At 67.2% G+C, this 115,343-nt stretch carries 93 protein-coding genes (1 of these 93 running past the window's edge); 42 read left to right on the forward strand and 51 right to left on the reverse strand.

Translation table 11 applies throughout. The features are described 5' to 3' along the window. Positions 1–232: 232 nt before the first annotated feature. Positions 233–3,337, reverse strand: a complete 3,105-nt coding sequence (locus ACXJKM_RS15925) for a TonB-dependent receptor (protein ID WP_056203680.1) — start codon at positions 3,335–3,337, stop codon at positions 233–235. Between the two features lie 159 nt (positions 3,338–3,496). Next, on the reverse strand, positions 3,497–5,116 hold the full coding sequence (locus ACXJKM_RS15930) for a hypothetical protein (RefSeq protein WP_162247863.1): 1,620 nt from the start codon (positions 5,114–5,116) through the stop codon (positions 3,497–3,499). Between the two features lie 122 nt (positions 5,117–5,238). On the opposite strand from ACXJKM_RS15930, the gene ACXJKM_RS15935 reads away from it, so the two are divergent. The 5 genes from ACXJKM_RS15935 to ACXJKM_RS15955 all read left to right on the forward strand — a co-directional run bounded on the left by ACXJKM_RS15935 (position 5,239) and on the right by ACXJKM_RS15955 (position 10,085). After that, positions 5,239–6,768 (forward strand): tryptophan halogenase family protein, encoded by a 1,530-nt coding sequence (locus ACXJKM_RS15935; RefSeq protein WP_457353591.1) that lies wholly within the window; start codon positions 5,239–5,241, stop codon positions 6,766–6,768. 165 nt (positions 6,769–6,933) lie between these two features. Beyond that, positions 6,934–7,608, forward strand: a complete 675-nt coding sequence (locus ACXJKM_RS15940; RefSeq protein ID WP_457353593.1) for a hypothetical protein — start codon at positions 6,934–6,936, stop codon at positions 7,606–7,608. Between the two features lie 29 nt (positions 7,609–7,637). Continuing rightward, positions 7,638–8,315, forward strand: a complete 678-nt coding sequence (locus ACXJKM_RS15945; RefSeq protein WP_457353595.1) for a hypothetical protein — start codon at positions 7,638–7,640, stop codon at positions 8,313–8,315. After that, positions 8,299–9,321, forward strand: coding sequence for a sensor histidine kinase (locus tag ACXJKM_RS15950; RefSeq protein WP_457353597.1), 1,023 nt, complete (start codon positions 8,299–8,301; stop codon positions 9,319–9,321). The genes ACXJKM_RS15945 and ACXJKM_RS15950 overlap by 17 nt, the downstream gene beginning before the upstream one ends. Continuing rightward, positions 9,318–10,085, forward strand: coding sequence for a LytR/AlgR family response regulator transcription factor (locus ACXJKM_RS15955; RefSeq protein WP_457353599.1), 768 nt, complete (start codon positions 9,318–9,320; stop codon positions 10,083–10,085). Before ACXJKM_RS15950 ends, ACXJKM_RS15955 begins: the two co-directional genes overlap by 4 nt. 28 nt (positions 10,086–10,113) lie before the next feature. On the opposite strand, the gene ACXJKM_RS15960 is transcribed toward ACXJKM_RS15955, so the two are convergent. Continuing rightward, complete coding sequence (locus tag ACXJKM_RS15960) at positions 10,114–11,604, reverse strand: CoA-acylating methylmalonate-semialdehyde dehydrogenase (protein ID WP_457353601.1); 1,491 nt, start codon at positions 11,602–11,604, stop codon at positions 10,114–10,116. Positions 11,605–11,625: 21 nt separating this feature from the next. Beyond that, positions 11,626–12,966 carry an aminotransferase class III-fold pyridoxal phosphate-dependent enzyme gene (locus ACXJKM_RS15965; protein WP_457353603.1) on the reverse strand — a complete coding sequence of 447 codons (1,341 nt, stop codon included), beginning with the start codon at positions 12,964–12,966 and terminating at the stop codon, positions 11,626–11,628. Between the two features lie 88 nt (positions 12,967–13,054). Between ACXJKM_RS15965 and ACXJKM_RS15970 the strand changes: the two genes are divergently transcribed. Both ACXJKM_RS15970 and ACXJKM_RS15975 read left to right on the forward strand, forming a co-directional pair. Next, entirely contained in the window at positions 13,055–13,975 is a 921-nt protein-coding gene (locus ACXJKM_RS15970) for a LysR family transcriptional regulator (RefSeq protein WP_157282080.1), read from the forward strand. A 70-nt stretch (positions 13,976–14,045) separates the two neighbouring features. After that, on the forward strand, positions 14,046–15,050 hold the full coding sequence (locus ACXJKM_RS15975; RefSeq protein ID WP_457353605.1) for an aldo/keto reductase: 1,005 nt from the start codon (positions 14,046–14,048) through the stop codon (positions 15,048–15,050). Positions 15,051–15,056: 6 nt separating this feature from the next. Here ACXJKM_RS15975 and ACXJKM_RS15980 read toward each other — a convergent pair whose 3' ends face one another. Beyond that, positions 15,057–15,527, reverse strand: coding sequence for a MarR family winged helix-turn-helix transcriptional regulator (locus tag ACXJKM_RS15980; RefSeq protein WP_457353607.1), 471 nt, complete (start codon positions 15,525–15,527; stop codon positions 15,057–15,059). Positions 15,528–15,563: 36 nt separating this feature from the next. Here ACXJKM_RS15980 and ACXJKM_RS15985 point away from each other — a divergent pair, with 36 nt between their 5' ends. Further along, positions 15,564–16,295 carry a siderophore-interacting protein gene (locus ACXJKM_RS15985; protein ID WP_457353609.1) on the forward strand — a complete coding sequence of 244 codons (732 nt, stop codon included), beginning with the start codon at positions 15,564–15,566 and terminating at the stop codon, positions 16,293–16,295. Between the two features lie 7 nt (positions 16,296–16,302). Here ACXJKM_RS15985 and ACXJKM_RS15990 read toward each other — a convergent pair whose 3' ends face one another. After that, positions 16,303–17,733 carry a sensor histidine kinase gene (locus ACXJKM_RS15990; protein ID WP_457353611.1) on the reverse strand — a complete coding sequence of 477 codons (1,431 nt, stop codon included), beginning with the start codon at positions 17,731–17,733 and terminating at the stop codon, positions 16,303–16,305. Between the two features lie 10 nt (positions 17,734–17,743). Further along, the gene (locus tag ACXJKM_RS15995) at positions 17,744–18,424 is read right to left on the reverse strand and encodes a response regulator transcription factor (RefSeq protein WP_056203711.1); all 681 of its coding nucleotides are present in this window, start codon (positions 18,422–18,424) and stop codon (positions 17,744–17,746) included. 190 nt (positions 18,425–18,614) lie between these two features. Here ACXJKM_RS15995 and ACXJKM_RS16000 point away from each other — a divergent pair, with 190 nt between their 5' ends. The 3 genes from ACXJKM_RS16000 (at position 18,615) to ACXJKM_RS16010 (ending at position 21,846) form a co-directional block, all read left to right on the forward strand. Then, positions 18,615–19,577, forward strand: a complete 963-nt coding sequence (locus ACXJKM_RS16000; RefSeq protein ID WP_457353613.1) for a Bug family tripartite tricarboxylate transporter substrate binding protein — start codon at positions 18,615–18,617, stop codon at positions 19,575–19,577. 258 nt (positions 19,578–19,835) lie between these two features. Continuing rightward, positions 19,836–20,345 carry a tripartite tricarboxylate transporter TctB family protein gene (locus ACXJKM_RS16005; protein WP_457320321.1) on the forward strand — a complete coding sequence of 170 codons (510 nt, stop codon included), beginning with the start codon at positions 19,836–19,838 and terminating at the stop codon, positions 20,343–20,345. A 10-nt stretch (positions 20,346–20,355) separates the two neighbouring features. After that, complete coding sequence (locus ACXJKM_RS16010; RefSeq protein WP_457353615.1) at positions 20,356–21,846, forward strand: tripartite tricarboxylate transporter permease; 1,491 nt, start codon at positions 20,356–20,358, stop codon at positions 21,844–21,846. Between the two features lie 34 nt (positions 21,847–21,880). Here ACXJKM_RS16010 and ACXJKM_RS16015 read toward each other — a convergent pair whose 3' ends face one another. The 12 genes from ACXJKM_RS16015 to ACXJKM_RS16070 all read right to left on the reverse strand — a co-directional run bounded on the left by ACXJKM_RS16015 (position 21,881) and on the right by ACXJKM_RS16070 (position 35,788). Then, on the reverse strand, positions 21,881–24,007 hold the full coding sequence (locus tag ACXJKM_RS16015; protein ID WP_457353617.1) for a hypothetical protein: 2,127 nt from the start codon (positions 24,005–24,007) through the stop codon (positions 21,881–21,883). Next, complete coding sequence (locus tag ACXJKM_RS16020; protein WP_457320325.1) at positions 24,004–24,375, reverse strand: hypothetical protein; 372 nt, start codon at positions 24,373–24,375, stop codon at positions 24,004–24,006. Before ACXJKM_RS16020 ends, ACXJKM_RS16015 begins: the two co-directional genes overlap by 4 nt. 56 nt (positions 24,376–24,431) lie before the next feature. Continuing rightward, positions 24,432–26,750: a DEAD/DEAH box helicase gene (locus tag ACXJKM_RS16025; protein WP_457353619.1), complete on the reverse strand. Its 2,319-nt coding sequence runs from the start codon at positions 26,748–26,750 to the stop codon at positions 24,432–24,434. A gap of 40 nt (positions 26,751–26,790) precedes the next feature. Further along, the gene (locus ACXJKM_RS16030; protein WP_057300805.1) at positions 26,791–27,432 is read right to left on the reverse strand and encodes an RpiB/LacA/LacB family sugar-phosphate isomerase; all 642 of its coding nucleotides are present in this window, start codon (positions 27,430–27,432) and stop codon (positions 26,791–26,793) included. Between the two features lie 285 nt (positions 27,433–27,717). Next, entirely contained in the window at positions 27,718–28,098 is a 381-nt protein-coding gene (locus ACXJKM_RS16035; RefSeq protein WP_457353621.1) for a YXWGXW repeat-containing protein, read from the reverse strand. Positions 28,099–28,196: 98 nt separating this feature from the next. Further along, on the reverse strand, positions 28,197–28,634 hold the full coding sequence (locus ACXJKM_RS16040; RefSeq protein WP_457353623.1) for a PaaI family thioesterase: 438 nt from the start codon (positions 28,632–28,634) through the stop codon (positions 28,197–28,199). A 240-nt stretch (positions 28,635–28,874) separates the two neighbouring features. Further along, a complete protein-coding gene (locus tag ACXJKM_RS16045; protein ID WP_457353624.1) occupies positions 28,875–29,666 on the reverse strand; it encodes an SDR family oxidoreductase in 792 nt (263 codons plus the stop codon). A gap of 9 nt (positions 29,667–29,675) precedes the next feature. After that, positions 29,676–31,484, reverse strand: coding sequence for an acyl-CoA dehydrogenase (locus ACXJKM_RS16050; protein WP_457353626.1), 1,809 nt, complete (start codon positions 31,482–31,484; stop codon positions 29,676–29,678). A gap of 55 nt (positions 31,485–31,539) precedes the next feature. Then, positions 31,540–31,965, reverse strand: a complete 426-nt coding sequence (locus ACXJKM_RS16055) for a PaaI family thioesterase (RefSeq protein WP_457353628.1) — start codon at positions 31,963–31,965, stop codon at positions 31,540–31,542. Positions 31,966–31,970: 5 nt separating this feature from the next. Then, positions 31,971–33,146 (reverse strand): acetyl-CoA C-acyltransferase, encoded by a 1,176-nt coding sequence (locus ACXJKM_RS16060; RefSeq protein ID WP_457320339.1) that lies wholly within the window; start codon positions 33,144–33,146, stop codon positions 31,971–31,973. Between the two features lie 30 nt (positions 33,147–33,176). Then, positions 33,177–35,270, reverse strand: a complete 2,094-nt coding sequence (locus ACXJKM_RS16065; protein ID WP_457353630.1) for a 3-hydroxyacyl-CoA dehydrogenase NAD-binding domain-containing protein — start codon at positions 35,268–35,270, stop codon at positions 33,177–33,179. Positions 35,271–35,410: 140 nt separating this feature from the next. Beyond that, entirely contained in the window at positions 35,411–35,788 is a 378-nt protein-coding gene (locus tag ACXJKM_RS16070; protein ID WP_457353632.1) for a hypothetical protein, read from the reverse strand. A 142-nt stretch (positions 35,789–35,930) separates the two neighbouring features. On the opposite strand from ACXJKM_RS16070, the gene ACXJKM_RS16075 reads away from it, so the two are divergent. Together ACXJKM_RS16075 and ACXJKM_RS16080 are read left to right on the forward strand one after the other, a co-directional pair. Then, on the forward strand, positions 35,931–38,255 hold the full coding sequence (locus ACXJKM_RS16075; RefSeq protein ID WP_457353634.1) for a hypothetical protein: 2,325 nt from the start codon (positions 35,931–35,933) through the stop codon (positions 38,253–38,255). A 21-nt stretch (positions 38,256–38,276) separates the two neighbouring features. Further along, positions 38,277–38,675 carry a VanZ family protein gene (locus tag ACXJKM_RS16080; protein ID WP_457323566.1) on the forward strand — a complete coding sequence of 133 codons (399 nt, stop codon included), beginning with the start codon at positions 38,277–38,279 and terminating at the stop codon, positions 38,673–38,675. Here the strand turns inward: ACXJKM_RS16080 and ACXJKM_RS16085 are convergent. The 3 genes from ACXJKM_RS16085 to ACXJKM_RS16095 form a co-directional block, all read right to left on the reverse strand. Continuing rightward, positions 38,647–39,957, reverse strand: a complete 1,311-nt coding sequence (locus ACXJKM_RS16085; RefSeq protein ID WP_457353635.1) for a TRAP transporter large permease — start codon at positions 39,955–39,957, stop codon at positions 38,647–38,649. The genes ACXJKM_RS16080 and ACXJKM_RS16085 overlap by 29 nt on opposite strands. Before the next feature lie 598 nt (positions 39,958–40,555). After that, positions 40,556–41,020 (reverse strand): TRAP transporter small permease, encoded by a 465-nt coding sequence (locus tag ACXJKM_RS16090; RefSeq protein ID WP_457353637.1) that lies wholly within the window; start codon positions 41,018–41,020, stop codon positions 40,556–40,558. Continuing rightward, the gene (locus tag ACXJKM_RS16095) at positions 41,017–42,036 is read right to left on the reverse strand and encodes a TRAP transporter substrate-binding protein (RefSeq protein ID WP_457323569.1); all 1,020 of its coding nucleotides are present in this window, start codon (positions 42,034–42,036) and stop codon (positions 41,017–41,019) included. The genes ACXJKM_RS16090 and ACXJKM_RS16095 overlap by 4 nt, the downstream gene beginning before the upstream one ends. Before the next feature lie 143 nt (positions 42,037–42,179). On the opposite strand from ACXJKM_RS16095, the gene egtB reads away from it, so the two are divergent. Next, complete coding sequence (gene egtB / locus ACXJKM_RS16100) at positions 42,180–43,322, forward strand: ergothioneine biosynthesis protein EgtB (RefSeq protein ID WP_457353639.1); 1,143 nt, start codon at positions 42,180–42,182, stop codon at positions 43,320–43,322. Then, positions 43,319–44,293, forward strand: a complete 975-nt coding sequence (egtD, locus tag ACXJKM_RS16105; RefSeq protein ID WP_457353640.1) for an L-histidine N(alpha)-methyltransferase — start codon at positions 43,319–43,321, stop codon at positions 44,291–44,293. The genes egtB and egtD overlap by 4 nt, the downstream gene beginning before the upstream one ends. A gap of 7 nt (positions 44,294–44,300) precedes the next feature. On the opposite strand, the gene ACXJKM_RS16110 is transcribed toward egtD, so the two are convergent. The 10 genes from ACXJKM_RS16110 to ACXJKM_RS16155 all read right to left on the reverse strand — a co-directional run bounded on the left by ACXJKM_RS16110 (position 44,301) and on the right by ACXJKM_RS16155 (position 53,068). Beyond that, the gene (locus tag ACXJKM_RS16110) at positions 44,301–44,594 is read right to left on the reverse strand and encodes a type II toxin-antitoxin system RelE/ParE family toxin (protein WP_056203768.1); all 294 of its coding nucleotides are present in this window, start codon (positions 44,592–44,594) and stop codon (positions 44,301–44,303) included. Next, on the reverse strand, positions 44,591–44,818 hold the full coding sequence (locus ACXJKM_RS16115; protein WP_056204477.1) for an addiction module protein: 228 nt from the start codon (positions 44,816–44,818) through the stop codon (positions 44,591–44,593). The genes ACXJKM_RS16110 and ACXJKM_RS16115 overlap by 4 nt, the downstream gene beginning before the upstream one ends. A gap of 181 nt (positions 44,819–44,999) precedes the next feature. Beyond that, complete coding sequence (gene urtE, locus ACXJKM_RS16120) at positions 45,000–45,692, reverse strand: urea ABC transporter ATP-binding subunit UrtE (protein WP_457353888.1); 693 nt, start codon at positions 45,690–45,692, stop codon at positions 45,000–45,002. 1 nt (position 45,693) lies between these two features. Further along, positions 45,694–46,527: an urea ABC transporter ATP-binding protein UrtD gene (urtD, locus tag ACXJKM_RS16125; protein ID WP_457353642.1), complete on the reverse strand. Its 834-nt coding sequence runs from the start codon at positions 46,525–46,527 to the stop codon at positions 45,694–45,696. Then, positions 46,524–47,570, reverse strand: a complete 1,047-nt coding sequence (gene urtC / locus ACXJKM_RS16130; RefSeq protein WP_056203775.1) for an urea ABC transporter permease subunit UrtC — start codon at positions 47,568–47,570, stop codon at positions 46,524–46,526. Before urtC ends, urtD begins: the two co-directional genes overlap by 4 nt. Beyond that, positions 47,567–49,108 (reverse strand): urea ABC transporter permease subunit UrtB, encoded by a 1,542-nt coding sequence (gene urtB, locus ACXJKM_RS16135; protein ID WP_457353644.1) that lies wholly within the window; start codon positions 49,106–49,108, stop codon positions 47,567–47,569. The genes urtC and urtB overlap by 4 nt, the downstream gene beginning before the upstream one ends. 117 nt (positions 49,109–49,225) lie before the next feature. Continuing rightward, a complete protein-coding gene (urtA, locus tag ACXJKM_RS16140; RefSeq protein WP_056203781.1) occupies positions 49,226–50,476 on the reverse strand; it encodes an urea ABC transporter substrate-binding protein in 1,251 nt (416 codons plus the stop codon). Positions 50,477–50,707: 231 nt separating this feature from the next. Then, positions 50,708–51,457 (reverse strand): LytR/AlgR family response regulator transcription factor, encoded by a 750-nt coding sequence (locus ACXJKM_RS16145; protein WP_457353646.1) that lies wholly within the window; start codon positions 51,455–51,457, stop codon positions 50,708–50,710. Next, entirely contained in the window at positions 51,454–52,470 is a 1,017-nt protein-coding gene (locus ACXJKM_RS16150) for a sensor histidine kinase (RefSeq protein WP_457353648.1), read from the reverse strand. The genes ACXJKM_RS16145 and ACXJKM_RS16150 overlap by 4 nt, the downstream gene beginning before the upstream one ends. Before the next feature lie 13 nt (positions 52,471–52,483). Next, the gene (locus tag ACXJKM_RS16155; RefSeq protein ID WP_457353650.1) at positions 52,484–53,068 is read right to left on the reverse strand and encodes a hypothetical protein; all 585 of its coding nucleotides are present in this window, start codon (positions 53,066–53,068) and stop codon (positions 52,484–52,486) included. Positions 53,069–53,199: 131 nt separating this feature from the next. On the opposite strand from ACXJKM_RS16155, the gene ACXJKM_RS16160 reads away from it, so the two are divergent. The 11 genes from ACXJKM_RS16160 (at position 53,200) to ACXJKM_RS16210 (ending at position 70,196) form a co-directional block, all read left to right on the forward strand. Next, the gene (locus ACXJKM_RS16160; RefSeq protein WP_457353652.1) at positions 53,200–53,901 is read left to right on the forward strand and encodes an ABC transporter ATP-binding protein; all 702 of its coding nucleotides are present in this window, start codon (positions 53,200–53,202) and stop codon (positions 53,899–53,901) included. Next, positions 53,894–56,236 (forward strand): FtsX-like permease family protein, encoded by a 2,343-nt coding sequence (locus ACXJKM_RS16165; RefSeq protein WP_457353654.1) that lies wholly within the window; start codon positions 53,894–53,896, stop codon positions 56,234–56,236. Before ACXJKM_RS16160 ends, ACXJKM_RS16165 begins: the two co-directional genes overlap by 8 nt. Positions 56,237–56,385: 149 nt before the next feature. After that, positions 56,386–57,678 carry an ABC transporter substrate-binding protein gene (locus tag ACXJKM_RS16170; RefSeq protein WP_457353656.1) on the forward strand — a complete coding sequence of 431 codons (1,293 nt, stop codon included), beginning with the start codon at positions 56,386–56,388 and terminating at the stop codon, positions 57,676–57,678. Continuing rightward, a complete protein-coding gene (locus tag ACXJKM_RS16175; protein ID WP_056203803.1) occupies positions 57,675–58,400 on the forward strand; it encodes a response regulator in 726 nt (241 codons plus the stop codon). Before ACXJKM_RS16170 ends, ACXJKM_RS16175 begins: the two co-directional genes overlap by 4 nt. Beyond that, positions 58,384–59,895, forward strand: a complete 1,512-nt coding sequence (locus tag ACXJKM_RS16180) for an ATP-binding protein (protein WP_457353658.1) — start codon at positions 58,384–58,386, stop codon at positions 59,893–59,895. The genes ACXJKM_RS16175 and ACXJKM_RS16180 overlap by 17 nt, the downstream gene beginning before the upstream one ends. Before the next feature lie 3 nt (positions 59,896–59,898). After that, positions 59,899–61,368 (forward strand): tryptophan halogenase family protein, encoded by a 1,470-nt coding sequence (locus ACXJKM_RS16185; protein WP_457353660.1) that lies wholly within the window; start codon positions 59,899–59,901, stop codon positions 61,366–61,368. A gap of 203 nt (positions 61,369–61,571) precedes the next feature. Beyond that, a complete protein-coding gene (locus ACXJKM_RS16190) occupies positions 61,572–62,987 on the forward strand; it encodes a LacI family DNA-binding transcriptional regulator (protein ID WP_457353662.1) in 1,416 nt (471 codons plus the stop codon). A gap of 396 nt (positions 62,988–63,383) precedes the next feature. Continuing rightward, a complete protein-coding gene (locus tag ACXJKM_RS16195) occupies positions 63,384–64,880 on the forward strand; it encodes a glycoside hydrolase family 43 protein (protein WP_457353664.1) in 1,497 nt (498 codons plus the stop codon). A gap of 68 nt (positions 64,881–64,948) precedes the next feature. Continuing rightward, the gene (locus ACXJKM_RS16200; RefSeq protein ID WP_457353666.1) at positions 64,949–66,604 is read left to right on the forward strand and encodes a glycoside hydrolase family 43 protein; all 1,656 of its coding nucleotides are present in this window, start codon (positions 64,949–64,951) and stop codon (positions 66,602–66,604) included. A 135-nt stretch (positions 66,605–66,739) separates the two neighbouring features. Beyond that, a complete protein-coding gene (locus ACXJKM_RS16205; RefSeq protein ID WP_457353668.1) occupies positions 66,740–68,404 on the forward strand; it encodes a cellulase family glycosylhydrolase in 1,665 nt (554 codons plus the stop codon). Positions 68,405–68,603: 199 nt separating this feature from the next. Continuing rightward, positions 68,604–70,196: a GH39 family glycosyl hydrolase gene (locus tag ACXJKM_RS16210; RefSeq protein WP_457353670.1), complete on the forward strand. Its 1,593-nt coding sequence runs from the start codon at positions 68,604–68,606 to the stop codon at positions 70,194–70,196. 251 nt (positions 70,197–70,447) lie between these two features. On the opposite strand, the gene ACXJKM_RS16215 is transcribed toward ACXJKM_RS16210, so the two are convergent. The 4 genes from ACXJKM_RS16215 to ACXJKM_RS16230 form a co-directional block, all read right to left on the reverse strand. Then, positions 70,448–71,725, reverse strand: a complete 1,278-nt coding sequence (locus ACXJKM_RS16215) for a TRAP transporter large permease subunit (RefSeq protein ID WP_457353672.1) — start codon at positions 71,723–71,725, stop codon at positions 70,448–70,450. Continuing rightward, positions 71,722–72,333 (reverse strand): TRAP transporter small permease, encoded by a 612-nt coding sequence (locus ACXJKM_RS16220; protein WP_457353890.1) that lies wholly within the window; start codon positions 72,331–72,333, stop codon positions 71,722–71,724. The genes ACXJKM_RS16215 and ACXJKM_RS16220 overlap by 4 nt, the downstream gene beginning before the upstream one ends. Before the next feature lie 31 nt (positions 72,334–72,364). Further along, the gene (locus ACXJKM_RS16225; RefSeq protein WP_457353674.1) at positions 72,365–73,579 is read right to left on the reverse strand and encodes a fumarylacetoacetate hydrolase family protein; all 1,215 of its coding nucleotides are present in this window, start codon (positions 73,577–73,579) and stop codon (positions 72,365–72,367) included. Positions 73,580–73,693: 114 nt separating this feature from the next. Continuing rightward, positions 73,694–74,722 (reverse strand): TRAP transporter substrate-binding protein, encoded by a 1,029-nt coding sequence (locus tag ACXJKM_RS16230; RefSeq protein ID WP_457353676.1) that lies wholly within the window; start codon positions 74,720–74,722, stop codon positions 73,694–73,696. Positions 74,723–74,871: 149 nt separating this feature from the next. On the opposite strand from ACXJKM_RS16230, the gene ACXJKM_RS16235 reads away from it, so the two are divergent. Then, positions 74,872–75,837 (forward strand): LysR substrate-binding domain-containing protein, encoded by a 966-nt coding sequence (locus tag ACXJKM_RS16235; RefSeq protein WP_457353892.1) that lies wholly within the window; start codon positions 74,872–74,874, stop codon positions 75,835–75,837. 71 nt (positions 75,838–75,908) lie between these two features. Here the strand turns inward: ACXJKM_RS16235 and ACXJKM_RS16240 are convergent, their stop codons facing one another. From ACXJKM_RS16240 to ACXJKM_RS16270, 7 genes are all read right to left on the reverse strand, one after another. Then, positions 75,909–77,228, reverse strand: coding sequence for a sugar MFS transporter (locus tag ACXJKM_RS16240; protein WP_457353678.1), 1,320 nt, complete (start codon positions 77,226–77,228; stop codon positions 75,909–75,911). A gap of 74 nt (positions 77,229–77,302) precedes the next feature. After that, the gene (locus tag ACXJKM_RS16245; protein ID WP_457353680.1) at positions 77,303–79,858 is read right to left on the reverse strand and encodes a TonB-dependent receptor; all 2,556 of its coding nucleotides are present in this window, start codon (positions 79,856–79,858) and stop codon (positions 77,303–77,305) included. Between the two features lie 252 nt (positions 79,859–80,110). Next, complete coding sequence (gene fahA / locus ACXJKM_RS16250) at positions 80,111–81,340, reverse strand: fumarylacetoacetase (RefSeq protein ID WP_457322263.1); 1,230 nt, start codon at positions 81,338–81,340, stop codon at positions 80,111–80,113. Beyond that, positions 81,337–82,710, reverse strand: coding sequence for a homogentisate 1,2-dioxygenase (locus ACXJKM_RS16255; protein WP_457353682.1), 1,374 nt, complete (start codon positions 82,708–82,710; stop codon positions 81,337–81,339). The genes fahA and ACXJKM_RS16255 overlap by 4 nt, the downstream gene beginning before the upstream one ends. 20 nt (positions 82,711–82,730) lie before the next feature. Continuing rightward, a complete protein-coding gene (locus ACXJKM_RS16260; RefSeq protein WP_457353684.1) occupies positions 82,731–82,934 on the reverse strand; it encodes a DUF2783 domain-containing protein in 204 nt (67 codons plus the stop codon). Beyond that, positions 82,931–84,514 (reverse strand): FAD-dependent oxidoreductase, encoded by a 1,584-nt coding sequence (locus tag ACXJKM_RS16265; protein ID WP_457353686.1) that lies wholly within the window; start codon positions 84,512–84,514, stop codon positions 82,931–82,933. The genes ACXJKM_RS16260 and ACXJKM_RS16265 overlap by 4 nt, the downstream gene beginning before the upstream one ends. A gap of 7 nt (positions 84,515–84,521) precedes the next feature. Then, positions 84,522–85,490 (reverse strand): MBL fold metallo-hydrolase, encoded by a 969-nt coding sequence (locus ACXJKM_RS16270; RefSeq protein ID WP_457353688.1) that lies wholly within the window; start codon positions 85,488–85,490, stop codon positions 84,522–84,524. Positions 85,491–85,559: 69 nt separating this feature from the next. On the opposite strand from ACXJKM_RS16270, the gene ACXJKM_RS16275 reads away from it, so the two are divergent. Beyond that, positions 85,560–86,285 (forward strand): IclR family transcriptional regulator, encoded by a 726-nt coding sequence (locus tag ACXJKM_RS16275; RefSeq protein ID WP_056203845.1) that lies wholly within the window; start codon positions 85,560–85,562, stop codon positions 86,283–86,285. Between the two features lie 169 nt (positions 86,286–86,454). On the opposite strand, the gene ACXJKM_RS16280 is transcribed toward ACXJKM_RS16275, so the two are convergent. Beyond that, complete coding sequence (locus ACXJKM_RS16280) at positions 86,455–86,619, reverse strand: hypothetical protein (RefSeq protein WP_457353690.1); 165 nt, start codon at positions 86,617–86,619, stop codon at positions 86,455–86,457. 146 nt (positions 86,620–86,765) lie between these two features. On the opposite strand from ACXJKM_RS16280, the gene ACXJKM_RS16285 reads away from it, so the two are divergent. Then, positions 86,766–89,468: a TonB-dependent receptor gene (locus ACXJKM_RS16285; protein ID WP_457353692.1), complete on the forward strand. Its 2,703-nt coding sequence runs from the start codon at positions 86,766–86,768 to the stop codon at positions 89,466–89,468. A 77-nt stretch (positions 89,469–89,545) separates the two neighbouring features. Here ACXJKM_RS16285 and ACXJKM_RS16290 read toward each other — a convergent pair whose 3' ends face one another. Continuing rightward, on the reverse strand, positions 89,546–90,454 hold the full coding sequence (locus ACXJKM_RS16290; RefSeq protein WP_457353694.1) for a LysR family transcriptional regulator: 909 nt from the start codon (positions 90,452–90,454) through the stop codon (positions 89,546–89,548). Positions 90,455–90,595: 141 nt separating this feature from the next. Here ACXJKM_RS16290 and ACXJKM_RS16295 point away from each other — a divergent pair, with 141 nt between their 5' ends. Beyond that, positions 90,596–91,465, forward strand: a complete 870-nt coding sequence (locus ACXJKM_RS16295; protein ID WP_457353696.1) for an SDR family oxidoreductase — start codon at positions 90,596–90,598, stop codon at positions 91,463–91,465. Here the strand turns inward: ACXJKM_RS16295 and ACXJKM_RS16300 are convergent. Further along, complete coding sequence (locus ACXJKM_RS16300; protein ID WP_457353894.1) at positions 91,462–92,295, reverse strand: DMT family transporter; 834 nt, start codon at positions 92,293–92,295, stop codon at positions 91,462–91,464. The two genes, ACXJKM_RS16295 and ACXJKM_RS16300, sit on opposite strands and share 4 nt — an antisense overlap. A gap of 174 nt (positions 92,296–92,469) precedes the next feature. On the opposite strand from ACXJKM_RS16300, the gene ACXJKM_RS16305 reads away from it, so the two are divergent. Then, positions 92,470–93,327, forward strand: coding sequence for a LysR family transcriptional regulator (locus ACXJKM_RS16305; RefSeq protein WP_457353698.1), 858 nt, complete (start codon positions 92,470–92,472; stop codon positions 93,325–93,327). On the opposite strand, the gene ACXJKM_RS16310 is transcribed toward ACXJKM_RS16305, so the two are convergent. From ACXJKM_RS16310 to ACXJKM_RS16320, 3 genes are all read right to left on the reverse strand, one after another. Beyond that, a complete protein-coding gene (locus tag ACXJKM_RS16310; RefSeq protein ID WP_457353700.1) occupies positions 93,311–94,522 on the reverse strand; it encodes a glycoside hydrolase family 27 protein in 1,212 nt (403 codons plus the stop codon). The genes ACXJKM_RS16305 and ACXJKM_RS16310 overlap by 17 nt on opposite strands. Before the next feature lie 20 nt (positions 94,523–94,542). Then, positions 94,543–96,018 (reverse strand): MFS transporter, encoded by a 1,476-nt coding sequence (locus ACXJKM_RS16315; RefSeq protein WP_457353702.1) that lies wholly within the window; start codon positions 96,016–96,018, stop codon positions 94,543–94,545. Between the two features lie 109 nt (positions 96,019–96,127). After that, the gene (locus tag ACXJKM_RS16320; protein WP_457353704.1) at positions 96,128–97,174 is read right to left on the reverse strand and encodes a LacI family DNA-binding transcriptional regulator; all 1,047 of its coding nucleotides are present in this window, start codon (positions 97,172–97,174) and stop codon (positions 96,128–96,130) included. A 181-nt stretch (positions 97,175–97,355) separates the two neighbouring features. Between ACXJKM_RS16320 and ACXJKM_RS16325 the strand changes: the two genes are divergently transcribed. The 6 genes from ACXJKM_RS16325 (at position 97,356) to msrA (ending at position 103,855) form a co-directional block, all read left to right on the forward strand. Then, positions 97,356–98,279, forward strand: coding sequence for a PfkB family carbohydrate kinase (locus ACXJKM_RS16325; RefSeq protein ID WP_457353706.1), 924 nt, complete (start codon positions 97,356–97,358; stop codon positions 98,277–98,279). A gap of 13 nt (positions 98,280–98,292) precedes the next feature. Then, positions 98,293–99,678: a GH1 family beta-glucosidase gene (locus ACXJKM_RS16330; protein WP_457353708.1), complete on the forward strand. Its 1,386-nt coding sequence runs from the start codon at positions 98,293–98,295 to the stop codon at positions 99,676–99,678. A 2-nt stretch (positions 99,679–99,680) separates the two neighbouring features. Further along, positions 99,681–101,171: a tryptophan halogenase family protein gene (locus ACXJKM_RS16335; protein ID WP_457353710.1), complete on the forward strand. Its 1,491-nt coding sequence runs from the start codon at positions 99,681–99,683 to the stop codon at positions 101,169–101,171. 60 nt (positions 101,172–101,231) lie between these two features. Continuing rightward, positions 101,232–102,764: a tryptophan halogenase family protein gene (locus ACXJKM_RS16340; RefSeq protein ID WP_457353712.1), complete on the forward strand. Its 1,533-nt coding sequence runs from the start codon at positions 101,232–101,234 to the stop codon at positions 102,762–102,764. A gap of 22 nt (positions 102,765–102,786) precedes the next feature. Then, positions 102,787–103,098, forward strand: a complete 312-nt coding sequence (locus ACXJKM_RS16345; RefSeq protein WP_457353714.1) for a hypothetical protein — start codon at positions 102,787–102,789, stop codon at positions 103,096–103,098. Between the two features lie 61 nt (positions 103,099–103,159). Further along, on the forward strand, positions 103,160–103,855 hold the full coding sequence (gene msrA, locus ACXJKM_RS16350; protein ID WP_457353716.1) for a peptide-methionine (S)-S-oxide reductase MsrA: 696 nt from the start codon (positions 103,160–103,162) through the stop codon (positions 103,853–103,855). Positions 103,856–103,960: 105 nt separating this feature from the next. Here msrA and ACXJKM_RS16355 read toward each other — a convergent pair whose 3' ends face one another. Then, positions 103,961–107,041, reverse strand: a complete 3,081-nt coding sequence (locus tag ACXJKM_RS16355) for a TonB-dependent receptor (RefSeq protein WP_056203880.1) — start codon at positions 107,039–107,041, stop codon at positions 103,961–103,963. A 158-nt stretch (positions 107,042–107,199) separates the two neighbouring features. Then, the gene (locus tag ACXJKM_RS16360; RefSeq protein ID WP_457353718.1) at positions 107,200–109,698 is read right to left on the reverse strand and encodes a glycosyl hydrolase 2 galactose-binding domain-containing protein; all 2,499 of its coding nucleotides are present in this window, start codon (positions 109,696–109,698) and stop codon (positions 107,200–107,202) included. Between the two features lie 317 nt (positions 109,699–110,015). Between ACXJKM_RS16360 and ACXJKM_RS16365 the strand changes: the two genes are divergently transcribed. The 5 genes from ACXJKM_RS16365 to ACXJKM_RS16385 all read left to right on the forward strand — a co-directional run. Further along, on the forward strand, positions 110,016–111,248 hold the full coding sequence (locus ACXJKM_RS16365; RefSeq protein WP_457353720.1) for an extracellular solute-binding protein: 1,233 nt from the start codon (positions 110,016–110,018) through the stop codon (positions 111,246–111,248). Then, complete coding sequence (locus ACXJKM_RS16370) at positions 111,245–112,129, forward strand: carbohydrate ABC transporter permease (protein WP_457353722.1); 885 nt, start codon at positions 111,245–111,247, stop codon at positions 112,127–112,129. The genes ACXJKM_RS16365 and ACXJKM_RS16370 overlap by 4 nt, the downstream gene beginning before the upstream one ends. Continuing rightward, entirely contained in the window at positions 112,126–113,004 is an 879-nt protein-coding gene (locus tag ACXJKM_RS16375; RefSeq protein WP_457353724.1) for a carbohydrate ABC transporter permease, read from the forward strand. Before ACXJKM_RS16370 ends, ACXJKM_RS16375 begins: the two co-directional genes overlap by 4 nt. Before the next feature lie 85 nt (positions 113,005–113,089). Further along, positions 113,090–115,159 (forward strand): GDSL-type esterase/lipase family protein, encoded by a 2,070-nt coding sequence (locus tag ACXJKM_RS16380; RefSeq protein WP_457353726.1) that lies wholly within the window; start codon positions 113,090–113,092, stop codon positions 115,157–115,159. After that, a protein-coding gene (locus ACXJKM_RS16385) for an AGE family epimerase/isomerase (protein ID WP_457353728.1) crosses the window boundary here: on the forward strand, positions 115,156–115,343 show its 5' portion. It continues 1,108 nt past the right edge of the window; 188 of the gene's 1,296 nt are visible here — the first part of the coding sequence; its start codon is at positions 115,156–115,158; its stop codon lies off the right edge, out of view. Before ACXJKM_RS16380 ends, ACXJKM_RS16385 begins: the two co-directional genes overlap by 4 nt.

Below are 115,343 nucleotides of genomic sequence, written 5' to 3' on the forward strand. Positions count from 1 at the left end.
CATCCAGCCGGCGCTGCCACCGCATCCAGCCGGCGCTGCCACCGCCCACGACGACGATGCGAGCAATTTTCTGCGTCATAGAGACTCTGCCAAGTTCTTGGGCGCCATCAATGATCTGCGCCGACGTCCATCATTTCCATCTCTGGCCACGCGGCGCCGACCCACGCAAGTGGGCATGCCGCCCGGACAGTCCGTCCAGGCGGCATGCAGTTACGCCGCGTCAGGGACCGCGTCAGAACTCGTAGCGTGCGCTCATTGAGTAGCTGCGGCCAGGGTAGAACCACGCACGCCCCATCGTGCCGATGTGCTGCTGCTGCGTCTGGCGGACGATGACGTTGTTCAGGTTCGTCATGTTGAGCGACATACTGAACTGGTCGCTGAACCTGTAGTTCATGCCCGCGTCCCACTGGCCGAACGCCTCCTGCCAGGTCGGCAGGCCCCAGCCCACATCCCGGGCACCCGGGCGCGTCGGGTCCGCGCTCGTCGCATCATCGCCGCGCGTGCCATTGGCATCCGCCCCCTGCAGCACCCGGCTATGCCAGTTGTAGGCCAGCCGTGCCGAAAACGGGCCGCGGTCGTACATCAAGACGAAGTTGGCCGCGTTCTTGGCCATGTAGGGCAGCGGCAGATCGTTGAACGGCACGCCGTTGGTGTCGCAGCCGAACAGGTGCAAGGTGCCATTCGTCTGCGTCCTGCCCGCATCGCAATAGGGGTTGTAGATCTGCTTGTACAGGCTTTGCTTGGCGTCGATGTAGGTGTAGTTGGCCGACACGCCGATGCCCTTGGCCCACTCCGGCAGCACGCCGTCCAGGAAGGGCAGCTTGTCCAGGTAGGTCATGCCCGCAACTTCCAGGCCGCTGACCTTGGCTTTGCCCACGTTGGCAGGACCCGTGACCGAGAAAATCTGCGGATTGCCACCCACACTGTTGTAGGTGCGGCTGTAAGAGGTGTTCATGATGACGTCCTTGACATCTTTATGGAACACCGTGCCCGTGATGGACTGGCCGTCACGCGGGTACCACTCCAGCGCCAGGTCATAGCTGTTGGCCGTGATCGGCTTGAGCTTGACGTTGCCAGAGTTCTCGCCACGGTAGGAGACCCTCTGGTTGATGGCGTCGTAGTCCTGCCACAGCTTGATGTACTCGCCAAGTTGGTTGAAGCCGGGTCGGTTCATGCTCTGGGCCATCGCCAGGCGAGCCTGCAACCTGTCGGTGAAGTTCATCTTCAGGTTGAGCGACGGCAACACCTTGACGAATTCGTTCTGCACGTTCAGAGGCCCTCCGAGCTGGTCGAAGCGCGGCAGATCGGGCGGCGTCTGCGAGTTGTATTGCGTCTGGAAAGCTGTGTAGCCGTGCGAGACGTCGCGGGTCAGCACGACACGCACACCGGCGTTGCCTTCGATCGGGAACTTCAGGTCGTCGAAGCCGAAGCGCAGCGTGGCGTAGACCGCGTCGGTCTGTTCGCTGTGCGTGCTGGTCTTTTCCGGGTTGCCGTCGAAAACCAGCTCCTGGAAGTTCTGATAGTCCTTCGCGTAGTCGCACGTGATGTTCATGGTGGGGAACAGCGCCTTGCCATCCAGGCATTGCTGGTAGCGGTAATCGTTGGCCAGCGTCTTGTATGTGTTCGGGTAGTCGCGCACGGCACCGATCGTCGGCATGACGATGTTCGGCAGCTTGCCCGCCTTGCCGCCATAGAAGTTGCTGAAGTTGAACACTTCGACCGGCACGGTCTGGTAGCGCGGGTCGCTCATGTAGCCGAAGCTTCCGCGTGATTGCCAGTCGAGCCCATCGGTGACCGCAGGCGGCTTGCCGGGCGTGGAGGTCTGCTTGACGGCCCAAGGATCGGAAGTGGACGTCCAGGTATTGCCCGTGGCGTCGTAGTGGCGTGCCACGCGATAGGTGGCTCTCACGCCGACACGGATGTCACGCAGGATGGGGTTGTCCTCGAAACGGTAACGCGCGTCGGCCTTCCAGGCGTAGAGGTCGGCATCGGCCTTGCTCATGCCCGGCATGACCAGGTTCCAGTAATAGTTCTTCGGGTCGGCCAGGAAATCCGTGGCGGTCTGGTCGAACCCGATGCGCACCGGACTCTTTCCGGACACGTCGATGCCCATGCTCGGCACGTAGGTGCCCAGCTGCATGTTGCGGCCGATCGAATCGTTCTTCGCATGAACCCATTGGACGTCGTTCTGCACCAGCCACTGGTCGTTGATGGCCCACTTGAAGTTCCACGCCAGTTCACCGGTTTTCGAATTGCTCCGATTCCAGCCGCGCGAGACGTTGAAGCCCAGGCCGCCATCGGCAAAGGTGTTCGCCCCGAGGCCCCCGCTGGGGTAGGTGTAGAGGCCAGAGGTCAGCACGTTGTTGGCGTCGTACGTCGCATTCTTGATCACCGACTTGTACGGGTTCTCCACTCCGGTGTAGATGCCCTGCTCGCTGCCCGTCTCCCGTGCGCCCGACAGGAAATAGGTCAGCGACGAGTCCATCCTGTCCTTTTTCCACTGCAGCGCGGCGTAGAAGCCGGCACGTTCGGTGTCGCCGGTGTTGTTCCGGAACGAGGCCGATTTCGGCGCCCAGGCCACCTTGCCGGCGATCAGGTCGGTCCGCGGGAAGTAGGCATCCAGCTGGATGCTCTCATTCTGGAAGCTGGAGTGGTTGTAGGAGAGGTCCAGCAGCACGCCGACGCGCCCGATGTCCGTATTCCATTGGGTGGTGTACAGCCCCGACACGCTGGGCGAATTCTTGCCCGAGCGCTGCACGTAGTTGTTGCCTGCCGACAGGTAGGCCTTCGTTCCTTTGTAGTCAAAGGGCAAGGCTGTGCGCAGGTTCACTGTGCCGCTGACGCCGCCTTCGATGATCTCGCTGGAGGGGTTCTTGTAGACGTCCACGCCGGCCATCAGCTCTGGCGGGATGTCACCCCAGCTCAGCTCGCGGCCCGGCCAACCGGCCGAGAACGACTCGCGGCCATTCAGCACCGAAGAACCCCAGCTGAGGCCCCGCACGCTGATGCCCGAGCCTTCGACGGAGAAGTGCTCCGGGTCGCCACGCGACTTGTTGCGGTCGATGACGACGCCCACGACGCGCTGCAGCACTTCCGTGATCGACTTGTCCGGCAGCTTGCCGGCCTCTTCCGCGACGACCGAGTCGACGATTTCCTCGGCGTTTTGCTTGATCTTCTGCGCCGACTGCAGCGCTGCGCGCTGCCCGGTGATGACAACGGTTTCCAGGTTTGCCGGCTTTTCAGCCGCCGTCTGTGCCATTGCGGCGCTGCCGACGGTCAGCAGCATCATGTGGACCATGCCGCGATGGATGGCCGTGGTGCGGAACTGTTTTTTCATGGTGTCTCCGTATTCCTTCGATGTGTCCGGCGGCAGCTGGCTTCAGCGCTGCCGCGTGCCCCGGCACCGAATGCCGAGGCCGCCCCTCGCGATGCTGGTGTCACCGCCCCGATCAACACGGGGCCGGTCGCTGACACGCAACGCCGCTCGCGGCCTGGGTTACTGGATGGTGATGGCGCCCTTGATGGTCAAGTCGGACGCGTAGATGCCCGCGGTTTTCTTGTCCACGTTCGCGTCCATCAACCAGAAGCGCGTGCGCACGACGTTGGAGGACTGCAGCAGCGTCGCAGCCGAGGCGCGCGAGGCCGCCATCTTGTCCAGGGCCGCCTTGAACGCGGCGGCGTTGACGGGGGCGCCCGTGCTGTCAAAAGGGTTCGGCAGCTTGCGCACGTCGTCGTCAAGCGACGCCGTGGTGACGCCCGACAGGCCGCAGGCATCGGTCACCGCGAAGTTGTCAAGCGGCACGCCGTAGCTGAGCAACCCCGGCAATGGGGCCCACACCAAGGTGCTCAGCCTGACGTTGCAGCCGTTGTTGCGCTTGCCCAGGTCCAGGTGCACGACGATGGGCTTGTTCGACGAGTAGAGATCAAGGCCCAAGCCCATGGTGAAGCCCAACGCCTTCTCGGTGGTTACCTGCAGTCCACCCACCGTGTCGCCCGACGAATTGAAGCCACTCAGGCCAGGCGCAAAGATGTCGATGCGGTTGAAGCCGTATTGCCAGCCGCCGGTGAACATGGTGTCCGGGATATGCAGGGCCGAATCGAGCGTGGAGCCATCGGTGGAGACCTTGCTGTAGCACCAGTCGCCCGCGCTCGCATCGCACCACTCCCAGCCAGCGTTGAGCGCGCTGTCCCACGGGTTCACCCAGACGTTGCCGCCCTGCTTGGTGACTAGGTTGTTCATTGTTCCGCGACCACCTCCCGGCGCGAAGCCGTCGGCAATGAGCAGCGGGTCGACGGCGATATAGCGCTGCGTCGTCGTCTCCTTGTAGCTCTCATTGCCGGCTTGCTTCGCCGACACCGCGCAGGAGCCCTTGGCCAGCAACTGGAGCGTGCTGCCGCTGACGGTACAGACCGCAGGCGTGTCGCTGGAGAAAGTGACCGGCAGCCCTGAGCCCGAGGTCGCGCTGAGCGCGATGGACTTCGTTGCCGCGCTGAGGACGTAGTCCGGCGGGGTGAAATCAACCACCTGCGCATGCTTCAACACATTGAACAGCTGGCTCGCATCGTCGGCAGCGGCCCATTGGGTGCCATCCGAACCGGCCCCGCCGGGCTGGCTGGCGATGACCAGGCACTCACCCGCGGCCACCAGCGTCAGCTTGTCACCAGCGACCGTGCAGGTGGTGGGTGTGCCGGTTCGGAAGCTGACCGGCAGCCCGGATGTGGCCGTGGCTGACAAAGTCGTCGGGGGATTCAGCAGCGTGCCGCCTATGGCGCCACCCGGATATTTGAGAGTTATGACCTGGTAGCGGCCCTCTGAGCCGCCACCGCCACCGCCACCGCCACCGCCACCGCAGGAGGCCAGAAAAGCGCAAGCCGCAATAACGGTCAACTTCCGGGCCTGCGGAACCATCTTTTTCGTCACTTTATGTCTCCTGTTCTGAAATAACTGGGCACCCGGCTGCAGAACTTGCTCTGCAGCGACGCTGCTCCTTGAGATCGGCTCGCCCCGCCTCACTGACGGCGACTTGGTTCGGTCGTTGCACCAACTATTGGCCGGTGAGAGAAAGCCGCCCGTTGCGTCTTTGTCACCCTGTTCCAAGGCTGGCGAGCGCACCATGAACCGCGCCGTCTGTCAGAAATGCTTTCCGATGCCTGCGCCAAGCGTACAACTGGTAAGACCAAAGAGACATAGGGCAAACTCCCGGACAGACCAGATCTGTTTTTTTTTGGAGACTTTTTGTGCGAAATCGTCCACTTCAGCGGATCGTCATCGTCGGCGGCGGCAGCGCCGGCTGGATCACCGCCGCCCCGCTGGCGCGGATGCTGTGCCGGCCTGACCAACGGGATCAGCATTGCGAGGTGACGCTGGTGGAGTCGGCGGACATCGGCACTGTGGGGGTCGGCGAAGCGACGTTGCCAACCATCCAGTTCTACAACCAGCTTCTGGGAATCGACGAGGCAGACTTCGTCCGCAGCACACGCGCCACCTTCAAGCTCGGCATCGAGTTCCAGGACTGGGGCCGGATCGGCCATCGCTTCTTCCACGGCTTCGGCGGGTTCGGCCCGGCCATCCACAGCCGGCCGTTATGGGCCTACTGGCTGCGCCTGCAGGCCCTGGGAGACAAACTCCCCTCCTACGAGGAATGGTCGACCGCGACGGTGATGGCCCGGCAAATGCGCTTCGTGCCACCGGCAGCCGGCGAGCCGTCGCCTTCCAATGCCTTCGACTACGCCTTTCACTTCGATGCATCGCTGTACGGCGCCTACCTGCGCGAGTACGCCCTCAAGCACGGCGCAAAGCGCGTCGAGGGCACCATCACGCACGTCGAGACGCGGCCCGAAGATGGTTTCGTGGCGGCACTGCACCTGAGCGACGGGCGCCGCGTGGAAGGCGATCTCTTCATCGACTGCTCCGGCTTTCGCGCCCTGCTGATCGACGGTGCGATGAAGTCGCCCTATGAAGACTGGAGCCGCTGGCTGCCCTGTGATCGCGCGCTGGCCGTGCCCTGCGAGCGCGCCGGCCCCATGACGCCCTACACGCGGTCGACCGCACGTACGGCCGGATGGCAGTGGCGCATCCCGCTGCAGCACCGCACGGGCAATGGGCTGGTCTATTGCAGCGGCTACCTGAGCGATGACGAGGCGCAGCGCACGCTGCTGGACCACCTGGACGGCAAGGCCCTCGACGAGCCTCGGCAACAGCGCTTTGTCACCGGGCGACGCAAGCAGGGCTGGGTGAAGAACGTGGTGGCCATCGGCCTGTCGTCCGGCTTCCTGGAACCGCTGGAATCCACCAGCCTGCATCTCATCATGGACGCCGTCAGCCGCCTGACGGCCATGCTGCCTGACCAGTCATTCCAGCCGGCGCTGGCGGACGAGTTCAACCGGCAAATGGCCTACCGCTACGAGTCCGTGCGTGACTTCATCATCCTTCACTACAAGCTGGGCGAGCGGCGCGACAGCGAGTTCTGGCGCTACTGCGCCGACATGCCCATTCCCGACGATCTCGCGCACCAGATCGCCCTGTTCCGCAAGACCGGCCGTGTCGCCGTGATCGAGCCGGAAGGCTTTGCCGAGCCGTCGTGGGCGTCCATCCTGCTGGGCCTGGGCGTCTACCCCGAGAGGTACGACCCATATATCGACCTGGTGGACCCGCAGCTGATCCGCCGGCACCTTCACTCGGTGCACAGCTCGATCTCGCGCACGGTGGCCTCCATGCCGTCGCATACGGACTTCCTGGACAGGATCTCCGCCCCGCCGAAGGCCTGACGCGCGCGGCCCTCGACGAGGGCGGCCCCGGCCGCGAGTCGAAGGCACCCGTCGCCGCGCAAGCTGCCTCGTCAGCGCCAGCGCTGGCTTGTCGCATCATCCCGGCCGTCCCGGCACGGGTTGCACACACTGCGGTCGTCCCTCCCAAACTGAAAGGAAGAACCGATGGACTACCGAGCCCTTTTGACCATTCCACTGGCTGCCTTGGCGCTGACCGCCAGCGGCGCCGAGAAGCTGCGCCAGCCCGACGGCTGGATGGCGGGTGCCACCTATCGGTGGCCCGACGGCAACACGCATGAAGCCGGCATTGCCCCCGAGACCGAAGCCAGCGGCCAGCGCGCGCTGACAGTCAAGTCCATTGGCAAAGGATCCAGCAGCGACATCGGCAGCATCGGTCAGTTCGTCCTCGGCTACACCGGGCAGCGTGTGCGCTTCACCGGCCAGGTCAAGACCGCCAGCCTGGATGGATGGGGCGGTCTGGTCGTGGCCGCCGGCTTCAAACTTCTCTACGGCGCACACCTCGACCCGGACTTCGACAAGACGCCGCCACTGGGTGCGGCCGGTTGCCCGGACTGGTGCGACGTCAGCGTGGTGGCCGACATTCCCGCCGACGGCTCCGGCGCGGTCAGCGTCGGTCTGGCCTTGGCCGGCAGCGGCCAGGTCTGGGCAAGGAGCCTGCGGCTGGAGGTGGTGGGGCGGGATGTGCCGTTGAGCACCCAGCGCTTTGGTGTCGAAGCGGCCATCACCGCACGGGAGCTGCATCAGAAGGTGCAGCAGATGCTGAGGGCGGCACAGCAAGCCGAGCCGCCCATGCTTCCGCAGAACCTGTCCCTGCAATAAATCCGACAACGTCGTCAAGGACCAACGCCATGAACTTCCGCATCCTCCTGCTCGCGCCGCTGGCCGCCGTCGTGCTCAGCGCTTACGCCGCCAGCCCGCACGTGCCCCAGGGTTGGTACGCCTTCCAGGCGTCCTATCCCACTGACGCCAAGACGTCCGCGCTGAACGGCTATGAAGTGGGCATCGATCCCGCCGCTGGCGGCGTGCCGACCCTGACGATCCGCTCGGTCTACCCGAAAACACTGGGACCCATCAGCGCCGGCTCCGCTCATCAATCGGTGCTGGGCTATGCCGGCAAGCGGGTCCGCTTCAGCGGCGAGCTGAGAGCCGAGGCCGTCCGCGGCTGGGCCGGCCTCTACCTCGGCGAGGGCTTCGGCGACTTGAGCGGCGTCACGACTGCCGGCAGCGGTGGGGAAAAGCCGCTTCCCAGGGGCATCGCCGTACCGGCTGACGGCGGTTGGCACGACATGAGCGTCGTGCTGGACGTGCCCGCCGAAGCCACACACCTCGGCCTAGGTCTGGGCTTGGTGGGCGAAGGCCAGGTCTGGGCGCGTGGCCTGCGCTTTGAGGTTGTCGGCCCTGAAGTGGCGCCGACGACAACACCCATCGGCATTGACCTGGAGCGAGCGCGGCGCTTCCATGCGCAGGCATTGGCCGAAACGGCAAAGCAGCCACCGGCGCCGCTGAAAAATGCCGCGCTGGACTGAGTCGCTGCGCCGCGCCCTCCTCCCCGCCCTGCTGTTCTGGGCGGCCTGGGTCCTGTTGCACTGGTACTGGCCCCATGCGCGCTGGCTGCCCCTGGCCGCTCAGCTCTGGCTGGCCTACAGCGCTGCCTGGTTCACGCTCAACTGGCGCTGGTGGCCCGTGGCGGTGCCGGCGGCCGCCGCCCTGGGCGCGGCGGCGGGGACGCTGCTGCTGCCGGCCATCGACTTGGCGCAATGGCAGAACCCGCTGGCCATGTGGCGGCCCTGGCTGCCGGCCTTCGCCTTCGCGCTGCTGATGCACCTGCCAACCCGCTGGTGGCGCTGGCGCGAGGAACAAGCCCTGGCGCTGCGCCTGGCACACGCCGAGCACACAGCAGCGATGGCCGAGCTGTCGCGCCAGGTCAGCCTGACGGAACTGAAGGCGCTGCAGGCCCAGGTCGAACCGCACTTCCTGTTCAACGCGCTGGCCAGTCTGCAGCAGCTGATCCGCAGCCAGCCGGCCACGGCCGAGCGCTTTCTCGGTGAGCTGCACGACTACCTGCGCCTGGCCCTGCCCTCGCTGCGCGAGCCCATGAGCACGCTGGAGCGCGAGTTCGAGCTGGCACGCGCCTACCTCACGGTGATGTCCACACGGCTGGGCGAGCGCCTGCGCTTCGGCCTGCAAGCCGAGCCCGGCTGCGACGACCACAAACTGCCACCGCTGATGCTGCTGACGCTGGTGGAGAACGCGGTGCGCCACGGCATCGAGCCCAAGCCGCAAGGCGGGCGCATCGAGCTAGACGCTCGGCGCGAGGGCGAGCGCCTCGTGCTGGAGGTGCGCGACGATGGCGCCGGCCTGCAGGCCGCTGCGGCGGGGCCGGCCAGGGGCCAGGGCCTGGGCCTGGCCAATGTGCGTGACCGCCTGGCTGGCCTGTACGGCGAGGCGGCGCGCTTGAGTGTTCAACAGCGTTCCACGGGCGGCGTCTGCGCGCGCATCGAGCTGCCCTGGAACACCCCCGAGACCCGATGAAGCACCCCACCGCTCTCCTGATCGAAGACGAAGCCTTGCCACGCCAGCGCCTGCGCGAGGGCCTGGCCGAGCTGTGGCCGCAGCTGCAAGTGCTGGCCGAGGCAGAGGACGGCGAACGCGGCCTGGCCCTGGTGCTGGAACTGCGGCCCGACATCGTCTTCGTCGACATCCGCCTGCCCGGGCTGGACGGCCTGCAGCTGGCGCGGCGCATCAAGGGCCTGTGCCACATCGTCTTCGTCACCGCCTACGACGCGCACGCGGTGACCGCCTTCGACCAGGGCGCGGTGGACTACCTGCTCAAGCCGCTGGCCACCGAGCGCCTGCGCGAGACGGTGCAGCGCCTGCAGCAGCGTCTGCAGTTGCCTCCGGCCGAACTCGCGCGCTGGTTGCAGCAGTGGGCGCCACCCTCCTTGCCATCCAGCGCCCCTCCCGCGCCCAGCGCACCGCTGCGCTGGCTGCAGGCCTCACAGGGCGAACGCTTGCACCTTGTGATGGTGGCGGATGTGAGCCATTTCCGCAGCGACAACAAGTACACCTGCGCCTTCACCGCGGAAGGCGAATACCTGCTGCGCCTGTCCTTGCGCGAACTGCTGCAGCAACTCGACCCGGATCAGTTCTGGCAGATTCACCGCGCCGTCGTCATCAACGTGGCCCACGTCGCTCGCGTGGATCGCAGCCTGGGCAGCATGGAAGTGCTGCTCAAGGACGGCAAGACAAGGTTGCCGGTGAGCCAGAGCTTCCAACCCCGGTTCAAACCGATGTAGCGTGCAAGGTCGGCACACGCCTGCGGCCTCATTTGCTTGACGGAAATGCAAACGCCGCGTTCTCGCGCACGCCCGACGACGGCCAGCGCTGCGTGATCTGCTTGCGGCGCGTGTAAAAGCGCACCGCGTCCGGGCCGTAGGCGTTCAGGTCACCAAACAGCGACCGCTTCCAGCCGCCAAACGAGTGATAAGCCACGGGCACAGGCAGCGGCACGTTGACGCCCACCATGCCGACGAGGATGTGGTCGGTGAAGTGCCGCGCCGTCTCGCCGTCGCGCGTGAAGATGCAGGTGCCGTTACCGTATTCATGCGCGTCGATCATCGCCATCGCCGCCAGCAGGCTGTCTACGCGGACGATGCCAAGCACGGGGCCGAAGATCTCTTCCTCGTAGATGCGCATGCCGGGCGTCACGCGGTCGAACAGGCAGGGGCCGAGGAAATAGCCGGCTTCATGCCCGGCCACCGTCAGGCCGCGGCCGTCGACGACGAGTTCAGCGCCCTCTTCCACGCCCTGGTCGACATAGCCGCGCACCTTCTCCAGGTGCGCCTTCGTGACCAGCGGCCCCATGTCGCAGCCCGCCTCGCGGCCGGAGCCGATCTTCATGCGGGCCATCTCGGCAATGAGCTTCTCGCGCACGGCATCGGCCGTCGCATCGCCCACCGCGACGACCAGCGGGATGGCCATGCAGCGCTCGCCGCAGGAGCCGAAAGCCGCGCCCATCAGCGCCGTGACGGCGTTGTCGATGTCGGCGTCGGGCATGACGACGGCGTGGTTCTTCGCGCCGCCCAGCGCCTGCACGCGCTTGCCGTGCCTGGTGCCGGTGGCGTAGATGTATTCGGCAATCGGCGTCGAGCCGACAAAGCTGATGGCCTGCACGCGCGGGTCGGTCAGCAGCGTGTCCACGGCCTCCTTGTCGCCGTTGACGACGTTGAGCACGCCCGGCGGCAGGCCGGCGTCCTGGGCCAGCTGGGCGATGAACAGCGTGCTGCTCGGGTCGCGCTCCGACGGCTTCAGGATGAAGGTGTTGCCGCAGGCCACGGCCATGGGCCACATCCACAGCGGCACCATGGCCGGGAAATTGAACGGCGTGATGCCGGCGCACACACCCAGCGACTGGAACTCCGACCAGGCGTCGATGCCCGGGCCGACGTTGCGACTGTGCTCGCCCTTCAGCAGCTCGGGCGCATAGGTCGCGTACTCGACGTTCTCGATGCCGCGCTGCAGCTCGCCCAGGCTGTCGGCCAGTACCTTGCCGTGCTCGTCGGTGATGAGGCGGCAGATGGTGTCGGCATGCGCTTCGAGCAGTTCCTTGAAGCGGGTCAGCACGCGGGCGCGCTTGAGCGGCGGCGTGTTGCGCCAGGCAGGGAATGCGGCTTGCGCGGCGGCTATTGCCGACTCGACGGTGGCACGGTCCGCCAGGCGAACCTGCCCGCCGACCTTGCCGGTGGCGGGGTTGAAGATGTCGGCCGAGCGGCTGCCGCCGTCGACCTGCTGGCCGTTGATGAGATGGGTGATCACGGGATGCTTGGAAGTGAAAGTTCAGGGAGTCGCGTCGAAGCAGTCGCCTAAAGCGGAGACCAGCGAGTCGATCTCGGCGGGCGTGCTGATGAAGGGCGGCGCCATCTGGATGGTGTCGCCGCCGTAGCGCACGTAGAAGCCCTTGGCGTACATGGCCATCGCGATGTCGAAGGGGCGCTTGGCGGGCTCGCCGGGCAGCGGCATGACGGTGATGCCGGCGGCCAGGCCGTAGTTGCGGATGTCGGCCACGTGTTTGGTGCCCTTCAGGCCGTGCACGGCAGTCTCGAACATCGGCGCCAGTTCCTTCACGCGCTGCAGCGCATGCTCGCGCTCCAGCAGGTCCAGCGAGGCGATGCCGGCCGCGCAGGCGACGGGGTGGGCCGAGTAGGTGTAGCCGTGCGGGAACTCCAGCATGTAGTCGGGCCCGCCCTGGGCCATGAAGGTGTCGTGGATCTCCTGCTTGGCGACGACCACGCCCAGCGGCTGCACGCCGTTGGTGATCTGCTTGGCGGCGGTCAGGATGTCGGGCGTCACGCCAAAGGCCTCCGCACCCGTCCATGCACCGGCGCGGCCGAAGCCGGTGATGACCTCGTCGAAGATGAGCAGGATGTTGTGGGCCGTGCAGATCTCGCGCAGCCGCTGCAGATAGCCCACGGGCGGGATGACGACGCCGGCCGAGCCCGAGAACGGCTCGACGATGACGGCGGCGATGTTGCTCGCGTCATGCAGCGCGATCAGTTGCAGCAGGTCGTCGGCCAGCGCGGCGCCCATCGGCCCCTCCTGCGGCGGCATGCCCTTGAAGAAGCTGCCGTTGGCCGGCTGGGTGTGCGGCAGGTGGTCGGCCTCGATGCCCTGGCCGAAGGTCTTGCGGTTGCCCACCATGCCGCCGACCGAGATGCCGCCGAAGTTGACGCCGTGGTAGCCCTTGGCGCGGCCGATCAGCCGCGTCTTGCCGGCCTGGCCCTTGGCGCGCCAGTAGGCCCGCGCCATCTTCAGCGCCGTGTCGGCCGACTCCGAACCCGAGCCGGTGAAGAACACGCGGTTCAGCCCCGCAGGCATCTTCTCGACGATCTTGTTGGCCAGCTCGAAGGACAGCGGGTGGCCGAACTGGAAGGCGGGCGAATAGTCCAGCTCGCGCGCTTGGCGGCTGACGGCGTCGACGATCTCCGTTCGCCCGTGGCCCAGGCCTGTGCACCACAGGCCCGACAGGCCGTCGAAGATCTGCCGCCCGTCGTCGGTGCGGTAGTAAGCGCCGGCGGCGCCGGTCAGCAGGCGGGGGTTGGCCTTGAACTGCCGGTTGCCGGTGAAGGGCATCCAGTGGGCGTCCATCCATCCTGCGGGTCGGTCGGCGGTCTGAGTCATGGCTGCTCGTGCGAGTGGTTTGCGCCGCATCGTGCCCGGGCCAATGCTTGTAGACAATGACAACGTCGCCATGTCTACTTGCCGCTAGATGAAACCAAACGACGCACGTCTTCCGGGCCAGATTGCCGATGTGGACCTGCGCCTGCTCAGGGTCTTCAAAGCCGTCGTCGAATGCGGCGGCATGGCGGCGGCGGAGCTGGAGCTCAACGTCGGCATGCCGACCATCAGCCGGCAGATCAAGGACCTGGAGGAGCGCCTCGGCCTCGTGCTGTGCCGCCGCGGCCGCGCCGGATTTGCGCTGACGGCCGAGGGCGCCGAGCTCTACGCGGCGGCGCTGCAACTGCTGTCCGCCACCACCGACTTCCGCGCCCGACTGGAAGAGATCCACCACCAGATCGGCGGCGAGCTGCACCTGGCGCTGTTCGAGAAGACCGTCAGCAACCCCGCCTGCCACATCGACCGCGCGCTGGCGCAGTTCAACGAGACGGCACCGGGCGTGAAGCTGCACATCCATGTCGGCACCATCACCGACATCGAGCAGGGTGTGCTGTCGGGTCAGTTCCAGGTCGGCGTCATCCCGGAGCATCGAAGGTCGGAGAGCCTGGCCTACCGGCCGCTGTTCGGCGAGCAGATGCACCTCTACGCCGGCAGCAGCCACCCCTGGTTCAAGGCCGACCACCGCTGGAGCTGGGCGGACCTGAGAGGCCAGCAACTGGCGGGCCTGGGCTACCACTCGCCCAACCTGGTGCTGACGCACCGACAAAAGCTGGAGCGTGCGGCCACGGCGTCCGACCAGGAAGGCGTCGCCACGTTGATCCTGACCGGCTGCTTTGTTGGCTTCCTGCCCGACCACTACGCCCAGCCCTTTGTCGACGCCGGCCGCCTGCGCGCCGTGTCCGTCGATGAGCTGAGTTATGACTGCAGCTTCGCCTGCATCTACCGCCACGACCCCGCACCCACCCGGGCTGCGGCAACCCTCGTGCAGGCGCTCGAAGCGGCTCACGCCTGAGGAAGCGGCGACTACCATCCCGCTCCTGCCTTCACCGCCATCTTCAGCGGCCTCGCGCCCTCCATCTCGCATGAGCCACACGCCCGATTCCTCGCGATACGACCGCCAACCCTATCGCCGCAGCGGGCGCAGCGGCTTGCTGCTGCCAACCTTGTCGCTTGGCCTGTGGCACAACTTCGGCGACGTCGACCGTTACGACAACGCCCGCACGATGCTGCTGGGCGCCTTCGACCGCGGCATCACCCACTTCGACCTTGCCAACAACTACGGCCCACCCCCAGGCTCGGCCGAGCTGACCATGGGCCGCGTGCTGCGCGAGGACCTGCAGGCCCACCGGGACGAGCTGATCATCTCGACCAAGGCCGGCTATCGCATGAACCCGGGCCCCTACGGTGAATGGGGCTCGCGCAAGTACATGCTCGCCAGCCTGGATGCGAGCCTGAAGCGGCTCGGCCTGCCCTATGTCGACATCTTCTATTCGCACCGCCCCGATCCCGACACCCCGCTGGAGGAAACGATGGGCGCGCTGGACCAGGCCGTGCGCAGCGGGCGGGCGCTGTACGTTGGCCTGTCCAACTACTCGGCCGCGCAGACCCGCGAAGCCAGCGCCATCCTGCGGCGGCTGGGCACGCCTTGCGTCGTCCACCAGCCGCGCTACAGCATGCTGGACCGCCACGTCGAGGGCGGCCTGCTGGAGGTGCTGGCCGAAGAAGGCATCGGCTGCATCGCCTTCTCGCCACTGGCCCAGGGCCTGCTGACGGAGAAATACCTCTCGTCCATCCCTGCCGACTCACGCGCCGCGCTGGGCGGCTTCCTGAAGCCCACCGACATCACGCCGGGACGGCTGGCGGCGTTGCGCGCGCTCAAGGCACTGGCGGATGCGCGTGGGCAGACGCTGGCGCAGCTGGCCCTGACCTGGGTGCTGAGGCAGCCCGGCATGACGTCCATCCTGGTCGGCGCCAGCCGGCTGGGCCAGATCGACGACGCTCTCGGCATCGTCTCGGCAGCGCCACTGACCGATGCCGAGCTGGCGGCGGTCGACTCCGCGCTGGCGCTCGAGAAGGCCGCCGGCTGAGGCCGCTCAGCCGCCGGGGGCCGCCAGGTTCTCGCGCAGCTTGGCCAGCAGCGCCAGCAATTGCCGGCACTCCGCCTCGTCCAGCCCGCTGACGGCCTGCGCTGACACGCGCTGAGCCTGCTTGCGCACCTGCTGCTGCAATGCCTTGCCCGCCGCGCTGACCTGAAGGTGCACGCTGCGCTTGTCGGTTGCATCGGCGCCGGCTTCCAGCAGGCCACGCTCGCGCAAGCCCGCGATCAACCGCGCTACCTGGCCCTTGTCGCGCCCGGAGTGCTGCACCAGCTCGCTCTGCGTCGCGCCGGGGCGCGAGGCGAAGAAGCCCAGCGTCTTTGCTTCCATGTGGCTCAGGTCATGCGCGGCTTCTTTCAGTGCCTGGAACTGCAGCGAGCGGAACCGGTGCATGACCGAGTGGACGCTCTCCACGACCTCTTCGGCGAGGTTGCCCTTATTGTTGACAATATCAACTTGTTTGCGCATGATGGATGACATTATCAACCAATGTTCCAGCCCACCATGTCCGACCCCACCACGGCGCCCGTGCGCCGCATCCAACGCGTCCGCCATGAACTGCTGATGCGCGACCTCGAAGTCAGCCGCGTCGAGCAGCTCAGCCCGCACTTCGTCTCGGTCACCCTGCGCGGCGAGTCCCTGGCGAGCTTCCGGTCCGACTCCTTTGACGACCACGTGAAGCTCTTTTTCGGTGAAACGGATCGCCGCGACTACACGCCGCGATCCTTCGACCGCGAGCGCCGCGAGCTGACGATCGAGTTCGCGCTGCACGGCGCCGGCGCCGCCTCCGACTGGGCCGGCCAGGCCGCGGTTGGCCAACACCTCAGGGTCGGCGGCCCCCGAGGCTCGATGGTCATCCCGACCGACTACGACTGGCACCTGCTGATCGGTGACGACTCCGCCCTGCCAGCGGTGCATCGCCGCCTGGAAGAACTGCCGCCCGAGGCGCGCGTCATCGCCGTGTTGCAGGTCGGCGACGCCGCGGACCGCCGGCTGTTTACCGGCCGTGCGCAGACGGAAGTGAACTGGGTCGAAACCCCCGAAGCGCTGCAATCCGCCGTCGCCGCACTGAAGCTTCCCGATGGCGAAGGCTTCGCCTGGGCCGCGGGTGAAGCGTCCGCGATGGCCTCGGTGCGGGCCCTGCTCGTGGCCAAGGGCTTGCCCAAAGAAGCGCTGAAGGTGGCGGCCTACTGGAAGGCCGGCGCCGCAGCCTTTCACGAGACGCTGGAGGCCTGAGCCGAGTTCATGCCTTGTGGCCGCGCGGCGAATCAGCCAGCGGTAGCCGCACCCGGGCGTCCAGGCCCGACACGCGCGCGCCTTCGATCCGATTGACCAGTTCGATCTGGCCGCCCAGGGAATGAACCAGGGCCAGGCAGATCGCCAGCCCCAGGCCTGATCCCTTGCCGGCATCGCCGACGGCAAAGGGCAGGAAGAGCCTCTCCTGCTGCTGCGACGTCAGCCCCGGCCCGCCATCGGCAATCAACAGCTGCGCCATGCCCATGTCGAGCGACAGCGCGATGGCCAGCCGCCCGCCCACCGGCGTGTGCTGGATGGCGTTGTGCAGCAGGTTGCGCGTCAGCTCGCGCAGCGCCCACTCGTGGCTCTCGACGGCCGCGGGCTCGGTGTGGATGTCGAAGTCCAGGCCCTGCTTGGCGATCAGCGGCGCCAGGTCCAGGGCCACGGCGCGCGTGATCTCGGCCCAGTCCTGCGTCGGCATGGCCTCGCCCGGCTGGCGCATCTGTTCGGCGCGCGCCAGGGCCAGCATCTGGTTGGCAAGCTGGGTGGCGCGGTTCACCGTGGTGTCGATTTCGGCGAGGGCCTGCAACGGCTCCACATCACCCTGGCGGGCGGACTGCACCTGCACCTTCAGCACGGCCAGCGGCGTGCGCAGCTGGTGTGAGGCGTCGCGCACAAAGCGCTTCTGGTGCTCCAGCAACCGCGCCTGGCGGGCCAGCGCCTCGTTGGTGGCGACGATCAGCGGTGCCAGCTCAACGGGCAGGCCAGGCGCCTGCAGCGGGCTGAGGTCGTCGGCGTCACGCGTACGCAGCGCGGCGCTGAGCTCGCGCACCGGCCGGGTGGCGCGCTGCACCACGGTCCAGACGACGATGGCGATGACGGCCAGCAGCGCCGCCTGGCGCCACAGCGTGTGCAGCAAGACCTGGCGCGCGAGGCCCCGGCGCAGGTGCAGCGTCTCGGCAACCTGGATGGTCGCCAGGCCCATGCCGGTCTGGCCAGACACCGGCTGCAGCAGCACGGCCATGCGCACCGGCTCGCCACGAAAGCGCGCGCCGTAGAAGTCCACCAGCGCCTGGTAGGCGCCCTGGTCGGGCAGCTTGCCCGTCCAGTCGGGCAGGTCCTCGTCGCCCGAGACCAGCTCGCCTTTGAAGCCTCGCACCTTGAAGTAGAGCCGGCTGCGGCCATCGGTCTCGAAGGCTTCCAGTGCCGAATACGGCACGGGCGCCAGCAGCCGCGCCTGCTCGCCGCTGCCCGCCACGCCGAGCAGCTCGCCGATGGCCTTGGCCGACGCCAGCAGCGTGCGGTCGTAGGCGGTGTCGACGGCGCGCAGCGTTTCGCGGTAAAGACTGAACGTGTTGATGGCCACCAGCAGGCCGACGGGCAGCAGGATGCCCCACAGCAGGCGGGCGCGCATGGACAGGGCGGCGAGGCGCTTCATCGGAGGCGGCTCAGTCGTCCGGCTGAAGCAGGTAGCCCAGGCCGCGCAACGTCACGAGCTTGGCGCTTCCTGGTGGCAGTCGCTTGCGCAGCCGGTAGGCCACGACTTCGATCGCATCGGGCAGTGCATCCGCCGCGTCCGCAAACACCAGTTCGAAGAGCTTGTCCTTGGCCACCGCCTGGCCCGGTCCCACGAGCAGCGCGCGCAGCAGCGCGGCCTCGCGCGGCGCCAGGTCCAGCGGCTGGCCATGGTGATAGACGGCGCCACTCTGGGCATCGGCGCGCAGGCCGCAGAAGCTCGGTGCGTCGGCGGGCCGGGCCTCGCTGGCCTGGCCCTGGCGGCGCACCAGCGCGCGGATGCGGGCCTCCAGCTCGTCGAGGTCGAAGGGCTTGGGCAGGTAGTCGTCGGCGCCGGTGTTCAGGCCGAGGATCTTGTCGCCCAGCGTGCCGCGGGCCGTGATGATGATGACCGGCGTCGTCAACCCCTCGGCGCGCGCCTGGGACAGCACGTCCAGCCCATCCTGGCCCGGCAGGGACAGGTCGAGCAGCACGACGTCCGGCACGCTGGCGCGCCAGCGGCTCAACGCCCGCGCGCCGTCGTCGCAGATGACGACCTTGAAGCCGCGCCGCTCGAAAGAGCGCTGCAGCGTCGTCTGCATCGCGGCGTTGTCCTCGATCACCAGCAGCTTCATGGGCCGGCAGGCTAGCACCGCGGCGCTGTGAAACAGGGGCTGAGGTTTACCCCGAGGCCATGGACAGCGGATTGACAGCCTCGTCGTCAACCATGCGGGCTGCAAAAGAAAACCGGCCGCTTCCTCATCCGCAGGGGCTCGGCCATCATGCCGGGGCGGGATACGCCCCGAGACGACAAGGAGACAAGCAATGCGTCGCGATACCTTCCTGAAGTCCCTGGCGGCCCTGGCCGCAGCCGGCGCCTGGCCATTGCAGGCCAACGCCGCCGGCGTGCCCATGAAGCTCATGATCCCCGCCAACCCCGGCGGCGGCTGGGACACCACCGGCCGGGCACTGGGCAAGGCACTGCAGGACGCGGGCCTCGCGTCCTCCGTGCAGTTCGAGAACAAGGGCGGCGCCGCCGGCGCCCTGGGCCTGGCGCAGTTCGTCAACGCCASCAAGGGCGACCCSCAYGCCCTCATSGTSATGGGCGCCGTCATGCTGGGYGGCMTSATCACCGGCAARCCGCCGGTGACGCTGGCCCAGGCCACGCCGATTGCGCGGCTGCTCAGCGAATACAACGTCTACGTCGTCCATGCCGCATCGCCGCTGAAGACGATGAAGGATGTCGTCGAGCAGCTCAAGAAGGACGCCGGCAGCGTCAAGTGGGGCGGCGGCTCGCGCGGCTCGACCGAGCATGTCGCCGCGGCCATGATCGCGCGCGACGTCGGCGTGGACGCGGCCAAGATCAACTACGTGCCCTTCCGCGGCGGTGGCGAGGCGGTGGCGGCCATCCTGGGCGGCAACGTCACGGTGGGCGGCAGCGGCTTCAGCGAATTCCAGCCCTATCTCGAGAGCGGCAAGATGCGCGCGCTGGCCGTCACGGCGCCGACCCGCATCAAGGGCCTGAATGCGCCGACGCTCAAGGAGCTGGGCATCGACGTCGAGATCGGCAACTGGCGCGGCGTCTACGCGCCGCCCGGCATCACGCCCGAGCAGCGCAAGGCGCTGACGGACATGGTCGTCGCGGCCACCAAGAGCAAGAGCTGGGCGGAATCCATCGACAAGAACGGCTGGACGCCGGCACTGCTGTCCGGCCCCGAGTTTGAGGCCTTCGTCGACCGCGAGTTCGCGACGTTGCGGGCGATCATGGTCAAGTCGGGGATGATCTGACGCCCCTCGCCTGGTCTCGCGCCGCTGAACGCGGGCGAGCCCAGTCGGTCTTGCAGACCGCGCTGCGGCAATGCCGCAGCTCTTCGGCAGGCACGACAAGCCCACAGGGCTTATCGTGTCCGGCCTCAGCCCCCGAGGGGACGGCGATGCTTGCGGCATCGAGCCGCAAGCACATCGCCATCGCGGGCCGGCTTGGGAGCGGCCCGGCGCTCGGCCCGAAATTCACGCGGCGCTGCCGCGAATTCACAAGGATCGCTGATGAGCAGCAATTCCTCTTCCAACGGCCAGACATTCGTCGGCGTCGGCACCCTGCTGATCGGCGCGGTGATGGCCTACGGCGCGACCTTCATCTCGTCGGAGGCCGGTTATGCCGGTGTCGGGCCGAACGCCCTGCCCTGGCTGGTGTCGGTGGTGCTGATGATCTGCGGCGCCTGGCTTGTCTGGGAGGCGCGCACAGGGGGCTACCGCGAGATGGAGGCGCCGTCGGGTGCCGAGCGTGGCGATTGGAAGGCCGTCGCCTGGGTCATCGCTGGCGTCATCCTGAACGCGAGCCTCATCACGACGCTGGGCTTCATCCTGTCCTGCGCGCTGTGCTTTGCATTCGCCGTGCGCGGCCTGCGAATTTCGGAAGGCAAGACGGGCGGCGCAATCAAGCGTGGCCTGCTGGACCTTGCGACCGGCATCTGCATCGCGGCGCCGGTGTTCTGGCTCTTCACCAAGCTGCTGGCGATCAACCTGCCCGGCCTGACGGCCAGCGGCTGGCTGTGAGGAAAACACCATGATGGATCTCTGGAACCAACTGCTCGGCGGCTTCGCCACCGCCGGCACGCCCATCAACCTGATGTGGGCCTTCCTCGGCTGCGTCATCGGCACGGCCATCGGCGTGCTGCCCGGCCTGGGCCCCGCGGTGACGGTGGCCATGTTGCTGCCCATCACGACCCAGGTGGAACCGACGGCGTCGCTGATCTTCTTCGCCGGCATCTATTACGGCGCGATGTACGGCGGCTCGACAACCTCCATCCTGCTCAACACCCCCGGCGAGACCGGCACCATGGTGACGGCGCTGGAAGGCTTCAAGATGGCCAAGAGCGGCCGCGCCGGCGCTGCCCTGGCCACCGCGGCCATCGGCTCCTTCGTGGCCGGCACCATCGCCACCGTGCTCGTCACGCTGTTCGCACCCCTCGTCGCAGACTTCGCCGTCACCCTCGGCCCGCCGGAGTACTTCCTGCTGATGCTGCTGGCCTTCACGACGGTCAGCGCCGTGCTGGGCAAGAGCACGCTGCGCGGCATGACGTCGCTCTTCATCGGCCTGGCGCTGGGCCTGATCGGCCTGGACCAGATCACCGGCCAGGTGCGCTACACCGGCGGCGTGCCCGAGTTCATGGACGGCATCGAGACCGTGCTCGTCGCGGTCGGCCTGTTCGCCGTGGGCGAGACCCTGTACCTGGCCCTCTACGAAGGCCGCAGCACCGCCGACCTCAACAAGATGGGCAGCGTGCACATGACGCGCCAGGAGTGGCGTCGCTCCTGGCCGGCCTGGCTGCGCGGCACCCTCATCGGCTTCCCGTTTGGCACCATCCCCGCGGGTGGCTCAGAGATCCCGACCTTCCTGAGCTATGCCACCGAGCGCAAGCTCAGCAAGCACAAGGAAGAGTTCGGCACGACCGGCGCCATCGAAGGCGTGGCCGGCCCGGAGGCCGCCAACAACGCCGCCGTCACCGCGACCCTCGTGCCCCTGCTCACACTCGGCATCCCGACATCGGTCACCGCGGCCATCCTGCTCAGCGCGTTGCAGAACTACGGCATCCAGGCCGGCCCGCAACTGTTCACCACGTCCTCGGCCCTGGTGTGGGCGCTGATCGCGTCGCTCTACATCGGCAATGTGATGCTGCTGGTGCTGAACCTGCCGCTCGTGGGCCTGTGGGTGAAGCTGCTGAAGATCCCGCGGCCGCAGCTGTATGCGGGCATCCTGATCTTTGCCACCGTCGGCGTCTACGGCATGCGCCAGAGCGCCTTCGATCTCTTCCTGATGCTGGGCCTGGGGCTGATGGGCGTCGCCATGCGGCGCTTCGACTTCCCGACCGCGCCGATCGTCGTCGGCATGATCCTCGGCCCCCTGGCCGAGGCCCAGGGGCGCAATGCACTGTCCATCGGCAGCGGGCATTGGAGCGTCTTCATCGAGCGGCCGCTGTCCGTGGGGCTGCTGGTGGTGCTGGCCGCCGTGCTGGTGCTGCCACGTGCATGGCGCTGGGTGGCCGCGCGGCGCTGACGCCGGCGCCCGTCCCGTACTGCGACGACCGGGATCAGAACGGGTCCTTGAACTGCATCGTCACGAAGAACGAACCCCGCGCCTCGCCGGCCTGGCGGCGCAGGTTGGCCATGTAGCCCAGGCTGAAATCCACGCTGTCCACCAGCGTCACACGCAGGCCCGTGCCCACGGCAAGGCGGGTACGCGGGCCGCTCAGGCGCGGGCCGAGATTCACCGCATCCAGCATCAGCAGCGGGCTGATGGCGACGGCATTGATCTCGTCCATCAGCGTGTCGACGATATGGCGCACCGGCTCGATCTCGCGGCGCGCGTCTCGCTCGGCCAGCTTGAGATCGGCCGCCGCGAACCACCGCGCCAGCTGCTCGACGTCGGCGCGCAGCGCGGCGCCTTGCTGCGTGACGCGCGGGTTGCGTGGGCCGGCGTTGAAGCCGTCCACGCAAAGCGCCACCACCTGCCCCAGGGTGTTGGCGGTGTCTTCACCGGGCAGCAATTCGGTGAATAGGCCAAGCTGCGTCAGGCTGGACTCCTGCAGCACCTGCGTGATCTCGTCCTGGGCCTGGGCGAGCTGAGCCTTGCAGGCGGCGAAAGCGTCGCTGTCGGCGCTGCCAGCGCTATCGGCAGAAGGCTGCACGGCGGCCACGGCACCATCCAGCGCGCCCAGGGTCTGCTGCACCTTGGGCAGTTGCGCAATGGCCTGCAGATAGGTCGGCAGGGTGGTGCGGTTGTCCGCCGCGAGGCCGCCGACGGCGGAGTCCAGCTGGCCGTTCAGCGCGGCGCGGACCTGGGCGTCGCGGTAGGCCTCGGCCGGTACCAGGGGCTGGTTGAACACCGGCAGCGCCGCCGTCAGGCTCAGGGCCGAGAAGCGCCGATAGCCCGGGCTGGCGGCGCTGCCGGCCAGTGCATTGGTGCCCAGGCTGCGCAGCAGCGGCGCCGCGCGGATCTGCCATTCCTCGCCGCCGATGAAGGGCTGCTCGCGCCCGCCGGCGAAGAAGCGCGCGCCGTGGGGCACCAGGCCTGCCTCGCGCAGATGGCCCAGCGTCAGACGCGTCTCCAGCGACAGGCTGCGATGGTCGGCCACCAGCCAGCGGCCCTCATGGGCGATGTCGACGATCTGCTTGACCCAGTCCAGGCCCGCGCCGCCGCTGCCGGCGCCGAACTCGACCGCATAGCTCGCGGCCAGGCTCTGCCGCGCCAGCCGTGCCGTGGTGCCGGCCATCAGCTTGAGCGACTGATAGCGCTGGTCCGCCACCAGGCCTGCGGCGGGGTCGTCCTGGCCGCGGCTGCGATGCTGGCCGGCGTCCAGCGCCGCTCCCAGGCGCAGCGCCAGCGCCCAGCTGCCCAGCGGATGCGTCTGAGCGAAGGCCTGGGCCTCGAGGTTGTTCTGCCCCAGCCGCGACACGGACTTGGCGGGCACCGACTGGTCGGCATAGCCCAGCCGCCAGGCCGTGTGGGCCCAGATGCCGTCGCTGTGCTCCCGGCCTCCCTCCAGCGCGAGCGCCACGTCGCGCAGCCGATCGCTGGCGTAGGCATCGACGGCGAGGGAGCGCCAATTGAGGGTGTCGGCGTCGGCACCGGCACCGCTGCGGTTGTAGAGGGCCGCCAGCCCGGCGCCTGCGCCCTCGCCGGCCCGGTACCCCAGGCGCGGTTGCAGGCGCATGCCTGGCCGCAAGGCCTCCTGCCCGGACTGGCGCTCCGGGGCTGCCGTCTCGCGCTGGCGCGACTCCCAGGTGAGCCCTACCGACAGGGAGGCCTTGATGGCGTAGACGAAGAACACCAGGTCCAGGCCCTGCGGCGTGCAGCTGACCATCACCGGCAGCACGCGGCCGCCGACACGGGCCTCGACATCCAGGTTGGCGAAGGGCAGCGCCGCGATCTGGTTCCACACGGCCGTGACCTGGCTGGCGCTGTAGGGCGTGCCGCGCAGCGGCTCGGCCAGGGCCTTCGCCTGGTTCAGGTCCGCGCGGATCCAGGGCAGGAAGGCCAGCGGCGTCTGCACGTCCACGGCATGGATGGGCATGCCGCCCAACGCGCCGTTGGCCGGACAGGCATTGCCGACGACCACCGCAGCCTGCCCGGCTTGCGGGCCGGCGCTGGCGACGGCGGGCGCCAGCAGGGCGGGCAGGGACAGCGCCCAGCACGCGCCCAGTGGCGGGCGCCTCACCGCTTGATCAGCGTGCGCTGGATGGTGGCATCGGCCGCTGGGCCGCCGGGCTGCTGGCTCGCGAGCGCCGCGTTGGACGCCGGGCCGGCCAGGAAGGCCGCCTGCGTGGCGGTCAGGCCATTGGTGGCGGTGGCGGCGGCCTTGCTGTGCAATTCCTTGTCGACGACCACGTCCAGGCTCACACGCGCTTCGCCGTAGGCCACGGCCTTGTCATCGCGGCGGAACAGCTTGAAGTGGATGGTCCAGGTCGGCAGGCCGTTGTCGTCGCTGACCTTCTCCAGCCCGAACACGATGCGGCGCAGATCGTCCTTGGTATTCACGACGAGGTCGACCTTGATGTTGGTGATGATGTGTTCTCGGGTGGTCATGGCTGGCTCCTGATCTTGATTGACCGGCATGAGTAGGCCGCCGGCCCGCGCCGGGGTCATCCGTAGAAGTGGGGAAGGTCGGCGGCTGGCGGCTGCCGCAGGCCAGATTCGGCCTCCTCCAACGGCGCCAGCAGCAGCTTCAGTTCCATCTCGCCGAACTTGCTCAGGCTGCTGCCGTCGTCGCTGCCGAGCAGGCCGTCGGCCAAGGCCTTCTTGCGCGCCTGCAGCTCCAGCATGCGCTCCTCGATGCTGCCCTGGGCCACCAACTGGTAGACGAACACCGGCTGGTCCTGGCCGATGCGGTGGGCGCGCGCGCTGGCCTGGGCCTGCACGGCCGGGTTCCACCAGGGGTCGACGTGGATGACGGTGTCGGCGGCCGTGAGATTCAGGCCCACGCCGCCGGCCTTGAGGCTGGCCAGCAGGATGGGTTCCTCGCGCGCCTGGAAGCGGCGCACGACCTCGCCACGCGCAGATGCGGCGGTCTGGCCGGTCAGGCGCAGATGGGGCAGGCCCAAACGGTCCAGTTCGGCGGCAATCAGGTCCAGCATCTCGGTGAACTGCGAGAACACCAGCAGGCGCCGGCCCTGGGCAACGAAATCGGGCAGGTGCTCGCGCAGCCATTCGAGCTTGGCGCGCTCCACAAAGGGCGGCATCTCCACGCCCTTGAGCAGCAGCGGGTCGCAACAGACCTGGCGCAGCTTCAGCATCGCGTCCAGCACGCTGATGAGGCTGGTGGCGTTGAAGCCGTCGCGGGCCAGGATGCGCCTGACCATGTGGTCGGCCGCCACGCGCACGCTCTCGTAGAGCTGCTTCTGCTGGCCCACCAGCGTGACGCGCTTGACCAGCTCGGTCAGCGGCGGCAGCTCGGTCGCGACCTCCGTCTTCATGCGTCGCAGGATGAAGGGCCGCACACGCGCCGCGAGAAGGCGGGCGCGCGGGCCGTCGCGGTTGACCTCGATGGGCTTGCGCCAATGGCGCGCGAAGCTGCGCGAGTCGCCGAGGAAGCCGGGCATCAGCAGGTCGAACAGCGACCACAGCTCGCCGAGGTGGTTCTCCAGCGGCGTGCCGGTGAGGGCCAGGCGGTGGCGGGTGTCAAGCCGGCGCAGCGCGCGGGCGGCACGGGCCTGGGCGTTCTTGACGGCCTGGGCCTCATCGAGGATGAGCAGATGCCAGGGCTGGGCGGACAGCTTGCGCAGGTCGCGCCAGACGAGGTTGTAGGTGCTGAGCACGACGTCGGTATCGGCGAGTTGCGCCGCCTCGCGGTCGGCGCCATGCCAGGTCATCAACCTGAGCCCCGGCGCGATGCGCGCCGCCTCCTGCTGCCAATTGAAGAGCAGCGAGGTCGGCACAATGACGAGGGCCGGGCGGTCCAGCCGGCCGGCCTGCTTCTCGGCCCAGATGTGCGCCAGAGCCTGCGCTGTCTTGCCCAGGCCCATGTCGTCGGCCAGGATGCCGGTGAGGCCCTGCTCGCGAAGGTATTGCAGCCAGGCCAGGCCATGCAATTGATAGGGCCGCAGCTGCAGGCCGAGACCTTCGGGCTGCGCCATCGAAGTCGGCGCGCCGGCCGCCAGCAGGCGCTGGCCCAGCGCCTTCAGGCCCGCGTCGCCATGGATCTGCCAGCGGCCGCGCGATTCCTCCTCGATGCAGCGGATGCGATCGGCGTCCCAGGCATTGAGCTTGAGCGGTTTGCCCTTCTCCAGCTCCACCGGCTTGAGCAGGTCCAGCAGCGCCAACATGATGGCCTTGAGCGGCGCGGCAACGGCGTGATAGCGGCGGCCACCAGGTGCGCGCAGCGACACGATGGCGTCGTCCTCGATGGCGGCGATGGCCACCGCATCGAGCCAGCGCTTGTCCTTGCGCAGCAGGTTGGCGATCAGCGGGGCCAGGTCGATGCGCTGGCCATCCACCTCCATGCCGAGGCTGACCAGCCAGGCGCCGGTGCGGCGCTCCAGGCCTAGGCCTTCGACGCGGCGGCTGGGCGGTGGCGCTTCGGTGTCTTCAGCCAGCCCGAGCTGCCAGCCACTGACGGCTTGGCTATGGTGGGCAAAGCCCGGTTCGGTCGTGACCTGCCAGCCCAGGGCCTGCAACTCGGGCACCTTCTCGGCGTGGAAGTCGCCGAAGAACTCTTCCTGGACCAGGGTCCAGAGCGAAGCGCCCAACGGCTGCGGCGCACCGCGCCATTGCAGCAGGGCCGGGTCCAGCGCAATCAGGCCACGCGTCAGCAGCGCCAGCTCGGCTTGCACGTCGGCCGCAGCCAGCATCGCCACCGTCACCTGCTCGCCGCGCGGCCCGAGCGGGCCACGTGGCCGCAGGCCCAGCAAGCCGTCGCCGCGCGTCAGTGTGCGCAGCGTGAGGTGAGGTGGTGGAACAGACATCGCGACAGTCTCGCAGCCCGCGAGACTGTCGCGACCGAACTCAGGACTTCAGCACGCCCTTGATGTGGGCGGCGATGGCGTCGTCCTGGCAGTTCGTGAAGAACAGTTCCTGGAACTTCTCGCCCGACACGGCGGCCTTCAACAGGTCCTGGTCGACGGCTTTCAGCGTGGTCAGCATGTCCTTGCAGGACGCGGCCTTCAGGTCCTTCAGGATGCCGCGGTTCTTGGCCATGATGGCGGCGCGCTCCTTGGGGTAGCCGGCGCCGCGCTCGTTCTCGAACAGCTTGCGGTAGCAGTCCTGCAGGTTCAGCTCAGCGGCCCAGCCGAAGCCCTTGGCGTAGGGCATGGACATGCAGTTGCCGTCGTTGATCTGGCCGAACAGGAAGGCGTCGGTCGGGTCGATGACCAGGCCGCAGAAGACGCCGGGCATGGAATTGCAGGCCAGCATGGAACCCATGCCGGTGCCGCAGCCGGTGACGACGAAGTCGGCGGCCTTGGAGTTCAGCAGGATGCCGGCGAGCAGGCCGTTCATCACGTAGGTGAGCGAGGCCTTGTCCTCGGGCGTGTACATGCCGTAGTGGTGGACGCTGTGGCCCAGCGGCTCGGCGACGGTCTTGAGGGCGCTGTGGACGATCTCGGACTTGGCGGCCTGGCTGTTCTCGATGATGAGGGCGATCTTCATGGCGGGTGGCTTTCGGTAGCGGAATGGGGGCTGGGGCGGCACAAGCCACCCCGGTTGCATGGGCCGCGGCTGCTCGAGCCAGAGGGGCTCGAGCGCGGGCCGTCATGCCAGGCGTCCGCCTCGAAAGGCCGGGACTGCATGGTCCCGATGGAGCAACCTGGCCAACCGCGCACCTCGAAGCGAGGTGCTGACGCTGGCGCCATTGTGCCACTTGCGCCAAATATTGGAACGCCGTTTCAGAAAAGCACTCAAGCCCGCGATCGATGCGATGCGAGCCTCGCAGCATCAGCGGCGGTGGGGATCGTTGGGCCGGCGGTCGGCACCGTTGGGCACGCCATCACGGTCCGCGTCGCCGCGGGCCCAGCCACCGCGCCGCAGCTCCCAGTGGCCGTTGCGCTCCTCCCAGGCGGGCTGGTTGTACATGTAGCCGCGGCGCTCCTTCACCCAGACGCCCTGCTGCCAGACGTGGCGGCGGCCGTTCCAGTTCCAATAGCCGGGCACCCAGACATAGCCGCGGCGCGCGCCCGGCATCACTTCATGACGCGGAGGCGGCGGTGCGGTCCGGATGGACACACTGACCTGTGCCGCGGCTGCGGTCGGGAGTGTTGCTGCACCAAAGGCACAGCTGGCGACCAGGCACGAAGCGATGATGGTTCTGTTGAGCATGACGATCTCCAAGTTGCAGGAGGTCATTCAACGACTGGCCCCGACGCGCGGTGGTCGGACAAGCGCTCGTCGCGCCGCAAAGTTGTGCAAAGCGGGCCTCAGTCGCCCTCGCCACCCAGCGGCTTCAATTGGCGCCCGGCCGGCAGCGCGCGCAGGTATTTGAAGGTGCCGGTGGCGTGGGCGCACAGCTTGTCATCGGCGCCTAACACCGAGCCCTCGCAGAAGGCCATCGTCGTCGAGCGGTGCAGCAGCTTGCCCACCGCGCGCAGTTCGCCCTCGCCGGGGCGCATGAAGCTGGTCTTCATCTCCACCGTGACGACGCCCGGACCGAGGTCCGGCAGATGCCGGTTCACGCTGCGGGCGGCATGCGCCATCGCCACGTCCAGCAGCGTCATCACCACGCCGCCGTGGGCGACGCGCCAGGAGTTCAAGTGCTGCTCGCTGATCGTCAGCCGCAGCTCGGCCTCGCCGTCGCCGACCGAGTGCAGCGTGAAGCCGAGTTGCTGGACGAAGGGAATGTGGACCGGGAATTCCATGGCAGCCTAGAAACGGTAGTTGGGCGCGGCCGAAGGGGCTGCGCTGGGGTGCGCTGGCAAGGCGCGACGACGCTGCGGGCTCGCGCCCGCGAGGAGAAGCAACGCGGCCAGCGTGCGCCAGCGCAGGCCAGGCGGGCGTGCAGCGTTGCCACCCACATGGTGAACGTGGCCGTGGGTCCAATCTTGTGATGAAGCAAGAACTTGCATGCGCTGGGTAGCGGTCGACTGCCGTTTCTAGGCTTATCCCCCGTGGATGGCCGACACGCCGCCGTCGACCGCCAGGATCTGGCCGGTGATGTGCTTGCCGGCCCTGGACGCAAACAGCAGGGCCGCGCCCTTCAAATCGTCGTCATCGCCGATGCGGTTCAGCGGCGCGTGGGAAGCGAGTTGCTCTTCACCGATGGTCGCCATCAGGCCCTTGGTCATCTTGCTCGGGAAGAAGCCCGGCGCCAGCGCGTTGACGGTGATGCCGTACTGGCCCCACTCGCCGGCCAGCGCGCGCGTGAAGTTCACGGCCGCGCCCTTGCTGGTGTTGTAGGCAATGGTCTTCATGACGGCCGAGTTGCCGCCCAGGCCGGCGATGGAGGCCACGTTGATGATGCGGCCCGACTTGCGCGGGATCATGCTGGCCTTGGCCACCGCTTGCGCAAAGACGAAAAGGCTGCGGATGTTGAGGTCCATGACCTTGTCCCAGGCCTCGATGGGGTGTTCCTCGGCGGGTGCACCCCAGCTCGCGCCGGCGTTGTTGACGAGGATGTCGATCTGGCCGAGTCGCTCCATCGTCTCCCTGACGACGCGCTGCGCATCCTCTTCCTTGGCCGCGTCGGCCGCGATCCAGCGCGTGTCGATGCCGCGTGCCTGCAGATGGGCCGCGGCCTCTTCCAGGTCGGCTGCCTTGCGCGAGGTCAGCATGATCTTGGCGCCTGCTTCACCGAGGGCTTCGGCGATCTGCAGGCCCAGGCCACGCGAGCCGCCGGTGACGAGGGCCACCTGGCCGCTCAGGTCGAAGAGGTCTTGGACTTTGGTGCTCATGGTGTCTCCTTAGAAGTATTCAGCTTTCATTTCGCGGCACAGCGGCTCGCGGCGCGCGACGACGTCCAGCCAGGCGCCGATCTTGGGCAGTTCGTAGGCGTAGAAGTAGCGGGCAGCGGCGCGCTTGCCGTGCGCGAAGTCACTGTCGCCATGCACGCTCAGCACGACGTCCAGCCACAACCAGGCCAGCGCCGTATGGCCGAAGGCCTGCATGTAGGGTGTGGCATTGGCCAGCGCCTCCTCGGGCTCGCCGGTGCTCCAGGCCTTCTTGGTCGCGCCGCCCACTTGTGCCAACGCTGCGGCCAGCTGGTTGGCCTGCGGCGCCCAGTCGGTCTGCATCGCGCGCTCGATGGTCTGCTGCACTCGCGCGGCCAAAGCAGCGAGAGACGCCCCGCCCTGCTGCACCACCTTGCGACCCAGCAGGTCCAGCGCCTGGATGCCATGCGTCCCCTCGTGGATCATGTTCAGGCGCTGATCGCGCCAGTACTGCTCGACGGGGAAATCACGCGTGTAGCCGTAGCCGCCCAGCACCTGGATGGCCAGGGAGTTGGACTCCAGGCACCACTCGCTCGGCCAGCTCTTGGCGATGGGGATGAGCACATCCAGCAGGGCCTGCGCCTCGGCCTTGGCGTCGCCGGTATTCAGCTCATCGACGAGACGGGCACAGTACAGCTCCAGCGCCAGGCCGCCCTCGACATAGCTCTTCTGCGCCAGCAGCATGCGGCGCACATCGGCGTGTTCGATGATGGGCCGCTGCGGGCTGGCTGCGTCCTTGCCGGCCGTGGTCATGGCGCGGCCTTGCGGGCGCTGCTTGGCGTATTCCAGGCTGGCCTCATAGCCGGCATAGCCCAGCATGACGGCGCCCAGGCCGACGCCGATGCGCATCTCGTTCATCATGAAAAACATGCAGCGCAGGCCCTCGCCGGGCTTGCCGACGAGATAGCCCACCGCGCCCGCCTTGCCGCCCGGCTGGAAGCGTCCCTCGCCGAAGTTCAGCAGGCAGTTGGTCGTGCCGCGGTGGCCGAGCTTGTGGTTCAACCCGGCCAGCGCGATGTCATTGCGCTCGCCGGTCAGCTGGCCGTTCTCGCCGACCATTTGCTTGGGCACGATGAAGAGCGAGATGCCCTTGGTGCCCGGAATGAGCTTGCCGTCCGGCCCCGGGATCTTGGCCAGCACCAGGTGGACGATGTTCTCGCKCAGCTCRTGCTCGCCGCCCGAGATCCACATCTTGTTGCCGCGCAGGCGGTAGCGCGGGCCGAGGGCGTCGTTCTCGTCCTCCAGCTCGGCGCGCGTGACCACATCGGACAGCGACGAGCCCGCCTGCGGCTCCGACAGGCACATGGTGCCGAACCACTGGCCAGCCAGCAGCGTCTTGGCGAACACCTCGCGCTGGCGCTCGCTGCCGTGTTCCATCAGCAGGTTGGCATTGCAGGTCGTCAACACGCCGTAGGAGCCAGCGTGGACGTTGGCCATGCTGACGAAGGCATTGGCGGCCGTCTCGACGAGGCAGGGCAGCTGCATGCCGCCCAGCTCGTAGTCATGCGCCGCAGCCATCATGCCGGAGTCGACCAGGGCATTGACCGCCTCCAATGTCGCCGCGGGCAGGTGCACGCGCTCGCCACCTTCATCCACAACCACGCGCGGCTCCTCCGTGTCCATCAGCCTGTAGCTCGGCGCGAACTTCTCGCGGGCGATGCGCTCGCAGGTGTCGAGCACGGCGYYGAARGTCTCGCGCGAATGGTCGGCAAAGCGCTCGCGCGCGGTGAGGTCACCAGCACGCAGCCAGTCGAACAGAAGGAACTCCAGGGTGTCGCGCATGGCTGCTATCCCGTTGTGGTGACGGCCGTGGGCTCAATGCCCAGGTCGGCCATGATCAGTCGCCCGCAGCGCGGACGATGGTGCCCTGCGCCAGCGCACAGAGCTTCTCGGCGCCGCCCTTGACGGCAAAGATCTCGCAGCGACAGACCGCCTGGTTCTTGCTGACCGCGTCGGCGCTGGCGCGGGCGATCAGGCGTTCGCCAACGGCCGGACGCACATAGTTCACCTTGAACTCGCTCGTCACGACCTCGACCTGCATGGCCGTGCCGCCGGCATAGGTCAGCGCGTTGTCGGCCAGATAGCTGACGACGCCACCGTGCGCAAAACCGTGCTGCTGCAGATGCTCGGGCTTGAGCACCAACTGCAGCTCGACCTTGCCCGGGGACAGCGCCGCCAGTTCCGTGCCGAGCAGGCGGCTGAAGGCCTGCTTGGCCAGGATCTCGCGGCCCATCTGCAGGAAGACCTCCGGCGAGACGGCCATGGTCTTCAGAGCACTTCGAAGATGCCCGCCGCGCCCATGCCGCCGCCAATGCACATCGTCACGCAGACGCGCTTGGCACCGCGGCGCTTGCCTTCGATGAGGGCGTGGCCCGTCAGGCGCTGGCCCGACACGCCATAAGGGTGGCCGACAGCGATTGCGCCGCCGTTGACGTTCAGGCGGTCCATCGGGATGCCCAGCGTGTCGGCGCAGTACAGCACCTGCACGGCGAAAGCTTCGTTCAGTTCCCACAGGTCGATGTCGGCAACCGTCAGGCCGAGCTTCTTCAGCACCTTCGGGACGGCGAACACAGGACCGATACCCATCTCGTCAGGCTCGCAACCGGCCACGGCAAAGCCGAGGAAACGGCCGATGGGCTTGAGGTTGTGCGTGGACGCGTATTGCTCGCTGACCAGCGCGCAGGCGCCGGCACCGTCGCTGAACTGGCTGGCGTTGCCGGCCGAGATCAGACCGCCGGGCATGGCGGAGCGCAGGTCCTTGATGGCGTCATAGGTGGTGCCTTCGCGCAGGCCCTCATCGGCGCTGATGGTGACCTCCTTGCTCATCAGGCCCATGACCTTGTCGGCCACGCCCATGGTCGTCGTGACCGAGATCAGTTCGTCGGCGAACTTGCCGGCGGCCTGGGCGGCGCAGGCCTTCTGCTGGCTGCCGGCGCCGTACTGGTCCATGCGCTCGCGCGAGATGTTGTAGCGCTTGGCCACGTTCTCGGCAGTCTGCAGCATGTTCCAGTAGATCTCGGGCTTGAGCTTCATCAGCGCCGGGTCGACCAGCATGTGCTTGTTGGCCTCTTGCTGCACGCAGGAAATGCTCTCGACGCCGCCGGCGATGTAGACATCGCCCTCGCCGGCAATGATGCGCTGCGCGGCCATCGCAATGGTCTGCAGGCCGCTGGAACAGAAGCGGTTGATGGTGACGCCGCTCACCGTGATCGGCAGGCCGGCCTTCAGCGCGATCTGGCGCGCGATGTTGGAGCCGGTGGCGCCTTCGGGCGTGGCGCAGCCCATCAGCACGTCTTCGATGGCACCGCCATCGATGCCGGCGCGCTCGACGGCTGCCTTGACGGCGTGGCCACCCAGCGTCGCGCCATGGGTCATGTTGAACGCGCCCTTCCAGCTCTTGGCGAGCGGCGTGCGGGCAGTGGAGACGATCAGTGCGTTGCTCATGTCTTGTTCCTTGTCAGTCGCGCGCTGCGATCARGTGAAGCTCTTGCCTTCCGCCACGAGGCGGGCCAGCAGCGGGGCGGGCGTCCAGAACGCACCGTCATCCATCGGGTTCTTGGCAAAGCGCTTCATTGCCTGCACGACGTTGAAGAGGCCGAGGGTGTCGGCGTAGCACATCGGGCCACCGCGGAAGATCGGAAAGCCGTAGCCGGTCAGGTAGACCATGTCCACGTCCGACGCGCGCTGGGCAATGCCCTCTTCCAGCAGATGCGCGGCCTCGTTGACCAGGGCGAACACCAGGCGGTGCACGATCTCCTCGTCGCTGATGTCGCGCTTCTTGGCGCCGATGGCTTCGCGGTGCTTGGCGAGCATCTCGTCGACGACCGGTGACGGGATCGCGTCGCGCTTGCCAGGCAGGTAGTCGTACCAGCCAGCACCGGTCTTCTGGCCGAAGCGGCCCAGCTCACACAGGCGGTCGGCGCTCGCCGAGTACTTCATGTTGGCGCGCTCTACAGCGCGGCGCTTGCGGATCGCCCAGCCGATGTCATTGCCCGCCAGGTCACCCATGCGGAACGGACCCATCGCGAAGCCGAACTTCTCGACCGCCTTGTCGACCTGCTGCGGCGTGCAGCCTTCATCGAGCAGGAAGCCGGCCTGGCGGCTGTACTGCTCGATCATGCGGTTGCCGATGAAGCCGTCGCAGACGCCCGACACGACAGCCGTCTTCTTGATCTTCTTGCCAATGGCCATGACCGTGGCCAGCACATCCTTGGCGGTTTCCTTGCCGCGCACCACTTCCAGCAGCTTCATCACGTTGGCTGGGCTGAAGAAGTGCATGCCCACCACGTCCTGCGGGCGCTCGGTGAACGACGCGATCTTGTCGACGTCCAGCGTGGACGTGTTGGAGGCCAGGATGGCGCCAGGCTTGGCCACGGCATCCAGTTGCTTGAAGACGGCTTCCTTGACGCCGATCTCCTCGAACACCGCCTCGATGATGAGGTCGCAGTCCTTCAGGTCGCCGTAGCTCAGCGTGGTGCTCAGCAGCGCCATGCGCTGGGCGTACTTGTCTTCCTTGAGCTTGCCCTTCTTGACCTGGGACTCGTAGTTCTTCCTGATCGTCGCGACGCCGCGGTCCAGGGCTTCCTGCTTGGTCTCCAGGATGGTGACCGGGAGGCCCGCGTTCAGGAAGTTCATCGAGATGCCGCCACCCATCGTGCCGGCGCCGATGACGCCCACCTTGGCGATGGTGCGCAGCGGCGTGTCTTCGGGCACGTCGGAGATCTTGCTGGCCACGCGCTCGGCGAAGAACAGGTGGCGCAGCGCCTTGGACTCGGGCGTCAGCATCAAGGCCATGAAGCCCTCGCGCTCGGCGCGCATGCCGTCGTCGAACTTCATGTTGACGGCACTGGCCACAGTCTCCAGGCAGCGCAATGGCGCGGGGAAGTTCTTGCTCATGCCGCCCACCATGTTGCGGGCGAATTGGAAGTAGGCCTCGGCGTTGGGGTGGCGGGCTTTCAGGTCGCGCACCTTGGGCAGCGGGCGCTTCTCGGAGACTTCTTCGGCGAACTTGACGGCCGCGTCCACGACGTCGGCGTCGACGATCTTGTCGAACAGCTTCTGGCCCGGGACCATGGCCAGCATCTGCGCCTCGACCGGCTCGCCGCTGACGATCATGTTCAGCGCGGGCTCCACGCCCAGCGCGCGCGGCAGGCGCTGCGTGCCGCCGGCGCCAGGCAGCAGGCCCAGCTTCACTTCGGGCAGGGCGACCTTGGTGCCGGTCTGCGCGACGCGGTAATGGCAGCCCAGGGACAACTCCAGGCCGCCGCCCATGCAGACGCTGTGGATGGCCGCGACGACCGGCTTGCTGCAGTTCTCGACGACAGCGATCAGGCTCAGCAGGTTCGGCTCGGCCAAGGCCTTGGGGCTGCCGAACTCCTTGATGTCGGCACCGCCCGAGAAGGCCTTGCCGGCGCCGGTGATGACCAGGCTGGTGATGGCCGGATCGGCTTCGGCGCGCTCCACGCCGGCCGCAACGGCGGCGCGAGTGGCAAAACCCAGGCCGTTGACCGGCGGGTTGTCGAGCGTGATCACGGCGACGCTGCCGCGAACTTCGTAATGGGCTGTCATGGGCACGACCTCAGTTGGCGGGCCCACCGCGCCTTGCGCAGCCGACCCAGAATAGAACGACCGTTCGATTCTAGGCAGCGCCCGCCGCGCAGTCTTGTCCCGGCAGTGACAAAGGCGCGCCCGATGGGCGAGGCTTCAGTTCAGTACTGGGACTTGGGCAGGACCACGGTGTCCTTGAAGGTCTTCGCGGCCTCCTCGGGCGCGGCCGGCTGCAGCTTGGACTCGACGTAGCGGCGCGTGGCCTCGGCGGGGTCGAGCGGCGCCGGGGGAGGGGGCACCGGCCGCGGTGCGGGCCGCACTGCCAGACGCAGCTCATGGCAATCGCGCTGCAGCTGCTCCACCTGCTTGCGTGCCTGGGTGAGCTGCTGGGCGCCAAGTTGGCGGGACTGCTCCACGTGCATCACCCGCTCATGCTCGCGCTTGATTCGTTTGGCTGACCAGGCGTAGACGGCACCTCCCGCCACCAAACCGCCCACAGCAAAGCTGCCCACCAGCTGCAACAGTTGACCGTTGTCCATTTTTTCTCTCCCCTGACACCGTTGTCCGTTGGCACTGTATCGGTCTGACGGCGCAACGCCCGTCTTGCCAGGGTTTGTCACGAGTCGCCACCGCTTCGTCTCGCCCTTGGACGCCCAGCGCCCCCCGGCTAGAGTGCGGGCCATGCTGATTCCGGTCGTCTACCCACCCCGCGATCCCGCGCCGCCGCCGCAGTTTTCCCCGCCGCCGCCGCCAAAGTCGGAGGAGCCCGCGCCTCCTCCACCGCCCGAGCCGCCTTCCACGGCATCCACGACCGAGGGCGATGTGCCCTGGATGCTCTATCTGCTGCGCGTGCTGGGCCTGTGCGCCTTTCCCGTCGTCATCGTCATCGCCGGCGTCGCCGTGCTGCTCGGCCTGGAACAGGCCCGCGAAACGCTGCTGTCGCTGGAAGTGGGCAGCGCACAGACCGCCCTCCTCGTCTTCGCCTTCGGCTTGTGGCTGCTGCTGGCCTGGTATGTGAGCCGCCTGCTGCTGGACCGCCGCTTCAAGCCCGACACGCTGGGCGAGTGCATGAACCCGCGCTTTGGCGACGGCCTGCGTCGCTGGCTGCCGCGCGGGCTCATCCTCGGCGGCGGCCTGCCCATCGCGATCTTCTTCCTGGTGCAGACGCGCGAGCGCCTCATCGGCGTCGCGCTGCTGGCCGTCACGGCGGGGCTGGCCCTTTTTGTCTGGAAGCGGCGCGCCTGGCTGCTCAAGCTCGGCACGGGCTCGCGGCTGGCGCGCTGGCTCGCGCTGGATGGCCGGCGCGAGGCCATCGCGCTGCTGGAGCGTGAGGACCGCATGAGCACGCCGTCGCGCGTGCTCGTCGCGCTGGTGCTGCTGCTGCAATGGGGCGTGTTCGCCGCCCTCGTGGCCTGGCCCGAGGCCACGGCGCGCGCCATCGGCTCACCGGCCCTGGTGCTGCTGGCCATGGGCAGCTGGATCGTCTTTGGCGGCATCCTGCTGACCTATGCACCCAAGGCGTTGATACGCATGCCGCTGACGCCGTTGCCGCTGCTGCTCTTCGTGGCATTTGCCCCGCTGAACGACAACCACCGTGTGGCCGACCCTGAGCGCAGCGCTCGCAATGCCATCGCCGCCCGCCAACCGGCCGACGCCTGGGTGCAAACCTGGCTGCGCACCGTGGGCGCGGACGGCAAACGGCCGCTTGTGATCGTCGCCATGGCGGGCGGCGCTTCGCGCGCGGCGTATTGGGGCAGCGCATCGCTGGCGCGCCTGCAGGATCTCGGTGAACAACAGGGCGTCAACTTCGCCGACTCGGTCTTCGCCATCAGCGGCACGTCGGGCGGGGCCCTGGGCGCGGCCAGCTTCGTCGCCGCCGTGGACGCGCGCCGCCAGGCGCTCGACGCCGCCAATTGCACACCCTGGAAGCTGGTGCGCGACTTCACCGGCCGCGACCATCTCGCCACGCCGGTCGGTGACATGCTCTACCCCGACCTGGTGCAGCGCTTCCTGCCCCTGGCCGTCGCCGGCGCGGACCGATCTCTCGGCCTGGAGAAGGTCTGGACGCATGACTGGCCCAGGAGCCTGGCCCAGCAATGTCCGCTGCGCCCGACCGCCCATCCCAACCCCTGGGGCGAGGCGATGACGGCCTTGCACGGCCGCGCCACCGACGCCGAATGGCTGCCGCTGCTGGCCATGAACGCCACAGCCCTGTCGCGCGGCCAGCGGGTCTACCAGTCCGACTTCCTGCTGGCCGGTGGCGACGGCATCGACCTGCTCGACCCCTCGCTCGGCCTGGAGGTCGAGCGCATGACGCTGGCTCAGGCCGTGCACAACAGCGCCCGCTTCCCCTACATCAGCCCTGCCGCAGCCGTCCTCTTCAAGGAGGCGCACAGGGATGAGGAGAACGGCGATGTCGGCCGCGTCTGGGACCGTCTGGGCGATGGCGGCTACGTGGAAGCCAGCGCGACACTGCTGCTCTCCGACTTGCTGCGCGACCTCGAAGCCAGCGGGCGGCTCAAGGCCTGCAAGCCCGAGGACAACTGTGCCGCCCAAGGCGTCCTGGACCGCTCGCGGCTGCGCCTGCTGCTGCTGGTCAACAGCGCTTCGCAGGTCGACGACTGGCTGTGCCGCGACGCACCCACGGCTGCCGATGCGCAGCCGCTGGACGGGCGCCGCTACCGCGCCACGCACATGGGCCTGAACGAGGTGGTCGCGCCGGCGCAGGGCATCCTGAACAGCAACGACGCCCGCGCGCGGGACTCGGCAGTCGAGCTCATCAAGCGCATCGGCGGCTGCGGCCAGGTGGCGGAGCTGCGCATGCCTGCACTGCCGGGCCAACGCCAGCCGTCGATGAACTGGATGCTGAACTCGGCCTCGCGCGAGCTGATCGACGCGGCACTGCTGGAGAAGCTCAATGCCACCGACCCGGCCGTCGGCGCGGCGCAGGCCCAGCTGGTGGCCCATCTGCGCCAGGCCAAGGGCTGGATGCTGCAGATGAAATAGGGCCGTCACAATGCGGCCCCCATGCCCAGCTTTCTCCTGCACCTCTGCACCGCGCCGCAGCGCCGCGCACTCTGGCGCGCCCTGCTCGCCGTCCTGCTCATCGTCATCACCTGCCTGGCCCTGAGCCCGGCACCGCCCAAGACCATCACCACCGGCTGGGACAAGTCCAACCATGCCCTCGCCTTTGCCGCACTGGCCTTCAGCAGTGTCTGGGCCATGTGGCCCGTCTCGCAGCGGCCGCGGCAATGGATCTGGCTGGTGATCGCGCTGATCGGCTACGGCATTGGCATCGAGATCGCGCAGAGCTTTCTGCCACCGCGCGAGGCCGACTGGCACGACGTGGTGGCCGACAGCGTCGGCATCGCCCTGGGTCTGCTGGCGGCCTGGCCCATCACAGCCAGCGCAGCACGCCGACCGTGACGGCGGGCACGAACAGCAGCAGCAGCAACCTCAGCACGTCGCTGGCCAGGAAGGGCATGACGCCCTTGTAGGTCTCGTTCATCGGCACGTCGCGCGCCATGCCGTTGACSACATAGACGTTCAGSCCCACCGGCGGCGCCAGCATGCCRAWGCCSACSGTCATCARCACCAKGATGCCGAACCAGATCGCCTTGGGCTCGGGCGCAAGGCCGAACAGGTCCAGGCCCATGATGGTCGGGAAGATGACGGGAATSGTCAGCAGCAGCATCGACAACTCGTCCATCACKSMSCCCAGCACCACGTAAAAGGCCAGCACGCCGGCGACGATGGCCAGCGGCGGCACGGGCAGCCCGCCCACCCACTGCGCCAGATGCGCGGGCATCTGCGTCAGCGCCAAGGCCGAATTCATCATGTCGGCGCCGAGGAAGATCATGAAGACCATGGCCGTCGTCTCGGCAGTGCCCAGCAGCGCGCGCTTGAGTCCATCGCCGCGCAGCTCGCCCGACAGCAGGCCGCTGGTCAGCGTCGCCAGCGCGCCGATGGAGGCACCCTCGGTCGGGCTGAACAGGCCACCGTAGATGCCGCCAAAGACGACGACAAAGATGGCCAGCAGCGGCCATACGCCCAGCAGAGCGTGCCAGCGCTCGCTCCAGCCGTGGCGCGGCCCGGGCACGGCCAGATGGGGCCGCAGCCGGCAGGTGATGGCGATGACCGCGAGATAGCCTGCGGTTGCGATCAGGCCGGGGATGAAGGCGGCGGCGAACAGCTTGGCGATGTTCTGCTCGGTCAGGATGGCGTAGACGATCAACGGCACCGACGGCGGGATCAGAATGCCCAGCGTGCCACCCGTCGCCAGCACGGCAGTGGACAGGCGCCCGTGATAGCCCGCGGCCTTCATCTCGCCGTAGGCCACCTGGGTGATGGTGGCGCAGGTGGCCACCGAAGAGCCGCAGACCGAGCCGAAGGCGGCCGACGCCAGGATGGCCGCAAAGGCCAGGCCGCCGCGCCAGTGGCCGACCCAGGCAGATGCGGCACGGAACAGCGCCCTGGACAGCCCCCCCTGCGTGGCGAACTGGCCCATCAACAGGAAGAGCGGAATGACCGACAGCTCGTAGACGGTGAGGCGTGCGACGGCCGAGCCCTTGATCAGGTTCAGCAGCGCCGCGTCGTTGCTGAGCCAAGCGTAGCCAAGGGCGCCGGGGATGAACATGGCCGCGGCGATAGGCACGCGCAGCGCCATGAGCGCGAGCATCAAGGCGAAGATGGTGAGGCCCGTAGTCATTGGGTGATCTGGCCTTGTTGCTGAGGCCCATGCCGGGAGTTCGCCCCGGCGGGCGACCTACTTTCTGGGCGACCAGAAAGTAGGCAAAGAGTCGCCCCCGATCCGCCCGCCCCTCGCAATGCGAGGGGTTCCCTGCGGTGCGCCGCCCTTGAGGCCCCGCGCAAAACTCCCTTCGCTACGCTCCGGTCTGACAGTTGCGCGGAATCAGTTCTTGAGGCGTGCTGCGCACGCGGCCTCAAGGCCGTACGCTCCTCGGCGGGCTCAGAGGGGGAGTGAAGGAACAGCCCGCGCGAGTGGGTTGATACGTTTGGCGTTGGGAGTTCGGCTGCTGGCTGTCTCGGATTCCCCCTTCTAAACCGCCGAGCATCACAGGGCATCGAGGCGCGCGCCTTGGCGCGCTTCAACAACTGACTCCGCGCAACTGTTTGACCAGAGCGTAGCGGCGGGAGTTTTGCGCGGGCCTCGATGACCGAGAAGCGCAGGGTACCCAGCCGCTTGCGGATGGGCGGTTTTGCAGGGGCGGCTTCTTTGCTTACTTTCTTGGGCGCCCAAGAAAGTGAGTCGCCCGCCGGGGCGAACTCCCGGCTGGGCCTGGCCATCAAGCTTCACCTCGCTGAACAGCTTGCACCACCGCAATCACCGCCGTCAGTGCCAAGCCTGGCGCCAGGATGGCGTAGGCCCACCACATAGGCAGGCCCAGGATCATGGTCTGCTCACCGGCCTCGTCCACCGCCGCCGCGCCCATGCCGGTGCGCCAGGCCAGCAACCCCAGCATGACGGCCAGCAGCAGCGCGCCGAAGCGGTCCAGCGCGCCATTGACGCGCTCGGGTGCAGCCTGGGTGAAGAAGTCCACGATGATGTTGCCGCGCCGCAGCTGGCACCAGGGCAGGCACAGCGCGATCGCCAGCGCGATGCCGATCTGGCTCAGTTCCACATCACCACGCACGGGGCTGGCGAACAGGTTGCGGCCGATGACGCTCCACAGCGTCATGCCGGCGACGAGCAGCGCGCAGACGCCGCCCAGCAGCGCAAATACTGCCGCCAGCTTCTCAAGCCATTTCACTTCTTGTACTTGGCCAGCAGCGCCTGCGCTTCGCTCAGCATCTGCTTGCCGGGCAGGCCACGCTTGTCCATGTCGGCGGCCCAATCGTCGTAGAGCGGATGGCTGGCCTTGATCCAGTTGTCCACCTCGGCGGCGGGCACCGTGTAGAAGACATTGCCGCGGTCCACCGCCGGCTTGCGGCCAGGCGCCTGGCTGGCATCCCAGGTGCGGCCGGCGGCCTGTGACAGGGCGGCGCCGGAGTTCCTGTCGATGACGGCCTTCAGGTCGGCCGGCAGGCTGTCGTATTTGGCCGGGTTCATCGCCAGGATGAAGACCGCGCTGTACAGCGCCGGCCGGCTCGGGTCGGTCTCGGTGTGGTACTTGACCATCTCGTGCAGCTTGACCGAGGGGATGACCTCCCAGGGCAGCGCAAAGCCGTCGATGGTGCCCTTGCTGACCGCATCGGCCACGGCCGGCAGCGGCATGCCGACCGGTGAGGCACCCAGGCTGCTGAGCAGCTTGTTGGTCTGGCGCGTCGGTGCGCGCAACTTCAGGCCCTTGAAGTCGGCCAGCGTCTTGATCTGGCGCTCGCGGGTGTGCAGATAGCCCTCGTCGTGCGTCGCGAACATCAGCGGCTTGACCGCGGCAAACTCCTTGACGGCGTACTTGCCATAGAAGTCCCAGGCTGCGCGCGACGCCGCCTCGGCGGAATTCGTCATGAAGGGCAGCTCGAACACCTCCATGATGGGAAAGCGCCCGGCCGTGTAGCCCGGTAGCGTGAAGGCGATGTCGACGACACCGTCCTTGACCTGGTCGATCAACTGGGCCGGCGTGCCGCCGAGCTGCATGGCCGGGTAGACCTGGCATTTCAGGCGGTTGCCGGAGTCTGCCGCGATCTTGTCGCACCAGGGCGCCAGGATCTGTGTCGGCGGCATGGCGCCGGGCGGCCAGAAGTGATGCACCTTGAGCGTGATCGGCTCGTTGGCCTGCACCGCGGTCGCGGCCAGCAGGGCGGCGATGAAGGCGATTGCTTTCATGCCCGGTCTCCTTGTTGTATGGCGGCGATCCTAGGGGAATTGGCTCTGCTGACATCCCCGCACCCACCCTAGGGGGGGTGTCCTACAGCCAAAGACCCTGCACTGACATACCGTTGGCAGCAGTTTGCGATACGGTGCCACCCATGTTGACCGAGCTGCTCCGCGCCACCCGAGCCCATTCGCTCGCCCTTGCCGCGCCCCTGTCGGACGAGGACGCCCAGCTGCAGTCCATGGCCGACGCCAGCCCTACCAAATGGCATCTGGCCCACACGACCTGGTTCTTCGAGACCCTGGTGCTGTTGCCACATCTGCCGGACTACTGCGTCTTCGACGAGCGCTGGCCGCGCCTCTTCAATTCCTATTACGAGAGCCTGGGCCCGCGTCATGCGCGCCCGCAACGCGGCCTGCTGAGCCGGCCCAGCCTGGACGAGGTCAAGGCCTACCGCCGCCATGTGGACGCCGCCCTGGCCGACCTGCTGCCACATGCTGGCGACGATGCCCGCCGGCTGATCGAACTGGGCTGCCACCACGAGCAGCAGCACCAGGAGCTGCTGCTGACCGACATCCTGCACGCCTTTTCCTGCAACCCACTGCTGCCGGCCTACGACGTGTCAACACCGCTCAAGGCCGTCGCCCCCGATCAGGCCTGGCTGAAGCACGCTGGCGGCATCGTCGACATCGGCCATGGCGGCAGCGGCTTTGCCTTCGACAACGAAGGCCCGCGCCACCAGGCCCTGCTCGCGCCTTTCGAGATCAGCAACCGCCTCGTCACCTGCGGTGAGTACGAAGACTTCATCGACGCGGGCGGCTACCGCGAGCCGCTGCTGTGGCTGTCCGATGGCTGGGCCACCGTGCAGGCCCAGGGCTGGCAGCGGCCGGCCTACTGGCTGGAGGACGGCAGTGTGTTCGGCCTGCATGGCGTGCAGCCGCTGAATGCCGACGCGCCTGTCATGCAGCTCAGCTTCTACGAGGCTTGCGCTTTTGCTGAATGGGCTGGCGCGCGGCTGCCGACCGAGTTCGAGTGGGAGGCGGCATGCGGATTGCCGGGCTTCGCGCTGGCCGCCGATCAGGCCTGGCAGTGGACTCGCTCCAGCTACGCGCCCTACCCCGGCTTCAAACCCGCGGCGGGCGCGGTTGGTGAATACAACGGCAAGTTCATGGTGGGGCAGCAGGTATTGAGAGGCGGCAGCCTCGCGACCCCGCTGGGCCACGCACGACCGAGTTACCGCAATTTTTTCCCGCCGGCCGCGCGCTGGCAGTTCAGTGGAGTGAGGCTCGCAAGATGAAACCAGGAATTGAATGGCGCCAGCCCCGCGCTTCGGCCGACAACGAGCAGTTCGCCGCCGACCTGCACGCAGCGCTGGGCCGCGCGCCCAAGGCGATCTCGCCCAAGTACTTCTACGACGAGGCCGGCTCCAAGTTGTTCGAGCAGATCTGCGAGCTGCCCGAGTACTACCCGACGCGCACCGAACTGTCACTGCTGCAGACGCATGCGGACGACATGGCCGCGCAGATGGGCAGCCAGGTGCAGCTCGTCGAATACGGTGCCGGCGCTCTGCGCAAGGTGCGCCTGCTGCTGGACGCCATCCCGCGCGACAGCGTGCAGTTCGTGCCGGTGGACATCTCGGGCCCGCACCTGCTGGCGGCCTGTGACGGCCTCGCGGGCGACTACCCGGGCCTGGCCGTCCAGCCGCTGGTGGCTGACTTCACGCGCCCGCACACGCTGCCGCCCTGCCCCGAGGGCAGCCGCCGTGTCGGCTTCTTCCCTGGCTCCAGCATTGGCAATTTCACGCCGAGCGAGGCGGACGCCTTCCTGCGTCTGGCCGCGGGCGAACTGGCCGGCGGTGGCCTGTTGATCGGCATCGATCTCGTGAAGGACCACGGCACGTTGCATGCGGCCTACAACGATGCGGCCGGCGTCACTGCAGCCTTCAACATGAACCTGCTGCACCGCGCCCGGCAGGAACTGGGCGCCGAGTTCCCACCGGACGGCTTCGAGCACCTAGCCTTCTACAACCCGGCCTACCGACGCATCGAGATGCATCTGCGTGCGACGCGGCCGCTGGAGCTGAGCTTGGGTGGGGAGGTCTACACCTTCCACGAGGGCGAGACGCTACACACCGAGCATTCGCACAAATACACGGTTTCGGGCTTCCAGTCCCTGGCCGAGCGCGCGGGTTTCAAGCCAGGCAAGGTGTGGACGGATGAGAACGGGTGGTTTGCGGTGCTGTGGCTGGAGGCAGAGAGCAGCAAATAGGCCAGCGCTATGCGCGCCTCCCACCAAAACCCGGGCGCTTGCTGTCGTGCTTGACGACGATGATCCTGACCTCGTCCGCGATCACGCGATAGACAACGGTGTATGGAAAGACGCTCATGGCGAAACCGCGTCGGCCATTTGAGCGTGGCGAGCCGATGTCGGGATGCTCAAGGAGCAGGGCAGCAAGCCGTTTGAACTCTGCAACAAAACGGGCTGCCACGATGGGCGAGCCCTCACGCTCGTAGAAGGCGGCGGCTTCGTGGACGTCTTGCTCTGCGGCCGGATGCAGTGTGACCTTCATCCGGGAAAGCGGGCTTCCAGTCTGGCGACGGCCACATCGACGGGCACGGCGTTGGCGGTGCCGACTTCAAGCTCTTGCTCGCGTTCGTCGGCCAGCTTGTCCCAAGCAGCCTCAACGCCAGCGTCCACGTCCAGGCTGGCGATCAATCGATCCAGCAACTTCGCGCGATCGGCTGGCGATAGTCGCAGTACTTCTGCTTGAAGGGTTTCGAGAGCGGTCGTCATGAGCATCCCTGGGGCCCGAAGCTTGGGCAGTTCGGGTAGCTTGCCACAACTCCGTTCGGGCACTGCGAACCCGAACGATGCATGATGCGGTCGGCGATGCGGTTCACTGCGTTCACCCCTACTGGAGCCCGGCGATATAGCGTTCTGCCGCGTCAGAACACGGAATCGATTGGCAGCGATCTCAGATCGCCAACCTCTCCCGCACCCCATCCGCCGGCATGTCCTTGCCCCGCCCCCGCATGACGATCTCGCCGCGCTGCATCAGCAAATACTGGTCGGCCAGCTCTTCGGCGAAGTCGTAGAACTGCTCGACGAGCACGACCGACAGGCCCTTGTCGTGGGCCAAGTGCTTGATGACGCGGCCGATGTCCTGGATGACGTTGGGCTGGATGCCTTCGGTCGGTTCGTCCAGCAGCAACACCTTGGGGCCGGGCGCGAGCGCGCGGGCGATGGCGAGCTGCTGTTGCTGGCCGCCGGACAGGTCGCCGCCGCGGCGTGAGCGCATCTTGTCGAGCACGGGGAACAGCTCGAACAGCTCCTTGGGCAGTGGCGTGCCGGCGGGCTGGCTGGAGAGGCCCATTTGCAGGTTCTCCATGACCGTGAGCCGGCCGAAGATTTCCCGGCCCTGCGGCACGTAGCCCAGGCCGGCGCGAACGCGCTGGTGCGTCTTCAGCTTGTTGATTGCCTCGCCGTCCAGCGTGATGCTGCCGGACGTGACAGGCACGACCCCCATCAAGCTCTTCAGCAGCGTCGTCTTGCCGACACCGTTGCGACCCAGCACGACCGTGATTTCACCGGGCTTCAGGTCGAAGCTCAGGCCGCGCAGGATGTGAGAACCGCCGTAGTGCTTGTGCAGGTCCTGCACTTTCAAGATGTCATCTGCCAAGGTACACCTCGATCACCTTCTCGTCGGACTGCACGGCGGCCATGGTGCCTTCGGCCAAGGTCTTGCCTTCATGTAAAACCGTGACCGTGCGATGCGCGCCGGCCAGCGTGCCGACGAAGTTCATGTCGTGCTCGACCACGACGAGGGAATGCTTGCCCTCCAGGCTCAGGAACAGCTCGGCGGTGCGCTCGGTCTCCTCGTCGGTCATGCCCGCCACGGGCTCGTCGAGCAGCAGCAGCTTGGGGTCTTGCGCTAGCAGCATGCCGATCTCCAGCCACTGCTTCTGACCGTGGCTCAGCAGGCCGGCGACGCGTTCACGCTCGTCGGCGAGATGAACCGTCTTCAACAGCTCATCCAGGCGATCACGCTGTTCGCCATTCAGCTTGGCGCGCATTGCAAAGCGCGCACGGCGATCACCGGCGAGAGCCAGCTCCAGGTTCTCGGCCACGGTCAGCGCCTCGAACACCGTCGGCTTCTGGAACTTGCGGCCGATGCCCGCGCGGGCGATCTGCTGCTCGCTCATCAAGCGCAGGTTCAGGTTGCTGCCGAAGAAGATGCGCCCGCTGTCGGGCCGCGTCTTGCCGGTCAGGCAGTCCATCGTCGTCGTCTTGCCAGCACCGTTCGGACCGATGACGCAGCGCAGTTCGCCCACGCCCACCGTGAACGACAAGCCGCCCAGCGCCTGGAAGCCATCGAAGGCGACCTTCAGCTCTTCGACGTAGAGCGCAACACCTTGGTTGAAAACAGGCTCGCCAGACGTGGCGAAGCGGGTAATGGCACGGGAGCGAGCCTCAGCGCCCGCCTCAAGAAGTTCTGGTGTCATTTCTTGAACCTCTTCGCCAGCCCCATCAAGCCTTGCGGCAGGAACAGCGTCACCGCGATGAAGAGCCCGCCGAGGATATAGAGCCAGCCCTCCGGCCACCAGGCCGTGAAGACCGATTTCGTCCCATTGACGAAGAAGGCACCGAGCACCGGTCCGATCAGCGTGCCGCGCCCGCCGACCGCTGCCCAGATGGCCATCTCGATACTGGCCGCCGGGCTCATCTCGCCGGGGTTGATGATGCCGACCTGGGGCACGTAGAGGATGCCGGCCAGCGCGCACATGACGGCCGAGATCACGTAGGCGCTGAGCTTGAAGGCGACGGGGTCATAGCCGAGGAAGCGCACGCGACCCTCGGCGTCGCGGATGGCTTGCAGGATGCGGCCCCAGCGGCTTTTTGTCAGTGCCCGGGCGATCAGGTAGCAAGTAATCAGCGCCAGGCCGCTGGCGATGCACAGACCGACTTTCATGCCCGGCGTGTTCAGCGGCATGCCGGCGATGCGCTTGAAATCGGTGAAGCCGTTGTTGCCGCCAAAGCCCGTCTCATTGCGGAAGAACAGCAGCATGGCCGCCACCGTCAGCGCCTGCGTGATGATGGAGAAGTACACACCCTGGATGCGCGAGCGGAAGGCGAAGTAGCCGAACACCGCCGCCAGCAGGCCGGGCACGGCCAACGCCAGGAAGATCTGCCCCGCCAGCGAATCGCTGAGCGCCCAGTGCCAGGGCAGTTCCTTCCAGTTCAGGAAGACCATGAAGTCCGGCAGGTCCGACTGGTACTGGCCTTCACGGCCGATCTGGCGCATCAGGTACATGCCCATGCCATAGCCACCCAGGGCAAAGAAGAGCCCATGGCCCAGCGACAGGATGCCGCCGAAACCCCAGATGAGGTCCAAGGCCAGGGCACAAATGGCAAAGCAAAGAAACTTGCCGAGCAGGCCCACGTAGAACTCGCTCAAGTGCAGCGCGTGGCCGGGCGGGAAAGCGAGGTGCAGCAAGGGCACGAACAGCAGCACGAGGGCCACCGCGATGAGCAACGTCTTCTTCATTCGACCGACCTGCCCTTCAATGCGAACAGGCCTTGCGGCTTTTTCTGGATGACGAGCACCAGCAACATGAGCAGCGCGATCTTGGCGAGCACAGCGCCCTGCCAGCCCTCCAGCAGCTTGGACAGCACCCCAAGGCCCAGGCCCGCGTAAACGGTGCCGGCAAGCTGGCCGACGCCGCCGAGCACGACGACCATGAAGGCGTCGACGATGTAGCTCTGGCCGAGGTCAGGGCCGACATTGCCGATCTGGCTCAGTGCGCAGCCGGCCAGGCCCGCGATGCCGGAGCCGAGCGCGAAGGCCATGGTGTCAACCTTGGCGGTGTTGACGCCCACGCAGGCCGCCATGCGGCGGTTCTGCGTGACGCCACGCACCATCAGGCCCAAACGCGTCTTGGCCAGCAGCAAAGCCATGCCGACCAGCACCAGCGCTGCAAATCCAAGAATGGCCAGGCGGTTGTAGGGCAGCGTCAGGTTGGGCAGCAGTGCCCAGCCGCCGGACAGCCAGGTGGGGTTCTCGACTGCCACGTTCTGCGCGCCGAACAACGTGCGCACGGCCTGCATCAGCACGAGCGAGATGCCCCAGGTCGCCAGCAGCGTCTCCAGCGGCCGGCCGTAGAGCCAGCGGATGACTGTGCGTTCCATCGCTGCGCCGACCAGGGCCGCGACGATGAAGCTGGCGGGCAGCGCCAGCCACAGGTAGTAATCGAAGGCGGCGGGCAGCCAGGCGCGAAAGCCCTGCTGCACGCAATAGGTGGCGTAGGCGCCCACCATCAGCAGCTCGCCGTGCGCCATGTTGATGACGCCCATCAGGCCGTAGGTGATGGCCAGGCCGAGCGCCACCAGCAGCAGCACCGAGCCCAGGCTCAGGCCCGAGAACAGCAGCTGCGCGCGCTCGCCCCAGGCCAGGCGGTCGCCGATGGCGTCGATGGCGCTCTTCATCGCGGCCTTGGTGGAGGCATCGGTCTCGCTGCCGATGCGATCCAGCAGCAGGGCCCGCGTCGTCGGGTCGGCGCTGCCGGCCAGCTCGACGGCGGCGGCACGGCGCTGTGCGGCGTCCGTTGACGACAGCTTGGCGCCGGCTACCAGCGCGCCCAATTGGCTGCGCAGGCCCGCGTCCGTCTCGGCCGCCAGCGCACGCTCGTAGAGCGGCAGCTTGGCGGCGCTGGCATCCTCACGCAGCGTCGCCAGCGCTTTGGCTCGCACGCCGCGGTCCTTGGACAGCAGGGCCAGCCCGGCCAGCGCCGAGTCGATCTCGCGGCGCAGGCGGTTGTTCAGCATCGGCTCCTCGCCGTCGGGCGGCGCGGCGCCCTCGGCGGCCACGACCGCCTTGCCCTCGCGCAGCCGCACTCGGCCGTCGAGCAGTGCGTGCAGGTAGTCCGCCAGCGCCGGGTCAGCCTGGGCCACGGCCTCGTTGAGGGCGGCGACACGCTCGTCACCCTCACCCGCAGCGATGCGGGTGAGCAGCTCGGGTGGCAACGCAGCCCAGGCTTGAAGGCCACACAGCGCCAGCAGCCAACCGAAAAGAAGTCGCTTGATCATGAAGGCCCAGCCGAGTCAAAACCAGCGCGGTGCGACAGCACGCGCGCCTCTCCAGTGGGCGCCGCCCAACCCGGCCTGGCCGGTCGGACGGACGGCGCGCCGCACTTTTGCTGCGGCTTACTTCGTGGGCTCGTCCTTCTTGCCCTTGTTCTCAGGGATGTAGGGGCTCCACGGCTGGGCCTTGACCGGGCCGGGCGTCTTCCACACCACATTGAACTGGCCATCACCCTTCACTTCGCCGATGAAGACCGACTTGTGCAGGTGGTGGTTCTTCTCGTCCATCTTGGACGTGATGCCCGACGGTGCGGTGAAGGTCTGGCCAGCCATAGCGGCGATGACCTTGTCGGTGTCGGTGCTACCGGCCTTCTTGACGGCCTGCGCCCACATGTTGATGCCGATGTAGGTCGCTTCCATCGGGTCGTTGGTCAGCGGCTTGTCCTTGTGGCCGGCGATGCCCTTGGCCTTGGCGTAGTCGCTCCACTTCTTGATGAAGGCGTCATTGGCCGGCGCCTTGATCGACATGAAGTAGTTCCACGCGGCCAGGTGGCCCTGCAGCGGCTTGGTGTCCACGCCGCGCAGCTCTTCCTCACCCACGGAGAAGGCCACCACCGGCACGTCGGTCGCCTTCAGGCCCTGGTTGCCCAGTTCCTTGTAGAAGGGCACGTTGGAGTCGCCGTTGATCGTGGAGATGACCGCCGTCTTCTTGCCTTCGGCGGCGAACTTCTTGATCTTGGCAATGATGCTTTGGTAGTCCGCGTGGCCGAAGGGGGTGTAGTCCTCCATGATGTCGGCTTCGGGGATGCCCTTGCTCTTCAGGAAGGCGCGCAGGATCTTGTTCGTCGTGCGCGGGTAGACGTAATCGGTGCCCAGCAGCACGAAGCGCTTGGCGCCACCGCCGTCCTTGCTCATCAGGTATTCGACGGCGGGGATGGCCTGCTGGTTGGGCGCGGCACCCGTGTAGAACACGTTCTTGCTCAGCTCTTCACCCTCGTACTGCACCGGGTAGAACAACAGCGCGTTGGTCTGCTCGAAGACCGGCAGCACCGACTTGCGGCTCACCGAGGTCCAGCAGCCGAACACGACGGCGACCTTGTCCTGCGAGATGAGCTGCTTGGCCTTCTCGGCGAACAGCGGCCAGTTGGAAGCCGGGTCAACCACCACCGGCTCCAGCTTCTTGCCGAGCAAGCCGCCCTTGGCGTTGATCTCGTCGATGGCCATCAGCACGGTGTCCTTCAACACCGTCTCGGAAATGGCCATGGTGCCGGACAGCGAATGCAGCACGCCGACCTTGATGGTGTCGGCAGCAAAGGCGGCGTGGGGGAGCAGGGTGGCAGCGGTGGCCAGTGCAAGAGCGGAACGGCGAAGCATCGGTATTCCTCCAGGTTGGATGTGAGGGTCGGGTAGCCGGAGGGCATGAGCGCAAGCCTCGTGCCAGCTTCGTGCACTTCGTCACACCCGGCGATCGCCCACCGGGTCGCACGTTCACGGCCCATGACAGCCCTGTCGCGGTGCAATTTGCACCGTTGGTGTACTGCAGCATCGGGCTATTGCACGAAAACGGGGCTAGTCATGCCCCGATTTGTGGCTTGCGGGTAGACCCTAGCCAGCCAAGCCGCGCAAGACCTGGGACCGGCTTCGGCTGACCATCAACGCCCGGCCGTCCTTCAGTTCGGCGCTGAGCTGGCCATTGGCCAGGCGACGAAAGCGCGCCACCGCATCCAGGTTGACGATGCAGCCGCGGTGGATGCGCACCCAGCGCTCGGCGTCCAGCCTCTCCTCCAGCCGCGCCAGGGCCAGATGCAGCAGGTGCTCGGCACCGCCGGCGTGCACGGCGACGTAGTCGCCCACTGCCTCGAAGTGGCTGACCTCGGCCACGGCCACCGGCACGATGGCCGCGCCGCTGCGCACGAACAGGCGTGTCAGCGGGCCGCGCCCGAGCAGCTCGGCCAGTCGCTCCAACGCCGGTGGGCAGGGCTCGCCCAGGGCGGCGCGCACACGCTCCAGCGTGGCATTGAGCCGCTCAGCGCCGAAGGGCTTGAGCAGATAGTCCAGCGCGCCCAGCTCGAAGGCCGTGATGGCGTGTTCAGCGTGGGCCGTCGTGAAGATGACCAGTGGCGGCGTGCCGGACGCCGCCAGGCGGCGCAGCACCTCGGTGCCCAGCAAACCCGGCATCTGGATGTCCAGGAAGACCAGCTCGGGCTTCAGGCGCTGGATCTCGGCCAGCGCCGCCGGGCCGTCGGCCGCTTCGCCCACGCAATGCAGCCAGGGCAGGCCGCGCAGCAGATGGCGCAGGCCGGCACGGGCGACGGGCTCGTCGTCGGCGATCAGGGCGGTGACAGCGGCCGTCATGCCTCGTCCTTCACCGGCAGGCGCAGTTCGACGCGCAGGCCCCGGCCAGGCGCCGTCTGCACCGTCAGAGAAGCGCTGGCGCCGTAGAGCCAACCCAGCCGCTCGCGCAGCCGGCGCAGGCCGGTGCCACCGGCCTCCAGCGCGGCGGGCTCAGCGCCCATGCCGTCATCAGCCGTGGCGATCAACAGGGTCTCGCCTTCGACGCGTGCAGTGACCCGCACCGTCGTCGCCTCGACCCGCGGCGCGGCACCGTGGCGCACCGCGTTTTCCACCAGCGTCTGCAGCGCGAAGCTCGGCAGCAGCTCGTTCAGCGCCGCGTCCTCGAACTCGGTGACAACACGCAGGCGCTCGCCGAAGCGGATGGCCTCGATGTCCAGGTAAAGCTGCACCATCGCCCACTCCTCGCGCAGCGTGACGAACTCACGCGGGTTGTCGAAGCTCGCGCGCAGCAGGGCCGCAAGTTGCTCGGCCGCGCGCGTGGCGCGTTCGGGGTCGAGTGGGATCAGCTGCACCACGGTGTGCAGCGCGTTGAACAGGAAGTGCGGATGCAGCTGGGCGCGCAGGGCCGCCAGCTGGCTGCGCGCCTGCAGCGCCTCCAGCTGGGCGTTGCGGGCCGCGGCGCGCTGGGCGTAGGCGACGCCGGCGATCATCACGTAGAACCACACGCCGGTGACGAGATAGGCCGCGATGCCGGGCCCAACCACCAGGACGACGCGGCCCACCACGAGGCTCTCCACGATGCTGTTGGCCGCGACCCAGGCCACGGCGTACAGCGTCGCACCGAGCGCATGCTTGGCGACGAAGCTCAGCTTCAGCGGATGTGGCCACGGCAGGCGAGCGGTGAAGCGGTGCACGGCGAGCCCAAGCACGGCCGCCGTCGCCATCAGCCGCAGCGAGTAATGCAAGGCCTCGTGAATGCCGGCGCCATGCACGGTCATCATCAGCACCGCGAACAGCGCTGCTACCGGCAGCCAGCCGATCAGCCATTGCACCCAGATCCAGGCTCTGCCCATTCCTGCTCCGCGCCTATCTAACTGCTTTGCGCGACGTGCGCTTGGCGATGATGGTCAGCGTCCCCTCCTCCCAGTTCGCGCCATTGTCATAGGAGCGGTCCTGGCGCATCTTGAAACGCTCCGCCGTGATGTCCATGAAGCGCGTGCGCGTCAGCATCGGCTTGCCCTCGGCGTTCTGACCACTGCCCTCGAGCAGCATTTCACCGCCCTGCCACTGGCCGTTGCTGCTGCCGAAGCGCGCGCGGTAGACGTCCAGGCCGCTGATGAGCCAGCGCTTGGTCTTGGCGTCGAAGATGCGCTGGCTGTAGTTCAGCGACGTCGGGTTGCCCGACGCATCGAAGATGCGCAGCTCGTCATCCAGGCCGTAGCCGTCGAAGGCTTTCCAGGCCTTCCAGCTGCCCACCAGCTTCGGTGCGCCGTGGATCATCGCGGCCAGGCCGCCGACCTTGGGTGCCACCTCCAGCTCCCACTGGCCAACGAGGAAGTCGAACTGCGCGGCTTCGGCCGGCGCAGCGGCGGCTGCGGGCACCGCGCCGCCATGCTGGGCATGGGCAATGCCGGTGAAGGCGAGAGCGAGGGACAGGACAAGAGCTTTCATGACGTCTCCAGGTAAGGGATGGCGCAGCATCGCGACGCGCGCGACGCCTGGCGAGGGCCAAATCGCCGAGTGGCACAACGGTGCCGTCCAACGGTGCGCCGCGCGGCCGGCGGCTTCCTACATTGGTCACCATGGACCCCAACACCTCACTCATCCGCCTGCGCGGCGTCGGCAAGAGCTACCCGGTTGCGGGCGGCGATTTCCAGGCCCTCGCCGCCCTCGACCTCGACATCCACGCCGGCGAGTTTGTCGCCGTGGTCGGCCCTTCGGGCAGTGGCAAGTCGACGCTGCTCAACCTGCTCGCCGGTATCGACCGCGCCGGCTGCGGCGAGCTGAGCGTGGCTGGTCAAGACCTGCGCGCCCTGCCCGAGCGCGCACTGTCCCGCTGGCGCGGCCGCGCCGTCGGCGTCGTCTTCCAGTTCTTCCAGCTGCTGCCCACGCTGACGGCGCTCGAGAACGTCATGCTGCCGATGGACTTCTGCGACCAATGGCCGGCCGCCGAACGACCCGGACGGGCTCGGGCCTTGCTCGAGCGCTTGGGTGTGGCCGACCAGGCGGACAAGTTCCCGTCTGCCCTTTCAGGCGGCCAGCAGCAGCGCGTGGCCCTGGCCCGGGCGCTGGCCAACGCGCCGGCGCTGATCCTGGCCGACGAGCCGACTGGGAACCTCGACTCCGTCAACGCCGAAGCGCTGCTGGCGCTGCTGGCCGAGCTGGCCCGGGAACAAGGCGTCACCATCGTCATGGTCACGCACGAAGCCGCCGCTCTGGGCCAGGTGCAGCGCAGCCTGCGCCTGCGCGACGGCCGCCTCATCGAGGACCGTCGACATGACTAAGGTTTTCAAAACCTGGCGCGACCTCTGGCAACACCGCGCGCGCAGCCTGCTGGTCGTGCTCGCGGTCGCGCTGGGGCTGACTGCCGCCGGCACCATCCTGAATGCGTGGACCCTGGTCGAACGCGCAACCGACCAGGGCTACAGCGCCAGCCTGCCCGTCTCGGCCACGCTGGTGCTGGACCGGGCCGATGCGCAGGCGCTGGCCCTTGGCAAGGCACTGCCCCAGGTCGCCGCTGCACGGCTGCGGCGCAGCGTGATGGCCGCCGTGCAGGCCAATGGCCAGTCGCGCAATGCCGTCGTCATCGCGCTCGACGACTTCCAGCGCGCCGACATCGGGCGGCTGCAGCTCGACACGCCACCCATCGACGGCGGGCTGTGGATCGAGCGCTCCTCGCTGGACTTCTCCGGCGCCAGCGTCGGCGAGCCGGTGGCTTTGCGCGTGGCCGGTACCGAGACACTGCCGGTCGACATCAGGGGCTTGGTGCGCGACGTCAGCCAGGCGCCCGGCTGGATGGAAAACCTCGTCTACCTCTACGGCAGCGAGGCCATGCTGACCCGACTGGGTGCGCCGGCCGGCTTCAACGAACTGCAATTCCGCATGCGCGACGAGCACGCGACGCGTGCCGACGTGCGCGCTGTCGTCGACACCTTGAAGGCCGCGCTGATCGCCGGTGGCTACGTGGTCAAGAGCGTCGACGTGCCCGAACCCGGCCAGCACATCCACGCCGCACAGATGGACTCGCTGCTGATGACCCAGGGCGCCTTCGGCTTGCTGGCCTTGCTGGCCTGCTGCTTCCTGGTCGTCAACCTCGTGGCCGCGATGCTGGCCGGGCAGACGCGCGAGATCGCCGTCATGAAGGTGCTGGGCGGCTCGCCTGGCCAGATCGGCGCGATGGTGCTGGCCCAGGCCGGCGCTCTTGGCCTGCTAGCCTCGGCGATCGCACTGCCCTTGGCGCTGTGGCTGGGGCGGCTCTACGGCGGTCTCAAGGCCGAGCTGCTGAACTTTCCGCTCGACGGCATCGCCACACCGGCGTGGGGCGTCACGATGCAGTTGGCCGTCGGGCTCGCGCTGCCGCTGGCCGCCGCCGCGCTGCCGGTGCGCACGGCCCTGCGCCGCCCCGTGGGCGAGGCGCTGCGCGACATCGGCATCACCCGCGAAGGCCGGCCGCTGAGCCTGCAGCGTGGCGCGCTGGCGGCGCGGCTGGTGCCGCTGCTCGGTGGCTGGGCGCGGCCACTGCTGCTGTCAGTGGGCAATGCCTTCCGCCGCCGCCAGCGCATGCTGCTGACCGTGCTGGCCCTGGCCAGCGGCGGCGCGGTGTACCTGGGCGCGGCCAATCTGCGCAGCGCCGTGCGCGGGTCGGTGGACGATCTCTTCGATGCCCAGCGCTTCCAGCTGCAGGTGCGCGTGGCCGCGCCCTCACCCGCCGGCAAGTTGGAGGCGCTGGCCCTGGACGTGCCCGGCATCACGGCGGCCGAGGCCTGGCGTGGGCTGCGCACCAGCCTCGGCGCCGAGCCGCTGACGCTGCTCGGCGTGCCGTCCGCCGGACGTCTGCTGGCACCGCGGCTGATCGAAGGCCGCTGGCTGGCCGGTGACGGCGAACTCGTCGTCAGCCGCCTGCTGCAGAGGCAGCAACCCTCGCTGATCGTCGGCAGCCACCACCGCATCGCCGAGCGAGACTGGACCGTCGTCGGCCTCGTCGATGCCGGCCCGCAAGCCCTGGCCTACACCTCGCGCGCCACGCTGGACGCGCTGGCCGGCAACGAGCTCGCGACCAGCCTGGTGCTGAAGCTCGATCGCCCGGCCTCGCCCGTCGCCCTGCTCGACGCGGTACAGCAGCTGCGCGCGTCCCTCACCGAGGCCGGCATCGGCGTCGCCGCCAGCCAGTCCCAGGCCGACAACCGCCGCGTCGTCGAGGACCATCTGCTGATGGTTGTGGACTTCCTTGGCGCCATGGGCCTGGTGATGATTGCCGTCGGTGCGATGGGCCTGGCCTCGACGATGGGCCTGGCCGTGCTGGAGCGCCGGCGCGAGATCGGTGTGCTTCGGGCCATCGGTGCACGCGATAGCGCCATCCTGGCAATGGTGCAGGTCGAGGGCCTGACCCTGGTCGTGCTGGCCTGGCTGACGTCGCTGCCCCTGGCCCTGCCCATCAGCGCCCTGCTCGAGGTGGCCTTCGGCCGCATCATGTTCAGCGTGCCATGGCGCTTGCTGCCGAGCCCGGCCACGGCGTTCGGCTGGCTCGGATTGATGGCGCTGATCTCGCTGATTGCCTGCGCGCTGCCCGCACGCCGCGCGTTGCGCATTCCCGCTGCGCAGGCGCTTGCCTACGCCTGAGTCACGGTAAGCCCCAATCGCCATTTGAAGCACTTCTCAAGACAATCGCGGCCTCCCGGCAGGTGGCGATCTCCTTGAGTCACACAACATTACAGAAGTCGTACGAAACGCAAGGTTGGCGCTGCCGGGCGGCCCGCAAGATGCGGCGCATGTTGGCGTTGGCGGTGTTGCCCTGGAGTTGCGCGGCCATGGCGGCCGGGCCTGCTTCGACCTCGTCTGCGCCCGAAGGCAGCGGTGAGCTCAACGTGCTGCACTGGTGGACATCCACCAGCGAACGCGCCGCGGCCAACCACGTCGCCGCACGCATGGCCGAGAACGGCCTGAAGTGGGTGGACGGTGCCGTGGCCGGTGGCGGCGGCGGGCCGGCCATCAAGGTGCTGAACGAGCGCATCCTGCGCCGCATGGCGCCCAAGGTGGCCCAGCTCAACGGCGCGTCCATGAACGAATGGGCCGACATGGGCCTGCTGCTCGAACTCGACGGTGTCGCCGCGAAGCGCAACTGGTCCAAGGTCATGTTCCCGCAGGTCATGGCCCAGGTGACGGTGCGCGGGCACATCGTCGCGGCACCGTTGGGCATCCAGCGCATCAACAACCTCTACTTGAACAAGGCGTTGCTGAAGCGCCATGGCATCGAGCCGCCCAATGACTGGGACGGCCTGGAGCGCGCCGCCGTCAAGCTGCGCGCCGTCGGCGTCACGCCGGTCGCCTTCAGCGACGAGCCCTGGCAGGTGGCCACCATCTTCGAGGCCATGCTGCTCAGCGAGGCCGGCCCGGCGCTGTACCGCCGCATGCTGGAGCAACGCGACCTCAGCGCTTTCGACGACCCGGCGCTGGAGCGCGCCCTCAAGCGCCTGCGCAACTGGCGCAACCTCGCTCTGCCAGCCAGCGGGGTGGCGCCCGGCGAGCGCCCTTGGACCGACGTCGTTGCCGACTTCGCCAATGAGCGCGCGGCCATGATGATCATGGGCGACTGGGCTCGCGGCGAGTTGGGCGCCATGGGGCTGGAAGGTGAGCGCGACTTCAGCTGCAAGGCCGTGCCCGGCACCGCCCAGGCCCATCTCTACAGCATCGACACCCTGGCCATGCTGGCCGGCAATGGCGGCAGCCAGGCCGACCAGGAAAAGATGGCCGAGCTGCTCGGCAGCGCCACGCTGCAACTGGGCTACAACCGCATCAAGGGCTCCATCCCCGTGCGCCGCGACGTGCCGGTGGACGAGCTGGACCCCTGCGCGCAAGCCTCCTTCCATCTCTTCGCCAACCCCAACACGCCGCGCGTGCCGAGCCTCGTGCACCGCATGGCCTTTGGCGAGGTCGGCAAGAACGCCATCATCGAAACCGTCCACCGCTTTGCGCTGGACCCGAGCCAGACGCCCGCCGCCGCACAGCGCAAGCTGCAGGGCCTGCTGCGCGCACTCGCTCCGAAGACGAAAGCCTCCCCATGACCCCGCGCAAGATCCTGATCGTCGACGACGATCAAAAAATCCGCAGCCTGTTGAAGACCTATCTCGAGAAAAACCAGTACGAGGTGCTGCTGGCCCACGATGGCGCCAGCTTCATGGCCGAGTTCGAACGCCACCGCGACGAGATCAGCCTGTGCATCCTGGACGTGATGCTGCCCGACACCGAGGGCTTCACGCTGTGCCAGTCGGTGCGCCGCCGCTCCGAGGTGCCCGTCATCATGCTGACCGCCAGCGCCGACGAAACCGACCGTATCGTCGGCCTGGAGCTGGGCGCCGACGACTACCTCGGCAAGCCCTTCAACCCGCGCGAGCTGCTGGCGCGCATCAAGGCCATCACGCGCCGCACCGGCCAGGAGAAGGCCAAGGAGCCGCGCTACTACGCCTTCAACGGCTTCACGCTGGACCTGCTGGAGCGCAGCCTCATCGACCCCGACGGCACAGCCACCGCGCTGTCGGGCATGGACTTCCAGCTGCTCAAGCTCCTCGTCGAGCACCCCGGCGAAGTGCTGGACCGCAGCCGCCTGGCCGAGGTCACGCGCGGCCGCGACCTGGGGCCGCTGGACCGGTCGCTGGACGTGCAGGTCAGCCGCCTGCGCCAGCGCCTGCAGGACGATGGCAAGCAGCCGGCGCTGATCAAGACCGTGCGCGGCTCGGGCTACGTTTTCTCAACGACGGTGACACCGCGGCATGCCCTCGGAGGCTGAGGACGCCGGCCCACCCGTACCAGCGCGAAGCTGGTGGCATCGCGCCAGCAGCTTTCTCTTCGACAGCCTGCAGGGGCGCTTCGTGCTCGCCATGCTGGGCGGCCTGGCTCTTGTGCAGTTGGTCGTCAACCTGCTCTGGTACAGCCAGATCGAGCAGCGGGTGCGGCGCCAGACCGAGCTGGCCGCGCATCACGTCGCCAGCGGTGCAATAGGTGCCGTACGTGCGCTGCGTGAGCTGCCGGCGGCCTATCGCCCCCTGCTCATCGAACAGTTGCGCACGATGGGCGGCACACGCTTCCTCGTCTTCTTCAACGGCGCCGCGGTCAGTGTTGAGCCCCTTCCCAGCCAGCCGATGGCGCACATGTTGGAGCAACAGGTCACACAGGAACTGACCGCCCAGTTGCCCAAGGGCACGCCGCTGCGCGTGGCGCTGGCCTCGCCCATCGGCCTGGCCGTGTCGCCCAGCGGCGCGCTGCTGAGCGACTTGCCGGAGAGCTGGGTCGAGCCCTCGTTGATTGCCGCCGAGCGGCCCGCGCCCTTTCTCGTCATCCAGGCCGAGACCGAGCCGGGCGTGTGGCTCTACCTCAGCAGCACCCTGCCCGATCCCTACTTCCTGGAGCAGCTGGAGTTCTTCACCTGGCAACGCTTGACGCCGCAACTGCTGGCCCTGGGCCTGGCCGTGCTGCTGACGCTGATCGCCGTGCGCGCCATCACGCGGCCGCTGGCAGGCCTGAGCCAGGCGGCCGCGCGCGTGGGCCGGCGCGTGGCGCCCAAGCCATTGCGTGTCAGCGGCACGCAGGAGGTGCGCCAAGCCATCGAGGCCTTCAACGACATGCAGGAGCGCATCCGCCGCTACATCGGCGACCGCGAGCGGCTGTTCGCGTCCATCTCGCACGACCTGCGCACGCCGATCACGCGGCTGCGCCTGCGCAGCGAGTTGCTGGACGACACCGCCGTGCAGGACGAGTTCCATGAGGACCTCGACGAGCTGGACATGATGGTGAAAACGGCGCTGCAGATCGTCAAGGACACCGACATCCACGAGAACCGCGCGCCGCTGCGCATCGACCTCGTGCTGCAGAAGATGGTGCGCGACGCGCGCATGGGCGGGCACAAGATCGAGCTGCAGAACGAGGCGCTGACGGTATTCGGCAAGCCGCTGGCGCTCAAGCGAGCCATCGGCAATTTGCTGGACAACGCGATGTTCTACGGCGAAAGCCAGCAGCAACCGGTGGAGGTCAGCGTGTGCAGCGACGAGGACGGCCTCGTGCTCGTGACCGTGCGCGACCATGGCCCCGGTGTGCCGGAGAGCGCGCTGGCGCGGCTGGGCCAGCCCTACACGCGGCTGGAGCATGGCGCCGCGATGCGCAAGGAGGGCTTGGGCTTGGGCCTGTCCATCGTGCGCGAGATCGTGGCGGACCATGGCGGCACGGTCGGGTTTCGTAATCACCCGGCCGGCGGATTTGAAGTCCGGGTAGCCCTACCTGCAGGCTGAGCAATGGCGCCTCCCAAACACATCGCCATCGTCGGCGGCGGCACGGCCGGCTGGATGACGGCCAACCTGCTGCGGCACCGCTGGGCGCGGCTCGGCGTTGACGTCACGCTGATCGAGTCGGCCGACATTGGCACCATCGGCGTCGGCGAGGGTTCGACGCCCTTTTTGCGCCACTTCTTCCGCACGCTGGGCATTGAAGAACGCGACTGGATGCCGGCCTGTGACGCGACCTTCAAGAGCAGCATCCGCTTCCCCGGCTGGAGCACCGTTGCGGGCTACGAGAGCTACGTTCATCCTTTCTTCAGTGAAGCGGACCGTGAGCTGGGCAATCTCTTCTTCACCAACGCCTGTCTGCGTCGGCGTGGCCAGGCGGCCGATGCCAACCCGCGGGACTTCTTTCTCGCCGCAGAGTTGGCCCGGCAGCGAAGAGCGCCGCTCGGCACGGATTACGCCTATCACTTCGACGCTGGCAAGCTCGGCGCCTTCCTGCGCACGCACGCGGTGGGCCTCGGTGTGCGCCACATCGTCGACACGGTGGCGCGCGTGGAACTGCGCGAGAACGGCGACATCGCGGCTGTGCACATGAAGAGCGGCGCGCGCGTCGATGCGGACCTCTTTGTTGATTGCAGCGGCTTCAAAGGCCTGCTGATCACCGAGACGCTCGGCGAGCCTTTCCTCCCCTATCGCGACAACCTCTTCAACGACCGCGCCATCGCCATCCCGACGCCGCTGGTCGATGGCGAAGACACCCCCTGCGAAACCGTCTCGACCGCCCTGCGCCACGGCTGGGCCTGGCAGATCCCGCTGACGACGCGCTATGGCAATGGCTATGTCTACAGCTCTGACTTCGTCAGCGATGACGAGGCCGAGCGCGAGTTGCGCGAGGTCCTCGGCGCCGCGGCCGAAGGCGCCACCGCGCGACGCCTGCGCATGCGCGTGGGCTGCGTGAAGCAGCACTGGCGCCAGAACTGCGTCGCCATCGGCCTGGCCCAGGGCTTCATCGAACCGCTGGAAGCGACGGCGCTGATGCTGATCCAGCTCAGCGTGGAGCAGTTCATCGCCGCAATGGAAAGCGGTGACTTCGAGCGCCGCCACCAGGAGGCCTTCAACCGCCGCGTCAGCGAGATGTTCGAGGGCGTGCGCGACTACGTCGTCGCCCACTACCAGCTCAACACGCGGCGCGACACCGACTACTGGCAGGCCAACCGCGCCAACCGCAACATCTCCGATCGGCTCGCCAGCCTGCTCGATGTGTGGGACCGCGGCGGCGACTTCGAGGCCGAGCTGGAGCGCCACGGCGCGAAGCTGATGTATCTGCGCCCGTCCTGGTACTGCCTGTTCGCCGGCATGGGCCGCTTCCCAGCTGAGCTGCGCGCGGCGCCTCAGGCCATCACGGCCGCGGTCGCAAGACAAAGCCTGGCCAACATGGCTCGGGCGTTCCGCTCACACCATCGCTGCTTGATGGGCGAATGAGCCATCCTGCACCAACTTGCCGTGTCAGTCGCGTCGAGGTCACCTCCACTCGCCAACTCCGGTGTTGACCGACGCCCGCTCCAGGCTGGTTGCAGTCTTTCGCCGCGGCGCCCAGGTTGGCCGCTCAGCTCCCGAGCTTCCTTTCAAGCGACCGACCGGGACGCTCTGAAGCGGGTGGTCACGGCACCCTGAGCCGCCGCCTCATGAAGAACTTTCCGGAGTTCGTCTCGCTGAACATGAGAATTTACGAGGTGGGCTTCGCTCGAGCATTTCGGTGCACCCTTCCCAAGGACGTCGGTACGCTCTGCGGCCAGAACGTTGCGTTTGTCGTCAGCCAGACCTTCGTCCACGTGCAGCACGCCGGCTCGGGCTCGCCGTCCAGACTCGTCAAGACGATTGCTGCCGCGCCCGCAAGCACCGGATGTCGAGGGTCGGATCAACTCTGGCGATACCTGGTTCCAGCTAGACGCGATGCTAGAGTGCGCCGCCCCGTCTCTCCCGCCCGCCGGACAGTGTCCGCTTCGATACCCAAGCCTTCCACGCCGCCGAAGAGCCATCGTCACAAGTTGCCCACGCTCGCTGACGTCGCGCGAGAAGCGGGGGTTTCTGAAGCGGCGGCGTCCTCCGCGCTCAGCGGTGCGAACGGTTCGAAGCGCGTATCGATCGAGACGCGTGAGCGGGTCCTTGCGGTGGCGGCGCGCTTGAGCTACCGGCCGAACGCGACCGCGCGTGCGCTGACGTTTCAACGCACCAATGCCATTGGCTTCGTCGCCAACATCGCCAATGAGGAACCCAACCTCTACCTCCTGGAAGTGTTCAACGGCGTCGTGCGGGGCGCGACGGAGGCGCACCAGACCACATCCATCTTTCCGCTCAGTGGCTGGGAAGAAGCACCGAAACGCATCCCGGCCTTGTGCGACGGACGCGTCGACGGACTCGTCGTGCTGGCACCCTACCTGGAAGATGACAGCACGACCTGGCTCCCACCGCATACGCCCATGGTCACGATCCATGCCGGCAGGCTGTTGCGGGCGCAGGTGAACGTCGAGGCGGACGATGAAACGGGCGGCTATGCCATCGCGCGCCACATGCTCGGGCTTGGATATCGCCGCATCCTCTGCGTGGGGGGACCGGTGCGCGCCAAGGGCGCGGACCGCCGTGTCGAGGGCTTCCTGCGCGCCCATGCCGAAGCCGGGGTCGAAGTTGCTTCCGACCATGTGATCCGCACGTGGTTCACCGGCGAAGGGGGCAGGCAGGCCATGCAGGAATGGCTGCAACGCCGCCGCTGCCAGCCGTTGCCCGAGGCCGTCTGCTGTGGCAGCGACGACATCGCCTTCGGCTGCATCGAGGCATTGGAGGGCGTCGGGCTGAGCGTTCCTCGGGACATCTCGATTGCAGGCTTCGATGACACCTTGCTGGCCCGCTCACTGCACATGACGACGGTGCGCCAGCCCCCGCTTGAGATGGGGCGCCGCGCGGTCGAGGTCCTGATGCAGTTGATCGAAGCGCAGCGCCGAGGGGAAGCCTACGCCGGCCCAAGCGACATCGTTCTGCCCATCGAAATCGTTCACGGCCGAAGCTTGCCAGGTCCTCGAAGCACGCAGCTGATCGTCCCTTGACACGGGGAAGTCGCTAGGTTTTTCCCTAGTTAGTTCGGCCACCGAACGAACTAAGATTGCTTGCGCAGCACGACCGCAACTATTTTGGTCAATTGATTAACCGCCCCATCAAATTGATTAAACGGTGAATCAAGGCGCGAGGTTGGAGGAGTCATGTGCCGCAGGGCGAATCCATTCATTTCTCCCGCGGACCTCGCTGCTGACGATGACCCTGCTTTGCCCGTGGGGTCGATCGATGAGTCCGCAAACCACCATGTGCACAGCCGCCACAACCGAATTGAAGGTTCTCACTTAGCCATGCGCCTCGCCAGACTGCTTCAACACACCGCTCTTTGCTGCGCAGCCATCACGTGTGCCGCCGCTCCGGCCGCCGGACTGGCACCAGGCGCCAACCCCGTGCTGCGCGACCGCTTCACCGCCGACCCCGCCCCGCTGGTGGTGGGCGACACGGCCTACCTCTACGTGGGTCGCGACGAGGCCAAGGGCAACGACTTCTTCCTGATGAAGGAGTGGCTGGCCTACTCGTCCAAGGACCTGCGCCAGTGGACCGCCCACGGCACCATCATGAAGCCCACCGATTTCAAGTGGGCGGTGAGCGATGCCTGGGCCGCGCAGGTGGTGYAGCGCAATGGCCGCTTCTACTTTTACGCCACCGTGCAGCACAACGACACGCAGCCGGGCAAGGCCATCGGCGTGGCGGTGGCCGACAACCCGCTGGGCCCGTTCAAGGATGCACGCGGCACGGCGTTGATCACGGATGCGTCCACGCCCAGCCCCTACGGCTGGAGTGACATCGACCCCACCGTCTTCATCGACGACGACGGCACCGCCTGGCTGGCCTGGGGCAACCCGGTGCTCTACCTGGCCAAGCTCAAGGCCAACATGACCGAGCTGGACGGCCCCATCGAGAAGATCTCGGTGCCCAACTACACCGAGGGGCCGTGGCTGTCCAAGCGCAAGGGCACGTACTACCTGACCTACGCATCCATGGCGCAGCAGGGTCTCTTTGAGCATCTGTCTTATGCCACCGCGCCGAGCCCACGCGGCCCTTGGACCTACCAGGGCCTGCTGACCGGCGCCGTGCCCAACAGCTTCACCATCCATGCCGGCGTCATCGACGACTTCAAGGGCCAGTCCTATCTCGTTTATCACAATGCCGGGCTGACCCTGAACGGCGAGACCGGCGCCACCTCCCGCCGCTCGGTCGCGATGGAGTACCTCTACTACGACGCCGACGGCCGCATGTGGCCGATCACGCAGACGGAAGCCGGCATCAGCAAGCCGCCCCAGCCGCCCAAGGGCAAGGTGCCGGCGCTGGCGGACCCGGGCCGCTCCGACCCGCGCGTGGCCGTCCAGCAGTTCGCCCAGGGCTATCCCGAAACCTGGCCTGGCAGCCCGGCGCTGGCCTCCGTCACCCGGCCTTTCGAGCAGACACCCGAGCCCATCGGCTTCAACCGCGACGGCGGCGCCAGCCGCCTGGTGCAGACCTTCGTGCCGCGCGCCGACATCCCGCTGGGCCGGCTCAGCCTGTACGCCGGTGACGGCCACGGCACGGACACCACGCGCAGCTTGCGCCTGTCGCTGCGTGACGTGGAGGCGGGCACGGAACTGCTCGGCACCGGCGAGGGCCTGGCCATCGCCTACCGGCCGCAAGGCGCCGGGCTCCTGAGCTTCGACTTCAGCGCCCATCCGCCGATCGTGCTGAAGTCCGGTCGCCGCTACGCGCTGGCGCTGCAGGGCGAGAAGGACGCGCTGACGATCAATCTGCGCGCCAGCCGCAGCGACGTCTATGCCGACGGCGAGGCCAGCCTGGACGACCGGCCGCTGAAGGACCGGGAGAGCGGCCGCCCTGCGGACTTCGCGTTCGCGCTGTATGCGCGGTCGGCGCACTGAAACGGCCTCAGGCCGGGCGGCAAATCAACTTGACCGACGCGACTCGAAAAGATTGATCCGGACAAACCATGGACAAACACGCTGACAAGCTGAGCCGCCCTTGCGCCGTCTCTCTCACCCGCTTCATGAACCGCCCGATCTTTTCGCTCGTGATGGCCCTCGTGCTCTGCGTCGCGTCTCAGGCCGTTCCGGCGGCGCAGGCAGCTCCTGCCCACAACCCGCTGATCTGGGCCGACGTTCCGGACATCGCCATCATCCGCGTAGGCAAGACCTACTACATGAGCAGCACGACGATGCACATGAGCCCGGGCCTGCCGATCATGAAGTCGACGGACTTGGTCAACTGGCGCATGGCTTCCTACGCCTATGAAACGCTGGCCGACAACGAAGCCCTCCGCCTCGACAACGGCAAGGACGCCTACGCGGCCGGCTCCTGGGCCCCCAGCCTGCGTTACCACGACGGCGTGTTCTATGCCTCGACCTTTTCGTACACCAGCGGACGCACCCACATCTACACCACGCGCGATCCAGAGCGCGGCCCGTGGAAGGAGACGAGTTTCGAGCCCGTGCTGCATGACCACAGCCTGTTCTTCGACGATGACGGTCGCGTCTACATGGTTTACGGCGGCGGGCGCATCACGCTCGTCGAGCTGAAATCCGATCTCTCCGGCATCAAGCCCGGCGGCGTGAACAAGGTGCTCATCGAGAACGTCAACACCGTCTTCGGCACCGACCTGGGCGGGCTCAATGGCGAGGGTTCGCATCTTTCCAAGATCAACGGCCGCTACTACCTGTTCAACATCGCCTCGCCCGCAAGCCGCTGGGCGCCCACCGTCATCGTCCACCGCGCCGACAGCATCGACGGGCCCTACGAGGGTCGCATCGTGCTCGATGACCGTGGTATCGCCCAGGGCGGCCTCATCGACACGCCCGACGGCAAGTGGTACGCCTATCTCTTCAAGGGCAACGGCGCCGTCGGTCGCATTCCCTACCTCGTGCCCGTGACCTGGAAGGACGGCTGGCCCGTACTCGGCGAAAACGGCAAGGTGCCCATGACGCTCGACATCCCGGCCGGCGCACAGGGCGTCTCCGGCGCCTCCGGCATCGTCGCCTCCGACGAATTCAACCGCCAGCCCGGCGACCCTGCCCTGCCCCTGGCCTGGCAATGGAATCACAACCCGAGGCCCAATGACTGGTCGCTCACCAAGCGCCCGGGCCATCTGAGCCTCGTCACCAGCCGGGTCGTTGCCACGTTGCCGGAGGCCACGAACACCCTCACCCAGCGCACCTTTGGCCCTGCCAGTTCCGCCACGACAAGCATCGATGTGAGCGGCATGAAAGACGGCGATGTGGCCGGCCTCACGGTCTTCCAGAAACAGTACGGTTTTGTCGGCGTCAAGATGACCGGTGGCGTCAGATCGCTCGTCATGGTGAGCGCTGATTCCGACAAGCCCGAGGAGATCGCCTCCATTCCCCTCGCTGGCAAAACCGTTCACCTCAAGGTCGAAAGCGAATTTGAGCCCGCGCCCGAGGTCGCTCGCTTCTCCTACAGCCTCGACGGCAAATCCTGGACTGCCATCGGACGTCCCTCGCGCCTGACCTATTCCTACCCAAAGCACTTCATGGGTTATCGCTACGGGCTCTTCTTTTATTCGACCAAGACCGCCGGCGGCCGTGTGGACTTTGACTACTACCGCATCGGACCAACCGGCGACTCCCGCTGATCTTCGCCGTGCGCCTCACCCACAACACATCGGAGTTGTCGGGATGTAAGCCCATGTACTGAGCTGCGTCCTTCCATAACGCTCGAGTCCGGAGGAGACAACCGGCCGAGCACTTTCAAACTTGAAAGGTAGAACATGAGAACCTTGATACCAGCACTGCTGCTTGCCTTTGGAGCAAGCGCATGCAGCCTCGCGCAGGCGCAAAGCTGCGGCAGCGGCGGCGGCGCCACCGTCTGCCTCACAGCCAGCGGCACGGCCAACAACAACCAGCTCAGTTGGACCGTCAGCGGCACCGTCACGTCGTTGGAGGTCTACCGCGACATCGACGCCGACCCTGCGGGCYGCACCCGCATCGCCGTGCCGGGCAGCAGCGCCCGGAGCTACGCCGACGGCTCGGCCAACACCGGCACGCCGTACTGGTACTGGGTCAAGTTCACGACCAGCGCCGGCAGCTACAACTCCGGCTCGGCCAGCGCCACACGCGGCAGCAGCTGCGCGCCGACAGCCATCACGCCCTACATCAGCACCAACGGCTCCTGGACGCAGACCTCGTCGGCCACCGTCACCGCAGGCAACTCGGCCATCCTCGGCCCGCAGCCGGTGACCGGCGGCTCGTGGGGCTGGAGCGGCTGCGGCACGTCGGGCTCGGCACGCCAGCAGACCATCACGCCCGCTGCCAGCTGCACGGCCACCGCCACCTACACCAACACCTGCGGCGCCAAGACCACCCAGGCGTTCGTGATCACCGTGCCCGGCGCGCAGACCCAAGTCTTTCCGAATCCCGGTATCAACCTGGGAAACACCCTCGAAGCATTCTGGCCAGGAGCGGCGGCGCCCACCAAGGCACTGATCGACTCCATCAGGGATAGGGGGTTCAAGACCCTGCGCATACCCGTTGCGTGGGATTTTCATTCCACCAACGGAACGATCGATCCCGCGTTCATGGCCCAGGTCAAGCAGACGGTCGACTGGGCCCTCGCCGACGGCCTGTACGTCATCATCAACGACCACTATGACCTTGGCTGGTTCGAACGCAACGGCTTCAATTCCTACGACCCTGCGATCAATGCCAAGTTGATCAACATGTGGACCCAGGTTGCGAATACTTTCAAATGGTATGACAGCGACAAATTGGCCTTCGCTGTCGCCAACGAACCTGACGCGCCAACCCAGGCCAAGACCGATGTGCTCTACAAATACCAGCAGAATTGGATTACCGCGATGCGCGCCAACGGCGGCGGCAATGCCGTTCGCTGGCTGATCGTCCAAGGGCCGAACACCAATATCGATAACACGATTAACTATGGAAAGAATCTACCTTCGGATCCGGCGAATAAGCGGATGGTCGAAGTGCACTTTTATGATCCCTTCGACTTCACCTTGATGGAAACAGATGAGTCGTGGGGGACTTGGAGTGCCTTCTGGGGAAGTTATAACGTGAGCAATCAGTTTACGAATCGCAATGTCAAGGGGGGATATAACGAAAGCTCCATTGATGCTCAGCTCGCCAAGATGAAGTATTTCACGGACCGGGGTATCCCCGTGCTGATCGGCGAATATCGCGCGGGGGTAAAGCCGGCGAGCCTCGGCCTGACCGGCTCATACAAGGACCAGAACTACCGGGCAGCCACGCACTGGAACAAGTACGTGCAGAACAAGATCGCCAGCCTTGGGTTCAGTGGCACGGGCTGGGTAACCCAACACGACATTTTCCACGAGACGACCGGTGAAGTCCTGGACTGGAACCTGCTTGGCTCCATGCTTGGCACTTCCGATATTGCTCCGATTCCGGGTCTGTAATTCCCTGGGAGTTTGTCCGAAGGTCCGCCGCATGGCGGACCTTCTTTTGAATTCCTTGGCCGATTCCGGACGTATCTACGACAGCGGGAACGGCCGCGGTTTCCTCTACAGCAACTGAGCCAATGGTTCGGCGGCCTGGCGTCCAGCTTCTGGCGCCGGGCCTGCCGCCCTCTCTTCCCAAGTCCTCCGAAATCCTCCAATGAACACATCCCTGTCCCTGCCCCGAAGCGTTATCAGCCTCGCGGCGACGCTCCTTTCACTTGGCCTGTGCACCGCGACCCCTGCGGCCACTCCCGCCGCTCGCGTGGTGACGCTGGACCGCGCTGCTGCGACCCAGCCCATGGACCGCTTCTTCGATCTCTCGGTCGGCGCGGACTACCCGGGCACCACCGGCCGCCCCGAAAACCTCGCCCAGCTCAAGACGGCGGCGGACGAGCTGGGCTTTCGCTATGTGCGCTTCCACGACATCTTTCACGACGTCTACGGCACGGTGAAGAAGGACGGCGACAAGCTGGTGTTCGACTGGACCGGCATCGACAAGCTGTACGACGGCATGCTGGCCAGTGGCGTCAAGCCCTTCATCGAGCTGGGCTTCACACCCGCCGTGATGAAGACCTCCGACCTGAAGATCTTCTACTGGAAGGGCAACACCTCGCACCCGCAACCGGGGCCCTGGGCCGAGCTGATCGACGCGTTCGCGCGCCACCTCATCCAGCGCTATGGCATCGAAGAGGTGCGCAAGTGGCCGTTCGAAGTGTGGAACGAGCCCAACCTCGACGGCTTCTGGGAAAAGGCCGACCAGAAGGCCTATTTCGAGCTGTACGCCAACACCGCGCGCACGCTCAAGAAGGTGGACGCCCAACTGAAGGTGGGCGGCCCCGCGACGGCCGGCGCTTTCTGGGTGCCCGAGTTGCTGGCTTATGCCAAGCAGGAAGGCGTGCCGGTCGACTTCGTCACCACCCATACCTACGGCGTCACGGAAGGCTACCTCGACGAGTTCGGCAAGTCGGACCGCATCCTGGACCCTAACCCCGACGCCATCGTCGGCGACGTGCGCCGCAATCGCAAAGAGATCGAAGCCTCGCCGTTCCCCGGCATTCCGCTGTACCTCACCGAGTGGAGCACCAGCTACAACCCGTACGACAAGGTGCACGACAGCTACATCAGCGCGCCGTGGATCCTGACCAAGCTGCGCGCCACGCGAGGCTATGCGCAGGCGATGAGCTACTGGACCTACAGCGACCTGTTCGAGGAGCCGGGCCCGCCGCCCCGCGCCTTCCATGGCGGCTTCGGCTTGATGACACGCGATGGCCTGCGCAAGACGACATGGTTCGCCTACAAGTACCTCAACGCGCTGCGCGGCAATGAGATCCCGAGCACGGACGACAAGGTGCTGGCTGCGGTCGATGGCGACAAGACCGCCATCGTGGCATGGGACTGGCAGCATCCTGATCAAAAGAGCACCGCTAACGGCGTGTTCTTCGCCAAGCCGGTGCCCAACGGCCCGGCGCCAGCGCTCAAGCTCGCGCTGCGAAACCTGAAGCCGGGCGCCTATCGGCTCGAGCTGCGTCGCGCCGGCTACAAGGCCAACGACGCCTACACCGCTTACCTTGAGATGGGTTCGCCCACAAACCTCGATGCGGCGCAGCTTGCCAAGCTGCAGTCACTGACCCGCGACCTTCCCGAAATAAAGCGCACCGTCAACATCGGCAAGGACGGCCTGCTGAACTTCACCGTGCCCATGCGCAGCAACGACATCACCTTGCTGACGCTGGACCGGGTCAAGCGCTGAAACGCAGTGCTGCTTGCATCACGATACGCCCCCTAACCGCCGTCTTTCCAGCCACTCTCCCAGGCGTATCGGCGCAAAAGACCCAGACGCTGGCAACCGGACCAGTGCAGCTCGGCTGTGCTGGTCTCCGCATACCAACCGCCCGCGAGTGACGGCTCCTGGCCGAGACCTAACCTCCGTGGCCATCATCTCGACCGGCAGCAACCGCTGCAAAGGCGACCGGCGGCTTCAAGCTCGAAGCGGCCGAGGCTTCAATAGAACCAGCGCAGCGGTGCGAGCACGGTCTGAGGGAACAGGACCATCACGAACATCACCGCGAACTGGGCGGCCATGAAGGGCAGGACCCCGCGCGTGACCTCGTCCATCTTCATGCGGCCAACGCCGGCCACCACGTTGAGTACGGTGCCGACCGGCGGCGTGATCAGGCCGATGGAGTTGTTGACGATGAAGAGCACGCCGAAGTAGACCGGGTCGATGCCGGCCGCCTTGATCAGCGGCATCAGCACCGGCGTCAGGATCAGAATGGTGGGCGTCATGTCCATGGCCGTGCCCACGAGCATCACGAGCACCATGATGGCGGTCAGGAGCAGCGTCTGGTTGTCCAGCAGCGGACGAAGCAGGTCCACCATCTGCACCGGCAAATTGGCCACCGTGACCAGCCATGCAGACACCATGGCCGATGCCACCAGGAACATGACCACCGCCGTGGTGCGCGCGGCCGTGATGAAGATGCGCGTCAGTGCCTGCAGCTTCAGCTCGCGGTACAGCACGGTGCTGACGAACAGCGCGTAGACGGCGGCCACGACCGCTGCTTCGGTGGGCGTGAACACACCCATCCTCAGCCCCACCAAGATGAAGACCGGCAGCATGAGCGCCCACACCGACTCGCGTGCCGCGGCCCAGACTTCGGCGCGCGTCTTGCGTTGAGGCAGGGCCAGCATTTCCTTGCGGCCGACCCACCACCAGGTCAGTGCCAGGCCGATGCCGATCATGATGCCGGGGACGATGCCGGCGATGAACAGCTTGCTGATCGACACGTTGGCGGCGACGCCGAAGATGACAAAGCCGATGCTGGGCGGAATGATGGGCCCGATGACACCCGCCGCCGCGATCAGCCCGCCGGACACTTCCCGCTTGTGCCCGGCCTTGATCATCATCGGCAGCAGCAGCGCCGTCAGCGCGGCGGCATCCGCCACCGCGGAACCCGACAGCGCCGACAGCAGGCAGGCCGCGAGGATGACGACATAACCCAGGCCGCCCTTCACGTGACCGACGAGGGCCAGCGCGAAGTTGACGATGCGCTGCGACAGCCCGCCGACGTTCATGATCTCGCCGGCCAGCATGAAGAACGGCACCGCCAGCAGCGGGAAACTGTCGGCACCGTTGATGAAGTTCTGCGCCAGGATCTGCGCGTCGAACAGGTCCAGATGCCACATCAACGCGACGCCGCTGGCCAGCAGGGCATAGGCGATGGGGATGCCCAGCGCCATGGCGCCAAGCAGGCTGCCGAGGAAGATGAGGACCGTCATCGACGTGGGCGACCGGGCGTGTCGCTGGCGCCGTGAGCAGGTGCCTGACCAGGCTGTGGTTCGCTGCGCGCCAACTCGGCCTGCAGGGCTTCGAGTTCGGCCTGCTCTTCGGACTCCGTGACCATCACGAGGTCGCTCTCCTCGAGTTTGCCGGTCAGCAGCCGCGCGAGCTGCAACAGCAGCAGCGCGCCGGCGCAGACGGAGAAGACCACGCCCGGCGCATAGAAGATGGCCATGGATGCGCCGGTCACCGGCGCTGCCACGTCCAGGTTGATGCGCGCCTGCTCCCAACTGCCCTGAAGGAACAGCCAGGTCAGGTACAGCATCAGAATGTGGCCCAGCACCATGCAGGCCTTCTTGCCAGCCACCGGCAGGCGCGACACGAGCATGTCGGTGCCCAGGTGTGCACCGTCCTTCATCGCCACCACGGCGCCCATGAAGCACAGCCAGACGAAAAGCCAGCGCGAGACTTCTTCGCTGACGGCGATGCCGGAGTTGAAGGCATAGCGCAGCACGACATTGCCGAACACCAGCACCACCATCACGGCGAGTGCAGCGGCGACAGCCAAGTCGATGGCGCGGCACAGCCGCTGGATGGCGGCGTCGATCAAGGCGCCTTCCCCGCGAGACGCCCGGCTGTCACAGCCGCGCCCCTTGCAGCAGGCCGCGTTCAGCCAGGTTGCCGATGAGGGCGCGCAGGCCGAAGCGCCAGGGCGGCGCCGTCTCGCAATGCGTCACGCGGTTCTGCAGACCGCCCAGCCAGTGGCTGTGGATGGTGACCACGTCGCCCAGCTTGTGGGTGAAGCCGCTGCCAGGCTCGTCACGGTCTTCGGTGGGCGCGAACAGCGTGCCCAGAAACAGCATGAAGCCGTCAGGGTATTGGTGGCTGGCCATCGTCTGGGCCACCAGGTCGACCGGGTCGCGGCTGATCTTCGCCATGGTGTTGATGCCGCGCAGCGTGAAGCCGTCATCCCCGCTGACGTGAAGGTGCACGGTCTCGCGCCGCACGTCGTCCAGGCCGAACGGACCATCGAACAGGCGGATGAAGGGGCCGATGGCACAGGAGGCGTTGTTGTCCTTGGCCTTGCCGAGCAGCAGCGCGCTGCGACCTTCGATGTCGCGCAGGTTCACGTCGTTGCCCAGCGCCGCGCCGACGATGACGCCCCGGCTGTTGACAGCCAGCACGACCTCGGGCTCCGGGTTGTTCCAGGCGGAATCAGCGCGGATGCCGATGTCCTGGCCATGCCCCACAGCCGCGAGCACCGGCGCCTTGGTGAAGACCTCGGCATCCGGCCCGATGCCGACCTCCAGGTACTGCGACCACAGGTTCTTCTGCTGCAGCAGCGTCTTCAGCGCCTGCGCCTGGGGCGACCCGGGGCGGATGTCGGCCAGGCTGTCGCCGATCAGCGCCAGGACCTGGCTGCGCAGCGCCTGGGCACGACTGGCGTCGCCGCGCGCCTGCTCCTCGATCACACGCTCGATCAAGCTCGAGGCAAAGGTCACTCCGGCGGCCTTCACCACCTGCAGGTCGCACGGCGCCAGCAGCCACGGCAAGGCGGCGTCGCGGCCTTCGGCCTTGCTGTTGTCCAGCAGTGCGTCGATGGTGCACAGCAACTCGCCGGCCACCGAGCGCACGGCCGAAGCCGGGTCGTCGGTCTCGAGCAAGGTGCTCATGGTGGCGAAGTGCCGGCTGACGTCGAACACGCCCTCCGGGCGCAGCACCACCACGGCCGGACCACCGGGCGTGCCAGCGCGCCAGACACGGCCCACCAGCGTGCCGGCCAGGCCGTCTTGCGGCAGCAGGGGGTGCACGCCCTCGGCGCGCGCAGGCAGGGCGGTCGTTGTCGCGGTCATTCAGGCTTCTCGGATGTTGTGAAAGGTGGGACGCGGAGCGCGTGGCGATGTCGGCAGGCCGTCGCGAACAAGGGTGGACGCCAGGCGGGCGGTTGCGCCGCCATGCGAAACAAACTACTTGGCGGCTGCCGTGCCGCTGCGCACCTTGGCCAGTTCGGCATTCAACTCCGCCGTCGTGTCCTCGCCGAACTCCTTGCTGAACTTGGCCAGCACCGGCTGCAGCTTGCTGCGCATCTTGGCCTGCTCGGCCGCCGGCAGGTCGGTGATCTGCATGCCGGCCTTCTTGAGCTCGGCCAGGGCCGTCTCGGAGAACGCGCGGATGGTCTTGCGCTCGTACAGCGTGGCTTCGCGTGCGGCGTCCTGCACGATCTTTCGTTCGTCCGCCGAGAGGCCGTCCCAGGTCTTCTTGGACATCAGCAACACCCAGGCGCTGTACATGTGCCGTGACAGCACCATGTGCTTCTGCACCTCGTAGAACTTGCTGGCCAGGATGGTGGCGGCGGGGTTCTCCTGGCCATCCACCGCCGACTGCTCCATCGCCGTGTACAACTCGGTGAAGGGCATCGGCGTGGCGTTCGCACCCAATGCGTTGAAGGTGTCCAGGAACAGTGGACTCTGGATGACGCGAAGCTTCAGGCCGCTCAGGTCGTCCGCGCGCTGCACGGGGCGGCGCGAGTTGGTGACGTGGCGGAAGCCGTTTTCCCAGAAGCCCAGGCCAATCAGGCCTTTCTCGGGCAGCGTGGCCAGCAGCTTCTGGCCAAAGGGGCCGTCCAGCACCGCATCGGCTTCCTGCTCGTTGTTGAAGGTCAAAGGCAGGTTGATCACGCCGAAGGGCTTGACGAGGGACACGAGCGTCGAGCTGTCGGGGACCGTCATCTCAAGGGTGCCGCCCCGCAGCGCCGACGTCATGCTGATGTCGTTGCCCAGCGCGCCGCTGGCGAAGACCCGCGCCACCAGCTTGCCGCCGCTCTTGGCTGCCAGCTGTTCGGCAAAGAACTTCAGCGCCTTCGCCTGAGGATGGTCGTCGCTGAGGCCGATGCCGACCTTGAACACGTGCTCCTTGATTTGCGCCGAAGCGGGGCCGGCGAGCCCAGCGAGGGCGGCGAGCAGGGCCGCAGCCAGGCCTAGTGATCTGATTTGCATGATGTCTCCAGGATCGTGAAGTGCGGAGCGCGCGACCTTGCTCCGACCTGCCGGCCCCTCTGGGGGCGGTTCTTGGTGGAGCTGGAGGCTAGGTGAGCCCAGGAGCCCAGTCCACTGAATTTTTTAGCTAGCATCCATTCCAAATGCTGATGAGTCCCGACAAGCCTCCTGGCAAACCCTTGGCCGTGGCACAACTGGCCCGGTTGCGTTTCAGGCATCTGCACTTCCTGGACATCCTGGGACGCACGCGCAATCTGCGGCTGACTGCCGAGCAGATGCACATCACCCAGCCGGCGGCGACCAAGGTGCTCATGGACATCGAGGAGATGCTGGAGTCGCGCCTGTTCGATCGCCTGCCGCGGGGCATGCGGCCGAATGAGCTGGGCCTGTTCACTTTGCGCTATGCCCACGCGGCGTTGGACAGCCATCGCAAGTTCGTCGACGAGTTCAGCACCCTGAAGCAGGGCGGGCACGGCCATCTGACGATCGGCGCCATCTCGGGCTCGGCGGCGCACCTCCTGATTGCGGCGGTGGCCGAGCTGCAGCGCCTGCGTCCGTTGCTGGTGTTGAAGATCCTGGAACAGAGCAGCGACCAGCTGATCATCTGGCTGGCCGAACGCAAGATCGACGTGATGATCGGCCGTTTCACCGACAAATCGCAAAGCGACCAGTTCCAGTACGAAAGGCTCGCCGGCGAAGGATTGCAGGTCACTGCCGGCGTTCACCATCCGCTGCGCGGCGTTCAGGCACCGGGGCTGTTGGAGCTCTCGCGCTGGCCGTGGATCCTCTATCCAACGTCCACGGCGCTGCGCAAGGTGTCGGACGACATCTTCAGCAGCACGGGCCTGTCGCTCACCTCGGGCATTGTCGAGACGCCGTCGTTCCTGTTTGCGATCGAGCTGATGCAGAGCACCCACATGCTGTCGCTGCAGCCTGCTGCGCTGGTGGACAAGTACGTGCGGCGGGGTCTGCTGACGCGAATTGCCGCCGACCTCCCCGATCGCATGCCCGACTTCGGCCTGATCACATTGCGAGACGAGCCCCCCAGCACCGCGGTTCAAGCGTTCACGGACGTCATCCGCAACTTGGCCGAGCAGGCGATCGCGACAGCGTAGGTCCGCCGCCCTGCCCTCGCACCCCCGACGAGGGCTGCATCAGCAGCCGCAGCGAGCCCCGGACGACAGCCTCACCATTTCCTGAGCCGGCTGCCGAACAGCGCGTAGAACAGGATGAGCCCGTACCAGGGCAGCATGACCCAGTAGCCCCGCTGCGGCGTCCACACATCGGCGAAGTGGCCGTAGAGCATGGGGATCAGCGCACCGCCCGCGATGCCCATGATGAGCAGGGCCGAACCGGCCGCCGTGTACTTGCCCAGGCCTTCGAGCGCCAGCGGCCAGATGGACGGCCAGACCAGCGCGTTGGACAGGCCTAGCATGGCGAGGAAGAACACCGTGTTCGGGACCGACGGCACGCCGGCCCAGCCCAGCAAAGCTTGCGAGATGCCCGACTCCGTCGGCGACGACATGGCCACGCCGAGCACGAAGGCGATGCCGCTGACGGCCGAGAAGATCAGGGCCAGACGCTGTGACATCCAGCGCGGAATCAGCGCCACGCCGAGCAGATAGCCCAGCACCATGAAGCCCATGGTGTAGGACGTCAGCACGCCGTAGTGGGCCACGCCAAGTTCACGGCCATACAGGCCGATGGTGTCGCCGGCGATGACTTCCACACCGACATAGCCGAACAAGGCCATCGCACCGAGCACCACCTGCGGATGCTGGAAGACGCCCCAGCGCTTCACGGCACCGGTGGGTGCATCAGCCGCTTCCAGCTCGGGCTCGCGCAGCGACGAGAAGTGGATGAGCGCCATGAAGATGACCAACCCCACGGCCATCACCGCATAGGGAAAGACCAGGCGCTGCGACAGCTCGTTGCGTAGCGCTTCCCGCCCCGCCGCATCGACCGCCGCAAGCGCCGACTCGGAGAAGCGCTCCATGCCGGACAGGATCAGCGCCGAGAACACCAGCGGCACGACGATGCCGGCGCCCTTGTTGAACAAGCCCATGATCGAGATACGCATGGCCGCGCTCTCGCGCGAACCGATGCAGACGATGTAGGGGTTGATGGCCGTCTGCATCAAGGTCATGCCGCTGGCCAACGTGAACAGCGCCAGCAGGAAGACTGGGTAGGCGCCTGAGCGCGCCGCCGGAATGAAGGCCAGTGCGCCGATGGCCATGACGCCCAATGCAGCCGTCATGCCTTTCTTGTAGCCGATGCGCGCCAGGATGGCCGCGCTCGGCAGCGCCATGACCGTGTAGGCGATGTAGAAGGCGAAGGCCACCCACAGCGCCTGGAAGTTGTTCAGCTCGCAGACGATCTTGAGGAAGGGGATCAGCGAGCCGTTCAACCAGGTGACGAAGCCGAGGATGAAGAACATCAGCCCGATGAAGATCATCGGCAGCAGCACGCCCTGGCCTGCCGTGGATGTGAGGGTTTTGGTGTGCATTTGAGAAGGCGTCAGGCAAGGGCTGGCAGCGGTGGGTGTACACCGCCGCCAGGAACCGCAACAGAGGTCGAACCTTAGAACTTGGCTCGCACGCCGACGCTGTAGCGAGCGCCGTTTTCGTACACGCCCACCGGGATGCCATCGACCGTGTTGGACTTGATGACCTCGTTGTTGAGATTCACCGCACTCGCATACAACGCGATCTTGGGCGTCACGTCCCAGCTGGCCGACGCATCCCACTGGCCGTAGGCGCTGTTGACGACCTGGCCGCCCATCTCCACGTTGCCATAGCTCTTGGAGCGGTAGTTGTACGAGACGCGCAGCGTGATGGGCCCCTGCTCGTAGTAGCCGCTGAAGTTGAACTGGTCACGCGAATTTCCCAGCACCTTCAGGCGCGGCTGGCCGGCCACGGCGCCGGCCTTGGCGTCGGTGAAGGTGTAGTTCACGACGGTGCCGAAACCTGTGTTGCCGAAGGGCTGCTGCCACTGCAGTTCGAAGCCCTTGATGTCGGCGCCGTTGTCGGCGTTGTAGGGGCGCTCGATGGTCAAGGTCTCGCTGCCCACCTGCTCGGACTTGGAAGCCTTGTAGGTGAAGGTGTCAAGCTTCTTGATGAAGAAGGTGCCCGAGATCAGCGCCGCATCGGCGTAGTACCACTCGGCGCCGATCTCGGCCTGGTTGGCGTGCACCGGCTTGAGCAGCGGGTTGCCGGCATAGCCCTTGGACAGCACGGTGCCGTCGCGACGCATGCCGGGGCTGAGCAGGTCGAAGGTCTGGCGGGCCATGGCGCGCGAGACCGAACCGCGCAGGATGAGCTGCTTGCTGAGGTCGTAGACGACGTTCAGGCTGGGCAGCGCATCGGTGTAGTTGTTGCCGACGCTGGTGGGCGAGAAGCCGCCGCTGGCGTTGCCGAGGTAGCCGTCCGAGGTCTGCTGCGTGCGCACGAAGCGCAGGCCGAAATCACCGCGCAACTGCCCCATCGCATAGTCGGCCTTGGCGTAGACGGCGCTGATGCGCTCCTTGATCTGGTAGTTCTCGTTGAGCACGTCCTTGTACGTCATGGCCTTGTCGAACATCGGGATGCCCTTGCTCGCAACCAGCGCGTCGTCATACCAGGCGTATTGGGTCAGCGCGTCGGACGTGGCCGCCGCCTGGCTCAGCAGCGGCGAGGGGCCGGTGGACAGGTCAGACAGGCTGAACGATTGCCAGCCCGTGGAGCCTGGGCCGGCGGTGCCCTGGATGCGGGTGTTCTTCAGCGTGTTGTCGCGCAGCTTGATACCCAGCTTCACGGCCTTGATGACGCCACTGTCGAGATCGAAGGTCACGTCGCCCTGGGCGTAGTTCTCCTTGGCCTCCATGCGGCGGATGCGATCGTCGCCGGCCTTGAGCGTCAAAACCTTGGGGTCGAGCGGGTTGATGTCGAGGTACTTCACGCCGTAGTGATCCGGCCCGAGCGAGATCGTCGTGCGCGTGTCGCCCTCCATCCAGAAGTGGCGGTCATGCGAGCTGCCGCCCGAGCTGTTGGTGGTGCCGACCTGGCCGTGCAGCTGCCAGTTGCCGCCTTGGTAAGTACCGTCCAGGTCCGCCACGCGGCTCTTGATGTAGCTCTCGCGATAGATGGGCTCGAAGGACACGCCGGTCTTGGGACCGACCGTGCCGCCAACCAGCGCCTTGCTGCCATCGGCCACGGTGATGAACTTCGGGTCGACAGCGCTGATGACGCCGCCCACCGCCAGGCCACCGGCCTGCCAGAGGTAGTTCTGGTTGTTGTTGTTCATCTTCATGTCCGAATCCATCAGGTTCAGGACGATGTCAGTGGCCGGGTTGGGCTGAAACTGCAGCGCGAGGTTGGTCGTCGTGCGTTCGCGCTCCTGGCGGAAGATGGCCGAGCCACCACCCCAGGAGGCATAGGCGTTGGTGACTGCGCCGTTCTGGTCCTTCACGTCGTACTTGCCGTCGGAGAACTGCTCCAGGCCGTCGCGGCGCATGTGGCGCTTCTGGCTGCTGATGGCCAGCAACACGCCGAAGGTCTTGTCGTCGCTCTTCCAGTTCAACAGGCCCGACACCTGCGGGTCGGTCTTGCCGGGCAGCTTGCTGTACATGGCCTCGGCGGAGGCCTGCAGCGTCAGCTGGTCCTTGAAGGCCAGGGGCTTGCGCGTCTTGACGATGACGAGGCCGCCGATGCTGCCTTCATCCAGGTCGGCCGACGGGCTCTTGAACACGTCCAGGCTGCCGACGATCTCTGAGGGCAGCACGTCGTAGTTGAAGCTGCGCGTCTGCGGCTCGTTCAGCCACCACTCCGACGACGCCACGGCCTGGCCGTTGAGCTGCGTCATGTTGAGGTTCTTGTCCGTGCCGCGCACGAAGATGGCCTTGCCCTCGCCCCAGATCCGGTCCACCGAGATGCCGGGCACGCGCTGCAGCGAGTCGGCCACGTTCTTGTCGGGGAACTTGCCGACGTCCTCGGCGCTGATGGAGTCGACGATGTTCTGCGACTCGCGCTTCTCGGCGAGGTTCTTCTTCAGCGTGGCCCGCACGCCGCGGATCTCGACGGTGTCGAGCTGCTGGGCGGCGTCCTGGGCCATGGCGCCAAGCGCTGTCGCGCCGAGTGCCAGGCCGATGAGTCGGGGCAAGAGAAGGGGCTTGAAGTGAGGCTTGGCCACGTAGGTGCTCCTGGGCAACGAGTTTTGTTGGACAACAAGGGGCCTCGCCCATGGCGGATGTGCCATCGGGTGGGGCTCAACTCAGAAGGCCAGGGCTGCGTTGTCTCTTGTCGTCAGACCCTGGCCAGTGCCCGCAATCTAGCGGCGGCGCTCACACCTGGAGCAAGGCGTTGCGCTTTGTTGGACTTCATTGCGCCGACGTTACGTTGGCGCAAGACAGGGTCAGGTCGCGGCCGTGATTTGCCCGTCGCAGGCGCCGAAACCGATGCGCCGGTATCCGGGTTTTTCCGCAAAGGCGCGCAGGCCGAGAGTGTCGCCGTCGAGCACGAAGGTGCGTGTCTCGCCATTGGGCAGCGTGATCGGCTGCTTGCCACCTGCAGTCAACTCCAGCAACGAGCCAGCCTCTTCCGGCGCAGGCCCGCTGATGGTGCCAGTGCCCAGCAGATCACCCGGCTGCAGGTTGCAGCCATTGCTCGCATGGTGGGTCAACATCTGCGCCAGCGACCAGTAGGCGTGGCGCAGGTTGGAGCGTGACAGCCGTGTCGCCTCGCTCATGGCCGGTGTCTTGAACCAGACCTCCAGCTCGATATCGAAGCTCGCGTTCGCGCGATGCGCCGGCGAGTCGAGATAGGGCAGCGGCTGCGGGTCGCCGTCGGGCCGCGTGAATGGGATGCGGAAGGGCGCCAACGCCTCCATCGTCACGATCCACGGCGAGATCGTCGTGCCGAAGTTCTTGGCCAGGAAGGGCCCGAGCGGCTGGTACTCCCAGGGCTGGATGTCGCGGGCCGACCAGTCGTTGAGCAGCGTGAGGCCGAAGGCGTGCTCGTCCGCTTCATCGATGCCGAAAGGTTCGCCCAGTGCGTTGCCGGGCCCGACGAAAAGGCCCAGCTCCAGTTCGCAGTCGACGCGCGCGCTGGGCTTGAAGACGGGCACCTCGGCGTCCGGTGGCTTGACCTGGCCCTTGGGCCGGCGCAGCGGCGTGCCGCTGACGACGATGGAGGAGCTGCGGCCGTGATAGCCGATGGGCACCCACTGGTAGTTGGGCAACAACGGGTTGTCCGGGCGGAACAGCTTGCCGATGGCACGGGCGTGGTGGATGCCGGTGTAGAAATCGGTGTAGTCGCCGATGCGGCAGGGCAACGTGTACTCGGCCTCGGGCTGCGGCACGAGTTCGAGTTCAGGCGAGCCGGCCTTCAAGGTATCAAACAGGCGATGGCGAAGCGCGCGGCGCTCGCCGCTGGGTCGAGCCATCAGGGCGTTGAGATCGGTGATGCCCCAGCCGGTCAGGTCGAGGATCTGGTCGCCGATGCCGACGCCCACACGCCAGGGCTCCAACGTGCCGGTGCGGCGGAAAGAGCAGAACGGCAGGTTCTGCAGCGGGAAGTCGGTGGCCGGGTCGTTGGCCGAGGCGACCCAGGAGAGAGCGGCTTGGTCGTGCGTGTGATCAATCATGCTTTGAACTCGTCTTTCAGACCTTGCCAGCAGTTGGCGTAGGTCGCCTCCAGCGGCGCGTCACGTAGCGCCCAGCTCGTGGGCTTCAATGGCCAGCGCGTCTCGAACATGAAGGCCAATGTGGCGTCCAGCTTGTGCGGCTTCAAGTCGGCGCCGCTGGCCTTGTCGAAGGCCTCGGTGTCGGGGCCGTGCGGCACATAGCTGTTGTGCAGGCTGGCGCCACCGGGCTTGAAGCCCTCGGGCTTGGCGTCGTACTGGCCCAGCACCAGGCCCATGAACTCGCTCATCACATTGCGGTGGTACCAGGGGGGCCTGAACGTGTCCTCGGCCACCATCCAGCGCGGCGGGAAGATGACGAAATCGACATTGGCCCAGCCGGGCGTGTCGCTGGGGCTGGTCAGCACCGTGAAGATGCTGGGGTCCGGGTGGTCGAAGCTGACGGTGTTGATCGTCATGAAGCGCGACGTGTCGTACCGATAGGGAGTGAGGTTGCCGTGCCAGGCCACGACGTTGAAGGGGCTGTGCGCCTGCTTCGCGCGCCAGAGCTTGCCGCCGTAGCGCTTGACGATCTCGTAGTCGCCGTCCTCCGCGCCGCCCGCCGGGCCGCTCCCAAGGGCGGCGGCGCCCCCTCGGGGGGCAGGAGGCGTACCCGCCGACGTGGGGGCCTCATCTTCATACCAGGCGACCGGCGCCTCGAAGTCGCGCGGATTGGCAAGGCCGTTGGAGCCGATGGGCCCCAGCTCAGGCAGGCGCATGGCGGCGCCGTGGTTCTCGCAGACATAGCCGCGTGCCGGCACGTCCAGCGGGTCGATCTTGAAGGCCATGCCGCGCGGCAGCAGCGCGATGAAACCAGGTGCGACTTCGAGGCGGCCCAGCTCGGTCGTGACGAGCAGACGGCCTTGCTGCGGCACAAGCAGCATCTCGGCGTCGGCGTTGACGAGGGCACGGCGGCCCATCGAGCGCGTCGCGACGTAGGCGAGCGCGCCCATGCCGTGCATGCCCACCTCGCCGTTGACGGCGTAGCTGCGCAGGCCGTCGATGAAGTCGCCGTCGTCATGCAGCGGCGTCGGGCCCCAGCGCAGCGGGTCGGGCGACGCGCACTCACCCTCGGCGGCACCGCTCTTCCACAGCGCGTGCGCCAGCGGCTCGTAGCCACCGCAGACGACCGAGGGCCGGCGGCGGTAGAGCCAGGTGCGCTGGTTGTCGGCGCGCGGCGCGGTGAAGGCGCTGCCGGAGAGCAGCTCGGCATACAGCCCATGCGGCGCGCGCTGCGGGCTGTTGCGGCCGATGGGCAGCGCGCCGGGATGGGCCTCGCTGCTGTGCTGGTTGCCGAAGCCGGTCAAGTATCTGATGGAGGTCAGTTCAGTCATGGTGTTCGTGGGCCAACGGGTCACGGCAATTCACGCGCCAGCGTGAACGCCTGGCGCAGCACTTCGCGGTCGCCGATGTGGTTGCACAGGATCAGGGTCAGCCGCGCGAGCCAGTCGGCCGCCTCGACGTCGCTCAAGCCCGCCTGGGCAGCGATCAGCTCGGCGTAGAAGGCGTCGGCTTCGCCACCGAAATTCGGGGTCAGAGTCAATTTGCTCTTGGTCATTGCGGCTCCCCATGGGCACGCGCGAGCGCTGCCCGCAGCGCGTCGGCGTCGAAGCGGTGCCAGCGCGCCGCGACGATGGCGTCGGGCCGGATCAGGTGGACGCTGCCCGGCCGGCCGCCATAGCGCGCGGCAGCCACGCCCTCGGCCGGCAGCACGACGACGCGCACGCCAGCCGCCGGCGCCGGCCAGCCAAAGCAAAGCAGCAGGAACTCGCCGAACTGCTCGCTCAGCCAGCCGGTCTCCAGCGGTGCGTCTGGCGCGAGGCAACCCGGCGCCGAGCCGCCAGGCCAGGGTTCGGCGTCGGGCGTGCTCAGCGGCGAGTCGACATGCGCGGTCGGCACCGACAGCCGCCCGCTGTTGACCAGCGGCTTGGCGAACTCGGTGTGCGCCGCCAGGTCCAGCGCGGCCTTGCGCAGGCGCAGGCTCAGCGCGCTCTTGGGGCTGATGAAGTCGGTGGCCCGCGTCGAGTGGCCGATGTTGTCGTCGGCGGCCTCGATGCGCTCGAACTCGTAAGCGTCGAGCAGCGCCGAACCACCCTCAGCGCCCTCGCCCTTCAGCACGGCAGCCAGCTTCCAGCCGAGGTTGTCGGCGTCCTGCACGCCACTGTTGGCGCCACGTGCGCCGAAGGGCGAGACCTGATGCGCCGCATCGCCGGCCAGCAGCACACGGCCCACGCGGAACACCGAAGCGCGGCGGCAGCAGAACTGGTAGATGGACGACCAGGCCAGCTCGAATTGATCGGTGCCCAGCATCGCCGCGACACGGGCCTTGATGCGGTCGGGGTCGCGCTCAGTTTGCGCATCGGCGTCGCGCCCCAGTTGGAAGTCGATGCGCCAGAGTCCCGCGGCCTGCGCGTGCAGCAGCACGGACTGGCCGCGGTGAAACGGCGGGTCAAACCAGAACCAGCGCTCGGGCCTGGCCGGGTCCAGGCCGCGCGGCCGCACGCCGGGCGCCAGGCGCACGTCGGCGATCAGGAAGCGGTCTTCAAACACCTGGCCCGCAAAGCCCAGCCCCAGCAAACTGCGCGTGGGGCTGCGCGCGCCATCGCAGCCGACGACCCAGTCGGCGCGCATGTCGAACAAGCCGTCGGGCGTGCGCACGTTCAGCGTGACGCCACCTTCGTCCTGCTCCAGCCCGATCAGCTCATGCTTGCCGCGCAGTTCGATGCGTTGATCCAGTTGCGCCGCGCGCACGAGCCTGGCCTCGACCTGGTCCTGCTGCAGGTTGACCATCGCCGGCATCTTGTGATGGCTCTCGGGCAGCAGGTCGAAGGTATAGGCCTCGCGCTCGCCGTGGAAGACGCGGCCGCGCTGCCAACGCACGCCTTCACGCGCGACGGCCTCGCCAACGCCGAGACGGTCGAACACCTCCAGCGTCTTCTTGGCCCAGCAGACGGCGCGCGAGCCGTCGCCGATGCGATCACTGTCGTCGATGACGACGACGGGCACCTCGCGTTTTGCCAGGTCCAGCGCCAACGTCAGGCCCACGGGCCCGGCGCCGACGATGACGACCGGGCGGCGCTGCGGCTGGCCGCTGCGCTGCTCCAGGCTCTGGTGATAGGGGTACTGCGGAAGGTCCATGCCGACCTCAAGCGCCTTCGAGCGCCTTCCACATGTCGACGTCGCGCTCGGCTGTCCAGATGCGCGGGTGGGCGGTGCCGCCGGCCTCGTCGAACGCGCGCGTCACGTCGAAAGGCATGCAGTGGTCGAAGATGACCCAGTGGCCGTACTTGGGGCGCAGCGCGGCCATCGTGCGTTGATACACGGCCTTCAACTCCTCACCAGCGGTCACGCCCGATTGCACGGCCGCATACAGCTCGCTGACGAAGGCGCGCGTGCCGGCCAGGCCTGCGGCGACCTGCTCCACGCCCTTCAACGCCGGGCCGCGGCCCGGCACGAGGGCGGTGGCATTCAGCGCGGCGATGGCGTCGAGCGTCCCAGGCCAGTCAGCGAAGTGGGCGTCACCACAGTAAGGCGTCGCATCAAACTCGACGAGGTCGCCGCTGAACAGCACCCGCTCCTCGGGCAGCCAGGCCACGGTGTCACCGGCCGTGTGGCCGCGGCCGGGCGAGAACATCTCGACCTTGACGCCGCCCAGGTCCAGCGTGAGCCGGCCGCTGAACGTCAGCGTCGGCCAGGTCAGCCCTGCCGGCACGGACTCGACGTTGCGGAACAGCCGCGGGAAGCGGCCGATCTCGCTGGCCTTGTCCTGCTCGCCGCGCTCCTTAATGAGCGCCAGCGTCGCGTCGCTGGCAATGACCTGCTCCAGGCCCTCGGCCTTGAAGGCCGACGCGCCCAGCACGCGCACCGCGTGGTAGTGGCTGAGCAGCACGTACTTGATCGGTGCGGCCGTCACTTCGCGGATGCGACGGATCACGTCGGCCGCCATGACGGGCGTGGCCTGGGTGTCCACCACCATGACCGCATCGCGGCCGATGACGATGCCGGTGTTGGGGTCACCCTCGGCGGTGTAGGCCCAGGCGTGCTCGGACAGACGTTCGAAGGTGACCCTTTTCTCTTCCAGGTCGGCTTGCGAGGCAAAGGCTTTGGTCGTCATGCGGGTCTCCAACATCGAAGCCGAAATTTATCCTATTACAAATCAATTCACCAATATAGAATTTTCAGCATGGTTGAGCCCAAGGCCCCGCGAGGCATCCAGAGCATCGAAGTGGGTGGTCAATTGCTGCTGGCACTGGCCCACCGCGGCAGGCCCATGGCATTGAAGGACCTGGCCCGAGAGGCTGGCATGACGCCGGCCAAGGCCCATCCCTACCTCGTCAGCTTCATCAAACTCGGCCTCGTGGAACAGGAGGGCGGCAGCGGGCCCTATGGCCTCGGGCCGCTGGCACTGCAGCTCGGCCTCATCAGCCTGCAGCAGTACGACCCAGTGAGGCTGGCCACGCCTGTCATCGAGGAACTGGCCCAAAAGATCGGCCACACGGTCGCCATTGCCGTCTGGGGCACACACGGCCCCACCATCGTGCGCGTGGCCGAGGGGCCGACGCCCGTGCACATCAGCATGCGCCATGGCACGGTGATGAGCCTGGCGGGCACGGCGTCGGGGCGCTTGTTCGCGGCCTATCGCACCGAGGAAGCGGCGGCGCTGGCGCAGACCCTGCCGGAAGAGGCTGTCATCGCCGCCGTGCGCGCGGCGGGCCTGGCCACGTCGCGGGACAGCGTCGTCGCCGGGGTCAGCGCTGCGGCCGCACCCGTCTTCGACGCCTCCGGGCGCCTGGTGTTGGCCTTGACAGCCATCGGGCCCACTGCCGGCTTGGACATCAGTCTTCAAGCACCGCTGGCCGCCGCGTTGCGGGATGCTGCAGCGCTGTTGTCACGGCGCCTGGGCCGATGAAACATCTCAGCCGCCACGACAGGCAGGCGACAGCAAGTTTTGCTGAAAACCAAGCAAACTATTTTTGCGACCTGGAACACGAGTTCAAGAATCTTTCGACTCAGTTGGCAACTTGTGATTCAAAACATATCTCTTAACGTCATATCTGATCAAATAAAGAGATAGATGGTCACATTTGATCTTCACATGCTGCCGAACCATGGCGGAACGTGAAGATGGATTGCTGGTTGGCAAACTGCAGCATTCCAGCCACACCCGCGCATGCTTGGGGGGCGCGATAAATCTCATTGCGATCAATGACTTGCGCTCCAAAACGGCCCTGCATCAGCTGCATTTGAAGAATGGCTAGGGGTTTTCCCAAGCCGGTCTGAATTTCGCGCGCTCCGAGAATTTGCTTCAGCCGCCGCCCGATCGGGCGGTTTGTCTCTTGGCTGAACCGTCTGGCAACACACCCGCTTGCCATTCCTTTCTGGAGCAGTGATGCATAAGCAAACCAAAATCGCCGCCGCGGTCCTGATGACCGTCGGCGGTCTCAGCGCTTGGGCCCAACAAGCCCCCGCGGAACCGCAGCAGATCGAGCGAGTGACCGTCACCGGTTCGGCGATCAAGCGCATCGACGCCGAATCCTCGGTGCCGGTCACCATCGTCAAGATGGCCGATCTGCGCAGTGCCGGCGTGACCTCCGTCGAACAGGTGATGGCCAACCTGGTGGGCGTCCAGCAGTCGACCAACGCGGCACAGTCCATCGGCTCGGGCAGCGGCGGCGCCTCCTTCGCCGACCTGCGCGGCATCGGTGCCGACAAGACCCTGGTGCTGTTGAACGGCGAGCGCATCGCCAACAACGCGGTCGACGGCTCGGCGCCCGACCTGAACATGATCCCCTTCGCTGCGATCGACCGCATCGAAGTGCTGCGCGACGGCGCCTCGGCCCTGTACGGCACGGACGCCATCGGCGGCGTGATCAACTTCATCACGAAGAAGAGCTACAACGGCGGCACCATCACGCTGGGCTATGACAGGCCCAAGCATGCAGGTGGCCGCGCCAAGAGCGCCAACGTCGGCTTCGGCTTCGGCGAGTTGGACAAGCAGGGCTTCAACCTCTCCGGCTTCCTCAGCATGAAGAAGGAAGACCCGATCGCCGGCAACGAGCGCGACTTCAACAAGCGCATCGTCGGTGGCCTGTCCAACAGCACCGATCCGGCCAACTACACCCAGGATTTCAGCGCGCTCTACAACCCGGCCGCTCCGGCCTGCGCGGGCACCGCCCTGATCCCGATTGCCGGCGGCACGCAATGCAAGATCGTCACGCCCAACTTCGTTGACTTCGCGCCCAAGTCGGACACGGCGTCCGGCATGCTCAAGGGCACGCTGCGCGTCAATGATTCGCTGGAACTGGGTGCAGAAGGCTTCCTGACCCGCAACCGGGTCACGACGCGCATCGCCCCCGTGCCCTACGGCGGCTATTACATGAACCCGACCATGCCCAATGGTCAAAAGAACCCCTATTTCCCCACGGCGCACATCGACCCGACCTTCGATGACGGCACGGCCGGCCTTACCATCTTCAACCCCTCTGCTGCCTTCGCCAACCCGGTGGCCGTGCAGCCGGGCTTCGCCTACGTCTTCTGGCGCGACTTCCCCAACGGTTCGCGCGCCCAGATGAACGAGAACAAGCAAAGCCGCATCGTGCTGTCGGCCGAAGGCAACGCCCTCAACTGGGACTACTCGGTCAAGTTCTCGGCCAACAAGAACACGGTCGACCAGAACCTCACGGGTGGCTACGGCGACGGCGACATGATCGGCGAAGGCCTGCTCGAAGGCGTCATCAACCCCTTCGGCGCCCAGAGCGCCGCCGGTACCGCCCTGCTGGAAAAGGCGGCCCTGAACGGCAAGCTGCAGACCGCCACCGGCAAGGTCAACATCTTCAAGATCACGGCGAGCCGCGAACTGGGTGACTGGTTGGGCGCTGGCCGCCCGGCGCAGATCGCCGTGGGTGGCGAGTACCGCAAGGAAAACTTCGATTCGCACCCGGTCAAGGAATTTGCCCAACTCGTCTCGGCGTCGACCGGCGTCGATCCGGAGGCGACTTCCAAGGGCACGCGCAAGGTCGGCGCCCTGTACACCGAAGTCAACGTGCCGGTGAACAAGATGCTTGAGCTGACCGGCTCGGTGCGCTACGACAAGTACAGCGACTTCGGTGACAGCACCAATCCCAAGCTGTCGTTCCGCTTCCAGCCCAGCAAGGAAATGCTGTTCCGCGGCTCGGCATCGACGGGCTTCCGCGCGCCGACGCTGTTCGAGCTTTACAGCTCGACTTCGTTCACCAACACGGCCGGCAACTTCAACAACCCGATCAACTGCCCGGGCGGCACCCCCATCCCCGGCGCATCGCAGGCCAACTGCAATGGTCAGTTCCAGGTCCAGAACGGCGGCAACCCCAACCTGAAGCCTGAGAAGGCCAAGAACTACACCCTGGGCGCCGTGTTCGAACCCATGGCCGACCTGAGCCTGGGCATCGATTTCTGGGCGATCAAGATCAAGAACGCGATCGCCGTGCTGCCGCAGTCGACGCTGTTCCAGAACTACACGCAGTGGCAGCAGTACTTCCACTTCGCCCAGCCCGGCAACCTGCTGTCCATCACCAGCAACTGCCCGGGTCCGAAGTGCGGTTACGTTGAACAGCTGAACCAGAACCTGGGCGGCACCAACACCAACGGTATCGACCTGAGCGCCCAGTACCGCCTGCGTTCCAACGTCGGCCAGTTCGACTTCGCGTTGAACAGCACCTTCGTCAACAAGTACGAGTACCAGGACTACCCGTCGGGCCCGTGGAACCAGAACGTTGGCATCTACTCCGGTGCCGGCCCGATCTTCAAGTGGCAGCACAACCTGACGGCCAACTGGGCCTACAGCAGCTTCGCGCTGGGTACGGCGGTGCACTACAAGTCCGGCTACGTGGACTTCACGCCGACCAACCACGTCTCGGCATTCACGACGACCGACCTGTACGGCAGCTGGTCGCCGATCAAGGGCGCTTCCCTGGTGCTGGGCGTTCGCAACCTGTTCGACCGCGACCCGCCGTTCACCAACCAGGCCGACCTGTTCCAGTCTGGCGGCTGGGATTCGCGCTACGCCAACGCAGCAGGCCGCACCTACTACGTGCGCGGCACCTACTCGTTCTAAGCTCCCAACGGGCTCAGCCCCGAAAGCCGCTCAGCTTGCCTGAGCGGCTTTTTCTTTGTCGTGGCCAAGGCCGACCGCTACAGCGGCGACCTGCTTTGACTTGAGGTCCTGAGCGGGAGCACCAGCGCACCCTCCGGAAAGCGGGTGCTCATGAAGTCGACGAAGGCCTTCACCTTCGGGCTGGCCAGGCGCCGGGAGGTGTGCAGCACCCACAGCTCGACCTCTTTGCCGTCCAGGCTGCCCCACTGCACCAGTTCGCCGTCATCGACTTGCTGCCCGACGATGGACCGCGGCACCAGCGCGGCACCGGCGCCGGCCAGCGCGGCGTCCCTGAGCATCAGCATCGACGAGAGCCTGAGCACCGGCACGGGCTCGATCAGCAAGCGGCCCTCGTCGACAGACCAGGTCTCGCCGTCCCGATAGGCGCTGACGACGGCGGGCACACGCACGGCCGCAGCGCCAGGCGCGGGCCTGGCGATGGACGGCGCGGCGACGACCACGAGGCGGTCCTTCGCAAAACAGCGGCCCACCAGCGCCGTGTCGACCCGCGGGTTGGGGCGGATGGCGACGTCGAACTGCTCGTCGACGAGATCCACCACGCGGTCTTCCGCCACCACCTCCAGAGTGACGTCGGGATAGAGCCCGCGGAACTCCGCGCACAGCCGCCCCATCGCCAGCTGTGAAAACAGGATGGGTGCCGCCACGCGCAGGCGCCCGACCACCTTGCCGCTGCCTTCCCGCGCCGCGCCGATCGCATCGGCCACCTCGTGCATGGGCCCTTCGGTACGGCTGAGCAGCAGCTGGCCGGCCTCGGTCAGCTCCAGTCCCTTGCCGCCGCGCTCGATGAGGCGCACGCCCAGTTGCTCCTCCAGGTCCGCCACGCGCCTGGACAGCGTGGCCTTGGAGCGCCGGCTGGCCCGGCTGGCTCGGCCAAAGCCACCGTGCGTGGCCACGAGGTTGAAGTCGGTCAGGGCGTTCAGGTCCATATCGTCTCAATTCGAAGACACATTGTCCTGATTTTGGCGTCTGTGTTTATGGATTGCAACGGCCTATCTTTCGTCCAAGCCAGCGAAACAAATCGCCTGGCCCTGGTCCTTCCCCTCAATCAGCTTTCAAGAGAGTCCATCATGAGCATCCTCGTCATCGGTTCCACCGGCACCGTCGGTTCCCTCGTCGTCCAAGGCCTGGCCAAGCAAGGCGCCCAGGTCAAGGCGATGGTCCGCCGCACCGGCGCCCTGTCCCTGCCCGCCGGCGTCGAGGGCGTCGTCGCCGACCTCGGCGACGTGAACTCCCTGCGCCTGGCGATGAGCGGCGTTCGCACGCTGTTCCTGCTGAACGCCCTCGCCCCCGACGAGGTCACGCAGTCGCTGCAGGCGCTCAGCGTCGCCCGTGAAGCCGGCATCCAGCGCATCGTCTATCTGTCGGTCATCCACGCCGACCTCTACACCGACGTGCCCCACTTCACCGGCAAGCACACCGTGGAGCGCATGATCGAAAGCCTGGATCTGCCGGCGACCATCCTGCGCCCGGCCTATTTCATGCAGAACGACGCCGCCATCCAGTCCGTCATCGAAGGCTACGGCGTCTTTCCGATGCCCATCGGCGCCAAGGGCTGCGCGATGGTGGACGTGCGCGACATCGCCGACATCGCCGTGGCCGAGCTGCTGCGTCGCGACCGGTCGCCGGAACCCCTGCCCCGCCTGACGCTGGAAGTGGCCGGCACCGAGGTCTTCACCGGCGAGACGGCCGCCGCTGTCTGGGGCCAGGCGCTGAATCGCGAGATCCGCTACGGCGGCGACGACGTGCAGGCCTTCGAGGCACAACTGGCCGCGCAGCACGTGCCCGCCTGGATGGCCTACGACCTGCGCCTGATGATGAGCCGCATCCAGCAGCTCGGGCAGATTCCCGCCGCCGGCGCTACCCAGACGCTGGAAAAGATGCTGGGCCGCCCGCTGCGGACCTACCAGGCCTTCGTGGCCGAGCGGGTGGCGACCTAAGGCTTGCTAACCAGGACGACGCCGGCCAGCACCAGCAGGCTGCCGGCCACGAAGCTGGGCGACAACGCCTCGCCCAGCAACCAGACACCCAGCAGCACGCCAAACAGTGGCGTCATAAAGGTGAAGGCGCCCAGGCGCGAGGCTAGGTAGCGACGCAGCAACCAGAACCAGGCCAGGAAGCTGGCGAAGGACACGACCAGGCTCTGGAAGGCGAGGTGGGCCCAGACGGCGGCAGTCGGCTCGAAGCGCCACTGACCCGTCGCCCAGGCACCCGGCAGCAGCAGCACGAAGGCGCCGAGCAGCTGGTAGCACAGCGTCTCGGTCGCCGGTGCGGCGGCCAAGCGCGTACACCGGATGGTCACCGTCGTAGCGCCCATGGCCAGGCCGGCCAGCACCGCGAGCAGATCTCCCAGCAGCGCAGAGCCGTCAGGGGCCAGACCGCCGCGCAGGAAGGCCAGCGCGATGCCTCCGAATGCCAGGCCTATGCCCGCCCAGCGACGCCGGTCGAGGCGCTCGGCCGGCAGCCGCCAATGCAGGCCCAGGGCCGTGAACAGCGGCGAGGTGTAGAGGAAGACGACGACGTGGGAAGCCTGGGTCAACTGCAGCGCCAGGGCCACGAGCAGGAATTCCAGCGCGAACAGCGAGCCCGCCGCGGCGCCGGCTGCCCAGCGGCGGCGATCCAGCGCCTCGCCGCGCCAGCGCATCAGACCGGCGAGCAGCAACAGGGCGATGCCGGAGCGCAGGCCGATCATCAGCATCGGGCCGGCCTGCGCCGTCACCGCCTTCAGCGACACCTGCTGCAGGCCCCAGAGGCAGCACAGCAGGAGCATGACGCCGCCGGCGCGGGCGTCGAGCGGGCCGGCCGTGATGCCGGGCGGCCGGGCAAGCTTGGCGGGTAATGCGGTTGGGGCGGGATTGAGGTACTTCATGGCCGCCAATGTGCCGGTCGGCCGCGAATCCGAAAAGCACATAATTCGCTTCCAAATCATCCGCTTTTCGAATTCATGCGCGATCTGCAGATCGACTGGCTGAAATGCTTTGTGGCCACCGTCGATGCTGGCTCCCTGTCCAGCGCCGCGGCCGAGATCCACCGCTCGCAGTCGGCCGTCAGCATGCAGCTCAAGAAGCTGGAGGCGGCCGTCGGCCACCGCCTGCTTCGGCGCGATGCGCGCCAGTTGGAACTGACGCATGAGGGCCAGACCCTGCTGGGCTATGCGCGACGCATGCTGGACCTTCAGGCCGAGGCCCAGGCGGCGCTGCGCGAGGACGATGTCTCAGGTGTCGTGCGCCTGGGCGTACCGGATGACTACGCCCGCAGATACCTGACACCGGTCCTCAAGCGCTTTGCGCCGCGCCATGGCGGCGTTGAGATTCAGCTGGACTGCGAGCAGTCGACCTCGCTGATCCCGCGCGTGGCGCGTGGCGATCTCGACCTGGCCCTGGTTTCGCGCGACCACGCACGGCGCGGCACCCTGCTCTTCCACGAGCCCATGGTCTGGGTCGGCTCCCCGCAGTTTGAGATCTGGCGGCGCGACCCGCTGCCCATTGCAGTCTACGAGGAGGCCAGCCTGGGCCGGCGCAGCGCCATCAACGCCCTCGCCCTGCAGGGCCGGCCCTACAAGATCGTCTACAACAGCTCCAGCCTGGCAGGGCAGATCGCAGCCGTCGAGAGCGGCCTGGCCGTGGCCGTGCTGACGCAGTGCAGCGCGCCGGCGCATCTGCAACTTCTGGGCGCCGAACAGGGCCTGGGACCGCTGGAGCCGATGCAGGTAGCCGTCTACCGCAGCAAGACGTCCAAGGGCAACAAGGCGGTGGACAGCCTGCGGCGGATGCTGATCGAGACGCTCAGGGTGTCGGGCTGATACGCACCATCATCACGCCGTGAGGCTTCACGCTGCCGCCGACCTCGCCCGAGACGCCGCGGGTCTTCTTGCCCGACCACAGGTCGTGGACCTCAGCCTTGATGCGCGGCGCGAGGTCCAGCTGCTCCCACGTCACCTTGATGTCGGCCGCCGTTTCGCCGCGGTTGAACAGCACGGCCGCACGTTCGCCACCGGCCAGCGTGCGCACCCAGACCTCCAGGTTGCCCTGGCGCCAGACGCGACGGCCCTGCCGGCCCAGCGGGTCCTGGTCAACCTTGATGACTTCGGCATTGGTCAGGATGCGGCGGGTGTCCGCATCCATCTTCGCCATGTCGTTGCCCGCCACCAGCGGCGCGGCCAGCATGGCCCAGATCGAGAAGTGGCTCTCGTACTCCGTCGTCGTCATGCCGCCGTTGCCGACCTCGAGCATGTCAGGGTCGTTCCAGCCGTTGGGCGCGGCGTCGGCCCACAGGTCGGCATTCATGTCGATGATGTCCAGCAGGCCGTGCGACCACTCCTTCTTGCCCTTCCAGGCGTCCCAGATGTCGCCCGTCGTGCGCCACAGATGGCCGACGGGATGGGCCCAGCGGCCGGGCTGGCTGCCGCCCCATTCGCAGATGGACAGCACGATGTCACGGCCCGATTCGCGCAGCGCCTTGGCCATGATGGTGTAGGCCGCTTCGGGGGTGCGCGGGCCGGTGTAGCACCAGTCGTATTTCAGCCAGTCCACGCCCCACTTCGCATACTGGCGCGCATCCTGGAACTCGTGGCCAGCGCTGCCGGGGCGGCCACCGCAGGTTGCGGCGCCGGCATCGGAATAAAGGCCGAACTTCAGGCCCTTGGAATGAACGTAGTCGGCCAGTGCCTTGATGCCCGATGGGAAGCGCTCGGGGTCGGCCTGGATGTTGCCGTCCGCGTCGCGGCTCTTCTGCCAGCAGTCGTCGATGACGATGTAGCGGTAGCCCGCGTCTTTCATGCCGGAGGCGACCATCGCGTCGGCCTGCTGGCGGATCAGGGTCTCGCTGACGTTGCAGGCGAACTTGTTCCAGGAGTTCCAGCCCATCGGCGGCGTAGGCGCGAGATTGGGCTTGGGGGCGTCGAGTTTCAGTGTCTCGTGCGGAGCGGCCTGGGCGCCGGCAATGAAGACGCAGGTCGACAGGGCCAGCAATGCGCGGCCGAGCCAGGTTGAAGTCATGGGGAAAACTCCGAAAAAAGTCAGACGGTGCCGCGGCGCGCTTCCAGCTCGGCGCGGATCTCGTTCATGCGCCGCTCGGTCAGGAAGTAGCGGGACACGATGTAGAGGGCGATAAGCAGCCCGAGGATGGGAATGCCCGACAGGGCGACCCGGATCATGAACAGCGCATCCTCGCCCTGCACCGGCAGCTTAGCGTTGAAGCCGGTGAACATCAGCACCCAGCCGGAGGCGCCGTTGCCCAAGGCGAGGCCGACCTTGGAGATCCAGGAGCCGCAGGCGGCGAACGAACCCTCGCGGCGCTGTCGGCTGCCGAGCTCGTCATGGTCGATGACGTCGGCCATCGCCGAGCCGTAGATCGTCCAGAACCCGGCACCGACGAAGGCCACGCCGCCGCTGGCAAACAACTGCAGCCAGGGCAGCTGCGGGTTGTAGAAGAACCAGTCGCCGACGAAGGCGAGGATGCCCAGCACCAGCACCGTCATCAGCGCATTGCGCTTGCCCCAGTGCCTGGCCACCCACCCGGCAAAGGCGATGCCAACGAGGCCGCAGACCAGACCGGCGATGCCCATCATCGAGTTCCACTTGGTGGCCTCAACGACGTTGCCGGCGCAGACGTAGTAGACGGTGGCGTAGTAGCCCAGCATGCCCACCATGGAGGTGGCCATGTTGTAGGCCATCATCGTGCCCAGCATCTGGCGGAAGGGCTTGTTCTTCAGTGTGCGGTACAGGGTGTCCTTGAAGGGCACGCGCTGCCGGGTCTGCGCCACGACCTTCTGGTAGTAGCGTTCGCGGGTCAGCAGGAAAATGGCGATGGAGACCACCACCATGATGCCGCCCAGGATGCTGGTGTAGACCTGGGCACCCAGCAGGATGTCCGGATTGCCCTTCGCATCATTGAAGAAGGCCAGCGTCGTGAACTGGGCCGCCACGAACATCGCCAGCTCGGGGAGCTTCTGGATCGCGTTCTTCCATGACATCACGCGCGTGCGCTCGTGGTAGTCGGGCGTCATCTCGGCGCCCAGGCTGTTCCAGGGCATGTTGAAGCAACTCATGACCGGCACGTACAGGCAGGTCGAGACCAGCATGAAGATGAAGTATTCGTTGTCGCTCCAGCCGCGGCCGACGGCGAACATCAGTGGCAGGCCGATGCCGGCGAGGATGCCGCCCACCAGGATGAAGGGGCGGCGGCGCCCCCAGCGCGTGCGGGCGTTGTCGGAGAGCCAGCCGAACAGCGTGTCCGAAACGGCATCGACCGCGATCTTCAGGAAGATGACCGTGGAGATCAGCCCCGGCGCCACGCCGAGGAAGATGTTGAAGACGTGAAAGGCTAACGACTGGTAGAGCCAGTGGCCCCACATATCCAGGAAGGAGCCCAGGCCGAAGCCGATCTTCTGCCGCGCGGGCACGCGGTCGGCCGCAAGTGTTGGCGCTGGCGGCACGGAGGCGGTCGGGCGCTGCACGGGCGGCATGGCGGCCCCTTCGGGATCGGCGATCAAGACTGTCTCCTTCGCCTGGCGCTGAGCGAGGCGGTATTTTTAGTAAACAGTCCTATTTTCGTTCGTTGATCGCACGAACGAAAGGCGGTGCAACTACCTAGGCAGCCACCTAGACAGCTGCGGTCTTGCGCCTGGCCTTGCGCGGCGCGGCCTCGGCTTCAGGCGTCGCGACGAAACGGGAACTCTCGCGCACGACCAGTTCCACCGGCAGCGACGCGTCATTGGGTGCGACATCGCCTTCGATGAGGGCGCGTGCGGCGACGTTGCCAAGTGCTTCCTTGTCCATCTTCACAGTGGACAGGGGCGGCTTGTTGCGGGCAGCCTCCTCGATGTCGTCGTAGCCGATGAAGCGGATGTCCTCGGGCACCCGCAGGCCACGCTCAAGGCAGACCTCGATGGCAAACATGGCCGTCGAGTCGTTGTAGGCAAAGACCGCGTCCGGGGGGTTGGGCAGGGCCAGCAGGCGGCTCATTGCATCGCGGCCGGCGTCGCCGTATTCCAGCGCCGGGTCCAGCGTGACTTCGTAGTCGGGGTCGAACAGGCGGCCGGCCTCGAACAAGGCGCGGCGGAAGCCCTTGGCGCGCAGCGACGTCGAGTAATGCGCCAGCGGCCCGAAGATGGCGGCGATGCGCTGGGAACTGCCTTCCAGCAGGTGGCGCGTCGCCAGCCAGGCGCCGAGCTGGTTGTCGTCATTGACGCAGCGCACGCCGGGGTAGAAGTGGTCCACGAGCACCAGCGGCAGTTCGCAGCGGCGAATGGATTCCATGGCCTCGGGGTCGAAATAGCCGGCACCCAGCAGCGCCTCGGCCTCATGGCGGCGTACCTGGCCGGCCACGTCGTCACCTGCCAGCACCGACATGATGCTCAGCGGCACGCCGGCCTCGCGGCAGGCCGTCTCGGCGCCGTGCAGCACATAGGAATAGAAGGGGTTGTTGGCCAGCGAGCCGAGGCTGCGGCTGTACAGGAAGAGCATGCGGCGTGGCTTGCCGGTGCGCAGCTTGCCGACGTCATAACCCATCTGCTGGGCCACGCCGAGCACCTGGGCGCGAGTCTGCTCCGACAGGCCGGGCTGGCCCTTCAGCGCGCGCGACACCGTGCCGATGGACACGCCCGCGGCCTCGGCCAATTCGCGAATCGTCACTCCCTTGTCGGCCATCACCCGAGCTCCCGCTGTTGTTTAGCACGTCGCATCGGGCGCGATTGTGCATCGGCACCCCAGCGGCCCCGGGTACACCCTGTACCGGGGGCAAAACCTAGGCTGGACATTGTTCACTAAACAATCGCTGTTGCATAGAATATTTCCGAACCACCGACGAAGCGCGCCAAGCGCCGCCGCCATGCTCCCCTGCCCCATCGCCGTCCTCGGCGAAGCCCTGGTCGACGAATTCCATGACGGACCCGTCGCGGGTGGCGCGCCCTTCAACGTGGCGCGCTCGCTCGCCGCCCTGGGCGCGCCGGCCCTGTTCATCAGCCGCATTGGCGCGGCCGATGACAACGGCCGCCTCGTGCTCGACAGTGCGCGCCGCTACGGCCTGGACAGCGCCGGCGTGCAGCGCGACCCGCAGCACGCCACCGGCCGCGTCAGCGTGCACGAGGACGCCGGAGGCCACCACTTCGAGATTCATGGCGACGCCGCCTGGGACCATATCGACGCCGCGGCCGCCCGCCCTCACCTCGCTGAAACGGCGCCAGCGTGGCTCTACTTCGGCAGTCTGGCCCAACGCCAGCCCGCCTCGCGCGCGGCCCTGCGCGCCCTCGTCAAGCCTTTCACCGGCACGCGCTTCCTGGACTTGAACCTGCGGGCCGGCACTGAAACCCGACTGCTGGCCGCCGAGTCGCTGATGCTGGCCGATTGGGTCAAGGTCAACGACGAAGAACTGGCCCAACTGGCCGGCTGGTTCGATGCCGGCGCGCCCGACGACGCCGGCCGCGCCAGCGCATTGATGGCACGTTTTGCACTGCAACGCCTGGTGCTGACCTGCGGCGCAAGCGGCTGGCGCTTCTACGCGCCGGGCGGCGTGCTGCTGGCGCAGGGGGCTGGCGTCACCCAGCCGCACATGATCGACACCGTCGGCGCCGGCGATGCCTTCACGGCCCTGCTGCTGGCCGGCCTGTCGCTGGGCCGTGACCTGCCCGCCACGCTGGCCCTGGCCAATCGCTACGCCTCCTTCATCTGCGGCGTGCGCGGCCCGCTACCCGCCGAACCTCTTGCCCTGCAACCCTGGCGCACCGCCCTGCATGCGCTGCCGACCTCTGCCTGAACGACTGCCCGACATGGACCTGACTCCGCCTCCCACCTCCCTGGCCGACCTCGTCGCGCCGCCCGCCGGCTCGGCCATGCGCCGCCCCGGCTTCATCTTCGGCGCCGGCACCTCGTCGTACCAGATCGAAGGTGCCGCACACGAGGACGGCCGCCTCGAATCCATCTGGGACCGCTTCTGCGCGACGCCGGGCAAGGTGCTGCGCGGCGAGAACGGCGATGTGGCCTGCGACCACTACCACCGCTTTGAAGAAGACCTGGACATCCTGCAGCGCCTGGGTGTGGACGCCTACCGCTTCTCCATCGCCTGGCCGCGCGTGATGGACGAGGCCGGCCGGCCGAATGCGAAGGGCATCGACTTCTACAAGCGCCTGCTCGATGGCCTGACCAAGCGCGGCATCCGCGCCTTCGTCACGCTGTATCACTGGGACCTGCCCCAGCACCTCGAAGACCGCGGCGGCTGGCTGAACCGCGAAACGGCCTACCGCTTTGCCGACTACGCCGAGCTGATGAGCCGCGAACTCGGTGGCGGCCGCGTGGCGGCCTGGACGACGCACAACGAGCCCTGGTGCTCAGCCTATCTTGGCTATGGCGACGGGCACCACGCGCCCGGCCTCAAGTCCAACCGCTGGGCCGCCCAGGCCATGCACCATCTGCTGCTGGGGCACGGCCTGGCGCTGCCCATCCTGCGCGCCAACGACCCGACGGCCTTGCACGGCATCGTCGCCAACTGCGCGCCGGGCTATGCCGACACTGACACAGCCGAAGACCGCGATGCCGCTTCGCTGTTCGAGACCTACCAGAACCGCTGGGTGCTGGACCCGCTGCTCAAGGGCGAATACCCGGCCGACCTGTGGCGGCTGTGGAAGGGCTGTGAGCCCCTGGTGCTGCCCGGCGACATGGACCTCATCAAGCAGCCCATCGACTACCTGGGCATCAACTTCTACAGCCGCGCCGTGCTGCGCTCCAAGGGCCCCGACACCATCGACTGGGTGCGCCACCCCGAGGTCGAGCGCACGACGATGGACTGGGAGGTCTACCCGCAAGGCCTGCAGGACCTGTTCGAAGCCTTCAAGCGCGACTACGCCAATCTGCCGCCCCTCTACATCACCGAAAACGGCATGTCGAGCGACGACCAGGTCAGCGCCGGCGAGATCGACGACCAGCAACGCCAGGCCTACATCAAGCAGCATTTCGCGGCATGCTCACGTGCCATGGACAACGGCGTGGACGTGCGCGGCTATTTCATCTGGTCGCTGCTGGACAACTTCGAATGGGCCTTCGGCTACGAGCGCCGCTTCGGCCTCGTGCATGTCGACTTCGAGACGCAGCAGCGCACGCTCAAGCGCAGTGCGCTGGCGTATGCGGACTTCCTGAAGGAGCGCGCCGCGGCGCGTTGAGCATGGATATCCGGCGCGTCGTCATCCTCGGCGGCGGCTCTGCTGGCTGGATGTCGGCCGCCGCACTGACGACGGGGCTGCGCGGCGTCGCCGTTGAGCTGGTCGAGTCCGAGGAGATCGGCATCATCGGCGTCGGCGAAGCCACTTTTCCGTCGATCCGCAGCTTCAACGACATCCTCGGCATTGACGAGGCTGAGTTTCTCGCCGCCACGCGCGGCAGCTACAAGCTCGGCATCCAGTTCTGCGACTGGAAGCAGCGCGGCGAGCACTACTTCCACACCTTCGGCGACTTCGGCCCACTGGACGGCCCGATGGCGCTGTGGGGCCAGCTGCGCCGCCTGCAGACAGGCCCTGGCACGCCGCTGGGCGAGTTCTGCCTGCCGACGGTGATGGCGCGCCAAGGCCGATTCTGCAGGCCTGCAGAAGGCGAGGACAGCCTGGCCTCGCGCTACACCTACGCCTACCACTTCGACGCGACGCTCTACGCCGCCTTCCTGCGCCGCCTGGCCGAAGGTCGCGGCGCGAGGCGCACTGAGGGGCGCGTCGTCGGCGTGGAGCGCCACGAGGACGGCCGCGTGCGCGCGTTGCGCCTTGCCGACGGGCGCGAGGTCGAGGGCGATCTCTTCATCGACTGCTCCGGCCTGGCGTCGCTGCTGATCGGCCAGACGCTCGAGCAGCGTTTCATTGACTACGGCCACTGGCTGCCAGTGGACCGCGCCTGGGCCGTGCCCACCGAGCGCGCACCGGGCGATCTCGCGCCCTTCACGCGCTCGACGGCGCTGGAGGCCGGCTGGGCCTGGCGCATCCCGCTGCAGGACCGCACCGGCAACGGCCATGTGTTCAGCAGCCGCTTCATCGACGAGGGACGGGCGCGCGAACAGCTGCTGGCCCAGCTCGACGCGCCGATGCTGGCCGAGCCGCGGCTGCTGCGCTTTCGCACCGGCCACCGCGAGCGCTTCTGGGTCAAGAACGTCGTCGCCATCGGCCTGGCCGCCGGCTTCCTGGAGCCGCTGGAGTCCACCGCCATCTTCATGGTGCACAACGCGCTGGGCCGGCTCATTCCGCTGCTCGGCGAGGCCGACCACGCACAGGCCGCGGTCGGCTTCAACGTGCAGCAGCTGCGCCAGTACCAGCGCATCCGCGACTTCATCATCCTGCACTATGCATTGAGCGAGCGCCGCGACAGCGAGTTCTGGCGCACGCTGACGAGCATGCCGCTGCCCGAGTCGCTGGACTACAAGCTGCATGCCTGGCGCGAGACCGGCACCCTGCATGCCTACGACAACGAGGCCTTCGACACGGCGAGCTGGCTGGCCATCCACGCCGGCATGGGCGACTGGCCGCGGCGCCGCAGCCCTTGGCCGGACGAGATGCCGGCTGAGTTGGCAGCCCGCTATCTCACCGAGCGCCATCAGGCCATTGCCGCGCTGGCCGCCGGCATGCCTGACCACGACAGCTTTCTGCGTGCACGCTTGAGCGGTGCTGCGGGATAGCGCCCATGCCGAAAATAGTGCGCGTCCATAGACTCGCGCACAAGAAATACGGGGACTCGAATGGAGAACATCGGCAAGCCGCTACGGCGGGTCGTGATCGTGGGCGGTGGCGCCGCGGGCTGGATGTCGGCGGCAGCGCTGAGCGCGGTGCTCAAGCCCCCGTATGAGATCCGCCTCGTCGAGTCCGACGAGATCGGCATCATCGGCGTCGGCGAGGCGACCATCCCACCCATCCGCATGTTCAACGGCCTGGCCAAGATCGACGAGGCGGAGTTCCTCAAGGCCACGCAAGGTACGTTCAAGCTCGGCATCGAATTCGTCAACTGGGGCCGCCAGGGCGAGCGCTATTTCCACGGCTTCGGCGGCGTCGGCCGCGAGGCGCTGTGGCCGGTGGACTTCTCGCAATACTGGCTGCGCCTGCGCGCGCTGGGCCGCGCGCTGCCGCTGGACGCCTACGTCATCTCCAACATGGCGGCCAAGGCCAACCGCTTCATGCTGCCGCGGCCGGACATGCAGAACTCGCCGATGGCCGCACTCGGCTATGCCTATCACTTCGACGCGTCGCTGTACGCGAAGCACCTGCGTGCCCTGAGCGAGCAGCGCGGCGTGCGCCGCACCGAAGGCAAGGTCGTGCGCGTGCTGCTCAATGAAGAACCGGGGCCAGCCGAAGGCCATGTGCGCGCCGTGCAGATGGAAAGCGGCGAACTGGTGGAGGGCGACCTCTTCCTCGACTGCTCCGGCTTTGCCAGCCTGCTGATCGAAAAGGCCCTGGGAACCGGCTTCGAGGACTGGAGCCACTGGCTGCCCTGCGACCGCGCCGTGGCGGTGCCCAGCGAGAGCACGAGCCCGCTGCTGCCCTATACGCGTTCGACCGCGCACCGGGCCGGCTGGCAATGGCGCATTCCGTTGCAGCACCGCGTCGGCAACGGCCATGTCTATTCCAGCAGCCATGTCAGCGACGACGAGGCCGCCGGCGTGCTGCTGAAGAATCTCGACGGCCAGCCGCTCGCCGACCCGCGGATCATCAAGTTCCGCACCGGCATGCGTGAGGAGGCGTGGCGGCGCAATGTGGTTGCCATCGGCATGTCGGCCGGCTTCGTCGAGCCGCTGGAGTCGACGGCCCTGCACCTGATCCAGATGGGCGTGGCCAAGCTCATCGAGGCCTTCCCCCACAGTGGCTTCGACGCCCTGGAGATCGCCGAGTACAACCGCCAGAGCCGCGAGCGCTACGAATACGTGCGCGACTTCATCGTGCTGCACTATCACCTGAACCAGCGCGACGACAGCGAGTTCTGGAAGGCCTGCGCGGCCATGGCCATTCCCGAGGCCCTGCGCTGGCGCATGGCGCTGTATGCCTCCAGCGGCCGCCTGGCCAATGTCGACGGCGACCTGTTCCGCGAGCCGAGTTGGCTGGAGGTCATGGAAGGCCAGAACCTGCGCCCCAAGGGCTGGCTGGCGCTCGCCGAGCTGCAGGGCGTGGAGGAGACGGTGGCCTACTTCAAGGGCGTGTCCGACACCATCGCGCAATGCGTGGCCGTGATGCCGGAGCACGCGGAGTTCGTGCGGCGCTACTGTCCGGCGATGCCAGTCTGATCACGCGAAACGGCTGAGCGAGGTGGAACTGCTCTCCGTCTCGCCCGACGCGATCGACGCCCACCCGCTGATCCACGAGTACTTCGGGGCGCTGTTGAAGCGGGAGCAGCCCGAGGCGTTCCAGGCGGCCCACTCGCGGCTGTTCGACTATCTGTGCGAGAACACGCCGCACCGCCCGGACGGCCTCGACGGACTGGCCCCGCTCTACGAAGCCGCCACCCACGGCTGCCGCGCCGGACGACAGCAAGAGGCGTTTAGGTCGGAGCGACGGGCCTTGCGTCGAGGACCTGGTCCGCAAGTTCCGGAAGTGACGGCCGAACGGCGGGTTGCCTGAACCCGCCATGTCGGCCTACGCTTTCGCATCCAGCCGCCCGCTTCACTTCGGATCGAAAGCCATGACCTCACTGCCGTCCCGCCGCCGATTCGCCGCTGCGCTGCTGCTTGGCAGCCTGGCAGGTGGCTGCGCTGCCGCCGGCGAGTCGGTGAGCATCCCGCCGCCGGCCCAGGATCCGGCACCCACGGCAACCGGCCTGCAGACCGCGGTGTTCGCCGGTGGTTGCTTCTGGGGCGTGCAGGGTGTGTTCCAGCATGTGCAGGGCGTGCAGCAGGCCGTCTCCGGCTACGCGGGTGGCACGGCGAGCACGGCTAACTACAAGCAGGTCACCAGCGGCCGCACCGGCCATGCAGAGGCGGTCGAGGTGACGTTCGACCCATCGCAGGTCACCTACGGCGCCTTGCTGCAGGTCTTCTTCTCCGTGGCACACAACCCGACGCAGCTGAACCACCAGGGACCGGACATCGGCCGCCAATACCGCTCGGCCCTGTTTCCCGCCGACGCGGCGCAGCGCGAGACGGCCCAGGCCTACATCGCGCAATTGGACGCGACAGGGCTCTACGGCAAGCCCATCGTGACCAAGGTGGAGAACAGGGGCAACTTCTATCCCGCCGAGAAATTCCATCAGGACTACTTGGTCGACAACCCGCGAGACCCCTACATCGTGTTCCACGACCTGCCCAAGATCACGGCGCTGAAGCGGCTTTTCGGCGAACGGTTCAGAAGCGAGCCCATGCTGGTGAAGCAGGCGCGTTGATCCTGGCCCAGTGGCCGACGCGCATAAAAAAAGCACCGCGGAGCCAACCGCGGTGCCGGGTCTTGCGAGTGGCGGGCGGGCCGGGCGGCCCGCCCTTCGTCAAGCTCAGAAGCTGTACTGCATGCTGACGCGATAGCCGCGGCCCGACGTGAAGTAGTTGTGGCCGATCATGCCGATGTGCTGCTGCATGATCTGCTTGTACGTCTTGTTCGTCAGGTTGGTGGCATCGACACCCAGGGACAGATCGTTGCCGATCTTCAGGTGCAGACCTGCGTCGACCTGTCCATAGCCGTCAGCCCAAAGCGGCAGGCCCACGGGCAGGTTGTGCTGACCAAAGTTGGCGCTCGCCGGGTTGGTGTCCAGCGCATTGGTCTGGTTGGGGCCGGTGTTGTCGGAGTTCAGCGCCACGCCGTAGAGGTATCTGCCGCGGTAGTTGTAGGCAATGCGGGCAGAGACCGGACCACGGTCGTAGAGCAGCGCGATGTTGAAGGTGTTCTTCGACAGGTTGTCCAGCGGCATATCGCCGAAGGAACGGCCATCGGTGTCACAGCCGTTGATGTACAGGTTCAGGTTGTCCTGGCCTGCGCCGGGCGAGCAGTAGCCCGTGTACACCGCGTTGTAGCGCTTCACCTTGCTGTCCACGTAGGTGTAGTTCGCCTGCAGGCCAATGCCCTGCAGCAGCGAGGGCAGGCCCTCGAAGTACTGCTGGTAGGCCACTTCGAAGCCGCGCGCATAACCCTTGGCGCCGTTGACCGGGCCGTTCAGCACGAAGTTGACCGGCTTGCCGTTGGCGTCGTTGACCGTGCGGTTGAAAGCCTGGTTGACGATGATGTCCTTGAGGTTCTTGTTGAAGACGGCGGCAGTCACGGAGCCGTTCTTCGCGAAGTACCACTCGGCCGTCACGTCTTCCTGGTCGGAGCGGATGGGCTTGAGCTCGGGGTTGCCGCTGGCCGTGCCGGTCAGGTTGATCTTCTTGACGTTGGGCGGCACGCTTTGCGCATCGACCTCGATGGTTTGCGACATCGACAGGAAACCCTGCATCTGGCTGAACTGCGGGCGCGCCAGGGCCTTGGACGCAGCAAAGCGGAACTGCAGCGCGCCGTCCGCCGTGGCCTTCCACTTCAGGTTCAGGCTGGGCAGGTAGTCCGTGAAGCTCTGGTTGAAGTTCTGCTCCTTGGCGAACGGTGTCAGCTGCGGCACGGCCAAGCCAACCGCCCCGGGCGGTGCGGCCTGCGTGGTCAGGATGGTGTAGCCGTCGGCCTGGTTCTTGGTGTGGACTGCGCGCAGGCCGACGTTGCCGTCGATGGGCAGGCCCACCTCATCGAAGGAGAAGCGCAGCTGTGCATACCCCGCCGTGGTGGTCTCGGCCTGGGTGTTGCGACCGGCCGGGTCGGTGCCGAAGGAAGTAGGAGCCCACTTGCCGCCGCCCTGGATGCTGTTGGCCTGCTGCGGGCAGCCCGCACCATCCCAGCCCGGCTTGAAGTTCGTGCACTCGTTCAGGTAGAGCTGGTGCAGCTTGTTGTAGCTGTTGGGCCAGTCGAAGGCCACCGAAGCCGCCGGGAAATACAGCGACGGGAGGTTGGCCTTGCCGCCGCCCATGAAGTCGGCGTAGTTGTTCTTGTAGGTGGGGATATCCGGCGCCTTGGTGATGTAGGCCAGGTCGCCGATGTTCCAGCCCACCTGCCAGGCGTGGGTGATGGTCGCCCAGTTGTAGCTCGGGTTGCTGTTGATGGTCTCGGCGTCGCGCTTGGCGATGCGCACGCCCACGCGCAGGTCGTTGAGGATCTTGTTGTCGTGGAAGACCCAGCGCGCATCACCCTTCCAGGCTTTTTGCGTGCCCTTGCCCTTGTCCAGGTGGTCCATCATCATCGCCCAGTAGTACTTGCTGGGGTCGTTGAGGACGGCCATGTCACTGGCGTCGAACACCAGGCGCGGCATCGAGCCGGTGTAGTCCACGGTCTCCTTGGGCAGGGCTACAGCGGTGCCGACCGTGGAGTCGAAGTTGTTGGTCTTGGAGCGGATGTACTGGAAGTCAGACGTCAGCGTCAGCTGCTCGTTGACCTTGCCGGAAATCTTCCAGGCCAGTTCATCGGTCTGCGAGTTGCGCTTGGAGTAGCGCGTCTGGTTCTCGACCTCGATGCCGGTGTAGTTGCCGTTGGCGTCCTTCTTGCCGGTCAGCACGCCCTTGGTCATCACGCCGTTGGCGTCGTAGGTGCCGTCCAGCACCTCGACGTTGTAGGGGTCGACCTGGGCGCTGACGTTGTTCTCGTTCCAGTTGAACTTGAACTTGGAACGGAAGAAGGTCAGCGAGGACTCGACGTCGTCCTTCTTCCATTGCAGCGCGCCGTAGATGCCGTCGCGCGTGCGGTCGTAGAACTGCTGCTTCCACGACATGTCGCGGGAGAACCAGGTCGGGCTGGTCGGCGTGGCCTTGTAGAACGGGTCCAGCACCAGGCCGTCCGTGCGGTTGGAACTGAGCGAATGCGCCACGTCGATCAGCGCGCCGAACTTGCCCGCGTCGGTGTTCCAGGTGTTGGACAGCAGGCCCGAGACGCTGGGCTTGTTCTTCTTGGCCAGGCTGTTGCGCGAGACGTCGAGCGAAATCGAGCCCTTGAAGCCGGGAAAGTCGAAGGGCAGGGCCGTGCGCAGGTTCACCAGGCCGCCGATGGCGCCCTCGATCTGCTCGGCCGAGGGGTTCTTGTAGACGTCCACGCCGGCCATCAGCTCGGGCGGCACGTCCTCGAAGCCCAGCGTGCGGCCCTGGTTGGCGCTGAAGGTTTCGCGGCCGTTCAGCGTCGAGCTGACATAGGTCAGGCCGCGGATGTTGACGCCCGACCCTTCGACCGAGAAGTGCACCGGGTCGTTGGACGACGACACCCGCGACATCGTGGCCCCGACGATGCGCTGCAGCACCTCGGACACCGAGCGGTCGGGCAGCTTGCCGATCTCGTCGGCGACGACCGAGTCGACGATCTCGTCTGATTCCTGTTTGAGTTTCTGCGCCGACGCAAGCGCGGCGCGGCGCCCAGAAACAATGACGGTCTCCAGGGCCTGAGGCGCCTTGTCAGCCGCGGGTGCTGCCGCTGGAGCTGGCGCGGGCGTGTTCTGCGCCAGCGCCGGTGTGGCTGCCCAAACCAGCGCCTGCACGGCCGCCAGGGACAGCGTTGTCCTCTTGAAATGTCTCATCCTCTTTGCTCCTCTTCGGTGGGAAACACTCAGCCCTTGCGGGCCTCGTGCCGGTCCTGCTGGTTTCTATGCCGCAGGTATTTGGTAACGCTAACAATGTCCAAGTAATCGGACATCCGGACTACTAGGGATAGGGGATATACGCATGGCTCCTGCATTCAACCCTCCTTTCTCCGCAGATGGATGTGCTGTGCTGGCAACTCGAGTGCCACGGTTTCCAGAGATTCTGGTAGCGCTATCCTCGAGCCAACGAGGCGCTCGGCGCCAGGCACCAGATCGATGAAGTTGTCCGCCAGATCCAGGCCCGGGTGCTGGAGCCAAAGGCCTTTGACCGGTCGATCGCAGCTCAGCCGCAAGGCCTGGCCCTCGGCCTGGATGGCGATGCGCGCGCCGGCCAGGCGGTAGAACTTGAAGGGTTCGGTCCAGGCGCAATCCCGCGCGACCTCGTGGCCGTCCGCATCGAAGGCGCACAACTCGGCGACGACCGGCTCGTCAAAGCCCGGCAGAGGCTGGGTCGTCTCGACGCTGGTCGACGCTGGAACCGCTTGCAAGACGCGGGTGCTGGCGAGCTGGCGTCCATCCATCGCGAACAGGCGCAACTGCAACGCCAGTTCACAGGCCTGAGCCTCGCCGTTCATGACGGACAGCCGCACCTGCCCTGTCTCCAGCCGCACGGCCACGGCCAGCGGCGCCAGGGCGCGGCGCACGGCATGCCAGGCAGGCTTGACGGTGCCCGATGAGTCGATGAGGGCCCAGCTCGTCACAGGCCAGCAATCGTTGAGCTGCCAGACCAGGGCACCGCCCACGGCGCGCGCGCCGGGCCGCTGCCAGCGGCGGCGAAAGTCCTGGTAGGCCACCCGCATGGCCTCGGCCTGCACGAACTGCGTCGCGTAGACGTGGTCCGCCAGCGTGCCGCCCACGCGCAGGTTGTCGGCCAGATAGACCGACAGGCGCCGATGCCCGTCCGGCCCCGCCGCCGAGCCGGCCTTGTTGTGCCACTGCACCGTGCGGCTCTCGGGGAAGCGCTCGGCTTTGGGCAGCACCGATTCGAACAAGGCCAGCGAGGGATGCGACTGCATGCCGAATTCGCTGACGAAGCGCGCCTGCACGTCGCCATAGCGTTGGTAGGGCAGCATCTGCTGGTGCCAGACCTCCCAGCTGTGGCGGTCGCCCACGGTCGCGTCGGAGGACTTGGCGCCGTCGCCTGGGGTGAAAGGGCTGCCCGGCCAGTAGGTGGTGTCCGGGTCCAGTGCCGCGCAGATCTCGGGCAGCAGGCCCTCGTAGATCGCCCGCGCCTCGAAGCGTTCGGCCGGCACGCCCGGGCCGGCCAGGCCGACGGACTCGGCCAGCATGTAGTCCTCGTTGTTGCCGCACCAGAGCGCCATGCAGGCGTGGTGGCGCAGACGCTTCACGGCGCTCTCAGCCTCCGCACGCACGCTGGCGAGGTAGTCGGCGTTGGCGGGGTAGAGACCACAGGCGAACATGAAGTCCTGCCAGACCAGCAGGCCGAGCTCGTCGCAGGCCTCATAGAAAGCCTCGTGCTCATAGATGCCGCCGCCCCAGACGCGCAGCATGTTCATGTTGGCCGCCGCCGCCTGGGCCACGCGCTCGCGGTAGCGCGCCGGCGTGATGCGCTCCAGCAGGTTGTCGTCGGGAATCCAGTTCGCGCCGCCGGCAAAGAAGGCCTGGCCGTTGACCTCGAAATGGAAGCTGCTGCCCGCCTCGCCTTCGACGGGGACCTGCACAAGGCGCAGCGTGCGCAGGCCGATGCGGCGGCTGTCCTGCGCCACGACCTGATCGCCGTCCAGCAAGTGGGCCACCAGCGTGTACAGCGGTTGCCCGCCCAGGCCGCGGGGCCACCAGAGCTGGGCCTCGCTGACATTCAGGGTCGCACACGCTGCATCGGCTGGCACGACCTGGCGGGCCACGCTGCGGCCGTCGGCGTCCAGCAGCTCGAAGGCGCAGCGCAAGCCGGCGGCACCGGCGGGCCGCGCCGAGACCTGCAGCGTCGCGCGCCGCCCGGCCACATCCACGTCGCTGCGGCAGTGCAGATCGTCCAGGCGCGCCGACCAGCTGTGCCGGCGCACCGCGCGCCAAGGGCCGCTGACGAGGAGCTCGGGGCCCCAGTCCCAACCAAAGTGGTACTGCGCCTTGCGAGCATGCAGACGGGCGCTGTCGCCGTTCCAGAGCTGGCGCTTGCCATGCACGGCCTCCACCTCGCGGGCAAGGCGCAGCGGCGGCTCAAAGCACAGCAGCAGTTCGTTGCGCCCGGGCTGCAGGCGGCGGCGCACGTCGACCCGGCGCGGCACGAACATGTTGTCCGATGCCAGCAGCTTCTCGCCGTTGAGCCAGACGCTGCAATAGGTGTCCAGGCCCTCGAAGACCAGGTCCTCGTGGTCGGCCAGTGCGCCGGCCTCGAAGCCCAGCCGCCAGGCCCAGCGGCGCTCGCCGACCCAGCGCACCTCGGCCTCGTTCATGCCGTAGAAGGGATCGGGAATGCGCCCGGCCGCCAGCAACGCGCCATGGGCCGTGCCGGGCACAGTGGCCGGCAGCCAGGCATCAGCGGGCAAAGCCGACAGCGCCGGCCCGCCAAGGCCCTCGGGCGCCTCGGCCAGCAGCCAGCCGTCATGCAGATCGATCAGTCGTTCAGGGCTCACGTGTCGGAGTCGTTGCGGTTGCGTTGCACACCAGCCCGCGGCGGGAGACCCCGAGCCGAACGGCATGCTTCGCCGTTCAGCCTCTGCGCCGCGCCTCAACGCGGCCGCGGCTTGTCTCCTGCTTCGCCACAAGCAAAGCTAAACATTGTTCTGTTGCGCATTCTGTTTCTCTACGACAACGCTAGCACTCGGGGATATTCCTGATGTTTTCTGGAAGAGACAGTCAACACAGCCGCTCAACTGCCGCACATAATCCGGTCCGTTTAGTAAACAACAACGAGACAAAGTGGCCAAGCCGGCCACGCGCTTCCCCCGCAATGAAAGCCCTGCTCACCCAGGCGGCGCTGGTCCTCGGTCTCGCTGCCGGCGTGCCACTCGCTCACGCCGCCCGCCTGGTCATCTGGATGGTGGGCGACGACAAGACGCCCCAGGTCATGCAGCCGGCCGTCGCCGCCTTCCGCGCCGCCCATCCGGATGTCGCCGTGGAAGTGCGCGACGTGCCCTGGGCTGACGCGATGACCAAGTACTCAGCGGCACTGGCCAGCCGGCGTGGGCCTGATCTCGTCACCGGCAGCACCTCCTACGCAATCGCGCTCGGCGCCAAGGGCGCGCTGGTCGACCTGAACCAGGCTGCGCCCGACCTCGCCCGCCAGCTCGAACAGCACGCCAACCCCGGCGCGCTGCGCGCCATCCGCCGCCCGGACGGCCGCCTCTACGGCGCCCCCTTCGACATGCATGTGCAGCTGCAGTACTACCGCAGCGACTTGGCTGCAGAGGCACCCGGAGACTGGGAAAGCTTCATCCGTGTCGCCCGCACGCAACGCGCCCAGGGACACGGCTTTGCACAGCAATGGGGCAATACCAGCTGGCTGGGCTTCTACCCCTACCTGCGCCAGGCCGGCGGGGCGGTCTACGACGCCAACTGCGCACACGCCGTCATCGACAGCCCCGAGGCCGTGCGCGCGCTGACCTATTACGCGCGCCTGTACCGCGAGCTGCAGGCACCCACGGATGGCTGGCCCGACGCCGACGGCGGCCTGGAAAGCGGCGCCTACGGGTTGATGCAGTCCGGCACCTGGCTGCTGTCGCGAATGGACATGGTTCACAAGGGCCTGGTCGGGCGGTGGGCCGCCGCGCCGCTGCCCATCGGCCCGACGGGCAAGCGCACCGCAGTGCTGGGCGGCACGGTGCTGGCCATCACACGCTTCTCGCCCAATCGCGAGCTGGCATTGGACTTCATGCGCACCGTCTACCAGCCCGAGGTCACACGCCGCATGGCCGAGGCCGCGCTGGCCTACGGCGGCATGTGGCTGCCCTCCGGCCGGCAGGATCAGATCGCCACCCTGCCCCTGCCCCACCGCGAGGCTCTGCTGACCCAGCTCGCCGACGCCGAGGGCCCGCCGCCCTGCCCCGCATGGATGCGCCAGGACTACATCGTCACCCGCGCCGTGCAGCGCGTCGTGCTGGCCGGCGGCGACCCGCAGGCCGAGTTGAGCCGCGCGGCCGCCGTCATGAACCGTGCACTGGCAGCATTGGGAGCGCAGCCATGATCTGGCGCCGCCATGGCCGTGACATGTTGCTCGTCGCGCCCTTCTTCGCCCTGTTCGGCCTGTTCGGCGTCTGGCCCGTGCTGCGGTCGGCCTGGCTGAGCTTCACCGACTACCACGCCACCGACGCCCCCAACTGGATCGGCCTGCGCAACTACGCCGAACTCTTCGCCGACGAGCGCTTCTGGACGGCGCTGGGCAACACCGCCACCTACATGGCCTCGGTGTCGGTCATCGCCGTGCTGCTCGGCCTCGTGCTGGCGCTGAACTTCGGCAGCAACTCGCGCCTGCACCAGTGGGTGCGCGTGGCCTTCTTCCTGCCAGCCGTGGCTGGCGGCGTCGGCGCCATCTCGGCCTGGAAGTGGCTCGCCAACTCCGAGGCCTATGGCCTGTTCAACAGCGTTCGCGCGGCCGTCGGCCTGGAGCCGGCGCGCTTCCTCGGTGACCCGCAATGGACGATGCCCGTCCTCGTCCTCGTCGGCGTCTGGTCGGTGCTCGGCTACAACCTCGTCATCTTCGTCGCCGGCCTGCGCGCCATCCCCGAAGAGCTCTACCAGGCCGCGCGTCTGGACGGCGCCTCACGCTGGCAGCAGTTGCTGCACATCACGCTGCCCAACCTGCGCCCCACGCTGGTCTATGTGAGCGTGACCGGCATGATCGCCAGCTTCCAGGTCTTCTATGAGCCCTATCTGCTCTACGGCGCGGTCGAGACGCTCGGCGGCCCGCTGGATTCGGCGCTGATGCTGGTGACCTATCTCTTCGACCGGGGCTTTCGCCAGCTCGACCTCGGCCTGGCCTCGGCGGCCGCCTGGGTGCTGACGACGCTGCTGTTCGGCCTGACCTGGCTGAACCTCAAGCTGATCGGCCGGGAGGGCGGGCGATGAAGTGGACTCGCATCCTCCAGGCCCCGCTGTGGCTGCTGGTGCCCGCCATGCTGCTGCCCTACTACTGGATGGCCGCCGGCGCCTTCAAGACCGTGGCCGAGCTGCTGCGCCAGCCGCCCACGCTCGTGCCCCAGGCGCCGACCTCGCGCAACTTCTTCAACCCCGACTGGGCCGGTACCACGGCCGATCCCGACAAGCTCGCCGGCATCCTGCAAGTGCAGGTCGAGGGCCACGGCTTTCTGCGCTTTTATGCCAACAGCCTGCTCGTCACCATCGTCGTCACGGTCGTCAGCCTGCTGGCCGCGTCCCTCGTCGCCTTCGTGCTAACCAAGAAGCCCTTCCCCGGCAGCCGCTGGCTGTTCCGCGCGCTGCTGGTGTCGATGATGCTGCCGTGGGAAGTCACCATCGTGCCCAACTTCGTCACCGTGGCGCAGCTGGGCTGGATCAACACGTACGCCGCCTTGCTGGTGCCGGGCCTGGCGAAAGCCTTCGTCGTCTTCTACTTCCGCCAGGCCATGCTGAGCGTGCCCGACGAACTCATCAGCGCCGCGACCCTGGACGGCGCCGGCACGCTGCGCATCTGGTGGAGCGTCGTGCTGCCCATGCTGCGGCCAGCTCTGGCGGCGATTGCCATCCCGGTGGCGGTGGGCGAGTGGAACAACTTCCTGTGGCCGCTGCTCGTCGTCAACGACGCGGCCACGCTGACCCTGCCGCTGCAACTGGGCAAGATGGCGGGCGACCTGAGCTTCAACCCGCAATCGGCCGCCGTGTTGATGGCGGGGTCGCTGCTCGCCTCGCTGCCGGCCGTCGTGCTCTTTCTGGTTTTCCAGAAGCAGTTCGTTGCCGGGCTGCAAGCGGGCGCCACCAAGGGCTGACATGAATTTGCTGAAAGGATTTGCGTTGTCTTTGTCTCTGATGCTGCCGGCGGCCGGACAAGCCGACGCTCGACTGCAAGGTGTCATGCAACGGCTTCAGGCCGGCGAGACCATCACGCTCGCGACGATCGGCGGCTCCATCACGACCGGCTACGCCGCCCAGCCGCCGCGTGAACGAGGCTGGGCCGCACTACTCGCCAGATCGCTGGGACCGAAGGCCAAGCTGGTCAACGCCGGCGTCAGCGGCACCGACTCGGCCGCCGGTGTGCAGCGGCTGCAGACGCAGGTGCTGGACAAGTCGCCCGACCTGGTCATCGTCGAGTTCGGCGTCAACGACCAGTGGCTGGATCCGGCCGTGCGCGGCAGCAGCTATGAAGCCATCCTGCGCCGACTGTTGACTTCCAAGAAGCCGCCCGCGGTCGTCGTGCTCGGCCTGACGCAGCAGGGCAACCAGGCGCGCGACGCGGTCGATGCGCAGCTGAAGCTGGCCGCTCACTACGGCCTCGCCGCGCTGGACTTCGGCCGCTGGATGCAGGCCCGCGTCGATGCCGGCGAAGACCGCTGGGCGGCTCTCTACGACGAGCCCGTCCACCCGAACGCCACCGGCCATCAGCGCATCGCGCTTGCGCTGGCCGAGACACTGCGGGCAGCCGCCCGCGGGCCGGTCGCCGCGCCCGCGCCGCTGCCCGATCCCGTCTACGGCCGCGCCCACGAGTTCACGCGGATGCTGGCCGGCGAGACCCTCAAGCCCTACCAGGTGCATGGCTTCGAGCGTGGCGGCGAGGTGCATCCCGAGTGGACCGGCCAGCAGCCCGGCTGGGTCAGCAAGGCCGACGATGCCGAGGCTCATTTTCTCGTCTGGGGACGCGAGGTCGCGGTCTTCCACGCCGAAAGCGAGCACTACCGCAACCTCGAAGCCTGGGTGGACGACGGGCCCGTCGTCACGCTCCGCGGCCAGGTGCCGGAACGCAAGGGCTACCTCGGCTGGCACTACGCCGTCGTCGGTCGCGAGCTGGAGCCCGGTGCCCACCTGCTGCACGTGCGCGTGAAGAAGGACGAATGGACCGGCAGCGGCCGCCCGGCGAGCCTGCTGGCCGTCATGTCGGCCGGCATCTTCCCGCCCGAACTCCACCCGAGCGACTTCGTGCGCGAGGCGCCGTCAAGCAAGCCAGGCCTGATAGCCGCGGACGATCCCAAGCTGCGCTGGATCGGCCGCATCGGCGCCGCGCCGGGCGGGAAGCTGCTCGCCTGGAGCGGCAGCGAGTTGCGCGCCCGCTTCACCGGCGACCAGCTCACGCTGCGCCTGGCACCCTCGCGCGGCAGCATCAACCATTTCACCGTCGAGGTCGACGGCCGCCGCCACGCGCTGGCGCTGCGCAGCAGCGGGCCGGCCGACTGGCGGCTGCCCTTGACGGCCGGAGAACACGAGCTGCGCCTCGTCAAGCGTACCGAGGCTTCGCAGGCTGAAAGCGTCTTCCTCGGCCTGCGCCTGGCCGAAGGCGGCAAGCTGCTCGACCCGCCCGCACCCCGGCCGCTGAAGCTGGAGTTCTACGGCGACTCCATCACCGCCGGCGCATGCAACGGCGATATCGGCGAGGATCAATACGCCGACCTGTCCAGCCACGACGGCACGCGGGCCTATGGCGCAGTGACAGCGTCCAAGCTGGGCGCGGACTACGTTGGCATCGCCATCAGCGGCATCGGCATCACCGCGACCTGGGACCAGCTGCTGATGCCCGAAGTGTGGAACCGGTACGCGCCGCGCCTGGACGCACCGGTTGCGCCGCCCGATGCACGCGCGCCCGACGTCGTGCTGCTCAACCTCGGCCAGAACGACCATGGCTTCCCGGCTTCGAAGGGCCAGACCATCGCCGCTGACTTCGGCCCGCGCTATCTCGCCTTCGTACGCGGCCTGCGCGCGCGCTACCCGCAAGCCAGGATCGTGCTGCTGATGGGCGGCATGTCGGCGCCACGCGAACAGCCGGCCATCCCGCGCGCCGTGCTGGGCGCCGTGCAGACGCTGCGCAGCGAGGGCGACGCCAACGTCTGGAGCTACCGCTTCGAGGCCTTCTCCTGGGCCCATCCGCGCATCGACGTGCATGCCTTGATGGCCGACGAGCTGACCCGCTTCCTGAAAGACGAGGTACTGAGATGACGCCTCCCGACCTGCGCAAACCCGAGACACTGTGGGCGCACATGCGCCACACGCTGGACTTCTACGCGCCGCGTGCGCGCGACGAAACCGGCGGCTGCTTCCAGTTCTTCAAGGATGACGGCACGATCTACGACCGCTGCACCCGCCACCTCGTCAGCAGCACGCGCTTCGTCTTCAACCACGC

The sequence above is a fragment of the Roseateles sp. P5_D6 genome (assembly GCF_054049415.1).

What these genes read in the sequence shown, in the direction of transcription:
- ACXJKM_RS15925 (WP_056203680.1), bottom strand. Translation starts at nt 3,337, where the DNA reads ATGAAAAAACAGTTCCGCACCACGGCCATCCATCGCGGCATGGTCCAC.
- ACXJKM_RS15930 (WP_162247863.1), bottom strand. Translation starts at nt 5,116, where the DNA reads ATGGTGCGCTCGCCAGCCTTGGAACAGGGTGACAAAGACGCAACGGGC.
- ACXJKM_RS15940 (WP_457353593.1), top strand. Translation starts at nt 6,934, where the DNA reads ATGGACTACCGAGCCCTTTTGACCATTCCACTGGCTGCCTTGGCGCTG.
- ACXJKM_RS15945 (WP_457353595.1), top strand. Translation starts at nt 7,638, where the DNA reads ATGAACTTCCGCATCCTCCTGCTCGCGCCGCTGGCCGCCGTCGTGCTC.
- ACXJKM_RS15950 (WP_457353597.1), top strand. Translation starts at nt 8,299, where the DNA reads ATGCCGCGCTGGACTGAGTCGCTGCGCCGCGCCCTCCTCCCCGCCCTG.
- ACXJKM_RS15955 (WP_457353599.1), top strand. Translation starts at nt 9,318, where the DNA reads ATGAAGCACCCCACCGCTCTCCTGATCGAAGACGAAGCCTTGCCACGC.
- ACXJKM_RS15965 (WP_457353603.1), bottom strand. Translation starts at nt 12,966, where the DNA reads ATGACTCAGACCGCCGACCGACCCGCAGGATGGATGGACGCCCACTGG.
- ACXJKM_RS15970 (WP_157282080.1), top strand. Translation starts at nt 13,055, where the DNA reads ATGAAACCAAACGACGCACGTCTTCCGGGCCAGATTGCCGATGTGGAC.
- ACXJKM_RS15975 (WP_457353605.1), top strand. Translation starts at nt 14,046, where the DNA reads ATGAGCCACACGCCCGATTCCTCGCGATACGACCGCCAACCCTATCGC.
- ACXJKM_RS15980 (WP_457353607.1), bottom strand. Translation starts at nt 15,527, where the DNA reads ATGCGCAAACAAGTTGATATTGTCAACAATAAGGGCAACCTCGCCGAA.
- ACXJKM_RS15985 (WP_457353609.1), top strand. Translation starts at nt 15,564, where the DNA reads ATGTCCGACCCCACCACGGCGCCCGTGCGCCGCATCCAACGCGTCCGC.
- ACXJKM_RS15990 (WP_457353611.1), bottom strand. Translation starts at nt 17,733, where the DNA reads ATGAAGCGCCTCGCCGCCCTGTCCATGCGCGCCCGCCTGCTGTGGGGC.
- ACXJKM_RS15995 (WP_056203711.1), bottom strand. Translation starts at nt 18,424, where the DNA reads ATGAAGCTGCTGGTGATCGAGGACAACGCCGCGATGCAGACGACGCTG.
- ACXJKM_RS16005 (WP_457320321.1), top strand. Translation starts at nt 19,836, where the DNA reads ATGAGCAGCAATTCCTCTTCCAACGGCCAGACATTCGTCGGCGTCGGC.
- ACXJKM_RS16010 (WP_457353615.1), top strand. Translation starts at nt 20,356, where the DNA reads ATGATGGATCTCTGGAACCAACTGCTCGGCGGCTTCGCCACCGCCGGC.
- ACXJKM_RS16020 (WP_457320325.1), bottom strand. Translation starts at nt 24,375, where the DNA reads ATGACCACCCGAGAACACATCATCACCAACATCAAGGTCGACCTCGTC.
- ACXJKM_RS16025 (WP_457353619.1), bottom strand. Translation starts at nt 26,750, where the DNA reads ATGTCTGTTCCACCACCTCACCTCACGCTGCGCACACTGACGCGCGGC.
- ACXJKM_RS16030 (WP_057300805.1), bottom strand. Translation starts at nt 27,432, where the DNA reads ATGAAGATCGCCCTCATCATCGAGAACAGCCAGGCCGCCAAGTCCGAG.
- ACXJKM_RS16035 (WP_457353621.1), bottom strand. Translation starts at nt 28,098, where the DNA reads ATGCTCAACAGAACCATCATCGCTTCGTGCCTGGTCGCCAGCTGTGCC.
- ACXJKM_RS16040 (WP_457353623.1), bottom strand. Translation starts at nt 28,634, where the DNA reads ATGGAATTCCCGGTCCACATTCCCTTCGTCCAGCAACTCGGCTTCACG.
- ACXJKM_RS16045 (WP_457353624.1), bottom strand. Translation starts at nt 29,666, where the DNA reads ATGAGCACCAAAGTCCAAGACCTCTTCGACCTGAGCGGCCAGGTGGCC.
- ACXJKM_RS16055 (WP_457353628.1), bottom strand. Translation starts at nt 31,965, where the DNA reads ATGGCCGTCTCGCCGGAGGTCTTCCTGCAGATGGGCCGCGAGATCCTG.
- ACXJKM_RS16060 (WP_457320339.1), bottom strand. Translation starts at nt 33,146, where the DNA reads ATGAGCAACGCACTGATCGTCTCCACTGCCCGCACGCCGCTCGCCAAG.
- ACXJKM_RS16070 (WP_457353632.1), bottom strand. Translation starts at nt 35,788, where the DNA reads ATGGACAACGGTCAACTGTTGCAGCTGGTGGGCAGCTTTGCTGTGGGC.
- ACXJKM_RS16075 (WP_457353634.1), top strand. Translation starts at nt 35,931, where the DNA reads ATGCTGATTCCGGTCGTCTACCCACCCCGCGATCCCGCGCCGCCGCCG.
- ACXJKM_RS16080 (WP_457323566.1), top strand. Translation starts at nt 38,277, where the DNA reads ATGCCCAGCTTTCTCCTGCACCTCTGCACCGCGCCGCAGCGCCGCGCA.
- ACXJKM_RS16095 (WP_457323569.1), bottom strand. Translation starts at nt 42,036, where the DNA reads ATGAAAGCAATCGCCTTCATCGCCGCCCTGCTGGCCGCGACCGCGGTG.
- egtB (WP_457353639.1), top strand. Translation starts at nt 42,180, where the DNA reads ATGTTGACCGAGCTGCTCCGCGCCACCCGAGCCCATTCGCTCGCCCTT.
- egtD (WP_457353640.1), top strand. Translation starts at nt 43,319, where the DNA reads ATGAAACCAGGAATTGAATGGCGCCAGCCCCGCGCTTCGGCCGACAAC.
- ACXJKM_RS16110 (WP_056203768.1), bottom strand. Translation starts at nt 44,594, where the DNA reads ATGAAGGTCACACTGCATCCGGCCGCAGAGCAAGACGTCCACGAAGCC.
- ACXJKM_RS16115 (WP_056204477.1), bottom strand. Translation starts at nt 44,818, where the DNA reads ATGACGACCGCTCTCGAAACCCTTCAAGCAGAAGTACTGCGACTATCG.
- urtD (WP_457353642.1), bottom strand. Translation starts at nt 46,527, where the DNA reads ATGACACCAGAACTTCTTGAGGCGGGCGCTGAGGCTCGCTCCCGTGCC.
- urtC (WP_056203775.1), bottom strand. Translation starts at nt 47,570, where the DNA reads ATGAAGAAGACGTTGCTCATCGCGGTGGCCCTCGTGCTGCTGTTCGTG.
- urtB (WP_457353644.1), bottom strand. Translation starts at nt 49,108, where the DNA reads ATGATCAAGCGACTTCTTTTCGGTTGGCTGCTGGCGCTGTGTGGCCTT.
- urtA (WP_056203781.1), bottom strand. Translation starts at nt 50,476, where the DNA reads ATGCTTCGCCGTTCCGCTCTTGCACTGGCCACCGCTGCCACCCTGCTC.
- ACXJKM_RS16145 (WP_457353646.1), bottom strand. Translation starts at nt 51,457, where the DNA reads ATGACGGCCGCTGTCACCGCCCTGATCGCCGACGACGAGCCCGTCGCC.
- ACXJKM_RS16150 (WP_457353648.1), bottom strand. Translation starts at nt 52,470, where the DNA reads ATGGGCAGAGCCTGGATCTGGGTGCAATGGCTGATCGGCTGGCTGCCG.
- ACXJKM_RS16155 (WP_457353650.1), bottom strand. Translation starts at nt 53,068, where the DNA reads ATGAAAGCTCTTGTCCTGTCCCTCGCTCTCGCCTTCACCGGCATTGCC.
- ACXJKM_RS16160 (WP_457353652.1), top strand. Translation starts at nt 53,200, where the DNA reads ATGGACCCCAACACCTCACTCATCCGCCTGCGCGGCGTCGGCAAGAGC.
- ACXJKM_RS16165 (WP_457353654.1), top strand. Translation starts at nt 53,894, where the DNA reads ATGACTAAGGTTTTCAAAACCTGGCGCGACCTCTGGCAACACCGCGCG.
- ACXJKM_RS16170 (WP_457353656.1), top strand. Translation starts at nt 56,386, where the DNA reads ATGTTGGCGTTGGCGGTGTTGCCCTGGAGTTGCGCGGCCATGGCGGCC.
- ACXJKM_RS16175 (WP_056203803.1), top strand. Translation starts at nt 57,675, where the DNA reads ATGACCCCGCGCAAGATCCTGATCGTCGACGACGATCAAAAAATCCGC.
- ACXJKM_RS16180 (WP_457353658.1), top strand. Translation starts at nt 58,384, where the DNA reads ATGCCCTCGGAGGCTGAGGACGCCGGCCCACCCGTACCAGCGCGAAGC.
- ACXJKM_RS16185 (WP_457353660.1), top strand. Translation starts at nt 59,899, where the DNA reads ATGGCGCCTCCCAAACACATCGCCATCGTCGGCGGCGGCACGGCCGGC.
- ACXJKM_RS16190 (WP_457353662.1), top strand. Translation starts at nt 61,572, where the DNA reads ATGAAGAACTTTCCGGAGTTCGTCTCGCTGAACATGAGAATTTACGAG.
- ACXJKM_RS16200 (WP_457353666.1), top strand. Translation starts at nt 64,949, where the DNA reads ATGGACAAACACGCTGACAAGCTGAGCCGCCCTTGCGCCGTCTCTCTC.
- ACXJKM_RS16210 (WP_457353670.1), top strand. Translation starts at nt 68,604, where the DNA reads ATGAACACATCCCTGTCCCTGCCCCGAAGCGTTATCAGCCTCGCGGCG.
- ACXJKM_RS16215 (WP_457353672.1), bottom strand. Translation starts at nt 71,725, where the DNA reads ATGACGGTCCTCATCTTCCTCGGCAGCCTGCTTGGCGCCATGGCGCTG.
- ACXJKM_RS16225 (WP_457353674.1), bottom strand. Translation starts at nt 73,579, where the DNA reads ATGACCGCGACAACGACCGCCCTGCCTGCGCGCGCCGAGGGCGTGCAC.
- ACXJKM_RS16230 (WP_457353676.1), bottom strand. Translation starts at nt 74,722, where the DNA reads ATGCAAATCAGATCACTAGGCCTGGCTGCGGCCCTGCTCGCCGCCCTC.
- ACXJKM_RS16235 (WP_457353892.1), top strand. Translation starts at nt 74,872, where the DNA reads ATGAGTCCCGACAAGCCTCCTGGCAAACCCTTGGCCGTGGCACAACTG.
- ACXJKM_RS16240 (WP_457353678.1), bottom strand. Translation starts at nt 77,228, where the DNA reads ATGCACACCAAAACCCTCACATCCACGGCAGGCCAGGGCGTGCTGCTG.
- fahA (WP_457322263.1), bottom strand. Translation starts at nt 81,340, where the DNA reads ATGATTGATCACACGCACGACCAAGCCGCTCTCTCCTGGGTCGCCTCG.
- ACXJKM_RS16255 (WP_457353682.1), bottom strand. Translation starts at nt 82,710, where the DNA reads ATGACTGAACTGACCTCCATCAGATACTTGACCGGCTTCGGCAACCAG.
- ACXJKM_RS16260 (WP_457353684.1), bottom strand. Translation starts at nt 82,934, where the DNA reads ATGACCAAGAGCAAATTGACTCTGACCCCGAATTTCGGTGGCGAAGCC.
- ACXJKM_RS16265 (WP_457353686.1), bottom strand. Translation starts at nt 84,514, where the DNA reads ATGGACCTTCCGCAGTACCCCTATCACCAGAGCCTGGAGCAGCGCAGC.
- ACXJKM_RS16270 (WP_457353688.1), bottom strand. Translation starts at nt 85,490, where the DNA reads ATGACGACCAAAGCCTTTGCCTCGCAAGCCGACCTGGAAGAGAAAAGG.
- ACXJKM_RS16275 (WP_056203845.1), top strand. Translation starts at nt 85,560, where the DNA reads ATGGTTGAGCCCAAGGCCCCGCGAGGCATCCAGAGCATCGAAGTGGGT.
- ACXJKM_RS16280 (WP_457353690.1), bottom strand. Translation starts at nt 86,619, where the DNA reads ATGCAGCTGATGCAGGGCCGTTTTGGAGCGCAAGTCATTGATCGCAAT.
- ACXJKM_RS16285 (WP_457353692.1), top strand. Translation starts at nt 86,766, where the DNA reads ATGCATAAGCAAACCAAAATCGCCGCCGCGGTCCTGATGACCGTCGGC.
- ACXJKM_RS16290 (WP_457353694.1), bottom strand. Translation starts at nt 90,454, where the DNA reads ATGGACCTGAACGCCCTGACCGACTTCAACCTCGTGGCCACGCACGGT.
- ACXJKM_RS16295 (WP_457353696.1), top strand. Translation starts at nt 90,596, where the DNA reads ATGAGCATCCTCGTCATCGGTTCCACCGGCACCGTCGGTTCCCTCGTC.
- ACXJKM_RS16300 (WP_457353894.1), bottom strand. Translation starts at nt 92,295, where the DNA reads ATGCTCCTGCTGTGCTGCCTCTGGGGCCTGCAGCAGGTGTCGCTGAAG.
- ACXJKM_RS16305 (WP_457353698.1), top strand. Translation starts at nt 92,470, where the DNA reads ATGCGCGATCTGCAGATCGACTGGCTGAAATGCTTTGTGGCCACCGTC.
- ACXJKM_RS16310 (WP_457353700.1), bottom strand. Translation starts at nt 94,522, where the DNA reads ATGACTTCAACCTGGCTCGGCCGCGCATTGCTGGCCCTGTCGACCTGC.
- ACXJKM_RS16320 (WP_457353704.1), bottom strand. Translation starts at nt 97,174, where the DNA reads ATGGCCGACAAGGGAGTGACGATTCGCGAATTGGCCGAGGCCGCGGGC.
- ACXJKM_RS16325 (WP_457353706.1), top strand. Translation starts at nt 97,356, where the DNA reads ATGCTCCCCTGCCCCATCGCCGTCCTCGGCGAAGCCCTGGTCGACGAA.
- ACXJKM_RS16330 (WP_457353708.1), top strand. Translation starts at nt 98,293, where the DNA reads ATGGACCTGACTCCGCCTCCCACCTCCCTGGCCGACCTCGTCGCGCCG.
- ACXJKM_RS16335 (WP_457353710.1), top strand. Translation starts at nt 99,681, where the DNA reads ATGGATATCCGGCGCGTCGTCATCCTCGGCGGCGGCTCTGCTGGCTGG.
- ACXJKM_RS16340 (WP_457353712.1), top strand. Translation starts at nt 101,232, where the DNA reads ATGGAGAACATCGGCAAGCCGCTACGGCGGGTCGTGATCGTGGGCGGT.
- msrA (WP_457353716.1), top strand. Translation starts at nt 103,160, where the DNA reads ATGACCTCACTGCCGTCCCGCCGCCGATTCGCCGCTGCGCTGCTGCTT.
- ACXJKM_RS16355 (WP_056203880.1), bottom strand. Translation starts at nt 107,041, where the DNA reads ATGAGACATTTCAAGAGGACAACGCTGTCCCTGGCGGCCGTGCAGGCG.
- ACXJKM_RS16365 (WP_457353720.1), top strand. Translation starts at nt 110,016, where the DNA reads ATGAAAGCCCTGCTCACCCAGGCGGCGCTGGTCCTCGGTCTCGCTGCC.
- ACXJKM_RS16370 (WP_457353722.1), top strand. Translation starts at nt 111,245, where the DNA reads ATGATCTGGCGCCGCCATGGCCGTGACATGTTGCTCGTCGCGCCCTTC.
- ACXJKM_RS16375 (WP_457353724.1), top strand. Translation starts at nt 112,126, where the DNA reads ATGAAGTGGACTCGCATCCTCCAGGCCCCGCTGTGGCTGCTGGTGCCC.
- ACXJKM_RS16380 (WP_457353726.1), top strand. Translation starts at nt 113,090, where the DNA reads ATGCAACGGCTTCAGGCCGGCGAGACCATCACGCTCGCGACGATCGGC.